At 37.4% G+C, this 115,343-nt stretch carries 88 protein-coding genes and 1 tRNA gene (1 of these 89 only partly in view); 21 read left to right on the forward strand and 68 right to left on the reverse strand.

The features are described 5' to 3' along the window. On the reverse strand, nucleotides 1–8,834 hold an 8,834-nt coding region (locus tag BTO23_RS16025; protein ID WP_105064015.1), incomplete at its 3' end, for a tandem large repeat. 247 nt (nucleotides 8,835–9,081) lie between these two features. Between BTO23_RS16025 and BTO23_RS16030 the strand changes: the two genes are divergently transcribed. From BTO23_RS16030 to BTO23_RS16045, 4 genes are all read left to right on the forward strand, one after another. Continuing rightward, the gene (locus BTO23_RS16030; protein ID WP_061004508.1) at nucleotides 9,082–9,903 is read left to right on the forward strand and encodes a peptidoglycan DD-metalloendopeptidase family protein; all 822 of its coding nucleotides are present in this window, start codon (nucleotides 9,082–9,084) and stop codon (nucleotides 9,901–9,903) included. 390 nt (nucleotides 9,904–10,293) lie between these two features. Continuing rightward, the gene (locus tag BTO23_RS16035; RefSeq protein ID WP_061004506.1) at nucleotides 10,294–11,583 is read left to right on the forward strand and encodes a type VI secretion system ImpA family N-terminal domain-containing protein; all 1,290 of its coding nucleotides are present in this window, start codon (nucleotides 10,294–10,296) and stop codon (nucleotides 11,581–11,583) included. Between the two features lie 53 nt (nucleotides 11,584–11,636). After that, nucleotides 11,637–15,026 (forward strand): type VI secretion system membrane subunit TssM, encoded by a 3,390-nt coding sequence (gene tssM, locus BTO23_RS16040; RefSeq protein ID WP_061029330.1) that lies wholly within the window; start codon nucleotides 11,637–11,639, stop codon nucleotides 15,024–15,026. A 39-nt stretch (nucleotides 15,027–15,065) separates the two neighbouring features. Beyond that, a complete protein-coding gene (locus tag BTO23_RS16045; protein ID WP_061004503.1) occupies nucleotides 15,066–15,512 on the forward strand; it encodes an Lrp/AsnC family transcriptional regulator in 447 nt (148 codons plus the stop codon). Nucleotides 15,513–15,583: 71 nt separating this feature from the next. On the opposite strand, the gene tssG is transcribed toward BTO23_RS16045, so the two are convergent. From tssG to BTO23_RS16110, 13 genes are all read right to left on the reverse strand, one after another. Beyond that, the gene (gene tssG, locus BTO23_RS16050; RefSeq protein WP_061004502.1) at nucleotides 15,584–16,582 is read right to left on the reverse strand and encodes a type VI secretion system baseplate subunit TssG; all 999 of its coding nucleotides are present in this window, start codon (nucleotides 16,580–16,582) and stop codon (nucleotides 15,584–15,586) included. After that, on the reverse strand, nucleotides 16,579–18,327 hold the full coding sequence (gene tssF / locus BTO23_RS16055; protein ID WP_061004500.1) for a type VI secretion system baseplate subunit TssF: 1,749 nt from the start codon (nucleotides 18,325–18,327) through the stop codon (nucleotides 16,579–16,581). The genes tssG and tssF overlap by 4 nt, the downstream gene beginning before the upstream one ends. Before the next feature lie 12 nt (nucleotides 18,328–18,339). Next, complete coding sequence (gene tssE, locus BTO23_RS16060) at nucleotides 18,340–18,750, reverse strand: type VI secretion system baseplate subunit TssE (protein WP_060992969.1); 411 nt, start codon at nucleotides 18,748–18,750, stop codon at nucleotides 18,340–18,342. 59 nt (nucleotides 18,751–18,809) lie between these two features. Beyond that, nucleotides 18,810–20,291, reverse strand: a complete 1,482-nt coding sequence (tssC, locus tag BTO23_RS16065; protein WP_061004499.1) for a type VI secretion system contractile sheath large subunit — start codon at nucleotides 20,289–20,291, stop codon at nucleotides 18,810–18,812. Nucleotides 20,292–20,299: 8 nt separating this feature from the next. After that, a complete protein-coding gene (gene tssB, locus BTO23_RS16070) occupies nucleotides 20,300–20,806 on the reverse strand; it encodes a type VI secretion system contractile sheath small subunit (RefSeq protein ID WP_060992967.1) in 507 nt (168 codons plus the stop codon). A 23-nt stretch (nucleotides 20,807–20,829) separates the two neighbouring features. Continuing rightward, on the reverse strand, nucleotides 20,830–22,365 hold the full coding sequence (gene tssA, locus BTO23_RS16075) for a type VI secretion system protein TssA (protein ID WP_170066778.1): 1,536 nt from the start codon (nucleotides 22,363–22,365) through the stop codon (nucleotides 20,830–20,832). A 5-nt stretch (nucleotides 22,366–22,370) separates the two neighbouring features. Further along, nucleotides 22,371–24,338: a protein kinase domain-containing protein gene (locus BTO23_RS16080; RefSeq protein ID WP_061004498.1), complete on the reverse strand. Its 1,968-nt coding sequence runs from the start codon at nucleotides 24,336–24,338 to the stop codon at nucleotides 22,371–22,373. A gap of 155 nt (nucleotides 24,339–24,493) precedes the next feature. Beyond that, nucleotides 24,494–25,435, reverse strand: a complete 942-nt coding sequence (locus BTO23_RS16085) for a hypothetical protein (RefSeq protein WP_060992965.1) — start codon at nucleotides 25,433–25,435, stop codon at nucleotides 24,494–24,496. After that, complete coding sequence (locus tag BTO23_RS16090; RefSeq protein WP_061004497.1) at nucleotides 25,432–26,412, reverse strand: DUF2169 family type VI secretion system accessory protein; 981 nt, start codon at nucleotides 26,410–26,412, stop codon at nucleotides 25,432–25,434. Before BTO23_RS16090 ends, BTO23_RS16085 begins: the two co-directional genes overlap by 4 nt. Next, entirely contained in the window at nucleotides 26,393–27,712 is a 1,320-nt protein-coding gene (locus tag BTO23_RS16095) for a hypothetical protein (protein ID WP_061004496.1), read from the reverse strand. The genes BTO23_RS16090 and BTO23_RS16095 overlap by 20 nt, the downstream gene beginning before the upstream one ends. Before the next feature lie 8 nt (nucleotides 27,713–27,720). Further along, on the reverse strand, nucleotides 27,721–28,215 hold the full coding sequence (locus tag BTO23_RS16100) for a hypothetical protein (protein WP_081092825.1): 495 nt from the start codon (nucleotides 28,213–28,215) through the stop codon (nucleotides 27,721–27,723). Further along, nucleotides 28,202–30,280 carry a type VI secretion system Vgr family protein gene (locus tag BTO23_RS16105; protein WP_105064017.1) on the reverse strand — a complete coding sequence of 693 codons (2,079 nt, stop codon included), beginning with the start codon at nucleotides 30,278–30,280 and terminating at the stop codon, nucleotides 28,202–28,204. Before BTO23_RS16105 ends, BTO23_RS16100 begins: the two co-directional genes overlap by 14 nt. Before the next feature lie 69 nt (nucleotides 30,281–30,349). Then, nucleotides 30,350–30,868, reverse strand: coding sequence for an Hcp family type VI secretion system effector (locus BTO23_RS16110; RefSeq protein WP_060992961.1), 519 nt, complete (start codon nucleotides 30,866–30,868; stop codon nucleotides 30,350–30,352). A 464-nt stretch (nucleotides 30,869–31,332) separates the two neighbouring features. Between BTO23_RS16110 and tssH the strand changes: the two genes are divergently transcribed. From tssH to BTO23_RS16125, 3 genes are read left to right on the forward strand one after another with little or no spacing between them, the layout of a single operon-like run. Beyond that, on the forward strand, nucleotides 31,333–34,002 hold the full coding sequence (gene tssH / locus BTO23_RS16115; RefSeq protein WP_105064018.1) for a type VI secretion system ATPase TssH: 2,670 nt from the start codon (nucleotides 31,333–31,335) through the stop codon (nucleotides 34,000–34,002). Continuing rightward, entirely contained in the window at nucleotides 33,989–35,596 is a 1,608-nt protein-coding gene (locus BTO23_RS16120; protein WP_061004491.1) for a sigma-54-dependent Fis family transcriptional regulator, read from the forward strand. The genes tssH and BTO23_RS16120 overlap by 14 nt, the downstream gene beginning before the upstream one ends. Continuing rightward, entirely contained in the window at nucleotides 35,597–36,097 is a 501-nt protein-coding gene (locus BTO23_RS16125) for a hypothetical protein (RefSeq protein WP_061004489.1), read from the forward strand. Nucleotides 36,098–36,237: 140 nt separating this feature from the next. Here the strand turns inward: BTO23_RS16125 and BTO23_RS16130 are convergent, their stop codons facing one another. The 9 genes from BTO23_RS16130 to BTO23_RS16170 form a co-directional block, all read right to left on the reverse strand. Continuing rightward, the gene (locus BTO23_RS16130; protein ID WP_105064019.1) at nucleotides 36,238–41,043 is read right to left on the reverse strand and encodes an OmpA family protein; all 4,806 of its coding nucleotides are present in this window, start codon (nucleotides 41,041–41,043) and stop codon (nucleotides 36,238–36,240) included. Beyond that, nucleotides 41,043–42,134 (reverse strand): TolB family protein, encoded by a 1,092-nt coding sequence (locus tag BTO23_RS16135; protein WP_105064020.1) that lies wholly within the window; start codon nucleotides 42,132–42,134, stop codon nucleotides 41,043–41,045. The genes BTO23_RS16130 and BTO23_RS16135 overlap by 1 nt, the downstream gene beginning before the upstream one ends. Nucleotides 42,135–42,138: 4 nt before the next feature. Continuing rightward, entirely contained in the window at nucleotides 42,139–43,836 is a 1,698-nt protein-coding gene (locus BTO23_RS16140; protein ID WP_245922127.1) for a hypothetical protein, read from the reverse strand. Nucleotides 43,837–44,224: 388 nt separating this feature from the next. Further along, entirely contained in the window at nucleotides 44,225–46,708 is a 2,484-nt protein-coding gene (locus tag BTO23_RS16145) for a LysM peptidoglycan-binding domain-containing protein (RefSeq protein ID WP_105064022.1), read from the reverse strand. Between the two features lie 336 nt (nucleotides 46,709–47,044). Further along, nucleotides 47,045–47,119 (reverse strand) — tRNA-Gly (locus tag BTO23_RS16150). 199 nt (nucleotides 47,120–47,318) lie between these two features. Continuing rightward, nucleotides 47,319–52,061 carry an OmpA family protein gene (locus tag BTO23_RS16155; RefSeq protein WP_105064023.1) on the reverse strand — a complete coding sequence of 1,581 codons (4,743 nt, stop codon included), beginning with the start codon at nucleotides 52,059–52,061 and terminating at the stop codon, nucleotides 47,319–47,321. Further along, complete coding sequence (locus BTO23_RS16160; RefSeq protein WP_063669202.1) at nucleotides 52,058–53,260, reverse strand: TolB-like translocation protein; 1,203 nt, start codon at nucleotides 53,258–53,260, stop codon at nucleotides 52,058–52,060. Before BTO23_RS16160 ends, BTO23_RS16155 begins: the two co-directional genes overlap by 4 nt. 7 nt (nucleotides 53,261–53,267) lie before the next feature. After that, nucleotides 53,268–54,992, reverse strand: coding sequence for a hypothetical protein (locus BTO23_RS16165; RefSeq protein WP_105064024.1), 1,725 nt, complete (start codon nucleotides 54,990–54,992; stop codon nucleotides 53,268–53,270). 252 nt (nucleotides 54,993–55,244) lie between these two features. Further along, nucleotides 55,245–56,786, reverse strand: coding sequence for a Na+/H+ antiporter NhaC family protein (locus BTO23_RS16170; protein WP_105064025.1), 1,542 nt, complete (start codon nucleotides 56,784–56,786; stop codon nucleotides 55,245–55,247). Nucleotides 56,787–57,127: 341 nt separating this feature from the next. Here BTO23_RS16170 and BTO23_RS16175 point away from each other — a divergent pair, with 341 nt between their 5' ends. Continuing rightward, entirely contained in the window at nucleotides 57,128–57,598 is a 471-nt protein-coding gene (locus tag BTO23_RS16175) for a hypothetical protein (RefSeq protein ID WP_105064026.1), read from the forward strand. Here the strand turns inward: BTO23_RS16175 and BTO23_RS16180 are convergent, their stop codons facing one another. Then, nucleotides 57,599–58,507 carry a LysR family transcriptional regulator gene (locus BTO23_RS16180; protein WP_105064027.1) on the reverse strand — a complete coding sequence of 303 codons (909 nt, stop codon included), beginning with the start codon at nucleotides 58,505–58,507 and terminating at the stop codon, nucleotides 57,599–57,601. A 113-nt stretch (nucleotides 58,508–58,620) separates the two neighbouring features. On the opposite strand from BTO23_RS16180, the gene BTO23_RS16185 reads away from it, so the two are divergent. Further along, entirely contained in the window at nucleotides 58,621–59,661 is a 1,041-nt protein-coding gene (locus tag BTO23_RS16185; protein ID WP_105064028.1) for a linear amide C-N hydrolase, read from the forward strand. 79 nt (nucleotides 59,662–59,740) lie between these two features. On the opposite strand, the gene BTO23_RS16190 is transcribed toward BTO23_RS16185, so the two are convergent. The 5 genes from BTO23_RS16190 to BTO23_RS16210 form a co-directional block, all read right to left on the reverse strand. Further along, nucleotides 59,741–60,718 (reverse strand): Gfo/Idh/MocA family protein, encoded by a 978-nt coding sequence (locus tag BTO23_RS16190; RefSeq protein WP_105064029.1) that lies wholly within the window; start codon nucleotides 60,716–60,718, stop codon nucleotides 59,741–59,743. 30 nt (nucleotides 60,719–60,748) lie between these two features. Further along, nucleotides 60,749–61,096: a HopJ type III effector protein gene (locus tag BTO23_RS16195; RefSeq protein WP_105064030.1), complete on the reverse strand. Its 348-nt coding sequence runs from the start codon at nucleotides 61,094–61,096 to the stop codon at nucleotides 60,749–60,751. Between the two features lie 75 nt (nucleotides 61,097–61,171). Continuing rightward, on the reverse strand, nucleotides 61,172–61,450 hold the full coding sequence (locus BTO23_RS16200; RefSeq protein WP_105064031.1) for a GNAT family N-acetyltransferase: 279 nt from the start codon (nucleotides 61,448–61,450) through the stop codon (nucleotides 61,172–61,174). Between the two features lie 40 nt (nucleotides 61,451–61,490). Continuing rightward, nucleotides 61,491–62,669 (reverse strand): MFS transporter, encoded by a 1,179-nt coding sequence (locus BTO23_RS16205; RefSeq protein ID WP_005423059.1) that lies wholly within the window; start codon nucleotides 62,667–62,669, stop codon nucleotides 61,491–61,493. 84 nt (nucleotides 62,670–62,753) lie between these two features. Further along, entirely contained in the window at nucleotides 62,754–63,641 is an 888-nt protein-coding gene (locus BTO23_RS16210; RefSeq protein WP_105064032.1) for a LysR family transcriptional regulator, read from the reverse strand. A 143-nt stretch (nucleotides 63,642–63,784) separates the two neighbouring features. Here BTO23_RS16210 and BTO23_RS16215 point away from each other — a divergent pair, with 143 nt between their 5' ends. Continuing rightward, on the forward strand, nucleotides 63,785–65,416 hold the full coding sequence (locus BTO23_RS16215) for a glycoside hydrolase family 13 protein (RefSeq protein WP_105064033.1): 1,632 nt from the start codon (nucleotides 63,785–63,787) through the stop codon (nucleotides 65,414–65,416). Nucleotides 65,417–65,502: 86 nt separating this feature from the next. Here BTO23_RS16215 and fadA read toward each other — a convergent pair whose 3' ends face one another. The 6 genes from fadA to BTO23_RS16245 form a co-directional block, all read right to left on the reverse strand. After that, nucleotides 65,503–66,672: an acetyl-CoA C-acyltransferase FadA gene (gene fadA, locus BTO23_RS16220; protein WP_105064034.1), complete on the reverse strand. Its 1,170-nt coding sequence runs from the start codon at nucleotides 66,670–66,672 to the stop codon at nucleotides 65,503–65,505. Between the two features lie 14 nt (nucleotides 66,673–66,686). Further along, nucleotides 66,687–68,780: a 3-hydroxyacyl-CoA dehydrogenase NAD-binding domain-containing protein gene (locus BTO23_RS16225; protein ID WP_105064035.1), complete on the reverse strand. Its 2,094-nt coding sequence runs from the start codon at nucleotides 68,778–68,780 to the stop codon at nucleotides 66,687–66,689. A gap of 63 nt (nucleotides 68,781–68,843) precedes the next feature. Beyond that, complete coding sequence (locus tag BTO23_RS16230; RefSeq protein WP_105064036.1) at nucleotides 68,844–70,121, reverse strand: acetyl-CoA hydrolase/transferase family protein; 1,278 nt, start codon at nucleotides 70,119–70,121, stop codon at nucleotides 68,844–68,846. Between the two features lie 52 nt (nucleotides 70,122–70,173). Continuing rightward, the gene (fabV, locus tag BTO23_RS16235) at nucleotides 70,174–71,334 is read right to left on the reverse strand and encodes an enoyl-ACP reductase FabV (RefSeq protein ID WP_105064037.1); all 1,161 of its coding nucleotides are present in this window, start codon (nucleotides 71,332–71,334) and stop codon (nucleotides 70,174–70,176) included. A gap of 157 nt (nucleotides 71,335–71,491) precedes the next feature. Next, entirely contained in the window at nucleotides 71,492–71,797 is a 306-nt protein-coding gene (locus BTO23_RS16240; RefSeq protein ID WP_105064038.1) for a hypothetical protein, read from the reverse strand. Between the two features lie 26 nt (nucleotides 71,798–71,823). Continuing rightward, complete coding sequence (locus BTO23_RS16245; protein WP_105064039.1) at nucleotides 71,824–72,630, reverse strand: hypothetical protein; 807 nt, start codon at nucleotides 72,628–72,630, stop codon at nucleotides 71,824–71,826. 388 nt (nucleotides 72,631–73,018) lie between these two features. On the opposite strand from BTO23_RS16245, the gene BTO23_RS16250 reads away from it, so the two are divergent. The 3 genes from BTO23_RS16250 (at nucleotide 73,019) to BTO23_RS16260 (ending at nucleotide 76,351) form a co-directional block, all read left to right on the forward strand. After that, nucleotides 73,019–74,050 (forward strand): helix-turn-helix domain-containing protein, encoded by a 1,032-nt coding sequence (locus BTO23_RS16250; protein WP_061004404.1) that lies wholly within the window; start codon nucleotides 73,019–73,021, stop codon nucleotides 74,048–74,050. A gap of 138 nt (nucleotides 74,051–74,188) precedes the next feature. Continuing rightward, complete coding sequence (locus BTO23_RS16255; protein ID WP_060992935.1) at nucleotides 74,189–75,295, forward strand: linear amide C-N hydrolase; 1,107 nt, start codon at nucleotides 74,189–74,191, stop codon at nucleotides 75,293–75,295. A 99-nt stretch (nucleotides 75,296–75,394) separates the two neighbouring features. Continuing rightward, nucleotides 75,395–76,351 carry a linear amide C-N hydrolase gene (locus BTO23_RS16260; protein ID WP_105064040.1) on the forward strand — a complete coding sequence of 319 codons (957 nt, stop codon included), beginning with the start codon at nucleotides 75,395–75,397 and terminating at the stop codon, nucleotides 76,349–76,351. Between the two features lie 78 nt (nucleotides 76,352–76,429). Here the strand turns inward: BTO23_RS16260 and BTO23_RS16265 are convergent, their stop codons facing one another. The 7 genes from BTO23_RS16265 to BTO23_RS16295 are packed head-to-tail and all read right to left on the reverse strand — an operon-like array spanning nucleotide 76,430 to nucleotide 83,001. Then, a complete protein-coding gene (locus tag BTO23_RS16265; RefSeq protein WP_105064041.1) occupies nucleotides 76,430–77,266 on the reverse strand; it encodes a LytR/AlgR family response regulator transcription factor in 837 nt (278 codons plus the stop codon). After that, nucleotides 77,263–78,315, reverse strand: a complete 1,053-nt coding sequence (locus BTO23_RS16270; protein ID WP_105064287.1) for a sensor histidine kinase — start codon at nucleotides 78,313–78,315, stop codon at nucleotides 77,263–77,265. The genes BTO23_RS16265 and BTO23_RS16270 overlap by 4 nt, the downstream gene beginning before the upstream one ends. A gap of 8 nt (nucleotides 78,316–78,323) precedes the next feature. Next, nucleotides 78,324–79,610: a hypothetical protein gene (locus BTO23_RS16275; RefSeq protein WP_105064042.1), complete on the reverse strand. Its 1,287-nt coding sequence runs from the start codon at nucleotides 79,608–79,610 to the stop codon at nucleotides 78,324–78,326. A gap of 2 nt (nucleotides 79,611–79,612) precedes the next feature. Then, nucleotides 79,613–80,407: an outer membrane lipoprotein-sorting protein gene (locus BTO23_RS16280; RefSeq protein WP_105064043.1), complete on the reverse strand. Its 795-nt coding sequence runs from the start codon at nucleotides 80,405–80,407 to the stop codon at nucleotides 79,613–79,615. Beyond that, entirely contained in the window at nucleotides 80,400–81,662 is a 1,263-nt protein-coding gene (locus BTO23_RS16285; protein ID WP_105064044.1) for an ABC transporter permease, read from the reverse strand. Before BTO23_RS16285 ends, BTO23_RS16280 begins: the two co-directional genes overlap by 8 nt. After that, on the reverse strand, nucleotides 81,650–82,333 hold the full coding sequence (locus tag BTO23_RS16290; protein ID WP_105064045.1) for an ABC transporter ATP-binding protein: 684 nt from the start codon (nucleotides 82,331–82,333) through the stop codon (nucleotides 81,650–81,652). The genes BTO23_RS16285 and BTO23_RS16290 overlap by 13 nt, the downstream gene beginning before the upstream one ends. 26 nt (nucleotides 82,334–82,359) lie before the next feature. Beyond that, nucleotides 82,360–83,001: a hypothetical protein gene (locus tag BTO23_RS16295; RefSeq protein ID WP_105064288.1), complete on the reverse strand. Its 642-nt coding sequence runs from the start codon at nucleotides 82,999–83,001 to the stop codon at nucleotides 82,360–82,362. 203 nt (nucleotides 83,002–83,204) lie between these two features. On the opposite strand from BTO23_RS16295, the gene BTO23_RS16300 reads away from it, so the two are divergent. Further along, nucleotides 83,205–83,699, forward strand: a complete 495-nt coding sequence (locus BTO23_RS16300) for a GNAT family N-acetyltransferase (RefSeq protein WP_105064046.1) — start codon at nucleotides 83,205–83,207, stop codon at nucleotides 83,697–83,699. 68 nt (nucleotides 83,700–83,767) lie between these two features. Here BTO23_RS16300 and BTO23_RS16305 read toward each other — a convergent pair whose 3' ends face one another. From BTO23_RS16305 to BTO23_RS16320, 4 genes are all read right to left on the reverse strand, one after another. Next, complete coding sequence (locus tag BTO23_RS16305; RefSeq protein WP_060992927.1) at nucleotides 83,768–84,037, reverse strand: DksA/TraR family C4-type zinc finger protein; 270 nt, start codon at nucleotides 84,035–84,037, stop codon at nucleotides 83,768–83,770. 178 nt (nucleotides 84,038–84,215) lie between these two features. Next, on the reverse strand, nucleotides 84,216–85,220 hold the full coding sequence (locus BTO23_RS16310) for a glycosyl transferase family protein (protein ID WP_105064047.1): 1,005 nt from the start codon (nucleotides 85,218–85,220) through the stop codon (nucleotides 84,216–84,218). A 124-nt stretch (nucleotides 85,221–85,344) separates the two neighbouring features. Continuing rightward, nucleotides 85,345–86,370 carry a DUF2955 domain-containing protein gene (locus BTO23_RS16315; RefSeq protein ID WP_061012665.1) on the reverse strand — a complete coding sequence of 342 codons (1,026 nt, stop codon included), beginning with the start codon at nucleotides 86,368–86,370 and terminating at the stop codon, nucleotides 85,345–85,347. Between the two features lie 12 nt (nucleotides 86,371–86,382). Continuing rightward, nucleotides 86,383–87,450 carry an HlyD family secretion protein gene (locus tag BTO23_RS16320; RefSeq protein ID WP_060992924.1) on the reverse strand — a complete coding sequence of 356 codons (1,068 nt, stop codon included), beginning with the start codon at nucleotides 87,448–87,450 and terminating at the stop codon, nucleotides 86,383–86,385. Nucleotides 87,451–87,564: 114 nt separating this feature from the next. Here BTO23_RS16320 and BTO23_RS16325 point away from each other — a divergent pair, with 114 nt between their 5' ends. After that, nucleotides 87,565–88,443, forward strand: coding sequence for a LysR family transcriptional regulator (locus BTO23_RS16325; protein WP_061012661.1), 879 nt, complete (start codon nucleotides 87,565–87,567; stop codon nucleotides 88,441–88,443). 233 nt (nucleotides 88,444–88,676) lie between these two features. On the opposite strand, the gene bioD is transcribed toward BTO23_RS16325, so the two are convergent. Genes bioD through bioB form a run of 4 tightly spaced genes read right to left on the reverse strand, consistent with a single transcriptional unit; the run spans nucleotide 88,677 to nucleotide 92,365 of the window. Beyond that, a complete protein-coding gene (bioD, locus tag BTO23_RS16330) occupies nucleotides 88,677–89,357 on the reverse strand; it encodes a dethiobiotin synthase (RefSeq protein WP_060992922.1) in 681 nt (226 codons plus the stop codon). Then, complete coding sequence (gene bioC, locus BTO23_RS16335; protein WP_105064048.1) at nucleotides 89,350–90,171, reverse strand: malonyl-ACP O-methyltransferase BioC; 822 nt, start codon at nucleotides 90,169–90,171, stop codon at nucleotides 89,350–89,352. The genes bioD and bioC overlap by 8 nt, the downstream gene beginning before the upstream one ends. Before the next feature lie 6 nt (nucleotides 90,172–90,177). Then, nucleotides 90,178–91,329, reverse strand: coding sequence for an 8-amino-7-oxononanoate synthase (gene bioF / locus BTO23_RS16340; protein WP_105064049.1), 1,152 nt, complete (start codon nucleotides 91,327–91,329; stop codon nucleotides 90,178–90,180). Beyond that, a complete protein-coding gene (gene bioB / locus BTO23_RS16345) occupies nucleotides 91,313–92,365 on the reverse strand; it encodes a biotin synthase BioB (RefSeq protein WP_060992919.1) in 1,053 nt (350 codons plus the stop codon). The genes bioF and bioB overlap by 17 nt, the downstream gene beginning before the upstream one ends. Nucleotides 92,366–92,525: 160 nt before the next feature. Here bioB and bioA point away from each other — a divergent pair, with 160 nt between their 5' ends. Then, entirely contained in the window at nucleotides 92,526–93,806 is a 1,281-nt protein-coding gene (gene bioA, locus BTO23_RS16350) for an adenosylmethionine--8-amino-7-oxononanoate transaminase (protein WP_060992918.1), read from the forward strand. A gap of 84 nt (nucleotides 93,807–93,890) precedes the next feature. Here the strand turns inward: bioA and BTO23_RS16355 are convergent, their stop codons facing one another. The 3 genes from BTO23_RS16355 to tyrR form a co-directional block, all read right to left on the reverse strand. After that, nucleotides 93,891–94,100: a hypothetical protein gene (locus BTO23_RS16355; protein WP_060992917.1), complete on the reverse strand. Its 210-nt coding sequence runs from the start codon at nucleotides 94,098–94,100 to the stop codon at nucleotides 93,891–93,893. 129 nt (nucleotides 94,101–94,229) lie between these two features. Next, entirely contained in the window at nucleotides 94,230–94,787 is a 558-nt protein-coding gene (rimJ, locus tag BTO23_RS16360) for a ribosomal protein S5-alanine N-acetyltransferase (RefSeq protein WP_060992916.1), read from the reverse strand. 11 nt (nucleotides 94,788–94,798) lie between these two features. After that, the gene (gene tyrR, locus BTO23_RS16365) at nucleotides 94,799–96,343 is read right to left on the reverse strand and encodes a transcriptional regulator TyrR (protein WP_060992915.1); all 1,545 of its coding nucleotides are present in this window, start codon (nucleotides 96,341–96,343) and stop codon (nucleotides 94,799–94,801) included. Between the two features lie 150 nt (nucleotides 96,344–96,493). Between tyrR and BTO23_RS16370 the strand changes: the two genes are divergently transcribed. Genes BTO23_RS16370 through BTO23_RS16380 form a run of 3 tightly spaced genes read left to right on the forward strand, consistent with a single transcriptional unit; the run spans nucleotide 96,494 to nucleotide 100,800 of the window. Beyond that, the gene (locus tag BTO23_RS16370; protein WP_060992914.1) at nucleotides 96,494–97,438 is read left to right on the forward strand and encodes a YbgA family protein; all 945 of its coding nucleotides are present in this window, start codon (nucleotides 96,494–96,496) and stop codon (nucleotides 97,436–97,438) included. Beyond that, complete coding sequence (phrB, locus tag BTO23_RS16375) at nucleotides 97,428–98,867, forward strand: deoxyribodipyrimidine photo-lyase (RefSeq protein WP_061012651.1); 1,440 nt, start codon at nucleotides 97,428–97,430, stop codon at nucleotides 98,865–98,867. The genes BTO23_RS16370 and phrB overlap by 11 nt, the downstream gene beginning before the upstream one ends. Nucleotides 98,868–98,919: 52 nt before the next feature. Then, nucleotides 98,920–100,800 carry an alkaline phosphatase D family protein gene (locus BTO23_RS16380; RefSeq protein WP_105064050.1) on the forward strand — a complete coding sequence of 627 codons (1,881 nt, stop codon included), beginning with the start codon at nucleotides 98,920–98,922 and terminating at the stop codon, nucleotides 100,798–100,800. Between the two features lie 38 nt (nucleotides 100,801–100,838). Here the strand turns inward: BTO23_RS16380 and BTO23_RS16385 are convergent, their stop codons facing one another. After that, the gene (locus BTO23_RS16385; RefSeq protein ID WP_105064051.1) at nucleotides 100,839–100,976 is read right to left on the reverse strand and encodes a hypothetical protein; all 138 of its coding nucleotides are present in this window, start codon (nucleotides 100,974–100,976) and stop codon (nucleotides 100,839–100,841) included. Between the two features lie 181 nt (nucleotides 100,977–101,157). On the opposite strand from BTO23_RS16385, the gene BTO23_RS16390 reads away from it, so the two are divergent. Beyond that, nucleotides 101,158–102,105 (forward strand): ChaN family lipoprotein, encoded by a 948-nt coding sequence (locus BTO23_RS16390; protein WP_105064052.1) that lies wholly within the window; start codon nucleotides 101,158–101,160, stop codon nucleotides 102,103–102,105. Nucleotides 102,106–102,198: 93 nt separating this feature from the next. Here the strand turns inward: BTO23_RS16390 and BTO23_RS16395 are convergent, their stop codons facing one another. The 11 genes from BTO23_RS16395 to BTO23_RS16445 all read right to left on the reverse strand — a co-directional run bounded on the left by BTO23_RS16395 (nucleotide 102,199) and on the right by BTO23_RS16445 (nucleotide 111,851). Next, a complete protein-coding gene (locus BTO23_RS16395; protein ID WP_061029288.1) occupies nucleotides 102,199–102,717 on the reverse strand; it encodes a DUF3833 domain-containing protein in 519 nt (172 codons plus the stop codon). Nucleotides 102,718–102,719: 2 nt separating this feature from the next. After that, a complete protein-coding gene (locus tag BTO23_RS16400) occupies nucleotides 102,720–103,220 on the reverse strand; it encodes a chalcone isomerase family protein (protein WP_105064053.1) in 501 nt (166 codons plus the stop codon). Continuing rightward, entirely contained in the window at nucleotides 103,168–103,737 is a 570-nt protein-coding gene (locus BTO23_RS16405) for a DUF2878 domain-containing protein (protein WP_105064054.1), read from the reverse strand. Before BTO23_RS16405 ends, BTO23_RS16400 begins: the two co-directional genes overlap by 53 nt. A gap of 79 nt (nucleotides 103,738–103,816) precedes the next feature. Further along, the gene (locus BTO23_RS16410) at nucleotides 103,817–105,091 is read right to left on the reverse strand and encodes an SAM-dependent methyltransferase (RefSeq protein ID WP_105064055.1); all 1,275 of its coding nucleotides are present in this window, start codon (nucleotides 105,089–105,091) and stop codon (nucleotides 103,817–103,819) included. 10 nt (nucleotides 105,092–105,101) lie between these two features. Continuing rightward, nucleotides 105,102–105,833, reverse strand: a complete 732-nt coding sequence (locus BTO23_RS16415; protein WP_060992906.1) for a DUF1365 domain-containing protein — start codon at nucleotides 105,831–105,833, stop codon at nucleotides 105,102–105,104. Beyond that, nucleotides 105,830–107,107: an NAD(P)/FAD-dependent oxidoreductase gene (locus BTO23_RS16420; RefSeq protein ID WP_105064056.1), complete on the reverse strand. Its 1,278-nt coding sequence runs from the start codon at nucleotides 107,105–107,107 to the stop codon at nucleotides 105,830–105,832. Before BTO23_RS16420 ends, BTO23_RS16415 begins: the two co-directional genes overlap by 4 nt. Further along, complete coding sequence (locus BTO23_RS16425) at nucleotides 107,107–107,844, reverse strand: SDR family NAD(P)-dependent oxidoreductase (RefSeq protein WP_105064057.1); 738 nt, start codon at nucleotides 107,842–107,844, stop codon at nucleotides 107,107–107,109. The genes BTO23_RS16420 and BTO23_RS16425 overlap by 1 nt, the downstream gene beginning before the upstream one ends. Then, the gene (locus tag BTO23_RS16430) at nucleotides 107,841–108,269 is read right to left on the reverse strand and encodes a nuclear transport factor 2 family protein (protein ID WP_061012637.1); all 429 of its coding nucleotides are present in this window, start codon (nucleotides 108,267–108,269) and stop codon (nucleotides 107,841–107,843) included. The genes BTO23_RS16425 and BTO23_RS16430 overlap by 4 nt, the downstream gene beginning before the upstream one ends. 124 nt (nucleotides 108,270–108,393) lie before the next feature. Further along, the gene (locus BTO23_RS16435) at nucleotides 108,394–109,047 is read right to left on the reverse strand and encodes a ChrR family anti-sigma-E factor (RefSeq protein ID WP_060992902.1); all 654 of its coding nucleotides are present in this window, start codon (nucleotides 109,045–109,047) and stop codon (nucleotides 108,394–108,396) included. Beyond that, nucleotides 109,040–109,648: a sigma-70 family RNA polymerase sigma factor gene (locus BTO23_RS16440; protein WP_060992901.1), complete on the reverse strand. Its 609-nt coding sequence runs from the start codon at nucleotides 109,646–109,648 to the stop codon at nucleotides 109,040–109,042. The genes BTO23_RS16435 and BTO23_RS16440 overlap by 8 nt, the downstream gene beginning before the upstream one ends. 166 nt (nucleotides 109,649–109,814) lie before the next feature. Continuing rightward, a complete protein-coding gene (locus BTO23_RS16445) occupies nucleotides 109,815–111,851 on the reverse strand; it encodes an EAL domain-containing protein (RefSeq protein ID WP_245922130.1) in 2,037 nt (678 codons plus the stop codon). A gap of 202 nt (nucleotides 111,852–112,053) precedes the next feature. Here BTO23_RS16445 and BTO23_RS16450 point away from each other — a divergent pair, with 202 nt between their 5' ends. Beyond that, nucleotides 112,054–112,368, forward strand: coding sequence for a c-type cytochrome (locus tag BTO23_RS16450; protein ID WP_060992899.1), 315 nt, complete (start codon nucleotides 112,054–112,056; stop codon nucleotides 112,366–112,368). On the opposite strand, the gene BTO23_RS16455 is transcribed toward BTO23_RS16450, so the two are convergent. The 3 genes from BTO23_RS16455 to BTO23_RS16465 form a co-directional block, all read right to left on the reverse strand. After that, the gene (locus BTO23_RS16455) at nucleotides 112,335–113,567 is read right to left on the reverse strand and encodes a cysteine desulfurase-like protein (RefSeq protein ID WP_060992898.1); all 1,233 of its coding nucleotides are present in this window, start codon (nucleotides 113,565–113,567) and stop codon (nucleotides 112,335–112,337) included. The two genes, BTO23_RS16450 and BTO23_RS16455, sit on opposite strands and share 34 nt — an antisense overlap. After that, entirely contained in the window at nucleotides 113,551–114,207 is a 657-nt protein-coding gene (locus BTO23_RS16460; protein WP_060992897.1) for a 2OG-Fe dioxygenase family protein, read from the reverse strand. The genes BTO23_RS16455 and BTO23_RS16460 overlap by 17 nt, the downstream gene beginning before the upstream one ends. Nucleotides 114,208–114,425: 218 nt before the next feature. Continuing rightward, nucleotides 114,426–115,343 carry the 3' portion of a multidrug effflux MFS transporter gene (locus BTO23_RS16465; RefSeq protein ID WP_425427828.1) on the reverse strand. 273 nt of this gene lie beyond the right edge of the window, so only the last 918 of its 1,191 coding nucleotides appear in the window; its start codon lies off the right edge, out of view — the gene reads right to left on this strand; the stop codon is at nucleotides 114,426–114,428.

A 115,343-nucleotide genomic window follows, 5' to 3' on the forward strand; every position in this document is an offset into this window, starting at 1 on the left:
CTCGAACCTAACTTTGCCGTCGCATTATTTACGGCAACAGAGAAAGTCGCTGTAACCCCAATTTTATCACCTGTTTTACCCGATGTCGGGTTTGATACCACGGACGTTAACGTTGGTTTCTCAGTCGAGAGTTGAGCTGTCGTTGTCGCCTCTTTTGCTGCGATGTTATGTTGGTTTGAGCCTGTTGCTTTTACGGTAATCGTGCCATCCGTCCAACTGCTTAAATTAGCGCTAGCAGCGGTCCAGTTTCCATCACTGTCCACTGTCGCGGTTACTGTAGGGAGCGGCGAACTATCTTTTGAATTACTAAACGCGATCGTGACCTCTTTACCTGCCTCAAAACGTGTCGTTGTTCCGCTAATGATAAGATTGGCCGCGTCAGTTTCGTTAATCACTCCACCTGTAATTGGGGTGATCGTAATTGAAGGGGTTAAGTATACTGAGCCAGTGGTGATAGGATCACCAAGGTTACCATTAGTATCACTGAACCCTTGAACCCTATAAGTAAACTCAGTATCTGCTGCCGATGAACTTGGAATGTCCACCTCACCTACCCAGACCGCAGTATCTTGACCTGACGTCCACACTACATCACTCGAACCTAACTTTGCCGTTGCATTACTAACTGCAACAGAGAAAGTCGCCGTAACTTCAATATTATCGCCTGTTTTCCCTGATGTCGGATTTGATACCACGGACGTTAACGTTGGTTTCTCGGTCGAAAGTTGAGCTGTCGTTTTCGCCTCTTTTGCTGCAATGTTATGTTGGTTTGAGCCTGTTGCTTTTACGGTAATCGTGCCATCCGTCCAACTGCTTAAATTAGCGCTCGCAGCTGTCCAGTTTCCATCACTGTCCACTGTCGCGGTTACTGTAGGGAGCGACGAGCTATCTTTTGAATTACTAAATGCAACAGTGATCTCTTTACCTACATCAAAACGCGTAGTTGTGCCGCTAATAGCAACATTACTTGCATCACTCTCGTTAATCACGCCACCAGTAATTGGAGTTACCGTAATTGAAGGGGTTAAGTACAACACACCACTATTATCTGCTTCACCAACATTTCCGTAGGTATCTGTGAATTCAGAAACCATTAAAATTAATCGATCATCTGAACTAGCAGGAACAACAACGTTACCTACCCATTTATCAGAACCTTGACCTGAAATCCAACTAACTGGTGCAGTTAATAAAGTCGCTTTAACATCGGAAACACTAGCTGAAAAATCAACTTTCACTTCTACCGATTTTAGATTATCGGCATGTATCGGATTAAAAACGGTATTTGAAACCGTAGGTAATACGCCTTTAATCGCAATATCTCCTGTTGCAGCATTACCATCTACTGTAATAGTACTTGTGTAACTTCCTTCTGCTACTGAAATCGTTACCGTTTTATTCTCCCCTTTTGGAGCTGTATAAATAGCAGTCCAACTTTGAGCGGGACCTGCTGTCCAAGTTGACATATCTAATGTTCCTGTAGCGCCTGAGTCACTAGCACTCAATACAACATCATCCTTAGTAAAGCCGATCACATCCTCACTAAAGCTGAAAGTTATCGTTGAGGTAGCTTCTGAGCCTAAATCGTTGTGACTACTCGTAATCGTTAATTCAGGGACGGTTGCTTCAGCTACTTCAATAGATCCTGTATTACTATTTTCTTGATTAATAAAGTCCGTTGCTTTTACTGTTGCGACATACGTTCCTGCTGGCACCGAATAATGGAAAACATAAGGTTCACCCACTACGCTCGGTTTAGTCATGGAAGTTGGTGAATAAGATTTAGAATTAAACGTCACCGTTGATACTATGCTGTTTTGATTTAAATTCGCATCTTGTATTACTGACTTAACATCAAATTTATATAAATCATTCGTTGGTAAAGGCGTTATTTGTTCTCCACTAATTGCACCTATAGTTGGAGCTGAGAAATCAACATAAGTTGTTGCACCACTCGCACCAAAATCCATACTTTCATAAGTAAAGCTCGCAATATCACGACCAATACTATCAATCGCAACCAGTGTTAACGTATATTCACCTTGTTGATTGTCATTAAATATAAACTGGCTAGAACCGGAATTTCCAACAAAATCTCCGGCTTCAGAAATGGTTTCGCTACCATTGGTTAACGTTAACGTAAAGCCTGTCATCTTAATCGATTCTGTCGGTACCGATTTAATAGTGAAATCCTGAAGACGTTCTTTTAATGCTACTTTATTACCTAGTAACTCTGAGTTACCTCCCATCTCTAAAGTTAACACTGGTTTACGTAGGTCAATAGCTATTGACTTATAAATGCTCAAACCAACATTATCTTTCGCTGTAATTTGGACAGAAATAATATCTTTATCTTTAATTTGATTTTTATCTACATCAATATAATTAAAGTCAGCCGTTTTTGTTTCGTCAAAATTAATATCTGATATTTGATACATAACGTTATTTAAACCGCTACCTGAAATATTGTCCGCTATATCAAACGTTAAACGAACTTTATCAGCACTATCACCAGATGATAATTGGTAAGTATCTCCAATGGTTGGGGCCACATTATCTAACAATACCAATCTTGAACTAGGTGCAGTATTTGCCCAAACATCGGTTGCAACTAAGTTAATATTTACATTATCTAGCGCATAATCATCAGGTAACTGCCCTGTAAATGTAGAACATTTTGCATCAGCATCATCGGCACAAACTATAAGATTTTCAAAATTATTTACATCATTATTCAATGAGTAAATATCACCAGCAACAGAAACTGTTACATCATACAAATTTGACTCTTTAAATAGCTTAACTCTAAAATCAAAAGTAATTTCTTTACCATTAATATACTGATTATCAACAAGATTAGTTATCTCAGTAGTAAAATCACCAGTTGGAATTATTAATTCAAACTTCCTATCATTATTAGGTATCGTATTTCCAGCATTATCAATAACATTAGGTGATGAAACATAATGTGTAGTGTCAATTCTTCGAATTAACTTAACGTAATCCTCCTTATACTTACAACTGACAAGAGAGCTATTACCTGTCGATTTCTCGCATGTAACCGGATCAAATGTTACCCCATTAGCGACTAATTTAGGCAATTCAGTTAAATCTAAATTTGAGTCTAAGTCGATATAATCGATATTAAGCTGTAACTTCTTAACTTCAGGCTCCCCTTCAAAAATAACTTCTGAAGACTGTAAAGCGTAGCCCGTCTTGTCTTTCACATACGGAATATATGGCGCTTCTACATCTACCATTTTGAAACTGAATTTCTGGATTTTTTCAGCCGCATTTGTTCCTACAGTTTTAGTTATTAAAACTGGGTTATCTAAGAAATTCTTATCTAAAGTGATGCTACATTCTGGATTTTTAGGTTCATTGTAAATTTTATAATATGTTTTATCTGCAGGCACACCTTCATCGATATAGTTTTCTCTAACCCAACATTCAAGCGTTTTAATTCCAGCTTCATTTACTTTTTCAAACTCAACATTCAGATCTTTATTTGATATATGTGAAACAAAGTTTATAGGTTTAGTAATACTTAACTCCACGCCTTCCGTCTGAACCATTAATGTTGGATTTATCTCTGATTTAAGTACTTCACTCTCTTTATTTGCTTTTGTATTGTTTGTTATCGTTGCTGAAATAAGATAAGTTCCATCAACATTAGGGCTTAACGTCGCTTCCCATACTTTAGGATCAACTGTTTGAGAAAAGTTAATAGTATTACTTCCTGCGACACCTTCTAATGTATAACTACTAATGACGGATGCAATGCCACTCTTATCTTCTATCTTTAAGATCAACTTAATGTCTTTTTTTTCTGTTGCTATATTGTTTTCAATAGCTGCACCGTCACTATAAGTCATCGAAAACTCAGTCAACGGTATCGCTTCATTAACCTTTACAACAAATGGAACTTGAGTGCTTTCGTTACCTCGAACGTCCTTAGCCAATATTTTTAAATTCACCTCATCTGAACCATTTGGTGCATTTAATATAATTGCGTTTGGTTCACTTACTGTTGGGGAATTGCCAGAATCGCCCTCTGCAGGTTCACTGCCTGTATAAACCCAATATTTAACAGTACCTTGACTTACTCCAGAAGCAGAAACATCCCCTGTTAAACTTAAATCTAATGCATTAAGATTGAAGATATAGTTAGCTCTATAATATTCAGAAGAAGAATAATTAGTTAACGCAATGGACGGGCCTTCAATATCGTAAATCATTCCAATTTTATTTGTATTCTTTGTAAAACCAAATTCGTCTGACGCCTCTACAATAAGGTCAACAAGATTACTTTCAGTATCAAGTTGTATACGGGCTGTTTCTTCATTTTTTAATGAGATTTGAAATGGGTTTTCAGGGCTCTCTACTGAAATATTCTCTTTAAGAGAAACTCTTGTACCATCGTTTTTTTCTTGAAAAACAGAAAGATTAGCCACTGCAGAGTCATCACTAACTCTAGTTATCTTAATATCAAAATTACGCCCCATAACGTTGTTACCATTCGATAACATATCAGCTAGCGGCGGTGATGTAAGTAAAATATCTGGTCCATTTTTATCGACTTTAAACGTATGTGTACCTTCCCCACTATTACTAGGGAAAGCAGCATTAATTGCCGTTACTTTAAATTGATTATCAACGCCATGCGTAAAATGCTCCGCCACAAGTTGCACTTCATAATTAGGCGCGGTTCCTGTTAAATAAGCAGGGTAATCATTGCAAGGCTCACCTTTTCCAACAGAGCATTCAACAACGTCAACCCAACTTGAACCAGGTCTATTTAACTTAATTTTAATGTCTTTTGCTGCACTTAATGATCCCCAGAGGATCACTCCATTAGGGTTCCATTTTTGGTTCCCACCTAAAAATTTAGCACTGGTCCCCGTTGTTACTTCTGGCGCAGAAGAGTCGATGTTTAAAACATACTTAGGGGCATCCATATCTTGGGCTCTTACGCGGTTTCCTAATAAATCTTCGCCTTCTAATGCAAAGCTCCATTCACCATCATCAAGATCAATTACGGTATCTGAATCATCAGTACATACCGTAGATTTGCATAAAGAAATGACAAACTGCTGATCTGTATTTATATAAAAATCATCTTTACCAAGAGTTTTCTTTATTGCCCCTTTTGTCAGTACAACTTGACGAACATTAATAAGATCGCCAACAACGTCGCTGACAAGGAATGTTAGGTTTAGCTTTGTATTCAAATTTAAATACGTATTCTCATCGTATTCTGGGTCGGCTAAACCATAAAAAGGCGCTCGATACTCAAATTCTGGAGCCTTATTATCAACAATAAACATATCTGCATAAGGTGCAGAGGTGTAACCGTAATCATTTTGATGGATATCTGAAACACTCACATCTAAATCAAATGACTTAATGTCAGCGTACTCTGTTGATGCTGAATTAAAGACAAATACATAATTTTGATCAAACTGGCTGTTTCCAGAACTTGGTGTAAATGTCATTCCAGGAATTACAGTATTAACTCCGTTAGCATTAGTCCAAGAAGGAGAAAGAACTAATGGTCGCTCTGCATTTGATTCATCGATCCCTGATGGATCTTTAAGATTCAATTCTGCTGTAATTTCACCAGAGATATACCATGTATTACCTTTTTTAAACGATTTACCAATGCTATCAACCGTTGGATTCATTGTTACATTTGGTGGCAATATATCAATTGATACTCCTGAATCACTAAACAGATTTTCCCCATTCAAAACAGGGTTAGCTGTTGCATATTGATCAGCATAAGCCATCGCTATACTTTCTTCGATACCTAAAGTTTTCAGATACTTATAGTAAATATTAGCTAAATCAGCACGATAGGTATCTTCTGATAAGGAATAGTTCCCTAATGTTATTGTTGAACCGTCTAACCCTTTACCATCAGGTTTTCCATCTGAAGAAAAATCTCCATAAAATGCTTTTGAAAAATCAACGCTATCATCAATCGCACTTTTATCGGATAAAATCATCAAAGATTCAAGTAAATAGCGATGTTGATAGCTTAAACTAGGGTTTGTTGGTGTATTAGATTCAATCTCTTCATTCGTGGCATAAGGAGTAACTACAGGATTAAATCCAAAAAATGATTTACCTTCTGTCAGCATTTTATTCACTGACGCTAATGTCTCTTTAGCTTTTTCTTTTGATTTATTCGGTTCTAAATTCCATAAATAATCAAAGAAACCACTCTGATAAACGGCCAGCTCTGTTATGTATAAATTTTGGCTTTCCGTCAAAAGAACATGCGCAGAGAAACCAGAACCTGCATTTAATTCAACCGTTTGTTTTTCCTTACGGCTCCATTGGTTATAAAAAGTTGAACTTGAACGACTCGAAAGAGTGACTTTAATGACTTCGCCTATGTATTCAGAACTAATAGAACAACTCGATACATCCAGTGCAAATTGGCCAGGGTCAGAAACCATAGGATCTTGCGCTGTAGTACAAGTTGCAATGAGTTGTGGAGAACCATTATCAGCATAGATTTCAAAGCTTGCCGTCGCATTAACAAACGGAGTAATCACATTCACTTCAGGCAAGTTAAAACTACTTCGTAACTCTGTAATCCATGGGTCAGAAGTATTGGTTGAGGCATCTTTTGTTGTAAGGGTAATTTCTTGTATGTGCTTTTCATTGATCGAAGTAAAACCCTCACCAAAAATTTCTTTAGTAAAAGGGATATAATAAATAACTTCTTTTGCGTAACCATTTTCATCAAAAGAGATGGTTTCATGTGGGATTGTATTTGGCATTGTGCTATTTACACTAAACGTTTCCGAAGCAGAATTTTGGCCATCTTCCGTCGCAGTATAGCTCACGTTCAGAACAAGTAATTCTGCCGACGTACCTAAATTAGTACCTGGAGAACTGGCATCGGCAGGGTCTGTTACTTTTACTTTTATGTATGGGATTTGGTTAGTATCTAACACTGCTTTGTTAAAATTTTCAAAATCAATGGTTGGGTGCATCGCCAATAAACCATCTTTGGCATATCCATATTGGATATTTAAAAATTTATTTGCTTGATCAATGTTTGAAAACGAACTGGAGTTATAAGGCTCTGTCACCTCTTGTCTTACGTTATTCACAATTTGAATAAAGTTCATTGCTGCATCTGGATAAGACACCGATTGAGTAGGCTTTATGATGTCTGATAATACTTCATGTACAAATGAACCATTATTCCCAATCGCATCAACCGCTGAAATAGTGAATTGCGTAATTGAACTGACAAACAACTCTTTTTCATAATTTTTCTGAAATGAACATTCATAGCCATTAGCAGTATTATAAGGAGTACAGTTAAGAATTTCTGGCGTTCCCCCATTAAAGCTAACGGTAAGAGTACCAATATTAGCTGAATCTTCTTTGACATAGCCTTCTAATAAATACGGAGTACCGATAGTAGGATTAAATGTTGTTGGTGAGGTAACCTCTATCACAGGGGCTTTATTATCCCAAGTAAATGAGATCTCTGTTGGGGTTATATTTTTATTTCCTACAATATCTTCAGCATAAATAAGCAATTTTGCTTCTACAATAGAATCACTAACTTGATCCAAATTGAGGGTATTAACCTGAACAAACGCTTCAGACTCTCTTTCGCCTTCTTTTAGCGATGAAAGATCAAATTGACAATACCCCTCTCCAAAATCACCTTCAGGACAAGCAAACTCTACTGACCAACCATTGCTATCTTTGTATTGAAGATAAGCTTCCGCTCCTTTTAAACCAACATTATCTTGCAATAATAGATCTATTGTATCTACCTTAGCCAAGATATCTGAATCTGTTCTTTTCGTTGTAGGAACTTCATCATCAATTGGAGTCTCATTTCGAGGAGGGACAATTCCGATAGGATCTGTTGAGGTACCAAAACTGTTAATTCTAGCTGCAAAAGGTTCGTAATCTTTAGGATTAGTACCTGATACATTTAACAAAGAACTATTCACCGTGATCAACAAGTGTTGAGCTAAATTATTAGAATACATTTCACTTGTTACAGGTTCTTTACCAAAAGAGATCCCTTTTATCAATCCACTAATACTGTCTATTTCAAGCCCATCAAGTAACCCGTCAGCAGCAATATCACGATAAGAAAGCTCAGCAAGAGTAAAAGAAGTATAGATATCATCGTCTTCTTCAGCCGAGTATTTTTTAGAAAGATCTAAAGCATAAGAAGAATAAGCCGTTAAATAAGCACCGTATTTATGACCATCACTAACATAAGCACTTTGACCACGGCGCACAATATCAATAGGTTCAACTGTGTGAACATCAAATCCATACATATTACTAATCGTTGTGTTAGCGGTGTTAATTGCACTTGCCGCATCGCGCCCTTGTATTTCAATATAATAATCCGCCAGCCCCTTAGCTACCAAAGATAAAGGAGTAAGCATCACTTTGTTAGTCTTATTTTCATTAAAGTAGACTGTTGCTTCGAACTTTAATGTCTTACCACCGCCTTCGTAAACCACTTTACCTGTAGATGGATCTGTATATGCGCCCCCTTGCGCTTGAACCAAAATAGGCATGGAACCGCTATTAATCTCAATGGAATACTCACCAGCAGATGACGTTGTTGTCTCCCCTAGTTTTTTACCCATTAGTCCATTTGCATATTCCCATATAACAACTCTAGCACCCGCAATTGGCGCATCGAATAAAATACCAGAAACGGGTGTGGTCTTTCTTTCTGGAGGAGAAGTATCACTACTCTCTCCACCACAAGAACTAATAAGAAATAGGAATAGAGTACTAATAAGTAATTTAAATAATCGATTAAGACACATAATGCTGATTTTTATTAATAAGGGGGATATTTGGAGGCATTATATTTGCTGTTCTTAAAATAACAACGTGTCGATAAGAATGGCAATATAGTTAAAATAACTATCAATTCAGGCAAAATACCTATTGCATTAACATTGAATTACTAACAATAATTTCAAAACCTTTATATATCGCCTAAATAAAGCCTATTTATCTTTAAAATAAATGGTGTAGAATCGTGAAATCAGCATATTAAAAGTCAATTCTATGAAGTCTAAATATTTTACATTCATTTTTATCAATCTATTTATACTTATGTCTGGCTTTTACTTTATCTATAATTCATCTAAAACAAACCAAAAAGTAATACCTGTATCTCAAATACATCTAACTACTCACGTTAAAAAAATAGAGCGTGTTTTTTCTGGTGAGATCACGACTTCCTTTTTTAGCTCAGCGTTAAACAGTGGTTTATCTGTAGAGCATATTCTTACGTTAACTGAATCACTTAAATATAGCATTAATTTTGTAAGAGGTATTCGGCATGGAGATAAATTTAAAGTCATTCTAAATAATGAAGCAACAAAAATAGACACATTAATCCTTCAATCATCAAATCAAATACTTATAGCAAAAACAGATATAAATGGTGTGTTTCACGACCAAAATGGGGTTAATTTAAGCAATAACGACATCATCAGCCCTTTAAAGAAGCATTACGCTGTAAGCTCTCACTTCTCAAATCATCGAACTCACCCAATACTCAAACGAATTCAACCACATTTAGGAACAGATTTTAAGACACCTATTGGAACGCCCACTTACGCTATTAACAAAGGTATCATTATAACCTCAACGTTCCACCCTCTTGCTGGTAATTACATTGTTATACAGCATGCTAATTCAATTAAGACGAGATACCTCCACCTTAATAACAGAATGGTCAATAAGGGGGATATTGTATATAAGGGACAAAAAATTGGATTAACCGGTAACACTGGTAGAACCACAGGACCTCATTTACATTTTGAATACTTAAAAGACAACATTCCTATAAACTTTGAAAAAATACAAAAAAAGAGTATTTGACATAACCATGATAAAAGTAAATATACAAAATACAGATAATAATTAGTGCCAAAAATTAACCACAACTATCATATTTAAGACGAGATATTTAGCTAGAAAATGAATTGCAAATACACATACATCGAGACAACTACAAATAAAATCAATTATCTCAAATAAGGGACAAAAACATAATTAATGTAAATATTAATAGTGGTACACATTGGTTTTGTGCGGGTATTATGTGAACTAAGATCACATTTGCACGATATGCGTAGAAAAAAATTATTTTTTTATATTCATTTTATATTTTAGTAGTACAATCCGTCATATTATATAAAGGCACATAAAACATAATAATACATGACCACATGTAGATAATTGTTATTCGCTAGGTTGGAAAAAAAACTCATGAATCTTCCTGATTTTGCACGGCGCCCTATTAGCCAAAATTTGCCTTGTGGGGTGAATCCTAATGCACTTGACGATTTTTCAGAAATTAAACGTCAAGTTAATAAGCTTAATACAGTTACGTCTAAAATTTCATGGAAAACAGTTCATGCATTATCTAAAAATATCTTACTGAACGAAAGTAAAGACATTCGTTGTGCTTGTTACTACACCGTTTCAGCAACTCATGTTGATGGGTTAAAAGGACTTGTTGGTGGTTTGCAGGCACTATTCGATATTTGCCTCATTTACTGGTATTCCGCTTACCCAGAAGAAAGTAAGTCTACCGCTCGAATCGGCTCAATCGAGTGGCTAACTGAGCACGCAGTCCGTAAGCAGAAAACATTAAAGATATCTCCTAGTGATTTACCCTTAATTGAAGAAGGGCATAAGCTAACACTAAAGATAGAAGAAGAATTACGATCCCACTACGGAACAAAAAGCCCTTCTTTAGGTGGGATCCGACGTATTTTCTCTCAGTGGATAGAGGAAATCCAAATACAAGAAGAAAAAGCGAAGAAAAGAGAAGAATCAAAAGACAAAAAAAGCAAAGGCGCAGTTGAACCTCAAGGGATCAAAGTTAACGTATCAATGCCTTCGATGAAAGCACCAGAAGCAAAAGTAGAAACCACTAACAAGCCAGAAAACAACTCAAAACCTTTGCTTATCATTCTTATTGTTCTTGGCTTTTTTCTTTGTATGCTGTTCGCTAATTTTTTCTATAGCGACAATCAAAAAAGAACCTTACGTGAACAAATAGAAACGGCAAGCATCGACGACATTGTTGCCCTTCTCCCCGAGTTAGAGCGTAAAGAGGATTCGATTAAGCAATCAATCAAATCAGATATTATCAAGCGAACTCAATGGCTAGTTTCAGGTTGGGAATTAGATCCGATTAGAGTGAATCAACTTCCAACTCTAGCTCTTGCTGTAAATAAACTAAAAACAATTTACCCAGATTCTGCTGCTGCAAAAACTATGCAAGAAGAACTAACATCACAAACCATAGAATTTGATAACGCATACAAGCGTATTAACCGCCAGTTTTTAAAATCAAGAACGGTGTTTGCTAACGCAAAATCTCAAGAAAAATCCATTATAAAAGCATACGACTACAGTAATTCTTTATTCCCCTTACTTGGTCGAATTGAATATGCAGAGAAAAAAATGACATCGGCAGAGATCGATAAAACACAACGTTTACTCAATATTTATCAACACAGAATAAATACGCTAAAAGAAGAACTTTAGCTTTGTAACTCGTTGTATTACATAACGTCAAACATAACAAAAAAGTAAAGACTATGAAAAACACTTTGGTTAGAAATCCGCTATTACTCTCAACACTTATCACTGCTTTTATACTGGCAGTATTATGTGGTTCTTATCTTCTTTGGTTTCCAGAAGCCGAAGTTATGCTCGTGTGGGGAACCGCTGGAGTTATTGGTCTACTGTACTTATTATTTAATCTTACTTTGTATATAAAAAAGCGAAAAGGTAAAAATAATCAAGACATTGAGACAGAAGAAGAAACTCTATCAATGGTACTTAAGCCATTGCTGCATAATGCCAAGCAAAAACCCATCTACCTAGTTATTGGTAATAAAGGCTCAGGGAAAAACCAATTTCTTCATGTCTCTAACGCCATAAAACCAATGGATAAAGTGAAAAGTGTAAAAAATGATTTTTTTGAGTGGTCAGAATCCGATTCTGCCGTCTATATCAAACCAAATCATCGTCTTGTTTTTCAAGAGATTTCAAGCACTGACAGTCTATTATGGCGAGCATTAATAACAGAAGTCATTAACCACAAACCAAGAAAACCATTTGCTGGTTGTTTATTATTAATCGATTTTGAATTCTTGATCGTCAATGAGGATGAACAAACTGACTATACACTCAACATACTTCTACAACGTTTAGACTCAATTAAAGAAAGTACAGGAGCTACCCTGCCCCTATACCTTGTGATGAGTAAATTGGATAAATTAGAAGGGTTTAAAGAGTACATCCATTTTAGCCCATTAAAATCAAGCATTGAGTTTCTTTCGATCCCATTAAAAGATGCGAAAGGTGCCATCCTAGATTATTTTCAAGATAGCTATAAAAACATCGTAAAAGTGATGGAAGTAAATGCGCTCGACTCTTCATCACATACAAACAACGTCGATGAAAAACAAATAATACTCGCCTTTCCTAAGCAATTCGAATTATGCCAAGTAGAAATAAAACGCATTATTGAGCGCTTAAACGATTTAAACCAAGGCTCTTATTCTATTGATATTAGAGAGGTATTTTTCAGCTCTAGTCTTCAAGGGGGCCGTAAATATAACTTATTAGCGAAAAGCTGTAGTAATTACTTCAATTTACCGATCATTGCCTCTGAACATGGTCAACTGACTGAAACCCCTTACTTTACTCGATTTTTAGTTGACTCAAAGGTATTACCAGAAGCTGATTTTTCTAATGAAAACCAAAATTATTTACGCCGAATTCAACAAAACAGTCGCTTGGCTTTCTTAGTATCCGTTGTTGTTCTTACTAGCGGAAGTTACTTTTTATTCCAAGCCTTAGAAAGTAATTTACAGGTAATAAATCAACTGATTGATGTAAAAGACAGCGATCATGAACAATACAGCTCTGGTGTATTTCAATCACAATTAACCAATGCTCAAGAAGAGATTGAACCGACTTATGGAGCTTGGTTAAGCGGAAACAAAGCGCTTGATGATGAACTTTTATCAATGAAAGTCAGCCGTTTAGAACCAACAACTAAGATCGCATACCGAGCATTAATAGAGCAAATAAATACACAATTAATGCCGATTATTTCGGAAGCGTATCGAATTCAATTAACTAAAAATCAAAATGATATCTCAATTTCTCTGCCTTTATTAAAAGGTTACTTGATGCTAAATCAACCAAGTAAACGAGATATTCCTTATTTAAAACAGCATACTTTTGATGTATTAACTCAATTGCATTCAAACCCTGAAACTGTAAAGAAAACCATGTCTTATTTGGATGCTTATTTTAGAACTAAATTTATGCCTATCCCTATTAACATGGATTTAGTGCGTGCCACTCGTCGTAATCTTTTAGCAAAATCAAATGTTGATTTGGTCTACCTTCAAATATTAGAACAAGCGAAAAGTTCAGAGATTGATACGCTCGATCTACAACGAGCGGTTGGGTTTGATTTTAATAATATTTTTAAGAACCCTATCAACAATGAAAGCTTAAATATTAACAAGCTGTATACCTCAACAGGATTTAGTTCTTTCTACCGACCACACGTAGATTTACTCTCGAAACGAGTGATCTCAGATAACTGGGTACTTGGCTTATCTAACAATATTATTCCAAGTGACGAAGAACAAGAAGCGTTTAAAGATAAAGTCCGTAAGAAATATACCGATGATTATATTAATTATTGGCGTAACGCTCTGAGTGAGTTGAAAGTAAAATCTTACGACAACATCTACGATCTAACTAATGCAATAGATCTGATTTCAGGCCCATCATCACCGATGACGACCATATTGAAACAACTGTACGCTGACACGCATTATTCACCGACGGGTGACATCGGATCGTTATTGGAACCAAAAAATAATTTAAAAAATGCTTTAGAAACAGCAACTGAGGCCGTAACAGAGATAGTAAAACCGGATTACGTTTTAATGTCTCGTGTTGAACAAGCGTTTTCTTTATTAAACCAATTACAAATAAATGAAACGAAAAACTCCCCAACCCCATGGGAAGACATTGTGACTTCGTTGAATTCACTAAGAACATACATTAAGGATATTGCTGATTCACCAAACGTACACCAAGCAGCCTTAGATGCAGCAAGAGCACGAATGATAAGAGCAGAAGCTGACCCTCTCATTCGACTTAAGCAAATCGCTCAGAAATCACCAGAACCTGTACGTAGTTGGTTGCTAGATATAGTAAACCAAACTTGGTCAGTGATGATAACTGAAGCGACAAAAGGTATTCAAACGAAGTGGTACAGTGAGATCTACAGTGTTTTTCGTCAAACTGGGTTAAACAAGTACCCATTTGATACCAATGCAAAAGAAGACATTTCATTGGAAGATTTTGAACAATTATTTGCCACTGGCGGCATATTAAATGTGTTCATTAAAGATAACCTTGCACCATTTTATGATACCAATTTATGGACCGCAAAACGGGTTGATGGGCAAGTAATGTACCTATCACCTGAACTATTGGTTCAATTACGAAATTACAATGTAATACGAAACACCATGATCAATAAAAGTACCAATAAAGTGCAAATTCCTTTTAGTACTAAAGTGGTTGATCTTGATTCAAGTGCAATTAGAGCAAACATCAATGTCGGAAGCCATATGATGAGTTATTACCACGGTCCAAGTAAGGTTCAAGAGCTACAATGGCCACCACAAAGCGGAGACTTTGAGGTCAAAATAACATTACAAGACGTAACAGATGAGGGTAAGCAACACACTCTTTCTGAAAATGGACAATGGGCGATCTATCGATTATTAGGAGACTCCACACTATCTAATGTCACCAATAGTAGCTTTGTTAGCCATATTAAAGTAAGTGGTCGTGATATCAGTATGAAATTCACACCACTAACACAAAACAACCCATTTACTTTCTCTGAGCTATCGAACTTTAAGCTTCCAGAAGTAATTAACTAAGAAGATAACAATAAATAGAAAATTAAGGCAGGGATTAACATGTCAAAGATGAATCTACAGGACTTAGATAAATTAGATCGGAGAATTATCTCCAATCTATTATCGAATGGTAGAGAGTCTATTGCGAATTTATCACGTAATGTTGGGCTGTCTCGCACAGCCGTTGCTGAACGGATTAATCGCTTAGAAAAGACAGGGGTTATAAAAGGGTATACTGCCCAAATACGAATCAATAGCGAGAATCATGCCTCTTGCTACTTGCTAATTTCGTGTGTGATAGGACAAAAGGACGGTGTATCAGAAGCACTAAAAGAAATCCCTGAAGTAAAAATGACCAGCATTGTTGGTGGGACTTACGACATTATTTCTCTGATTGAAGCGCCCGATTTACATCGAATTCATTATCTCTCTAGTGAAATTGAATCGATATCGGGCATTAAAGAAGTGAAGAGTACTATCGTTTTACATCAGCCTGTTTGCCGATAAGTATTTCTAAGTCACTTTAATTATTATAGAAAGCGAATAATAAGCGCCAACTTATTGTTCGTTTTCTATTTTTAATTACTGCCAACAATTTTAATTACTGTATCCTCCTTATCGATATTCCCTAGCCAATACGTTTGACCTAACACATTCCCAACACCATCCCCTAATTCGTTCTTAGGAATACTATTGTTCTTAACCGTTAACTTAAGGTCCCATGCCATTGGGTCACATAAGATAAACTTCATTAGCCCTATTAACGTTTTATGCAGTCGTCCTCCTGGTAAAAAGTTGGTATACGTATCAAAATCAATATCATCAATACATAAATTAAACTTACCGGTAAGGTCCGCCATGCTCTTTCCTAGGTGCAAATCATTCCCTAATTGACAGTTCTTTTGATTCAATTTATTACGTTGTGAATCGGCAATCGTCACTCGACGATATACCCACTCTTCAATGTAAACATTGGGCAGTGAAAAGTAATGGGAAACGATACCAGAAACAAGCTTTGGTGAACGAGTACGCGTCGATAATTGATTTACATAGGAAAGTAATTTCGCTCTATCTAAATCAACATCATTATTTTCTTGAATTACACTCGATAACCCAACTAAATGTAACAATCTTCCTGAAAATGGATCCGTCGCATCGCTTTGATATTGAATATGATAACGATATTTTTTCCACACCCGATAAAGCATGCTGATATAACGATGATGAAAGAAATCAAAGAAATCTTTTACTGGATTATCGTCACTATCTCGCCCTGCCAACTTTTCTGTATAAGATGCTGGTAGCGGAGAACTTGAACCATGCAAACCAAGGAAGTTCACCTCAATTTGCGTATACACCTGTTCATTACGTTCAATCTGAGCGATGAATTCTATATCGCTTTTAGGGAAACTTAACTTAGGTGACACACTAAACTGTATGTACTCATTTTTTACGTACTGATTTTCACCAATCGCATTAAATTCAATACCAGGGAAGTTTTGATAGTGTTTTTCCAGTAAAGATACCGCTTGGAAAAAGCTGTACTCACAAGGTTTATTAACAATATATTCAATCATAATATTGTCTGTTGCCCAGTTAAGCTCGGCCATTCATATTCTTCGCCCGTATCTTCATCAAACACTTCAAGCTCGGTAAATGAATTAATACTAGAATACAATCGAATAAACTCATTCAAAATGCTGGCGAGTAAGTACATATCTCCTTCGTTAACAAAGTATGTTGAGTTCATCGCAACCTTAAACTTAACACCACGAATAGCGACACCACGAAAGACTCTATCTGTTGGATTCATACTTGCGGACCGAATACCATCAAGACGGTGTATAGACGCCCTGTGAGCCTGCCTATCAACACGAGAATGGAAATCATAGGTTGAGAGTAATACCTTTAACACATCGATATTAGCGAGTGATAAATAGTTCAACGACATATTCGCAATAAGCTGCCATTGTAACTCCCCATTGACCTGTGGGCTGACTGACTGAGTCGGCTTTGTTATATTGCTAAACGTGGCATAGGTTGGTGATTTATGGGTGGTATAGATAACATCCCCCACAGACAAACGTTCTGCAAGATCCGCATTACTGCACACTAATTTAAGCAATACCGTTTCTGTGCCTAAATCCGATATTTGGTTGTTGTGTGAGTGGAAAGAGATATAGCGCTCTAGCCCTCTCCCATTAATTCTTTCGCTGACTTTTGTTTTATAAAAATCTCGTTTATCACGCTGATTTATTTGATGTTCAAACGATTCAAATTCAATGAGTTTCTTTCTACGACGCTCTGCTTTACTCCAACTTTCAACATTTTCAACTGAGTAAACTTCATAGTGCTCTTGATTTGAACTTTGAGGACGAACTTTATAGTCATTACGTTGGTGATCAAGACGAATAGGATCACCATCTTGTTCAAATAAATTCACTGCAGGTGTACAATGCAATTTTAAATGCTTGTCTTTTAGAACCACTTCAGAAGGCAATGCACGTGAGAAAACAAAAGACAATTTAACGGTACTGCGCTGTGGTATGCCGTTTAGCCATTCAAGGCCTTTAATATCAAAAAACATAAATTTATCAGGTAATGAGAAATACTCTTGTAATAATCGATAACCTGAAAATGAGTTTTTACTGTATGGTAAAATCGCTTCATCATCACCAAAGCCTACAGGGACGACTTGATCGGCTCGAATACGATGTTTATAACCACCACCAACATCTAACTCTACATATTCTAAATAACGGAATAACCAAAGATATAAACTGCGAGTAATGTGCTGCTCACCGTTTAAATGAAAACGTAATGTGTCTAGTTTTATACGAGACAGTTCCAAACCGTTATTTGCCGCTAACGTTACGTGAAGAGAAGAGTTTGTGCGGCTGTTGTTTTGCTCTATTTGTTGAATACTAAGAGGGTATAAAGCGACATCATAACAAGTTCTAAATAGACACTGAGTGCCTTCAACTTGTTCACTTGCCATTTCGGCACCACGTTTTACGACGGTCTTTTCTGTCACACTTCCTGAATGAGGAGTCAATTCACTAATACACATTGAAGGCACTGAACGCATATAATGAGGCCAAAGCAATGAGATTAATGACTGAGTTAATTCTGGCAGTTCATCGTCAATTTTTTCACGAACACGACCGGTTAAAAAAGCAAAACCTTCAAGTAAACGCTCCACATCGGGATCAAATGTCCCTTCAGATAAGAAGTTAGTCAGCTTAGGGTGATATTTTGCAAATTCACTGCCTGCTTCTTTTAAATAAGCCAGCTCATCTTGAAAATACTTACTGTTACTCACTACTCTCTCCTACTAAACGTTAAACTGTCCATCGACGCCCATGAATATGTTAATTGACATAGGGACTTTACCCCCGTTGTGCATGACTTCTCCGCCAATACCAAAGCTTAGTTGCAGTGGGTTATGATTATCTTGGCGATAATGAACTTCAACATTTTTCAGTCTTGGTTCAAATTTTTCAATTGATGTTCGAATATTTTGTTGAATGTTACGAACCAAATTCGTGTTATTTGATAACACATCATTAAAATCAGGCAGTCCGTATTCATTATCTATCATGGCATTCCCTGCATGAGTATTCAGTAAATCAGCAAGGTGAAGATGAATTGATTCTATAAGATGTTTGTGGGAGACCACTTTTTCATAGCAGTTTTTAGGCTCACCCAATTCAATTCGCTCTAAAAGCCGGTAACCTTTTTCCATAATGACTTCTTAAAAAATAAGCGATCAGATCAACCTGATCGCTTATATGCAGAGATAAATTAGTTCTGATCTAATTTACCAACTAGTGACAAGTCAAAGCTTGCACCCATGTATTTGAAATGCGGACGTACAGACATTGATACTTTGTACCAACCTGGATCGCCTTCAACTTCAGATACTTCCAGTTTTGCAGCACGTAATGGACGACGGCCGCGTACTTCTGCTGGTGGGTTCTCTTGATCAGATACGTATTGACGGATCCACTTGTTTAATTCAATTTCTAGATCAGAGCGCTCTTTCCATGAACCAATTTGTTCACGTTGCAGTACTTTGATGTAATGAGCTAAACGGTTGATAATGAACATGTATGGCAATTGAATACCTAACTTGTAGTTCATTTCAGCTTGCTTACCTTCTGGTGTATTCGGGAATACTTTTGCTTTTTGTACTGAGTTTGCAGAGAAGAACGCTGCATTATCAGAACCTTTACGCATAGTAAGTGCAATAAAGCCTTCTTCTGCTAGTTCGTATTCACGACGGTCTGAAATTAAGATCTCTGTTGGGATCTTAGTTTCGATTTGACCCATAGATTCGTAATTATAAACAGGTAAGTCAGCAACCGTACCGCCACTTTGTGGACCGATAATATTCGGACACCAACGATATTTTGCAAATGATTCACTGATTTTAGACGCCATTGCGTAGGCAGAGTTACCCCAAAGGTAGTTATCATGACCATCTTTAACATGTTCATCATAATCAAATGCTTTGATTGGGTTGTCTTCTACTGAATACGGTGTACGTAACATCATACGTGAAGTACAAAGACCCACATAACGTGCATCTTCATGCTCACGGAAACCGCGCCATTTAGTATACTGAGGACCTTCAAATACAGACTTAAGATCTTTCAGGTTTGGTAGATCTTCATAGCTATCTAAACCAAAAAACTGAGCCGATGCTGATGTGATGAATGGTGCATGAGACATTGCACCTACATTCGCCATGTATTCCATTAGTTTCACATCAGGTGATGATGCAGACATTTGGAAATCACAAATAACAGCACCAACTGGTTTACCACCAAATTGGCCATATTCACGTGTATAGATTTGCTTATAAAGACCAGATTTAACCACTTCTGGAGCATCTTCAAAGTCATCCAATACTTCGTCTTTTTTTGCTGAAATCAATTCAATTTGAATATTTTCACGGAAATCAGTGTGATCAACAAGGTATTTCAAACCACGCCATGTTGATTCAATTGCTTGAACCTCTTCATTGTGAAGAATAGCATCCACTTGCTTAGACAGTTTTTGGTCAATCTCAGAAATCATTAAATCAACTAATGATTGCTCAACTTTACTGTCGCTATTTTTGCTGCTTAACAATTCACCGATGAATGCTTCTACGCCACGTTTAGCGACATCAAAACCTTCATCACTTGGCTTTAAACGCGTTTCATTAAGAATACTGTCTAATAACGAACCGGATTCAACCAATGTTGCTTCTTGTTCGGGAGCTTGTGCTTCTGTTGTCATAATACCCTCTACTCAGCCTTTTCTTCTTTATCTGCACCAAGATTTAGCTCTTCAAGTAACTTTTGACGAGCTTCTTCATCTTGAAGTACTGCAGCAATTTTCTTACGAAATGCTGGTACGTTTCCTAGTGGGCCTTTCAAGGCAACAAGTGCTTCACGCAGTTCAAGTAAACCATTTAATTCAGGTACACTTTTAGCGATAGCTTCTGGTGAGAAATCTTTCATGCTGTTAAACGTAAGGTCAACACCAAGTTGAGCACCTTCTTCACCACTTAGTTCATTACTTACGTTTACTTTTACGTTTGGAGAGTAGCCTTCCAATACATCATTGAAGTTATCTTTATCAATATTGATTGGAGTACGATCTTCAATTGGCGTCTCATCAGCACGAGCAGTAAAGTCACCAACGACCATCATACTTAGCGGTAATTCAACATCTTCTTGCACATCGCCTGTCGCAGGGACATAACGTATATTAATTCGCTCTTTAGGAGCAACCGAGCCATCGCGGGACATAATTCTTCCTTATTTTCGTCTATTTATTTGTTATTAATGGTTAGCCATTGTTGGTATTTTTCAGGAATCAAATCCTTAGATGGATACATTTCCGTCATTGTTTTCTCAACCAACGTATCAAGCTGATTACATAAATGAGGCTCCCAACTCATTAAATTTATTTCTTCTCTTACCGCCCATATTTTTTCAATATAAGGTAAGCACAAAGGAAGCAAGCCTACGAGGTGGTACGCTTTTATTAATTTCAATTGCAACATAAACTGCCCACGTCCAGACGTATCGGTCGTTAAACTTTGAGCAATGGTGGAAACATAATCACCTAATGTCGCTAAGGTAATATCACCTTCAGATAAGGTTTCCTCATCTGTTAATTCAAAAGGCATTGGCACCAACGCCGCGGGGGTAATCGCAGTGCGTGATGCCAGCCATTTTAGGGTTGCTTCGTCAGCAAAAGGCACTGAATTGGCAAACATTAGTTCTTCAACACCGTTTAATTCTTGAGTAAATAATACGGTTTCTTGTTTAACAGCTTCAGCCGCAGACTCATGACCTAGATTGTTCAACATCTGATACATAAGATGATGACCACTTAACCAAAAAGGTGCATCAGTCAACGTTTTTTCAAGACGTTTAATCACTTCAGGATCGGTTTCTTGCTTTGCTTTTTCTTTATATTCGGAAAGCTGATCTTGTGATACTGCTAGGCTTATCGGTGTTTTTTTCTCATTATCGTGCGGAGGTAATTCATCCACATCACACCAGGTAGAATGACGATGTAAACGATAAGCCAAAGAAGCCCCAATATTAGAATGAAGCATAAACTCAGCAACTTTTTTTAGCGTTCTTTTTGATGCACTAGGACTTGAAAAATCTGTATCAATATCGACTTCTTGTCTCATCGATTCTTGTCTTTTCATTGGTGTTGGAGTCACCGCTTTAGGTACTTGTTCAATAACCGTCTCAACCACATCTGGTTGCTTCACGTCTTGAACAAAAGCCGTTACGGCTCCTTCTCCTGTTTGTGGTAAACGCTCCATAATGGCGTTAACCGCAGAACGAACAACAAAGAACTCTACATCTGAGTCTGAAAATGCATCTTTATATTTATCATCAATCTCAGAAATTAAGGTTAAACACACCGACCCTTGCTCCCACGACACTGCCGCAGTATTTAATTTTGGTAATACGCTTTCAATTTGAGAAATAAACCATTCTATTGCACCGTCTCTTGCGCGTTTTCGTCGTGGATATAATCCATCACTAAACGTCGTTAAACTTTGTAAAAGTAACGAGAGTCCGGTTTCAAACCCGTCAAACCCTTCTCTTTCGATCAACGCTCGAGTTAAGTAACAAATGGCTTTTAAATCTTTACTATAAGTGGTTAATACTTCAGTTGCGTTCGCTTCAACAATTTTCCAATCAACCGTTTCACCAAACAATGAACCAAACTTTTTGATCTCAAATTCCATTAGCTCATAACAGAATTCATATTTCGCTTCTTCACCAGAGGGAGACGTTTCATTGATCGGTTTTAAAAGTGTCTCAATATCAAAATTCATTGCCATTAGAGTGTTACCTGTTTTTGATAAGCATTTAAGGCTTTCTCTATCGCAAGTGCACCTTCAGCGGGAACATCTTGCTGAAAGCTTTGTTCAAGCGACTCTCTTGCTAGATTTTTTAATAACAGTGACACTTCTTTGAAGCGAGATGGCGCGTTTTCATGCAAGTCTGATAATGCAGTATTAAGCTTATCGCTTTTAAACATTAGCTCACCGGTCACCGTACCAAAGAGCACGTACTCACTGCGTTCAATTATTAATTCTGTTTTTTTAGACGTCAGTTCTACAGTGTCGCCAAAAAGCGTGATGGTTTGATTTATTTCATCAATTGCTTTTGAATAAAAATGATTTTCAGCGTTTTTATTTACGGACTCGAACACTTTATTTAGAATTTCTTTCGGAAGTACATAAGCATAAAAATAAGATTCAGCCTGTGTTTTCATCCATTCAGTGCGTAGATATTTTTCAACATCTTTTGAGTCCCCAGACATCATAATATCAGCCAAAGCTTGATCTTCTTTGCCCAGTGAATATGTGTATTTCTGACGCTCTAACATTAAGTTATTCAATCCTTTCATTAACTTACTTAAACGTCGATTCACAGAAGATGAGATAACAGCATTGCGGTTAAGATGGTCATTCAGAGCGACCATGTCTTTTCTTATCGAACTAAGCTCTTGTCTTTGACGCTCTTCACTTTCACGTCGCTTCATCAAATTGTCTTTTTCTTTGTTATACCAAAACTCAATTTGATTATTTTTAACATCAACAGCCTCTCTATAAGGTGCTAATGCTAATAAATCGGCTTCATTATCATCTAGTGCAGTTGTGATTTCCCATGGCGGCTTTGTTAAGAAGGCTGCCATCTGTGCCGGTTTTATTTTTGATGTTCCAATCACTGGTGCAGTTTGTGGCAGTAGATAACTAGATAGCATTGCGCCAGTAATAACGAGAACACTTGCAATCAGCGCCACTTCTAAATACTTAAACATGCCGAGACGTAAAGGCTCAAAACTGTTTTCTTTTCGTAATACCAAATCTGCATTGCGTAATCGTGTAAAAATTGGCGCATGATTACTGGTACGCATGGCATCAATATCAATTTTTGCTAATGCTTGAGCAAAGGCAATGGGTGTTAACTTATGGCCTCGCGGCTTTTTTACAATCAAGCGCAGCAATAACCACACTGACTTTGGAATTTGGTACGGTCTTTTTCGTTGCGTGAGAATTGCTTTCCAATCAGAGTTTTCTGTATACCCAATAAATAAGCAACACGTCAGTATTGCCATTGAATAAACATCGTCTTGAGGATCGGACTTTCCTGTTTCTAAAAATAATGGGGACGCATAAGATAAGCTTGCTTCAGAATATTCTTTACCTTCTCCTGAATATTGGGCTGCACCGAAATCAATAAGCTTAATACCATCATCTTCACACACAATAATATTAGAAGGTTTAATATCTAAATGGCATACACCCTTGGTATGCATATATTCCAATGCACCCGCTAATTGGTATATTAACCAGGCAACATGGTCATGACGAAAGCCTTTATTATTATGTCGAGAGAGTTTCTCAGATAAAGATTCACCTTTAATCCATTTATACATAAAATAAGGGCGATCGAATTCATTCCCTAGTTTAATAAATTCAGCAGTGCTTGGATGTTGTGATACTTCAAGGTGTGTTGCTTCTGCGATAAACATTGAACGAGCGTACTCTGGCGCGTTTTCATTCAATACCTTACAGCAGATCTGTTTCTCTGGTTCACCCTTTTTTGCTAGGTGATACAGCGTCGTTTTAGTATTCTTAGATTCTATAGTATCTAATACATCGAATTGCGAAAATAATACGTGCTCTAGCCTTGGCTTATTTTTTTCAGCCAATGATTGCTCATATTTTTTCTTTTTTTCGATCGCTTTTACAACTAACTGGTTAATAAATTCGTTAGCTGATCCCTGCTGTTTAGACACTTATTATACTCTTTATACCAAACCGAATTAATGAGGCTTGATTTTAATGAGTTAGTGTATGGTTTTTCAATGCTGTAAAACAAAACGAACACTATCTCTAGCCTTTTAGTTAAAGTGCCTAGAAATATAGAAAAAACGCCACCACATAAATATTATTATTTTATCGGTTTGAATATTAATAACGAACGAGTATTAAATTGATCGAACAGAAATAAACTAGCAAGAGTCTCATTGTCATGAAGATAATTCATTGATGCTATTGTTGCGATGCCAGAGGCTCCACCTAATGTTCCCCAATATTCATTGGTTAAATTTATTTCCTGCGCATTTGGCAATGCTTCACTTCTTGCTCCAATAGCAAACCCATAATCTTCAACATGAGCACGTTGGTTTGTCATATCACTATACACAACACCTAGGTTAGAGTGTGATTTACACGCTTGTCTAATTAGACGAGAACACCCTCTTCGATCTTCTGATGCTTTATCAAATCCCATATACATAAGTTGGGATTGAGGCGCTATCTTTAATGTATCTATGACATTACGTTTTGTTAATACCATCCCTGCTGCCCCTTCACTTGGGATCATACCCCACGGATTTTTCGCACTCATAACCTGTCTATTTTCAATTAAGATCTCTATCTCGCTGAGTGGACTATCAACAGCGATACATAGGACAGCATCTGGCTCATCTAAACTTTGTAAACATTCAGCCATAAATAAATTGCCTTGATGTTTACTTATAGTGATATTAGATAAATACGCACTGTATTCGCTCTCACTCAACCAGTCTCGAATATCGTGACGAGAAAGCGAAGCTGGAATAGAAAGCAGTAATGGTAATGGCTTTAATGAAATGTGTAATCGTTCTAATACCGGAACCAATACTTCAATGAGCAATTGCTTTGTTTTTTCAAATAAGTCATCCGCTTTTATATAATCAAGTTCAGCAATGGTGTATTTATCACCATCATTTTCATAGGTTGAAAAACGATCAATATCGGCTTTAGCAACGGCAATGGCAAGTTCTACATTCATGCCCGTCGATGTGGCGATTTCACTATCAAGAACAAATTGTCCATACCGTTGATTCATGATGACACTTCCTCTAGACGAGATGATGTAAGTAAATGTTCACGATCCTGACAATGAAAAGAGGCGGTATAAATCACTTCTACTCGTTTTTTATTCGCATCAATCCAAACAGTGTATATAGGCATTAGCGAGATCTCTTCTTTATCTTGAAAGGTGACTGTCGCTTGATATTTCTCTGTAGGAATTCGAAATGACAAGGCATCATCATGACAAAACCCACTCACCATTAAACGTTCTCCGCCAATAAGATAGCCTTTACATTGCTGATCGCTAGGTGCCGATTGATAGAATCGGTCATCAAAGTCAATTGGCCACAAAGGACGACGTTCTTCCTGCCATCTCTCATCAAATGTTCCTGCCCATCGACTTCGCTCAGAGAAAAAAGGAGGTAAAGGTCCAAAGCCTGCGACTTGAACTTTATTACTATTTGCTTGCCAATTTTGCCCCACATAAAATACAGAAGGCACTTTCATACTGGCCAGTTCTTCATTCGTATCGGCAATGCCTGAACCAAGACGGTTTCTCTCATCCCCTCCGATAGCGTGGGTATAATCAATGTCTCGTTCAATGAAGGGTTTTGCTGACGAAACCGTTAAACTGCCACTGTGATCTATCCATTGACGCTCACCAATAATAGTTAATGATTTATCTATATGTTCATCAATTAACAGACGGCAAGTATGGCTATTCATCGGCTTTTTTGCGTATGTTTTTGCTTTTCCATACACCAACACATCGGTATTTTTTTTATGTATTGGGAAGTCATGGTCTGAAATCATGGCAGAAAAACCAGCGTCACCAGTGTAGATAGGGTCATCATTGATAATGGCTGGTGTCTCTTCTTCTACCCAGCGTCCTTCTAACCAAACCCATGCTCTTTTCATACTTAATACCCACACCTCATGGCCTTGACGGTCACGTTGGAATCGGCCTTTTAAAGCGTATGAGTCATGTTGCTCAATATCCCAAAGCTGCATGTTTTCCTCTCAGATTAAAACGTTCTCGGACGAGATCAATATGACTAATATTATCGAGTAAACGTGATTGTTGCTGAATGCTTAATTGTGGATGCCAATGAAAATGGACACGACTTAATATACATACTTCACGCCATAACCAAGTTCGAAAATTCGCACTTATCTCTGGGCTTTTTAAGGCCTCGATTGACGAATCAAAAGATAAACGTTGACCCAATCTTAATGGATAATGACTGTCATGTTTTTCTTCATAAACCCATTGATTTAACAACGACAATGCATAATCCCAATCCATGCTACTTCCGATCGCTGATGGCAATAATGGCAAGCGCTCGCCATATACCGTAAACAATGCCTCACACCACTGCATACCTTCAATATCATCAAGTGAATTCATATAAGAGACAATATCAGCGACTAACGCGGTTTCACCAGACAGCATAAGATGAAATGGCGCATGAACATGCTGAATATCAAATTCACTAAATTCTTTTAAATTCAACAAGATTGAATAAGTAGCAATCTCTTCCGATGGTAATGAATCCGGTGAATATTGTTGGCGAAACCAAGTCGCTCTATCCTCTTTTAGCACTAATTGCTCAAATAAAGTAAGATCATAAGATCGCCCTTCATCTAACCATTCGATGCTGCTATCTACATTAGACAGTGCAAGTTGGGAGTGTAAATAAGCTTCAGGAAGAAATGACATTGATAACCAGTGCTTAATTAAAGACACGCTCACACGTTGTCTCAATACTAAACAACGAACATAATGTTCACTTGCTTTGGATTTTCCTTCCACCAACCTTGCTAATATTTTATCTAAACCAGACGTATTTGAACGAAGTAGCAATCCCATGCTTAAGCTACCATCAAGATCATCAATGATAGAAAGCCCTATCAAGGTCGTTCTTTTGTCTTCTTGTGTAAGTGATTCATCCAAACATAACCACGCCAATACTTCGGGAAACTCATCATAGATGCAATATACAAACGCAGGAGAGATACGGTGCAAGGCAACAAAAACAGATAAAAAAGACGCTAGTTGTGTTTGTAGTAGCGATAAATAATCAACATTTAAAGAAGGGTATCCTTGTTGATGAAAACGGTATTGCTGTTTAATGCAAAACGACATGCTTTCAGCCGCTAAAATGGCTTTATTTTGTAAAAACTCAATCTTAGCGGTTGAAAAATCACTTAATGCTTCTTGAGATTGTTGGATAATCGCATAGGCTGCAGCTTTATCCATATCAGATAAGGCATTTTTTACATCTTCAACTAAATAACGATATTGATTCATACATCACTCTAATTAATTGCGATCGTTGAGCCTTGAATTTTTTGGGCCTTCTCTGCTTGCGAAGTAATGTATTTCGCATTAGTAGTTACTCGCCCATCCCGACCGCTGTATCTGGTTTTTGTCTCACCGCTTTTAAGAATTAATTCATCTTCGGTTTCAATGATTAAAGATTTAGCTCTTAAAATCATCGGCTGATCATCATCTAATAATGAGAAAAAAATGTCTGTAAGCACAGGAAGAGAAAGATCACCATTAAGAAATTCAATACGACACGTCAAGCCACTTTCAATTGCTGTTTCTAATTCAGACTTTCTAAATTGTCGTCCTATTTTGGCAAGAACGGAGGTACCTAGGGCCAGACCATCAAATTCAACATAAAGACGATCACCTAATGCTGGGTGCAAAGAAATGACTTTACCAAAACGAGGAACGCAAGCTGATGATTCAGCTTGCGAAGTGTTGTCTAGAATGTCAGTAACTTCGATAGAGTTAGTTAACTGCAACCTTACCACCTTTCACTGTTACGGTACTTGAACCTTCAATAGTAATCGCATTGCCTGATAACTTAATCGTGCCATCACTGCTCATAACTAAGGATGAGCTTCCGGTTTGCAACACAATCTTACTACCACTGATAATTTGAGTTGAACCATCTGCTTTATAAGACGTATTACCTTGAACGGAGACCGTTAAGTTACCACCAACCGTTTGATTATCATCCGCAGAAACATCGCTTGTTCGTGATGCCCCTACTGATAAATTACTGTTTTCAGTAATGCTTAAGTCGTCATTTTTACCAATTGTCGTGGTGCGGTTATCACCGATATCTAATGTTGAGTTATTCGTCACCGATTGTTGTTCGTTTGCGTTGTATTTAACCGTGACATCTTGCTCTACCGTTTCGGTAAACGTGCTGTTTACTTGCGTGGTTTTATGACCTTCGATGGTTTCTTTATGATCGCCTTTAATTTCATTCGTTTGGTTACGATCTACAGTTAAAAATTCATCCTGCCCAATGGTTCTAAAACGATTATTAAGCACTTTTGTCGACATGTCTTTTTGAGCATGAATATGAACCTCTTCTTGATTGGCTTCATCTTCAAAACTCAGTTCGTTATAACCGGTTCCCTTGTGGGTTTGCGTTCTAAATGTTGTGCGTGTTTTATTCTCTGGCAAAGAATATGGAGGATAATGCAATCCATTATAAACCGCCCCTGTCACTAATGGACGATCTGGGTCCCCTTCTAAAAAGGCCACCACTACTTCATGTCCGATACGAGGCAAATACACAGCCCCCCATGTTGGCGCTGCCATTGATTGACTTACGCGGATCCAGCAACCAGAGTTTTCATCATTATTACCATAACGATCCCAATGGAATTGGACCTTAATACGACCTAATTTATCTGTGTAAATCTCTTCACCATTAGGACCAACAACTACGGCGGTTTGAGGGCCATCAACAATTGGCGCAGGGAGCTTAGGCGCTTTAAATTCAATATCACGTGGTAAACAACTAAATTGGTTTTGATACGTGGTAGGCATGCCACTGGCTTCATCTTCATGCACTTGCGGATCATAACCACTGTGTGTCACAGACAAAATAGTATAATCACGATTTAGTGCCGTTCTCGGATGCTTATTTAATATAAAACTATACCCAGGAGTTAAACGCATAACGCTACTGACCGCTTCAATCTGATGATTATCTACCACACTTTCAGCCATTAATTCATCAGAACGAATTTGCCCTTGGCTTGGCTCTACATAACGCCCAGGGAAATCAAAATAAGCGAGATCATTATCGATCAAACCCGTCGTGCCCATTTTTTGAGGAATACGAGGTTGCTCATAATTGTAATCAGTATAAGTAACTTGACCAGTACGAACGCGATTCACGGATTCTAATTCAAAAATATGCTCTCTATCTGCATTGCCCCCACCTTCGGCCTGATAAATAATTGGACCGACATAAGAAGAATTTGAAGGAGTATTAACAAGATCTCCAATGGCATCATTTTTATCCACAATAACCATGGTATGGTTCGCGCTAGAATGCTCAAAGTAATACCATAATCCATGTTCTGCTAACAATCGTTGGACAAACTGGCAATCACTTTCTCTGTATTGAAGAATATACTCTTTAGGTGAATACATTCCTGATGTATCAAAGCGGTAATCAGTCACTGAAGCTTCATCAAGCACCTCTGTAACGATATTAATAACAGACTTATCTTGGAAAATACGACAATCTTGACGCTGCGTTAAAAACCATAATTGTGGAACTAGAACAACCTGATAGCGCGAAAAGCGACGTCCTTCACCCAAGTAACGAACTTCATTAACCACACCATGAAATTGACGAGCAACCCCAACCCCTTGACCAAACACATTAAGAAGTGCAGGTTTTCTAATTAACTCATCAAACGTAATATCTGCATCAAGTGAAAGTAATGATAGGTTGATGTGAAAAGGCTTAGATAACTCTTCAACTACATTAAAGCTTTCGACACGAAATTCATGCTCTGTTCCAAGGATTTCAAACTTAAATTCTATCTCACTAACCATATCTTTTACCTGATACTAATATGAAAAGAGGGCCAACAATGTGGCCCTAACTATTTAACGCAAAGACTATTAAGCTTCGCGTGGAGTACGCCAGTCATCATTACCAGCAGTACCACATGTTTCGTGAGTCACTTCAATTGCACGGTAAGTGAACTTAAGAACTTCTTCAGTAACACGATCAGAAGTAGCAGCATCTTGGCAATGAGCCATACGAGTTTGCATATCAACTAATAGTGCATCAATCAGTTTGATTGTGTAGTAATGCTCTTGCTTACCAGACGTAGAAGTACGGTAGAAGTTAATGCTACATTCAGGCAGTTTCTCGCCAGAGACTAAAGCGTTAAATAGTAGTGGAGAACAACGGTCTTGTTGTTTAGTTACGATCACTGGACGGTGAACACGTTGACCAGTAGGTTGACCACTTTGTGGATCACGTGGAACTGTTAATACGTGATCAAGTTCTTGAACTAGGAACTCATCAACGTGAGCTTCCTGCCATGTATTACCAACTGAATCTGCAGAGTATGCATCTTTAGTAATATCGCCTTGAGTTTGACCTTTAATTGACATATATGCTGGAGTTGGCATTCTATTATCCTTTCATTGTTTATATATAAGAGTATTTAATTTCACCAAATCGTTTATCACTACGATTGTAATGTACATATAGCAACAGACATGCCAACTTTTAATTCACTTAAAATCAATAACTTACAAAAACTTGATATTTAAAATCAATTTATTGATCCAATTTCTTGTTTATTTCAACAATAAATTGGATGACAAAAATCATTGTATCCTCATATACTAATAATGGTAGTTAATATAAAACACAAATAACAAAAAAGTCATAATGACATGCATTATAGTGATAATAACTATTATAAAAATCAGAATAACTAAAACCACCAATTAATAATGATAATAATAAAGTCATATACCTATATTTCATCTAAAACACAGTGTTATAAATAGCATTCTAAAAAAAAGATATTTTTATATTTAGTATACTCGGCTCAATTTTTCACATTGGCTAAAGATAGATACTACTCATGATAAATATAAATCTCTCCTCTTTAATACAACGTCTACACCCTATCACTAAAGTGGCTTTAGAAGATGCAGCAGCTCTTGCTGTTTCTGAGCGAGCATCAGAAGTTCAAATTGAGCATTTTCTATTAAGCTTATTAGAACGCCCAAACAGTGATTTTGACCAGTTACTTTCTCACTTTGATTGTTCAGAAAATCTTTTACGACAGAGTATTAAATCAAGTTTAGAGAGCAATCATCAAAATCATGGTGGTAAACCTGTTTTCTCTGCAATGCTGATTGAATGGTTACAAGAAGCTTGGCTTGTTTCTTCTCTTGATCTATCTGAAACGAAAATCCGTTCTGGTGCATTATTACTTACTTTAATCAGTAACCCATTACGATACGGGCAACACAGTTATTCCTCATTATTAGAAAATATTAACCCTGAAACCTTAAAACGAAACTTTGCCGAGCTAACATCACAATCGCTTGAATCTCAAGTCGCAACATCAGAGCAAACACATGCACGTGAAGATGGGTCTGCATTAAGTCAATTTACAACCGATTTTACTGGTAAAGCACGTAAAGGTGAGATTGATCCCGTATTTTGCCGTGATCAAGAGATCCGTCAAATCATAGATATTTTAGCTCGTCGCCGTAAAAATAATCCGATTGCCGTTGGTGAACCTGGCGTAGGTAAAACGGCGGTTGTTGAAGGTTTAGCACTTAAAATCGTACAAGGTGAAGTACCTGATTGTCTAAAAGGCGTAGAGCTTTACGGTTTAGACATGGGATTACTGCAAGCAGGTGCAAGTGTAAAAGGTGAATTTGAAAAACGCCTAAACGCCGTACTTGATGAAGTAAAAAACTCACCTACTCCGATTATTCTTTTCATTGATGAAGCACATACCCTTGTTGGTGGCGGTAATCAAGCAGGTGGAAGTGATGCTGCAAACTTACTAAAACCAGCATTAGCCCGTGGCGAAGTAAAAACTATCGCAGCAACAACATGGTCTGAATACAAAAAATACTTTGAAAAAGACCCTGCGCTCGCTCGCCGATTCCAACTTGTTAAATTAGATGAACCGTCAACAGAACAAGCCGCTTTAATCATTCGTGGTTTACGCTCTGTTTATGAAAAATCACACAGCGTTTATGTTCGTGATGATGCAATCACAGCAGCCGCAATGCTATCAGACCGTTACATTTCAGGTCGCCAATTGCCAGATAAAGCCATTGATGTACTTGATACCGCGTGTGCTCGTGTAAATATCAGTTTAAATGCGGTACCCGCTCCGATTGAAACGTTACAACAAGAGATTGCCGCGCTAACTCGTGAGCTTGAAGCTCTTAAACGAGATCAATTACAACAAACAGGTGATAGACATGCTTTAGCAGCAATTCCTGAGTTACAAGAACGCATGGATGAAGCGCTAGAAGAACAAGCTGTGTTACAACACCAATGGAAAAAAGAACAAGCCTTTATTTATGAAATGATTGAACTTCGTGCACACCTTCAATCATTAACCTCTGAAGAATCAGCAGGTACGAATGAAAAGTCAGAAGCATCAGAAGACGATTTACCTAACTGCCATCACTTTACTGAAGAAGAAACTCGCCAAGCAATCCATACTTGTAATGAGCAACTAGAAAGCGTGCGTGGTGCCCACCCTCTTGTTCATTTTGAAGTGGGGCCAGATGAGATCAGTCACGTAATTTCTGATTGGACAGGGATCCCAATGGGAAAAATGTTACAAGACGAAGCACAAACTACCTTAAACCTACAATCAGCGTTAACAGAAAGTATTAAAGGCCAACCTTTTGCAATTCAAGCGCTGACAGAAGGATTACAAACAGCAAAAGCAGGATTAGTTAATCCTGATGCTCCAACTGGTGTTTTCTTATTAGTTGGCCCAAGTGGCGTAGGTAAAACAGAAACGGCTCGTGCCATTGCCGATCAAATGTTCGGTGGCGAACGTTTCATGACAACAATCAACATGTCTGAGTTCCAAGAAAAACACACAGTATCTCGCTTAATAGGTTCTCCTCCAGGTTATGTTGGCTACGGTGAAGGCGGCATGTTAACGGAAGCTGTACGTCAGCGTCCTTACTCTGTTGTTCTTTTAGATGAAGTTGAAAAAGCCGATCCAGAAGTACTGAATTTGTTCTATCAAGTATTTGATAAAGGAACATTAAATGATGGTGAAGGCCGTACTATCGACTTTAAAAACACGCTTATCATCATGACAAGTAACTTAGCAACACATGAAATTGAATCTCTCGTTCAACAATCAAAAGACATTGACGCAAACATTGTTGCCGAGGCCATTCGCCCAACTCTGAACAATCACTTTAAACCAGCTCTATTAGCACGTATGAATGTATTGCCGTTCTTGCCTCTCAATGATGAAGCAATGACAGACATTATCATACATAAACTTAATAAAGTGTCTAAGCGTTTAGAAAAGCATCATAAATTGGCACTCACTTATAACGATGAGCTAGTTTCATTCATTCTTGCAAATTGTCGCTTAGCTGAAACTGGGGCTCGTAATATTGATGCCGTTATCAACCGTCAATTATTGCCTCAACTTTCAACTCAACTTTTAGCTCACGATAAAGATGAAGCGCATACACAAATCATCATTTCTATTGATGATCAAGGAACCTTAGGTTATGTCTTTAGCTAAGCCAGACAACCTAAATAATGCCCTACTTGCGATTAGTCAGTCTCTGGCTGATCGCAGCCAATTAGCGTTAACTCTTGACGCTATTTTGGCAGCGGCACGTCAGCTTACTTTTGCTGACCACGGTATTATTTACGTATTAGACCAAACGGGACAAGCACTTATCCCAAGTGTTGTTCATCATAACGAGCAAATATTAGCAGATCATCCTTGGTTACCTTTAACGCTAGAATCAACCAATGAAACAGATCCCTTTAATTATGCGATTCGTAATGGTGAAGTGGTTCTGATTAACGAACTCTATCAATATAATGGTTATCATTGTGATGATGTTTACCAATCTGAGACCGTTTTAAATCGAAAAAGCCAAAATCTATTAGCGTGGCCTCTCATCGATAACGAACGAAAAACCGTCGGGCTGTTGGTATTATTCAATTTAAACGCTATTGATGATGAAGCAAGTTTAACCGCATTTTGTCAAATGGCAGCAACCAGTATTCGCCAAGCAGTTTGGCTTGAAACTTATGGCTATATGATCAAGGAACTGTCTAAAGATAATGCTAGCCTTGTTCGAGAAAACAATCAGTTAAAACAGCGAAAACAAAGCCAATATAATGGTCCTATTGCTGAAAGTGATGTAATGATTAATGCTTTAGACCGATTAAATAAAGTACTAACTCTTCCTGTTGATATACTTATTCGTGGTGAAACAGGCGTAGGTAAAGAAGTGATCGCTCAATATATTCACGATAATTCAGATCGCTCGCAGCAACCATTGATTGTACAAAACTGCGCAGCCATTCCTGAACAATTATTAGAGTCAGAGCTTTTTGGTCATAAAAAAGGCGCATTTACCGGCGCAGACAAAGATAAAGTTGGACTATTTGAAGCCGCTAATGGTGGAACCCTTTTCTTGGATGAAATTGGCGACATGCCATTGTTATTACAGGCAAAATTATTACGAGTACTGCAAGAGCGTAAGTTTAGACCTCTTGGTGCTAATAAGGAAATTGCAGTAGATGTAAGAGTATTAGCAGCAACACATGCCAATTTAATGGATAAAATTAAAAAGAATGAGTTTAGAGCCGATTTATTCTATCGTTTAAACGTCTTTCCAATCACCATTCCACCGCTAAAAGAACGACAAGCCGATATTATTCCTCTTTCTGAACACTTCATTAAACAGATCAGCGAGAGCATGAATATCGAGCCACCAGTTCTTAATAAACAAGTACGTAAACAGTTATTAGAGTATTCCTACCCTGGTAATGTTCGAGAGCTTAAAAACATCGTAGAACGCTCTGTTTTCTTATCTGATTTTGAAACTATTGCATCAATTGAATTCGGAGAAAACGACCAAATTCAAACTGAAGAAATCATAGAATCAACACGAATAGAGTTACCTTCTGAAGACGATATTGAAGGCATGAACTCTCTCAAAAATATCGTCGGTAATTATGAAAAAAACATCCTGATTGAATGTTTAAATACGTATAACTGGCAAACAAAACGGGTGGCGGAGTATCTTGCTCTTCCATTAAGTACCCTTAACCACAAAATGAAAAAACACAATATTTCATCCGAGCATACACACTAAATGAAACCATATTTGTTACTTATTCCAGCAGTACTTGTTACTGCTGGATGCTCAAACCCAGAGCATACCGCTGATCCACTAGCACCATATAAAAATATTCATTTCATAGGAAATAAGACGCAAAGTATAGGTTCATTTAATTACCTAGCAAAAGATAATAATGGCTACATCGATAAAGAAGTTATTGTTTACTTTAACAAAATGCCTTTTACCAAAACATTCGACTTATGTGCTGACCAAGGGGTTTATATTGCTAATTGCCAGAGTAAGATAACCATCTCTAAAACTAAAAATAAAGGCCTTATTTTTAGTTACGATTTAAATTTCTATAATGGCAATTATCCAGCAAGAGTTGGGAATATGAACATATTGCTCCCAAGTACGACAACAAGAAAAATGGACAATATGACTCAGTATACCTCTGCAGAGTTTAGTGAAGAGCAATTCTTAACAGCAGATAAATTAGAGGAAGCTACGTTTATTTCAATAAAGCCTTCTTAATATAAGTAATACCAATCGTAGTAAATAACTGATCATCCTAGCTAGTTAAAATGCTCGGTAACTGCGTTGAAATTTTTGATTGTAGAATAATGTCTATAGACAATAAAAAACCGCCATCAAGCGGTTTTTTTATTCTTAAATTAACTTATACCTTGATCTGATGGCGCCGATCGAGTTTCAGCCTTATCTTTTATCCAATCTTTCAACCATTTTTTCGGCTCTTCTTTATCTTCATTCAGTTCTTTCCATTTAGCTTGTGCTGATATATCTAAGCTAGCGGATTTATCTCCCTCTTGAGTCCAAGGTAAATCATTGCCATAAAAACGCTTACTTTTTGGTAGTTTGATCGCTAATGGAGAACCTGAAAAATATTTACTCTCTCCCTTATCAATACCTTCTTGGTATAATCCAAAAAGACGTAATTCAGAAGAGTAAATCTCATCGCTCTTATCACCCAATATCGGTCCAAATGGTCTTAATCCTTTGACCTTTTTGCCTGTTGGCGAGATATAATCCAAATCAAACTTTATTACATACAGCTTTTTAGATCCTATCTGATTGAGAAAAAGTTCAGGTGCTTGCATAACTTCTTTGACAACCATAGAAGAAAAGGCTAATAACTCACTCTTATATTTCCCATCTATATTTAATTCAGCTTCTTTCGTTTTAATATCACTGTAAGCAGGCTGAGAAGAGTGATAGCCATAATTGATCTTATAGCTAATATCCATTACATGATGAAGAGAGCTAAAGTAACTTGGTCCTTTTGAATTAGACTTTTTAAATGTTGAGTGTTGCTCTTCAATACTTAACTTTAGCTGCATTGTGATCTTATCAAGATTGAAACCAATACTCTTGTAATCTTCACGGTTATCTTTATCTGCAAGCAAAGCCACATAAATCGATGTAGGTTGCTCTTTACTCCAATCAAACTGTTGAGAATTAATTAGCTTTTGTTTATCAAACCATTCAAATTTATTCCCTATGTTTAATGCAGCAAGCGATGTGATATTTCCTTCTATATAGGGCTTTTTACCTGTTCCTTTACTGGCTTCATTAGCTTTAACGAAACTCTCAACAAGTAAATCAGCTTCATTAATTACCGCACTTTGATTACCTAACCCATCAAAGAGATACAGAGGTTTAGTTGATGTATCAACACTTCCATAGGTATTGTTGTCATCAATGCCATAGTGAATATTGCTCATATCGTAAAGCACGCCACCAACGTCCAGTTTTTCTATCGAAACTTTATGCTGATTCAGCTTAAAGAAATACGACAGAGCTTTGTATTTACCATCTTGTTTCCATGTATCAAAATTTTCATACCAATAACCAGAAAATAGAGGTTTAAGACCGGGGATTTCATACTCACCAAACCAATAGGTTGGTTCAAATTCAACAGCGGTTAACGTTTGTGTTCCTTCTTTATTCGCAGCATAGTTATCGCCTAATTGCTGTGTGTAATATGAAATCAATTCTTTATCTGATGACCCGCACACGGTTAAATCAGACACTTCTTTTGCTGATAACAAGACTTGATATTGAGGGCCATCAACATCAAGCCAACCACGATCACAACCATAACTTAATGTTGCTTTAAAGAATTTCTTCGCATCTTCTGAAGCGTCTTTGGTTAATACAACTTGCAACTTAACACGAGTAAATGGCGTGATACGGTTCGTTTTATTTGGTTCTTTCCACTCTGAATAAGGCATCCATGATTTATCATCATCTCGATCGTTAAGCACCAATAAACGACTAAAACCAATATCGTCTGATTTTACATCTTGAGCGGTATTGTTAAACAACTTAGCAAAATCGACAAAACCATTCTCTTTGTCATCCATATACAAACTGGTTTGCACAGGGAACCCGGTATTAAACGTACCTTGAATTTTAGCTCGTTTAACTAAATGTTTCGTTGCTTCATCCAACGTTGCTTTCTTATTCTTATTGGCATATTCCACAAAGAAAGAACGTGCTTGTGATGCGCCAGTTTTATCATCTCTCACTCGGTTCAGCCAATTCTGAGCCATGGTATTGTAAGATGACTGAGGGGCTTCCCAATTATCATTAAGAATATAAGTTTCTATGTAGTCTTGAACTCGATCGCTTATGAGTTCTTTTTTATAATCACTATTTGAGCTGCTCCCTAGTGATATTCTGGCAAACAATTCAATTAAACCATTTAACGCTAAAGCTCGAAGTAAGAAACGTTTTTGTAATTCTTCTGATGTTTTATTCGCCTTTAGAAACGCTTCTACCTCTTCTTTTTTTGTTAACTGCTGTTCGATTTTTACCTTAAATCCACGATACTGTTGCAATACTTCAATGTGAATTTTACCTAACTGGTTTAGCTCATTAACGTTCTTATATTTGGCTTTAAAATCCTTATAAGCCCCTTCTGTTAATATTGAATCTAAAAAGCTTAACCCACTGTCTGCAATAGTAGCCCCCTCTTTAATTAACAGAACCCCAGCCGCGACAGGGGCGATAGGCGTTAACATTGCTACCCCCATTAAAGAGTTGAATACTGCTGACACTTGCTCTTTTTGATTATTATCTAACCCTACATCAATCGCCTGTTTTGCTTGGCGAACTTTCTCTAAGTCAATCATACCCGTTCGGCTAGGAGGTAAAGCCAATGAGTACGTTGGAGGCAATAGACTGATTTCAACACGTCGATCTTCTGCTAACGCTGAATCGTCCCCAGTTTCACTCATAGCAACTTTGACGTTGGAGGCACTTATTGGTTGAGTGTTGCCATGTGACAAAGTAATAATACGCTCAGATAATGTTTTATCTTCTTTCGCTTTATCTAAAATCACCTGTTCAATTTGCTTCGCGCGATCCTCAGCAATCGTTTTATTCGCCTTATCACTGCCAATTAGCCCTGCGTGCCCATCGATTTGAATTCGATAGTCTGGGTGTATTTTGAGTAGCTCAGCAATTTTCTCACAAACTTTATCAATATCACTGCGTAATGTCGTACCTGTATTTGGTAACTCCGACGAATTAAATTTGAAGTTAATATGAATAATCGCACGAGTACCTTGCGTAATAATACGAGCTATTTGCTCCTTACCGTCATTATTCAAAATCTTAGTGGCATCTGAAAGCTGCTTAGCCCAGTCCGCCTCTGCTTTTACCATCACAATTTTTTGCAAATAATCAGTGGTTGCACCATCAAAGTCTTCTTGTGCTTCATCCGATTTTTTCTCTAGCTTTCCTTGTTTATCTACTAGCTGATAAAAATCATACATACTGCCAATACTGTCTACAATAGGTAAGCCTTTAGCCAATTTTGTATAGGCACTTCCCTCAAACCAACTTGCCGCAAGGTTTCGAGTACTAACGGATGCCCCGTGCTCTTGAAAGTTTTCTTTCATCTCTTTTAGCGCATTCTGCATAAACGTTTTATTAGCAAAACCTTTACGCACCGCTCTTTCTAAAGTTTGCGAGGCAGTTAAATTAAATCGTTGTACTCTTTCGGTGAGCTTAACTGCATCGGTAAACGCATCACGCGCCTCTTTGACCGATTGCAACCCAAATAAGAAACTAGCCCCAGCAGTAAGCGGCTCTGGTAAAACACCCTCAACGGTTAACTTACCCCAAATGTTTTTTGCCACACTAGTTGCAATTTGTTGGCTAGATAAATCACCAAATACACCAATGCCTTTTGTCGCAAAACCTTGGGCGTAAGATTGCGCGGTTTTTTGTACTGCGGATGCTACACCAAGCGTGGCTACACCAGTGCCTTTTAACGCCACTGTATTTCCTTGCTGTGTCATAAAATCAGAATAGCTAGGTAGTGCCGTTGGGTATTGATAAATTAAGCACTCTTCAAGAGAGATTAAATCACCGCATACCATCGCCAACTTACCAAAACCGCTTATCGGTTTAAAAGTGACTTTTTCATGCAGATCATAAGTATAGACGTCTTGTATCCTTCCACTCTCTGGATGCTTATCATTCGCTTTAAATTTTAATTGCCCTTGCTTTACTGAATCAGGAAAAATAGCGTCTATTCCTTCTTCTAATATTTCTTTTTGCTTATCTAAATAGTCTTTTACCCAAAAGCTTGTTCGCAGTAAAAAATAACCATCATCAATTAATGTAGGATCAAAATTAAACACTACGCTCGGTAGTGTAGCTTTAGCTTCATCTGTTTTTTCTTGGTTAGGGTTAGGCTTAGTGATAAAACTCGTAGCCAAAACATCCTCAGCTTCACCTGAATTGTCTTGTTTAGGTTTCACTTGAATAAGAGAAACCTCTGCCCCCACATACAAATCACTGCTGAACACCACCCCAAGCGAGTGAAAAACAGGAGTAATAATGCCTTGAATTTCTGTTACTTCACTCGCTATAATTTTGTTATACCAAGCCTTGTAGTCATTCTGCTCATCTGTCAGCGGTTTTTTATAGGGTTCAGCTAACTGGCTAACTTTGATTTTACTGATAGTAAATTCAATTAATTTAGAATATTTTTCTTCCGTTTTTAATTTATTGGAATAAATATCTTTTAGTGAATCGTTTAACGCTTTAACGCTGGTGTGTGTTTCAGCCAGTTGTCCAATCACATTTAATGGCGGAAACATTAATGAATATGGTTTATCTAAATTTAATTCACTAACCGTTAATGCCTGCTTATGACGTAAAAAGGTTTGTTTTTTTGCTATGGTTTCAGGGGCTGCATTCTCATCAAAATAACCCAGCTGACATAATAAACCGTCTTTATTCGTTCCCCATAATACTGGCTTTTCAGTATCATGAACCAAAACAGGCGTAAAAGGGATTGGGCGAACATTGCGTAAATCATTAGCCTCGGTTAAATCAGATGATTGGTGCCAAGTTCTAAACTCTTTTGTTCGTCCATTATCATGAAGGTCAAAATATGCACCTAAGAGGTAAACACCATGATCATAAGTCTTTAAAGCAGACATTACTTGCCCTCCTTGAACCATAAACCATTATTTGCTAATCCATTATAAAGGATCCCTTCTCCTGACATGGCACCATGTGAGAAAGCACTCCATGACCACACTTTATCCTCGATACGATCAACAATAGTGACATAAGTCATTTTACTAAGGGCACTATAATGAGCATCTTTGCCTAAAATTTGAGCAGGAACAAAACCATCAACCATTTGTTTTACGGTTCCTTTTTCTATATCAAAAAAGAAACCAAAAGAAGGGTTGGATCCCCAAGCGTAACGACCTTCTGGATCAATAGAACTTATATCCAATGAACGCTCATTCATTGACAGTGAACGATCGACACCAATCCAATTGATCTCTTCATTAGTATTCGCATCTTCAATCAAAACGCCAAAATCTAAAACAGTCGTTCGCTTTCCTCCAAAGTTAACTGCTGTGGTTCTTACATCGAAATCAATCTCACTAATTTCACCAGTCTCAGAATCCCAACGAGAATAACGATTACGATATCTCTCATGATACAAATAGCGGCTGTCCTCAGACCAAAGCATATCAAGTGGAGAGGTAGTCTTCTGTACAACTGTCACTTTACCTGTTTTTAAATCATACACACTTTTATGACCACCAGAGCCAGCCCAAGCGACGTAACGATTATTTGGCGAACGAGTTAAATTTCGCACCGCAGTTAAATCTATGGTTGCATCCGTCACCAAGCGTAAATCTGTTCCGTCGGTTTTCATGCTCCAAATTTTAAGTCCGCTCTCATATTCATCTTTTGAGCTTGAGTTCGCCCACGCAAATTGAAAACGCGGTAAATCGTATGAGCTGGCATCATTAAGATCTTCTTTTGGCCACTCTTTGGCTTTTTCAACAAAGTAACGTGGAAAGTCTTGATACATTACTTTTAATTCTTTTTTTCGCCCAAACGCCGCATGTTCACTGCTTTCCATGATGTAATAGTTATGCTCACCCACATAGGTGCGATCTGGGTGTTGCTCTGCTCTTAATTGAGCCGCTTCTGCTGCCACACTTTCAGGGTCATTGCACCCCAGTAAAGTGATGCTAAATAGTGCAAGTAATAGTATTTTTTTCATTGTTCTAGCCTATTAATTCTGAAATTTTAATTTTTGTTTTCAAAACGGATAATTCATATTCTTTCGTCCCTAAATCAGCACTGGCACCACGAATAATATCAACGTCTTCAACTTCTTTTGGCCAACCAGAAAAAGGAAGGTTTAAGAATCCTTCATCATCGGATTTTGCTTGTCTGAAATAAACTTTTTGTGACCATTCTTCCTTTTCATTTCTTAACATAAAGAAATCATCAGGTTGGTCTGTTGTGCTGCAAATTCGGTAACGTAGTGTGATTTGATTTTTTGGTGGCATCACAGTGATTGCAGCAATATTGCTATCATTCTGCTCGTTGATAATATGAGATCCAAATGAGGTATTTTTTGCCATAGGAAGTGCATAAACATACTCACCATCAAACGCTTGTTGCTGGCTATAAACCGACATTTCATCAATGGATACCGCGATATTGGCATAATTAGATTCTAGTGAGCTTATCTCTGTATCAGATAATGCCGCTTGGCTATAACTCACGTAACAATCAGTCTGTACCTCGCCTAAAATTTTATAAGGTAACCAGACATGAGGCATTGGATAACTCATTGCTTCACGCTCATTAGACGCTTGATTTTTTATTGGACTTTCATGCGTTTCAAGTAAAATCTCATCATGCTCAAAATCAACAAATTTTAGCTCGACCTCTTCTGCAACCAAATTAAATACCCTGCCTTGTTCGCAAATATCCAGTTCTCCAGAAAATACCTTTTGCCCTTGCTGATATAATTCAAACTTCTCAAAAGACACATTATCTTCAGGAAAAAAATCAGACGCATTGATATTTGCATGTCGCGTGGCCAATGGCTCTTTTCGTTCATGCTGAATATCAAGATCGCAAAAGTAACCAGTAGAATCAATCGTAATTTCTCGCCATACTTTGCCATTCCAAATAACATAAAAGAAACCGCTTCGGTGTAAAGCGTATTCTTCTCCTTGCTTCTTCATTGGCACCACTGGCACCAACACATTATCCCATTCATCCATCTCTGTTTTTTTCTCAACAGGTTCAACGTTTTCGGCAAGCAGTAATTTTAAAGGTTGTGGCGTGCCATTCATTGGAATGGTGAGGTAAAGGTTTCTTGGCTCTGGCTCTAAATCTTTAAAAATGGCGATACTGCGATGAGAGGCATGAATATCGGCTCTTGGTTTGGTGATTTTTTCTTTTTGTTCATCAGACTTTGCAAGCAACAAAGAAGCCGCATTATTTGGCCACTGCCCTGCAAACTCTACAACTATTTTATTCTCAGGCGTCGGTTCGACTGGCGTATATTGAAGGCTGCGAGATAGCACGACATCATCAGTGACTGCTTGGAAATTTGCTTTTACATACTTTGTAGATTGAGTCTCACTCACTCGCGCCATGTGCTTGTTTAACTGCGGGTATTGAACGAGTTGAGTATCTGATAGCGGTTTAGTTCGCTTTGCTGTCGATACCGCTATCCATTCTCCCCTTACTAGCTTTTGATTTAAGGCCGTAAGTAATGAATGCACATTTTTGGTAGAGGAAAGCGCTAAAAATTCCCTTAGCGGGGATGGTAGGGACTTTACAATATTCTGTGAATTTTTCTCACGAGAAAGCAGCCTAACGACCTCGTCAGGAGTGAGAATATACTCTAGCTCTTGGTGTGATAAAGAGAGGCTAGGAATAAGTTTGCAAGTAAAATGCATGTAGGTCTCCACAACCATTAACAAAATTTCAATATTGGTTGTAGTGATATTTAAGCTGATAAGGCTTAGGTATAACGATTTGGTTCGTGGATTTTACTGATATTTATAAATTCATTCAATCACTTGCTGCAATTAAAAACTAATTTAAAATAATGAACACTCTAAGTGTGATATTTAGCACAAAAAATCATCACAAACTTTAACTAAGGTTCTAAAAATCCAGATGTGAAATTTAAGTGCGCTTAAAGGACTAAAACCTATGAGTAATAGTCCTTTTTTAGTTTTATAGTAATCTGCACTTATAAATAGTATCTCGTTCAATATTTAACAAGGTTGCATCTCATTGTGTTGCATTTAAAACAATATACACTATTAATTAACATATAAACTAAAAACCAATATAATCCTTCATTTTATCAATACTTTTTTTCGTACCAAAATCTAAAGAAGGGTCATCTAAAGATAATACACCACCTAAAGAACCCGTTAAATTAACAAGTAATTTACTCATATTCGAATCTTGGTTGTATTTTGGCAGCAAGTTAAACTTCTTGATTATTTGTCCACTTTCAGAACGCTCTTTCCAACGTTCGACCATCGGATCAATCAATTTATTTAGACCACCATCTTTAATATATCCCTCAAATAAACCAGCCATAATACCCTCACTACTATTAGTTATACCTAAAAGAAGCTCAGCTAAGGCAGGATAAGCATTTTTTCTAGCCTCAATGGTGTCCTTGTCATTCTGTACCAAAACATCCTCAATTATTCTTGTTGTCACTTCAGTTAATGCCTCATTTAGGTTGCCTGAAGTATTAACTATTTTTGTCATACCTCCTTCAGCGGAGAGAAGGTGCATCACTTCATGGCGTGCAAGATGTTCCCCACCAGCAATATCTAAAGCAAAAATAGGTTGACCTGAAATATTCTGTGAAGTGAAACCTAAAGAATTCGTTGATTCAATATATTCTTTTGCAGAGCTCCTTGTATTATGACTTGGGAACTCACCTAACCCGTCATCCTCAAAGAAAGCGTCCACAAGCTCTTCTTTGTTTACAAACTTTAATATCTCATTTTCTTTCGTATACGAATAAAATTCATCAAATATTCCAGAGAACTCCATTAATTTTTCATTAAAGTCTTCGTTAAAATCAATGTCTCTAACTCTGCTACGATAATCTTCAATTGTTTGAGGAGATCTAACGTTTTCATCTGATAATGTCACGGCCTCATCTAAAGCAAGTAAGGTTTGGCTGTCCATTACACCATCAGTTTTTTTCATTTCATACTCAGTATGTACTTCGTGTGTTGGTACAAACTTACGTTGAAAATCCATCACAGCTTGCTCGGTTTTTTCACCAAAATCACCGTCAGCACTGTACTGACCTAAATCATAATTAAGTGCGAGTAGTGCCTTTTGAATCGCTTTAATGTCATTATTGCTCTTTTCGTTGTTATCTCCTTTCTTAATTGCTTCCTTCTTTTTTTGAGCCATCGCTTCAAGCCCATCAGAACTAGACAATACAGTAGAATGAAGCAGTACTGAGTTTACCTTAATGACTAATGTATTTTTATTTAAAGCCGTATCATCTTGAACGAACCTATGTGCAACATCAGAAAACGGTTTTTCTATCACACTCCATATATTCACAAAAGGAAATACCCATTTATCACCACTCACCCTCTCTGGGCTTAGAGCATTTCGATACACATACTCTTTTTCTTCACTTTTCTCTATTTGATTTACTCGCAATTCATTATCTAGCGCCAATGCACCGTCTTTATATATTGGATTGTCAGCATTCAAATCAAATAATTCTTTCGCGGCCATTCCATACTGCTCTGCAATTTCGCTCCACGTTTCAAGCACACCACTCTCCGGATTGATTTTGCAAATATGGCACTGGCCGTTTTTTTGCTCTGAAGGGGTCTCTTTTATCGTAATTATCTCCCCTACAGAAATGACATCAGAATTCTTTACTTGAGGGTTCAAAGCAAGAATAGAGTTATACGTAACACCCTGTTTTTTAGCTATAAAATCAAGCGCTTCACCAGATTGAACTACATAAGTTATTCGCCCGTTCTTTTCTTTTTCTCTTACAATGATTTTATCTGTACGAGCATTAACTACTTCATCTGGATTAATCTGACGGGCGTTCCTATCGAGCCATTGAGCATTAATCTCACTCAATTTATCTTGTGTCATTTTCTCTTTGGTATATAGCAAGTGTTGACGAGAAATAACAATATTGTCTATCTTCCAAGGTAATAAAATAAAGGCATATTCATGCTCTGACAGCAAATCAGAAGACAACGTTTTTCCTTTTGAATAAGTCACTTTAAAAGACGATTTATCCCCACCCGATAATTGGTATTCATTCGCTATTTCATCATCAATGAAGTGATAAAAAAATCCAACTTTAGGCCACGCTAAGCGGTCATAGACTTGAATGGATGGCTTAATCGGTACAAAAAACTCAGCGTGAATACCTGAACCTTTTTTAACCGGAGATACACCATCAAAAATAAGGCGATGTCCACTTGAGATAAAAAGCTCACGAGCCAAAGTTTTAGGTTCATTTACATTGATACTCGCAGTCAATAAACTGAATCCTTTATCAGTTTGGGACTTTGTCCATAGTGATATATTTTCTTCTTCTTTAGTTTTTCCTAAAGAAAATGCACCGACTTGATAAGAATTGAGATCATCAAGCGAACACGCAATTTCAATCGAATATTCAAACTCTGCTGTATCTATTTGCTTCTCTTTGGTTGTCTCGTTATGTGGGATATCTGCTTTAGATTCTTTGGCGAGCTCTTCATTCCACGGATAATACGCTCGAACAAACGTTGCGTTATTTACTTTCATGTCACACTCTCAGGTTATATTAATAACAAAATTAATATTAACCCTACCAAACTTCTACTTTACCTATAGATTGAATTCCTAGGCAGAGTCACGGAATCCACAGCCACTTTAACCAAAGTATGCATAATGGGATATTCTCCTAAAGTTCTGTCTTGTTGTTAAAATGTATTATCGACTCAAATTTCTTCTTTTTATCTAATTGTTCACAGTAAATCCCAAATGATAAGTTGAAATGAGTAAACGCCAGATACGACAAAGCACGCCATTAAGCGTTTCTTTTTTAATTAATTGGAATTTTAAATCAGAAACAATCTCTTGAGGAGGATAAAAAGAGATTGGAGCGTACAGCGGGAATCGAACCCGCATCATCAGCTTGGAAGGCTGAGGTAATAGCCATTATACGATGTACGCACATCGTTGGAACGAGATAGATAATGCCACACTGAGCGCAGAGGTAAAGCATTTTTTTACACTTAACTAATTGATTGCATGATATTTAAGCATAAGTTACAAATTTTAATCTCTACACGCCATACGGCAGGTATAAATAGTAAGCATCCTTTGCCTTTACTTTGCAGAAGAACAGCGAAAGAGGCTTACTGAGCTATCATTACAAAAATTGCTTAGCTTTTAATTCGATGGAAGACGGTTGTTTCTCGATCCATTTTTTTATTCGTAATATACGTTGCTTTTCATCTAGCGCATCCCACTCACTGGCAATATCTCCACTTACTCCTTGCTTCCCTTTCGCTCCGGACTCCATCCATGGCATGGTTTGATCAATTAACTGAGTATGATTTAATGTCGGCATGGCTAACTTTAACGGTTTACCATCTAAAAACACGTCAGATTCTGTATTTAGCTGCTTAAACTTAGCCACGTTTAAATTAAATAACGGCTCCTGACTTTGTATAATGTTACCAAATGGGCGTAATCCCGATGCGTTAATCCCTGTTGGTGTCATATATTTAAGATTAAAACTAATTACGTGAATAGCGTATCCTTTCTTCTTGTCCAATGAAGAAGAGCTACTATTTAATTCATGGATAGACTGATTTAAAAAGGTACTGATTTTATCCGTTAAAGCCTCTTTACTTTCTTTGTCTATTGAAAGATTCCAAACACCAGTATGACAAATCTCCCCTACATAATTGAGTTTTGATTGATATATTGGCCCACCCACTTTTTTGATATTTATGTTTTTCTTCAAATAACTTTCAGTATAAGAGGATGAATTGTCAGTATGGTTGGTAGCCTGGTGATAATAGTTCGATGTTTTTTCTTCCTCTGAAACATAACCTGCTGTTTGTAATTGCACCATGGCGTCTACGCTTTTCCAATCCACCTTTAAGGTTTCATATTCGTCTTTATGGCTCTCACCACAAACCAATATATGCAATGTCTCTAATTCATCCGCTTTATCCCATGAAAAATCACTTATTGTTTGCTTTTCATTCTTGGGTTTAGCTAAGTAGCATTTGTTTTTATAATCAACACCTATCGCTTGATAAAGTATTTTATCGATGACATTTATAGAAACGCTTTCACCAACGGTTTGTGAATAAGTAAACTCTTCAACCTCTAATAAACGCCCTTCAGAAATAAAGTTAAGTGTTTGTATCGAACCACTATTGCTGTCTTCCAGTATTACTTTGTGACTATTTTCGCTGTGCACACCAATGTGAATTTCATCATTATTATTCTCATCAAACAATATGGCTTGATGATGCTTACTGTTCGGTTTTTGCAATTGCAGTTCGTAACGCATATGTCTAAAACCACCACTAGATACATATTCTTCAAAAGCGCTCTCTTTCACATTCAGTATTTTTTGCAACCCTAGCCAATGTATAGCATACAAGGATTCAACTCGCAGCTTACTTACTATCGGTTTTAAACCATAAATTCGTTGGTTACCAAAATAATAGAAAGGTTCAAACTCTATCGCAGTTAATGCTTTATCTTGAGCAAATATTGCCTTTAATCTCTCATCTTGATAGGTAAAATCAGACAATGCCATTGGTTTAAATAATACGCTGAATTTTGGCCCTTCAATATTTGCACCATCAACTCGTTGATAGCCTATTTCATAAGGGAATACAGGTTTATCTTCGCCACTTAAAACAATTTGTATTTTTAAACGGTGGAATGGCGATAAGCGATTAATCTTAACTCTTTGATTTTCTTTCTTCCATTTTGAATACTCAACCCAATCTTTACCATCTTGATCTGAGACTAATACTCGTTGAAGAGCTATCTCATCTAAATCAATGGCTGGCGGTAATGGAGAAAAGTTTTGTGCAAATTCTTCAAATAAATTCATTGCCGTTTTGTTTTCACTTGGTAGTTCATACAATAATCCCTGAACAGGAAATGCACGACTAAACTTTCCGCTCACTTTTCCTTTATCTTGTGGCGCTTGATATTGCAGATAATTGGAAGCAGGAATCGGTGTAGGTAAGGTTTGATAATATAGGGGGATATCTTGCTTCTGCTTCTGTTTGCACTGATTGATCCAATCGATCCCTAAATCATTACTTTTAATAGTATTGACTGACCATGAATCATTTTGCAGATACTTTTCGATATAGCCTTTAATATCGTATTTATCTAACGCTAAATTTAAATTTTTACCTGATTGCATCTTCTGGTTTTCACTATGAGCATACAGCAAAACCATCATTAATCCGTTAAAAGCCAGTGCTCGTAATTGATAACGCTTTAGTATTTCATTTTTAGTTTCATCTTTAGTTAAATACGATGTTAAGCTCTCATAACTCGTGAGCTTGGTTTCTAACTTACTGTCCCATTGCCTTAACTGATTTAATAATTCCATTTGTATTTTGGCTAAATCAGCAAGATCGTCTTTCGCATCTTCTGCTTTGATAATGGTTTCATAAGCGTAATCAAAAAGCATTTCATCTAAGAAAGCCAAACCAGATTGAACAATATTAGAGCCTTCCTTTATTAATAACATGCCTCTTGCTGCTGGCCCTATAACAGGAATAAAACAAGCAACACCTATGAGTGATTCTAACAACGCAAGCTGCGCAGCTAATATTGCATCATCCTCTTTTTGCATTGCATTTAGCGTAATTAAACGAGAGCGTTCTAACACCCCCATTCCACTTCTACTTGGTGCATACACAATATCAAGAACTTTTAAGTAAGCTTTTATCTTTACTCTACGGTTTACTTTTAATTTAAAATTATCTGATGAAACTTCTCGTCCTGTGGCCTCTACTAATGGCTGAGTTTCACCAAAAGCAATCACCGTTATTTTTTCTTGAAGTTTTTTAGGGAATAGATCAGCAACATTTTGTGCCCGTTGCTGCGATAAGTTCATATTATATTGATTGGTGCCGACCTGACAGGTGTGACCTTCAATAACGATATGAACATCAGGTTGTTTCTCTAAGAAAGAGACGATTTCTGCAATGCCTTGACGAACCATTGATGTATCTGCGGTTTTCTTATCAAACTCAAAAACCACTTCAATCCCAGAGCCGTAGTCGTCATTAAACAAGGTCTTATTTTTAATCGTTAATTGCTCAAAAGCCTGTTTATTTTCTTTATTTATCTCTAATTGCGTTTCCGTCCAGACTGGAATATGTTTCAAATATTCACTCGCAACCTCAGCCATATTGCCACGCGCTTTTTCTGCTTTTTTCTTTTGCTCAGCAATTTCTTTTCCGTGATTAAAAAGCGCGGCAATATTATTTAATGTGTCAACAGCAACTAACCCTCGCCCTGCCAAATCGGCACCTTGCAACCATGTTTTTGATAATCGCCCAACTGCGGCTTTGTATTTTCCATCTTTAAATTCTTGGTTGGCTTTAGCGAGGTATTCGGTAAATTGACCATACTTCTCTTTATCAAAAATGGTGGATTTAAATAATGCAGATGCACCAAATTCAGCACGATAAGTCGCACTACCGGCTTGTAATGCGGTTAGCTCCTTTAATTTGCCAAGCCCTTCTCCCATTGATTGCAAACCAAATAAAATTTCTCCCGTGGCTTGCATTGCTGTTGGTAAATTCTTATTTTTTATCTCTTCCCAATACAGCTTGGCAATATTATTTACCATTGCAGTTGGGCCATTATCTAGCTGTGGCGTTAAGCCATCCGCCAATAAGTCCATACCAAGCATCATGCTTACTTTGTTAGCTCCAGTTAATACCGCAAGGCTAGTTAAAGCAGGGCTTTCAAGGGCTTTTGTATTGGTTGCTTTTCCTTTTAAATGCGCAGTAAGATGCGAAAGATATTGTGGAAATTGGCAGATTAAAGATTCTTCAAGGGAGATCATATCCCCACACACAATGGCCATTTTTCCTAATGGTGTGTGATTATCAAAACGTATGTATTCTCGGAGTTCGTATTGGTAGCTTGTAATACCATCAAGATCGACGATCTTTGTAATATTTGCATTAGTAATATATTCAGGAATACCACCATCAAAATTATCTGGATGGAAATTTACTCGAATACTGTAATACCCTTCTTGGAAGGATTCAGGGTTAACATTGATAACCGCCGCCGGAAAATGTTCACTCGCATCTGGGTGCCTTTTTACCAATCCTTCACCAATAACTTTCCAAGCAAGATCTCCATTCTTTTCATTACTATCAAAATAACGAATTGAAACAGCCGCATTAATATAACTTTTGTGTGAAAAAACAACACTACATGTTGCTTGTGATGGTAACAAAAAGCCTTTTAATGCATCTCCTTTTTTAGATACCTCTTCATACCATTGGTTATACTCTTTTTGCTCCTGAGATAATGCCCCATTTAATGAGGGGGAGAATGGTTTGGCTAGTTGATCTATCCCTATCTCAGTTAACGCAAATGTCACTTCACTGTCTTTACCTTTGTCTACCATAGAGGAATAACGGTATAACTCTTTTGCTATCTCTATTGGCGTGGTTTTGCTAATGGTCAAACGGCTTAAAATAGCTAACGGAGGAAAACACAATGAATACTCACCAGCATCTAAATGGTTGACCACACTTTTATGCTGAAGGTATTCAAAATCCCCACTTTCAGCAATCGCTTGTACGCCAGTATCAAGTGCATGGATCAGCCCATGTTTATCTGTTCCCCAAACGCCATTGGTTTCTTGATCTTCTACTCGTTCGCTTAATTCTTTTATATTGGCAATTAAGGGAGTAAAGGGGACAGGGCGAATGTTATCTACCCCATTATTTTTCCTATCATTTCCGAGGGTTACAATTTTTGGATTTAAATGCCAATTTTCAAATGAAGTTTTTCTTATTGTTTCATTATATTCCCCATAAAAGTGCGTAGAAAATAAATAAACCCCTTCAGCTAATACGGCTTTATTACTCATCATTTACCCTCCTTAACAAATGCACCATTATTAGCAAAACCGTTGTATAACCATGACAATGTTGCGGAATGCCCTGAGCAGATTTGCCCCCAATGCTGAGTTTGAGAAAATAACTTTTTATCTCTTGTTAATAGATACTGTCTTGCACTGCCAGCAGAAGCTGAGCGAACATAATCAGCGTTAAGTCCTAATACATCAAAAAATCGGTATTGGCTTTTTTTCTTAGGGTCTTTTTTTTCTAATTTAACGTCTTGTGTTTCTGTATTCATAAAAAAGCGATATTTGCTTGACTCTCCCCACGCATATTTACCATCAGGACTGATTGAACGGTTTTTCATATGGAAATCTTTTCTAACGTTATAATCTTTTACAAACTGAGAATATATTTCATCTCCTTTAGATGGGTATCCAAACGACAGTAGTCTCTCATCAGTTAATTCATCATAAATTACGACACCAAAATCAGAGACCACGTACCTCTTCCCACCGTATATCACCCCCACCTCTGAAAAATGAAAGTCATCGTCCATTTGGGTGGTTTTTCCTGTGGCGATTTCGTATTTCCAATATTTGGCTCTGTCTTCAAAATACAGATAGCTACTGTCTTCCGCCCAGAGAAATTGAGAATGACCTAAATCTGTACCAAGTAATGTGGATTTCTGAGTTTGCACATCGAACACAACTTTATCAGTACCACCGCTTGTTCTTGATGCATATGAATAAGCTAAATAACGGTTGTTGGGGGAACGGCGCATAATACGTACATCACCACTAAAATCATCCGTCACTAATCGCAAATCGGTACCATCTGTTTTTATACTCCATACTTTATCGTAAGATTCGTAAATGGCCTTTTCACTCGCGGAAGCACTCACAAAATCCCCGTTATTCCACCTAAAATCCACTCTCGGCAAGTCGTAAGAGTCCGCATTTGATAAATCTTCTCTTGGCCACTCTTTAGCGCTGTTCACCACAAAGCAGGGCTTCATTATTCCCGGTATAGTGCCATTGGCTTCTTTCATTAAGATATAGTTATCTTTAGTGACATAAACACGGTTATCATCCCATTTTTGCTCATTAAGCAATTCAACGTCAGTTTTTGGTGGTTCGACGGCTGTACTTAACGTTGAGGATTCTTCTTGGTTGCATCCGTTTAGGAATATAAGCGCAGCTAATGCTGTCCATAGGTATTTTGAATTCATGGTGTCCCTACACTAATTCACTGATTTCAATGTCTTGGTAAATGATGATTGGCGGTTGCTCAGGGTGATACTCATTCCCCTTGTTTACTCGTTTTAACGTGACGGTTTTGACCTCACTTGGCCACCCCGTAAATCGAATAGATTGATAGCCATCATCCAGTGCTAATACTTGCCCTAAGTACACCTTTTGCGACCATTTGTGCTCTGTATTAAATAACTCAAAGTAGTCATCTGGCTCATCGACTGTATGATGTTGGCAATAAGCAAAAACAATCTCATCTTGTGGTGATGACATAAGTAAAGCGGCAATGCCTTGCTCACTTTGATTTTCAATAGAAACTGGCAAGGCTTGACTTGAAAGTGACGATTGAAGTGCAATAACAGACGCTCCATCATCATTAAATTGTTGTAATTCAGTATAGCTATCAAGCCCTTCTATACGCTGTGCCATGGTCTCTGGATTGCTGGCTAACTCAGATAATTGGTCATCAGTCAGCTGAGGCAAACTATGGTATGCATAAAGGGTTTGAGGTTGGCCTGCTATTTTATAAGGCACCCAAATATGTGGTAATGCGTGCCCAGAAACGGGGCGTATATCACTCTGTTTTGAGCCAAATAAACTATCTGTTGTTTCTAGCTCGATTGAATAATGAGTTGGTGTTTTAGGCAACTCAATGATGACTTTATCTTCCGTTAAATCAAAAACTCTTGCCTGCCCATAAACATCAAGCACACCACTAAAAACCGTTTTTCCATTTTGTTTTACATCAAAAGGTTCATCTGAAAAATAACAGCCATACTCTGGATGTGTTAAGGCAATATCTACATGTCGATTAGCGACTTTTTCACCAGAATTGGTTTTGTTTTCACTCGTTAAATCGATATCCATAAACTGGTAATCTTTAGTAATTTTTAATTCTCGCCAAACGTTATTATTCCACACAACATAAATATAACCGGATGGGTAAAGAGAAGCTTCTTGAAGAAGAAAATCTCTATTTTTGGCTTTAAAAGGCACCACAGGCACTAACACATTATCCCACTCTGCCATTTCTGTTTCTTTGGTTATAGGAGGTAATGATTCGCTCAGTAACAGGTTTATCTCTTTGGCTGAGTTCATACTTGGTAACGTCAAATACAGTGCTCGATTTCTATCATCTAAAGATGTAAATTCGACGAGACTCCGGTGTCCGTTTCTGCTGTCTTTTTTTGGCTTTACTGTCTTTTCATTGATGTTTTTTAATTTTGACATCGAGATGGATGCTGCGTTATTAGGCCATTGCCCTGCAAACTCGATGACGATTTTATTATCACTCTTTTTTTCAGAAATAGGAGTGATGGATGAGGCGTTTGAACTTGAACGAAGTAAGGTCGGTTTTACTTTTAAACGAGAACGAGTAACAGAGGGGTTAACCACTTTATCAATACGTTTTTTTAGACCGCTTCCTTGAACTAAATGCAGACTATCGACACTTCGATGTTGATTCATTAACGATAATGCAGCCCACTCCCCCTGTTCAACCAATTGACGAATACGACTGACAGTTTGAAATACCCCTTGTGAATCACTAATTGCAGAATGACGCTGTAATTTAATAGGTAACGATGCTTTTAATGAAGGTAAATCGGTAAAACGATTAAGATGATTCAGTAATTCATTGGGAGTGAGAATATACGGTAAGTCTTTTTGGTTAAGTAAGCGACCTGGGATAAGTTTAAATTGGCAGAGCATCTGCATCTCCACATTCAGTGTATTGAAAGTATCTAAAAATAAATTGCCTGCTATATAAATATGAACAGAGAACTCAGTCAAACCCTATTGCCCTTCACACTTATCTTCCTAGGTCGACGTCTCTTGTTTTTGTAAATATCCAACCTCTTAATTACATTCTTAGCTTTATACTCCGTTCTTCATGAATGAATGTGAAACAAAAAACGGCCCAATTAAGGACCGTTTAATTTGCTATAACCTTTAGGTAAACCTCTAGCCTAACTGATTACCAGCCACCAACTTGCTTTTATTAAACGTATTCTCTGGAGTTAATTTAGCGAGTGTTACTACCAATGTAACCTGCGCGATTAACGCTAATATGAAAATAAGTGGGTTATCAAAAATGCCCGCAATGAGGAAACTGACAAGTGCAATTCCGCCATTTAATAATGCATAAGGAAGCTGAGTTTTAAAGTGTTCGAACTGATCACATCCTGCTCCTGTTGAAGACAAAATTGTTGTTTCAGAGATTGGTGAACAGTGATCTCCAAACAAACCTCCTGAAAGAACAGCACCTATACAAACGAACAGTGGCGCATCAATTGCGATAGCTGTCGGGATAACCAAATGCATCATAATTGCAAATGTTCCCCATGACGATCCAGTAGCAAATGAAATGATCGCTGCCAGTAAAAAAGATACCGCTGGTACTAACCAATATGGAAAACCATTTTGAGCTTGCTCTGCAATATAAGCTGCCGCACCTAACTCTTTAGCCACAGAGCTCAGAGTCCATGCAAGGATAAGAATAATTGCAACTTGCATCATGTTACCCATCCCTTTCATGTAAACAGAAATCCCATCTGATAGACTTCTTACTTTGTTCATTGCCATCAAGATAATTAATGTAAATGCGGCAAAGAAGTAAGCTGTAGATAAAGCAGAACGAAACACTGAACCAGAGACTTTTTCGAATGGGAAACCTAGAGGCGCAAGCATAAATACTAAAACAGCACCCATCACCAATAGCGGTGCCCATACAAACGAGGCTTTTGCATTTTTATGCGTGAATATTTCTTTTGAAATATCAGACGACGCATGAAGTTCGCCCTTACTTGCTATCGCTTCAGCTTTTGCCATTGGGCCAAAATCCAATTTCTTTAATGCGACAAGTGGAACAATCGCTATCGCTAAAATTGCGTAGAATTGATATGGAATTGCGCCTAAAAATGCATCCCAATCTGTAATATCAGTGACATTTAATGCAGTAAATTCTTTCTGAATTAACCCCATGATATACACACCCCAACCAATGAATGGAATTAAAATAGCCACAGGTGATGAGGTTGAATCAATAATGAAGGCCAGTTTTTGACGAGAGATTTTTAATTTATCGAAAAGAGGACGAAAAACTGGACCAACAATTAATGGCGTACCTAAATCAGAGAAGAAAATGATGATCCCCCCTAGCCATGCCGAGGTTTGAGCTTGGAATTTACTTTTTACCCAAAGCGTTACTTTTTCTGCAAACGCAAGGCCACCACCCGACTTCTCCATTAGAGCAACAAATCCACCAATGAAAACCAGTAATACTATCACCCCTGCATTATAGCTATCTGTTAGTTGAGGTGAGATATAACTTTTAACCATGACACCAAATGTTTCAAACGGATCAAGCGTGGTAAACAAACCGTTTAGCATTGCTACTCCACTCAATACTCCCGCAAAAAGACCAACGACCACATTACGTGTCGCTAACGAGATAATCAGCGTTATAACAATGGGAATGAGGGAGGTAATGTCTGTCTGTTCCATAGTTGCGTTCCTTTTTATACTGCAAAAGAGTAAATATATATTCAATTAAAGTGACTATATATTTCACAAAAGAAAAAGTATAGTTTTTTATTCACTTTTTATGAATTTAAAATCACCACGTATTCTAAAGTCTCATTTTAAAAACTCAGATGCATTCAATAGAGGAATTTCGAGATGCTCTCTCATAACAAAAATCAATAAATTAAGATGAAAACCTACTAATTTTATAAACTAAAGATTAAAAGTGCTTAATTAACAGCACATTTATTCTTTATTCTCTTTTTTATTTATTCAAAACACTCTTCAATCATATACAAGCCAGTTAATGAGAGAGCAAAGGTATGCCAAGAATCATTACATTATCAATAATCCTGTGTCTTACATTTAATAGTTATGCAAAAGAAACCATTTGGACTAATGATAATGTTCACTTCAATTCACTAATCTACGCTCAAAATTCTGATGATGCTTTTATTCAATCTGTAGTGACTTATGATTGTAAGAAGATCGAGATTTCAGTGGGGTTTAATGAAGCACCTCAATCCTCTTTTACGGCTGTGGTTAATGACAAAAAGATTAAGCTCAATAAATTTGGTGTGAATTATTACGGGTATGCCGTATACAAACCACAAAATGAAACAGCAGAAGAACTGTTATTGGAGCAGTTTAGACAAGAAAAGTCGATTCATTTAACGGATACTCTTGGTGATAGCTACTATTTCACGACTCAATATTACTCTCAAGCAATGAAGCATAGGCTCACAACATGCTTAAAAAATCGAGAAAAGTATTCATTGCAAAATAATAGCTAACTAATAGTAATGAGATTCTTTCATTGCTTTTTTTAAACATTCCGCAGCTTTTAGAAAAACGGGACCTTTATCCGAATTTTGACTACTGATTAACCCACACCCCCATGAGATATCACCATCAAAAAAGGCAACATCACATCGCTTTATTTGTTTGGACTTTACATACGGCTCTGCAAGGTGTGTAGGTAAAATACTCCAAGTGAGTGGTGACTTTTCCAAACACGATACAAGAAAATCAATACGTGTTAAAACCTGATAATTAGCGCTGAATATCGCCACGTTATCAAGTTCAGCGGAGAGTAAACTTTGCAATATTAACTGTTTCTTTGTTTGCATTAATTGAAGTGAACATGGCTCATGATCAAGTAATTCAGAATCAGCACTGACATAAACACCAAAATGAATTGAACCAATATTAATCCCCGCCAGACCTTTATGAGGCTTACTGCGATAAGATATTAACTGCAACGTTAGATCAACCCTCCCTTCTTGAATTGATTGGATAGCGAGATCCTTTTGTTGTGATAAATAATTCACTCTCGTATATGGAAATGCACTTGATAGCTCCATCTCTGTTTTAAACAATACTGATACTGGCATTGTTTCGTCATAACTGATGGTCAAACTGTCTTCTATATCGCTACCTATATTATTTGCAATATTTTGAACTTCTAAACGTTGTTCAAGCAGTAAGGTCGCGTACTTATATAAACGTATAGCATCAGGGGATAGCTTTGGCGTTTTTCCTTCTCGATTAAATAGCTCAACCCCCCAATCAATTTCAAGAAATGCAACTAATTGATGAACCGTTGATCTGTCTTTTTTCAATTTTCTTGCCGCAGCACTAAAAGAGCCTTGCTCTACTACTGTTGCAAATGCTTCTAATTGATCAAAAGTAAATGTTGCCATAATCACTCGTCCATTGTTGGGTTTATACCAACATATCAGAGATTACATGTGCGATAAAGCACGCAATAATAACCATATTGATGAAACACATCCTCTTCCATTTAGGAGAAACAATGATGAAACGTTCTTTTATTTCGACTGCTTTAATTGGTGCACTTACTTTGTCTGCCATTGCTCCAGCCGCACAAGCATGTACTCGTATACTCTGGAAGACACAAGAACACGGTACTTTTGTGACTAGAACAATGGATTGGTCAGAACAAACACATCCACATTTAATGAATTTCCCTGCAGGTAGTTCTTATTTAACTCATACGGAAAAATCAAATAAAGTAACGTCTAAATACGATGTAACAGGTTTAACTACCTATGGTTTTATTACTGATGGTGTTAACTCAAAAGGCTTAAGCGGTAATGTTTTGTATGACGGTGAAATGGACTTAGCGGTTAAATCATCTAGCAAAAATGGTTCATTAACATACTTACGTAATATGTTATCTCAATATCAATCAGTGAATGAAGTTGTTGCCGCTATCAATGAAGGAGCTCCTTCTATTGAGTTTGTTGAAGGAGTGCCGATTCGTATTGCTCTTCACATCTCATTTCAAGATACTACTGGCGATAGCGCGATTGTTGAATGGAGAAATGGAAAACCTCAAGTATGGCATGGTAAGCAATACACTGTAATGACAAATCAACCGGGTTACGCACAACATCTTGCTAATGTAGAGCGATCAAAACGTGGTTGGGGCGAACAAGAGCAACAATGGAGTCAAACGAACCTTGGTACTGGCGGCAATACTAACCCTGAAGACCGTTTTATTCATGCGACTTACTTCTCAGGTCACTTAGCTGAACCAACAAGTGTAATTAACGGTATTTTAAAGTTAGATTCAACAAGTTTTAAAATCCCTCACGACGCACCAAATAAAATGATTAATGGAAAAATGGCAGGTTATGCAACCGAGTACTCTGTAAATCGCCACCTTGATTCAGGTGAAACCGTGGTGCGTTATCAATGGGGTGATGCCTTTAATCAAGTGCAATACAACGTTAAAGAAATCCAGCAATCAGGTAAATTTGTTAACTTTAGTATTTCAACGCCAAACTTAGCTGGAAATATTACGGAAAAAGCGATTCTTTCAGCAAAATAGTTTAGCGAATACATACATAAGAAAATAACAAAGCCGAATGCATAATACATTCGGCTTTGTTACTACTATAAAGTAAAAATTAACTATCCGCAGGGAAAACAACACCAGTTTGTTTGCGGATTTCTGTGGTTACTTTTGATATAAGCAATGAACGCTCAACCGCTTGCATATCCATTTGATTCAATTCAACTTGCTCGGCAAATTTAAACGCTTCATAAAACATTGGGTTGGCGTTTTGCTCAAGGGTCAAGTCTTCTGTTTCTCCACCACGATTTACTTTCGTTACTTTTTGGCCAATAGAGATCATCTCAGCTAAGATCGCCCCCTCTTCACCTTGGATCTCACTGGGTACATAAGAATCACTGGTCTTAGAGTGCATAACAACCACATCAAAGCCATCATAGCCACAAATGATACTGCCGTTACCATCAACACCAGAATCTAGCAGATGTGCCTGTGCTTGAATGGATGCAGGTTCACCAAATAACTCAACCATAGAGCCTACACAATAAAAACCGATGTCCATAATCGAGCCATTTGAAAACTCAGGATTAAAAGTATTTGGGTTTTCACCATTAAGGTATTTAGGGTAACGAGAAGAGTACTGACAATAAGTGATGTGCGCTTTTCTAATCGCCCCTAAACTTGGCAAGTATGATTTAATTTGCTGAAAGTTAGGTAAATATGGCGACATAAAGGCTTCAAACAGCACCACGTTATTCTCTTGTGCGGTTTGATAAGCGAGTTGTGCCTCTTGGTAATTTGAGGCGACTGGTTTTTCACAAATGACGTGTTTACCCTGCTTCATCATCTTAATAGATTGTGGAGCATGAAATGAATTAGGGCTTGCGATGTACACCGCATCCACTTCATCACACGCCGCTAATTTATCTAAACAATCAAAGGTTAAACTTACGCTAAATTTATCAGCAAATGCTTTAGCTTGTTCAATTGAGCGCGAATACACTGCAGATATTTGATATTTGCCACTCTCTAGTGCGGCCGCTAAAAATCGTTCGGTGATCCAATTGGTTCCAATAACAGCAAGTTTTATCATGATTCAATCTCTTTATTGGTTTTCTGTTGTTTATTTCGCTTGAAGTGCTTGAGTTTTAAACTGAACACCCGCCCAACCGGTTACCATAAAATTTCGAATATTTTGATGGTCATCCCCTTGTGGATTCTCTAATACGTCATGACGATAATATTGCCCAAAACACGCTAATGTTTGCTCTACACTGAGTTGATTCAATAATGCGAAAGCAAAAATTTTGCATGAGCCATTATTTTGATCGGCCAAATTAACCGTATTACCATTCGTAAATTCTGTTGGCGTAAAGTCATAGTGAGACTCAATCACGGCCATGGTTTCGGTAAATTCAATCAATTCAGGCTGTGTGCTTAGTTTTTCAATAAATGCGTTTAACGTCATCATGACTTCCTTTTTTCAACTTGTTTCTATCTGATCCAATACAAAAAAACCTAGATAGAAGTTCTACCTAGGTTTCAATTATTTCGCTAACACGTCTTGCCACTGTGGATTTTTATTCATGTAATGAACCACATAAGAGCAAACAGGCACGATCAATAAATTGGATGATCTCATCTCATGTAAGAATGACTCCATCATTACTTTGCCGTAGCCTTTTCCTTGTAGCTCATCAGGGATCCGAGTACTTATTACATCGAGAATATTACCTTTCTTTTCGTAATACACTTTAGCAACAGCCTCTCCCTCAAGTGCTATGCGATAACACTTATTATCAGGATCATGAGTTATCATATTCATGCCTACATTCCCTCTTCCTTTTCAAGTACAACTACTTTAATCAGTTCCACTTAAAAATGCGAGTTTCGTTTCCTTCTTGTGGCGCTTCTGGGATATTTAACGACAATAAGAATGAAATAAAGGCCATTCCAGCGCCTACGTAAAATACAGCAGCTGGTGACACAAGCCATATCAAGCCAAAGCTCACAGGAATAACCACGGCTGCGATATGGTTAATAGTAAAGGCTACACCAGCCGTTGATGCCATATCAGCAGGATCGGCAATTTTTTGGAAATACGTTTTAATCGCTAATGCTAATGCAAAAAACAGATGGTCGATAATGTACAGTGCTGCTGCCATTTCTGAAGTTTGTACCAATGCATAACCAACAAAAACAAAAATCAAACCGATGTATTCAAACATAAGAGCTTTACGCTCACCAACTACACCAATCCAACGTCCTATCTTTTTAGCAAATAACCAGTTAAATACATAGTTGGCTAAGAACAATAACGTAATTTCAGAAGCCGAATAACCGAACTTCTCAACCATTAAAAAGCCAGCAAACACCATAAAGATCTGACGACGAGCACCACTCATAAAGGTTAATGCGTAATACAACCAATAACGCTTACGTAGTACCAGTTTCTTAGTTTGTTGGGTTTCGGTTTCAAAATTTGGAAACGATAACCACATAAAGATCGTCACGATTAATGCAATAGAACCTGCAATGAAGTAAATCCATTTAAACTCTAATTGAACTAATTCAAGCAATACCCATAACACGCCATAAGTACACAAAGAAGCAAGCGCACCGATAGAGATAAGCTTACCTAGCATCTCTGGTGCTTCTTCTTTGGTTAGCCATTGCAGCGATAGAGACTGCTTTAAGGTTTCAAAATAGTGGAAACCTACCGACATCAATAATGTTGTGCATAATAAGCCATATACGCTTGGGAAGAACCCAGTAATCGCAACACCTACCGCTAACATCACTAAAGAGAGGATCATGAACTTCTGCTCACGAATAAAAAGAAGAACGAATACAGCGGTAAATGCAAGAAAGCCTGGAATTTCACGAACACTTTGTAATAAACCAATGTCCGCGCCAGTAAAGGCGGCTTTCTCGATAACAAAGTTATTCAACAGTGCATTCCATGTAGAGAAAGCAATAGGAACAACAATAGATATTAAAATCAAAAACGTTTTGGGATTTCTCCACTGAGCTAGGCTCGACATGATAGTGACTCTTATTAATATTTAGATTTACACACTGTAACATATTTCGTTGAAACATCGTCTTAGCCCATGGCGATCTTTACTTTATTTACCTTTTAATAATGAGACTAAGTACTGAATACTTTCTGATACTTGTTCTGTTTTGGTATAAATCCCAACATTGCCTGATTTTTCTGAACATTGTGGAAGCTTCACAATGCCCAACTCCACCATTTTATCTTTGACTTGATTGGTATAAGGCATGATCGCATCACTGGTTTTTAGCATATCAATACTGGCTTTCAAGGAGTTAAGTTCATATACAACTCCTGTTTTTTGCTGTTTAAGATTGAACTCTTCCATGCCTTCATCGTTCAAAATCTTAGTATGTCTGATGTGATCAGGAGTGACTTTTATTAAAGGGTAGTGTTCCAACTCATTTGATATTAGATCATTTGACAATAATGGATGCCCTTCCCTTACAAACCACGCTTCTTGTTCGATAAATAAAGGCATAAACAATACACGATGTCTTGGATCGATATTTTCGATTTCATGACCGATAAAAAGATCAATATCACCATTGAGTAATTGATTTAGCATAGAGAGGCCATTACCAAACTCGATATACATTGAGTTATTTGGATGCTGCTCCACAAACTGTTTAATGATATCGGCAGCAAAACATTCCCACCAAGCCTCACCAATTCCTAATTTTATCTTACCCTGACTTCTGGCTTTCATGTCGGTCAGTTGATGCATCATTTGACTGTGTTTTTCAAACAAATCTTGTACATAACGATAATAAAGCCAGCCAGAACTAGTCAGTTCAACTCCTTTGGATTTTCGATGAAATAAAATCACATCCAAGCTTTCTTCTAGTTTCTTAATTGCTGTCGTTAATGTCGGCTGACTAATAAACAGTTTTTCAGAAGCACCTTTAATGCTGCCTTGCCGAGCCACTTCATAAAAATAGCGTGATGATTTATCCATAATAAACACTCAGTAATTATTCTGACTTCACAATACTCATGATATAAATTTTTTCTATATCAGAGTTCAAATTATCAATTATTCATCACCGTTTTTTTTCGCTATATTGCGTTTAATTTCTTTTAGTTAGTGGAATAAAAAATATGGAAAAGCGTTGGTGGCATAACAGTGTTGTTTATCAAATTTACCCTCGTAGCTTCTGTGACTCAAATAATGATGGTATTGGTGATCTACAAGGTATTATTAATAAACTGGATTACTTGCAAGGCCTTGGTATTGATGTAATTTGGCTTTCTCCAGTTTACCAATCGCCAATGGATGATAACGGTTATGACATTTCTGATTATCAAGCGATTGCGGCTGAATTTGGCACCATGGAAGACATGAAGCGTTTAATGCAGCAAGCAGAAGATCGCGGCATTAAAGTGGTCATGGATTTAGTGGTTAACCACACATCGGACGAACACGCTTGGTTTGTTGAAGCTAAAAGCGATAAAAATAGTCAATACCGTGATTTTTATATCTGGCGTGATGCGGGTGAAAACGGCGAAGCACCAAGTGACATTGGGTCCATTTTTGGTGGTTCTGCATGGCAATGGGATGAAGAGAATCAACAATACTATTTCCACTTATTCTCTAAACGCCAACCGGATTTAAACTGGGAGAACCCAGAAGTTCATCAAAAAGTATTTGATATGATGAACTGGTGGATTGACCAAGGTATTGGCGGATTCCGTTTAGATGTTATCGATTTAATCGGCAAGGAAGTCGACAAGAAAATCACTGGCGATGGCGAGCGTCTGCACCCGCTTCTTCAAAAAATGAACCAAGCGACATTCGGTGATAAAGACCTGCTTACGGTGGGTGAAACATGGGGAGCAACACCTGAGAGTGCTCAATTATATAGTGATCCTGCTCGTCATGAGCTATCGATGGTGTTCCAGTTTGAGCACATTACCCTGCTTTGGGAAGACGGAGATAAATGGAAACCTAAACCACTTGATCTCGCCCTATTTAAGCAAGTGATGACCAAATGGCAAGTAGAGCTAAACAACAAGGGGTGGAACTCGCTATTTTGGAATAACCATGATTTACCTCGTGTTGTCTCTAAATACGGTTGTGATGGTCAATATCGTGTTGAGTCGGCAAAAATGCTGGCAACCACTCTGCACATGATGAAAGGCACACCTTATATTTTCCAAGGTGAAGAGATCGGCATGACGAACGTCGCATTCGATACGTTAGAAGAGTACAAAGACATTGAAACGTTAAACTTCTATAAAGTAAAAACCGAATCAGGTGTTAGCCATGAGAGTATGATGAAAGGAATTCATGCCAATAGTCGTGATAATGCACGTACTCCAATGCACTGGGATAACTCTGATAATGCAGGATTTACTCAAGGTACACCTTGGATCAAACTAAACCCGAATTACCCTGAGATCAACGTTGCCGCAGCACTAGAAGATAAAAACTCAATTTTCTATCACTATCAAAAACTGATAGCTCTTAGAAAACAAAATCCAGTGATTGTCTATGGTGATTTTATTCCTCTGTTTGAAGCGCACTCTGCAGTGTTTGCTTATGAGCGTAAAGATAACGAGCAACACTTCGTTGTGCTAAACAACTTTAGTGCAGAGCCACAAACATTAGAATTGCCTGAGTATATTGCCAACCGCTCTGTAGAGTGCTTGATCAGTAATCTTGAACCAACAACACAATTAGGCTCTGAGTTAACGTTAGCGCCTTATCAAAGCTTGGTTTTAGCGCTTTAAACGTAATTAAAAACAAAAAAAAGCCACCTTCCTTCTTTTACTATTAACTAGTCTAGAAAGTAAGGTGGTTCTTGATTTATGTCATACTAATTTTTGTATTTCTTAACCACTGTAGCTATTCCCTGACCAAACCCTATACACATTGTTGCTAAACCGTATTCTCCACCGTGAGTTTCTAGTACATTAATAACACTACCTACAATACGAGAGCCTGAACAACCAAGTGGATGTCCTAGTGCAATTGCCCCTCCATGCATATTAATATCATCCATTCGATTCGTTAATTCCATTTTTCGAATGCAGCTAATAGCTTGAGCACCAAAGGCTTCATTTAGTTCAAATTTATCAATGTCATTTAACGTTAATCCCGCACGTTTTAACGCTTTCTCTGAAGCAGGAACTGGACCAATCCCCATGATTGCAGCAGGTACACCAGCAGTCGCCATTGAAACAATTTCTGCTCGAATAGCTAAACCTAATGATTTTGCTTTTTCTTCACTCATTACTAACAATGCAGAAGCGCCATCCGATAGTGCTGATGAGGTTGCTGGTGTAACCGTGCCAGCAGGAGAAGGATCAAAACATGGACGCAATTTACTAAATGATTCAATGGTTGCATCTTCACGAATCACTTCGTCTTTATCTACCATAATAGGTGTTCCCATTTCATCGTGACCAGGGGTGGGAACAATTTGATCTTTAAAGTAACCTTTATTTTGAGCTTCAAGACTCAACTTATGTGAACGCACACCAAGTTCATCTTGTTCTTGACGTGAAATATGATTTAATTTTGCTAATGCTTCTGCCGTTAATCCCATAGCTGCCGATGCTTGTGCCATGACAAAGTCGGATGGTCCCGATAAATCAACACCATGAGTCATAGGAACATGCCCCATGTGTTCAACACCCCCAACAATAAAGACATCACCTTCACCAGCCTTAATTTGACGAGCTGCGATATGTAGAGCATCCATCGACGAGCCACATAAACGATTCACCGTTGTTCCTGTTACTTCAACAGGTAATCCAGCTTGAAGTGCAACTATTTTAGCTAAGTTAGCACCTTGTTCTAAAGTCTGCTGCACACACCCCCACACAACATCTTCTATATCTAATGAATTAACCTCTGGGTTTCTCTCCATAAGAGCTTTGATCAAATGAGCACTTAATTTATCCGCACGAATGTTACGGAAAACACCATTTTTTGATTTACCCATTGGGGTACGTACAAAATCTACAATTACTGCTTTAGTCATGATCTATTCTCCAATTAAGCGTGCATTTTAGGGATGGTGTATGTAATGTTATCAGCAAGAATTTCTGACATTTCTGCCGCAGATTGTTGAATTTCTTCTGGTGTTTTCATATCCATTTGGTAAACCAAACCACCACGGAATGGTGGGAAACCAGTTCCATAAATCATCGCTAAATCCGCTTCCTCTTTAGAAGCAATGATTTCTTCATTAAGTGCACGTTTGGCTTCAAACATCATAGGTAAAATTAATGCATTAATAATTTGCTCTTCTGTTAACTCTAAGGTCCCTACACTATTAAATAATGTAATAGCCTTCTCATTAAATTCTTTAACTGGACGACCGCGTTTATCTGTTGACCAATTATAGAATCCGCTGCCATTTTTTTGGCCTAGTAAATTATTGTCAAACAACCTTTGTACAATATTATTCTCAGGCAATGGCATATGTGAGTAGTTTTGAGACATCAGTTCAAGCACATGAGCAGAGGTATCCATTCCAACAACATCAATCAATTCAGCAGGTCCCATTGGCATACCGTATTTCTTCATTGTTTTTTCAATAAAGCTAAAATCAGCGCCTTTCGCCAATAAATTAGAATAAGCTCGCATATATGGTGTTAATATACGGTTTACAAAAAATCCAGCACAATTATTAATAACGATTGGTGTTTTCCCAATTTGATTTACATATGTAACTGCTTTTTTCACTGTTTCTTCGCTAGTTTTCTCTCCACGAATAACCTCAACAAGAGGCATCTTATTAACTGGATTAAAGAAATGAATACCAATGAAGTTCTCAGGATAATCTAAAGAAGAAGCCAACTGTGTAATACTAATTGTTGAGGTATTAGAAGCAATAACGGTATTTTCTTTTGTTGCATCCTCACACTCTTTTAAAACAATACTCTTCACTTTTGGGTTTTCTACTACAGCTTCTACCACCATATCTGCTTGCTTCAAAGAGTCGTATGTTAACGTTGGTATGATATTATTTAATGCTGTTGCTGCTTTTTTAAAGTTAATTTTTCCACGCTTAACTGGTTTCTCAAGTAAGTTAACCGCTGTACTTAAGCCAAGATCTAAACCTGCTTGATTGACATCTTTTAATGGTGAACGAATGCCTTTAATTGCATTAGTATGAGCTATGCCTCCCCCCATAATACCAGCACCGATCACTGCACATTCAACCGTTTTTTCTCCAGCTAATTTTTTTGCCTTACTTTTTACTGCTAAATCAGCCAGATACACATGGCACATTGCTGCTGAATGACCAGTATTAATTAGGCGCTCAACGACACCTTCAATTTCATTCTTCAAAGACTCATCACGGCTCTCGTTTGCTGATTGTTCAATCACGTTTACAATCGTCATTGGAGCTGGGTAATTAGGACCAGCGGCTTTCGCTATCATTCCTTTGGCAATACCAATGGACATTTTTAATTCATAACTAGATAAAGGAATTCTTCCCTTTTTCATTTCACGAATAACTTTATAATTTCGTTTACCATCTACGCATTCAGTAATCAAATTAACCGCCGAGGTCATCGCGTCTTTATTTTCAACAATGCCATTGATAAAACCATCTTTTAATGCTTTTTCTGCTTTAAAATTTCGACCTGAAGTTAACCAAGTCAATGACGTATCAAGACCTACAAGACGAGGCAGGCGTGTTACCCCTCCCATAGCAGGGAAAATACCAATCTTAACTTCAGGAAAACCAACAGAGATATCAGGTGTACCTAAACGAAAATCACTTGAAAGAGCAAATTCAGCGCCGCCACCATAACAATGGCCCTTAATAATGCTTACCGTAGGAAATGGAAGATCTTCGAGTTTATTATAAACAGAGTGCGTATAAGCTAGATGCTCTCTAGCACCGCCTTTAAATAAAGGTAAAAACTCATTAATATCAGCACCAAAAGCAAAATTGTCCGTTGAAGTGGTAATGATTAACCCATTAACTTTTGCAGTAAGGAGTAGTTGGTCAAGTAAAGTACTTAACTCTTCGATGACTGCTTTTGACATTAAACGAGCCGGCGAAAAAAAATCTAAAACAGCGATGTCTTTCTCAGCAAGAGTAAGATTAAAATGAGCACCGTTAAACAACATAATAATATCCTTTTTATGATATGAAATAGGAAGTCAATTCATCATCACTTCCCATTTAAAATTCTAGTGAATTAAACCGCTTTTAATTGCTTCCGATTTTAAGTGTTCTCGTAAATCTGGATGAGCAATACTAATTAGTAATTCAGTTCGTTCTTCATATGACTTATTCATCAAACGTACAACGCCATATTCAGTCGCAATATAATCAACATCTGAACGTAAATAGGTAACCGGCGTTCCTTCAGGAAAACCCACCATAATATTTGAAATTAGGTCGCCTTCTTTATTGGTATATGCTGATTTAAGCGCAATAATAGATTTGCCACCTTTGGACATTTTCGCTGCACGAGCAAAATCATATGCTCCACCAGTACCAGAAATTTGTCGATATCCCATTCCTTCAGCAGTTACCTGACCTGTTAAATCTACTGCAATACATGTATTAACAGAGGTAAAACAATCATGTTTAGAAACAAGATATGGGTCAGTCACTTCGTAACATGGTTCTATAACTAAATTATCCGCTGTTTTTAAGTAATCTAATAAATTCTGATCACCCATAGCTAATGTACAAGTAACATTGGCTGTCGGATCTACAGCACCAGCTTGAATTAATTCAACCATTGAACTGGTAAGCATTTCAGTATGGATCTTTATGTTTTTCTTGTTTTTAAGGGCATACCCGACTGCATTAGAAATTGAACCAATTCCAATTTGTAACGTACATCCATCATCAACAATATCAGCAACAATTTCACCAATTTGAATATCAGTATCACTGACCTTCTCACTTGGAATTGCAATTAGTGGAAGGCTTGACGTTGTAACAGTTGTTGCTTCATCAAGATGAATACAGTTACGATAACCACCACAATGAGGCACGTTTTCATTAACAATTAAAATCACTTTCTCTGCATGGCTTGCCATCAATTGGGAACCTAACCCACCAATGGGACCCAAACTACAAAAACCCTCGTCATCCGGTGGTGATACTTCTAATGCCACAACATTTGGTTTTAATTCTAGGAATAAGTCTTTCATACTACTGTAATGTGTTGTATTTAATTCCATATTTCCTAGTGAACGCATTGCACGCTCTAATGGACCTAAAAAAAGACTTCGATAATAAATACGTCCTTTATATTCTGGTAACATGAATTCCTGTTTAGGGTTTAAAATCATCCCACTGATTATTTCAACATCTTTAAGTTTTGAGCTCATTTTTTCGAGAGTCGTCAAAAACTCATAAGAAACACCAATAGCACCACTAACCCATAGACGATCACCTGATGTTATTTCGGACACAGCCTCTGACATCGATACAAAATTTAATTTATTCATAGCATACTCTTTTACTAATTTTATTAATTTTATTAATGAATAGCGTTAATCGTTATTTGTAATCCACTCCTTCAATTTCAAATCCATTTATTTGAGAAAATTCTTTTCTATATCCTTCATAATCACCTACGCTTGGATCTTTATAGTTAGATGAATTAATATTCTTAATCATTTCTTTTATTTTATTTTGAACTTCAGGATTAAGTTCGAAATTATCTGCACGAATTAATCTCTGATCGTCAGTAGGCGTTCCATTTGGGTTATATAAATAACCTTGCATGATACGATGCATATGCTGAATTGCAGTTTCATCTTCACCACGCTCTTTTAGTTCTTTCATTAAGGCCAAAACATAAGTCGATAGACCAGGAATAAATACAGAAGCCTTAGACACAATAGCCTTACAAACAGCAACATAAGCATGGCCATTAATATCTGATAATTTTGTATCTAATAAATCAGCAGTTTGATGTAAGTGTTCTTTCGCTTTACCTAACGTTCCGCCGAAGTAAACAGGATAAGTGACTTCTGACCCTATATAAGAATATGCAATAGTTTTAAAATCCGTATCTAAAACATCTGCTTCTTTTAATACTTCTACCCATTCTTCCCAATCTTCTCCACCCATCACTTTAACAGTAGCCTCTATCTCATCGTTATTTGCCGGCTCTAAAGTCACAGGAAGCATCATTTCGGGCTCAAAACTAATAAAGTTACCTGTGAATGGAGAATCAATAGTTTTTAGTTCAGATTTCCATTTACCTTCCCCATTTGGCTTAGGGCGGATCCCTGTTGCTAAGCTATATACTAAACAATCAATCTTCCCAAAGTTTTGTCGAATATAATTAATTACCTTAGTTCGCATTTCTAAACTAAAAGCATCACCTATAAAATCTTCAGCAATTAATCCCTCTTCTTTTGCGAAATGTTGAAAAGCTAAATTATTATGATAACCAGCGGTACCCGTATCACTTTCTGTAGGCGGGCGTTCATAAGAAACATTTAAAGTATTCGCTCTTCCACCAAAAGCTAATGAAATTCTTGAGGCAAGCCCTAATCCTGAAGAACCTCCAAGAACCAAAACGTTTTTAGGTGCATTATTTATTTGAGGCAAATTTTTCACATCTTTAATTTGCTGTCTAACTTGCTCTTTACACCCTAACGGATGACAATTAGCAGCAACGACACCTTTGATTATTTTAATATCACTCATAATAACTCCAATATAAAACTAAATTTCATAACTACAATTATAAAAACATATTACACAACACTTAAATATGACTTATATCTCATTTGAATTTTAATGGCTGTCATAGATAAATAAGTGGCTTATAATGTCAACCAGTAACTAAACAACCATTAAAAATCTAGATAAATTGAACATCCTCAAAGAAATAATCAATTTGCTTTACATGTAAAACTTCATCTTTATCAAATGTAAATTCTTTTTCTTCATTTATAATACCGACTATTAATTTACTATTGTTTAATTTACTAACATCAACTTTTTCATGATCTAATACACATACATAACCATTCTTATTTGGTTTGGTTATATTAATAATATATTTATTATCATTTGGTTCATCAATAACCTGCATAGCTTGAGATAACGATATTTTTTTTCTTAAATAATCATCATGCCATTGATTATCAAAGTCAAAATTATTCATATTATTCTCCATATTTAGATAGATAACTAAAAATAATACGTTACACCGATACGGAATTGTCGTTTATCATCTGCTACTTTAAATGAGCTACTTGAGTGAGAGCCTTTATTATTAACATGACTAAATGTTTCTTTATAAACTCCCATTAGCCACCATTTTTTATTATCAGTTAAAGGTGTTCCGATCATTGTTTCAATTAATAGATCTTGTGTAACTACATTATCAAAATCGAGGTATGAGTATTGAGGGTTTATCATCATATATGTCCCTTTCTTACCTAGATAGATGGAATTAAACAAATTTAATTGCATACCAGTACCATCATCCATACCGATTCTTTTTGCGCTATTATTTACGTCGGCCTTAACTACAGCCACATTTGGGAAAAGAGACCAATTACTTAACACTGGAATTTTTGCAATAGCACCAACGGCTACTATATTGTCTATTGACGTCGAATCATCATTTGATTGGTCAAGATAATCTAAGGAATAACCTGCTTTTGGTAGCCATTCATAACCTGTCCCAAACACTTGATACCAACGCGCTCGGAACTCACGTAAATCCATACCGTTTTCATAACCAGATTGCTCTGCGCTTTCTTTTTCTGCTACTGTCGCTGATAACATTGTTAAAAACTGATTGTCTTTATTAAATGAACCACCTACATTAAATATTGATTGCACTGCAAAATCATTATCATTGCTATTTGCGCCTACATAAACCTGAAGTGAAGACATAAGACGAGTAACATCAGCAGGATCTGGTGCATCTTCAGAAAATGCTGCATTTGAGAATGTAAGAAGTAAACTTAATGGAATTAATTTGTTCATAATTAAACCTTAATTAATATTATAAATTTAACACGAAAAAATTTAACTCATTTCAAAAGCAAATAAAAAAGTAATAAAAGCTAATATATTTTTTCATGCCACTGCGAGGATTGATATAATATTAATTTAACTTTTTATATTCTTGCCAATTTAAGCCAATCATTTGATTAAATTTGCCAATGATATTGTTTCTGACTTTGATCACATAAACCAATTAAAAAATTCAATTATCAAATAATATTAACTAAATGCGCCATACAATTGACCTACCGCGCCATGGAGCATAGATGTGATTTAGTTCACCGACAACAATTGATAATTTTATTAAAATGCCACCAGATGTAGCACACGCTGACTTTATATTATTATCAGTAGGTTAAGGTGAAAGATGCTCAACCAAACAAACACTAATCACTATTTTTTGCATGCTGGTTGGTACAAACTACTTGCAACCCAGATAAAAGAATCCAATGTTGATATAACAAAATATAATACATACAAAGATATTACGGCTAATAATGATGGTGAATATGACATTCGTTCATTGCGAACTCTCCATAGTGAAATTATTAACGATTATCAAAACTTTAAAATGTCAATTCAAGCGGCAAAACATGTAACCCCTTTTACTTTTGGATGTTATTCAATCGCTCTTTCTACATGTCGTACGCTCTATGACTTTCTCAAGATAGCATGTGAAAACTTCATTTATATCGCCCCGCAAATTCGTTTATCCCTAAGCCAGAGTAATGGTGATATTGATCTTATACTCATTCAAAACCATTCCCCAAAAGATTCGAGAGTCACTAAATCTGGTTATGTGATCATTATTTGTACATTATTAGAAATGATGCGTAATCTAAACAATAAAGAATCTATTCCATTTCAGTTATATGCTCCAGATTTAAACTATGAAAATGATGAAAAAAAATACTTAGAGCAAAGGTATAACTGTACAAAACTAATTAATAAAGCAATTATTAAATTAAAATTCAAAGAAAAAGATCTTATTCATACCGTAAAAAACCATCATCCAGAAATACACCAACATAACTTATCATTTGTTCATCAACGTGTTGAAAAACTAAATAAAAGTGATATTTGCTTACAAATATGTGATATTTTCGAAAAATATGAATCTCTAAAAGATATTAATATCAATTCCGTTGCTGAACAATTACATACAAGTACTCGAACCTTAAATCGACGCCTTGCGAGTGTTGATACTAATTTTACTAATACTCTCAATTGCTATCGCTTAGATAAAGCAATTCGATTATTAAAAAATCCTGAAATAAGCATGACTGAAATTACTTACCAATTAGGATTTTCTGAATTAAGTAGTTTTTCTCGAGCATTTAAACGTTGGACTGGAGATTGCCCTACTAAATTACATACTTCATCAATTATTAATAATTAACTAAATCAGACAATGATTTAGCAGCTCGTGCCATTTTTTTATCAGAAGACTTGCATCACAAATATTATTGAAATTTTATTTAGAATAAAAATCGGTTATTACAGTAAATTAATTTATTTTAAATAATAAGGTACTACGATGAAAAATATAATGATATTTTTAATCTTCACTAGCGTATTCCTAACTGGTATTGCACAAGCATGTACTGGAATAAGACTAGTTGCTAACGATGGTTCACCAATATTTGGTAGAACCGAAGAATTTGGAGATGATGTATTCGAAGTTAACTGGAAAATTTTCCCGCGAGATTACACATTTCAAGGTTATACGCCAGATGGTAGCAATGGAAAACAGTGGAAAAGTAAATATGGTTTTGTAGCAGCTACTCCATTTGAAGTTGAACAAGCAGTTGAAGGGCTTAATGAGCATGGCCTTCAAGTTGGTGTATTCTATTTTCAACCATATGAGCAAGCAATATATCAAAAGTATATCCCATCAAAAGCCAAAAATTCAATCGGTGGCTGGCAACTTCCTACTTATATAATATCTCAAGCAAAAAATGTTGATGAAGTAAGGTGGCTACTTAGTAAAGTAAATGTGGTTGATGCAATACCTTATCCTTATTATAAAGACTGGAACTTTTCCCCTAAGATCCACCTTGCTGTCAATGATGCACAAGGTAATTCTGTTGTCATTGAGTATTTAAATGGTGAGTTACATATTTTTGATAACCCCTTAGGAACGATAACCAATAAACCAAGATTTGATTGGCATCAACAAAATTTAAAACAATTCACCAACTTGCCAATTGACCAGCCCGTACCTTTTCAGAATAAATCAAAAGAAATAATGAGGACAGGTCTCGATATTGATAGACTAGAAAGTATATCTGGCGAAATAACATCTGAATCTAGATTTATAAGAGCTGCTATGTATAGCCAAACAGCAGAACCCTTTGATACAGCATTAGAAGGCATTCATGCCGCATTTAATATCTTAAATAACTTTGATATCCCTAAAGGGTTTAAACGTTATCGCCACTCTGATGGAAAAGAATATTCAATGTATTCTCAATGGACAACAGTTAGTGATTTAAGAAATAAAAAAATGTATATCCGTTCTTTTTATAGCCCTAGTGTAAAGTTAATTGATTTAAATGAAATTAATTTTAAAGATGGGAAAGTAAAAACATTTGAAATACCAATGAGTTTCGAGTTTGATAAAATAGAAGTTAACTCTAACTAATGCTATTTAATGTTTAATATATTTAAAGAAATTTAATTTAACTATCTCATTAACCAATTAATAATCATTTAATAAAAAATAAAATATATGGAGAAAAAGATGAATAAACTCATTAAAACAACAATGTGTATTGCCGCATTATTCAGTAGCATTAGTTTCGCTTGTACTACTGTAGGATGGTTATCCGATTACGGTATGATTATTAGCCGAACTCAAGATTGGTCCGAAAACTCTTTCCCAACACTCACTCGTATCGAAGCAGGCACAGTTCGCAATCTACATGGAACACCAACTGGCGATACTTATAAAACTAAATATACAATTGCTGGCATTTTAGCTTATAGCGGACTTATACATGATGCTGTAAATGAAAAAGGGTTGCAGATGAATGGGCTTTATTACAAACCAATGACTCTACCAAAAGCTGAAAAAGATTCTGTTAGCCAATTAGAGCTTGGCGGGTATATTTTAGCAATGTATTCGAGTGTAGAGGAAGCGGTAACTCATCTTAAAACGTTAAAAGTTGGTTCTGTTTCTATGCCTGGGGCTCCAGCTCCAATCCTTCTCCATTGGGCTATAACTGATAAAACTGGAGACCGTGCAGTTATTGAATATGACGCTGATGGTTTAAAAATCTATCGAGGTGAAGATGCAATGGTAATGACAAATCAACCTTCTCAGCAAATTCATTTAGATAATGTTAAAACAATCAAAAAGTTTGGTCCTGGCGTTAATTTTGGTTCAAAAGGAAATACTAATCCCGAAGATAGATTTAAAGAAGCAACTTATTTTAGATCTCAACTTAAAGGTGCTACATCTTCACGTAATGCAATGCTAAAAGTATTTAGTGTTACACCTACTATTCCACAAGATGCTGCTAATATTTTAAATGGTAAAGAATCCACATATGCTACGGAATGGCAAATGACAACAAACCTAACTACTGGTGAAACTATTTTTTCTTATCACTTCAATGACACATGGAATAATTTAGAGTGGAACTATAAATCAATTATTGAAAATACAGACTTTAAGCCGCTACCACTATATAAATAATAGTAGTCATTAATATCAATAAATCCGTTCACTGCGCGTGGACGGTTTTATTTTCTATATTTATTCAATGTAAAACTCTTACATCCCTTTAAATAAAGGTTGTGCGCTGCGACTAACGGGCAGCTTTGATTCTCCAATATGCACATATAAATGCCCTATCAGATCTTTTTTTACTCTGTCTATTTTTGCGACGTTGACAATACTTGAGCGATGAATATGCCAAAAATGATCAGGGTTTATCTTTTGTTGCAGTTCTTTAAGTGAACAACGGATCAAATACTCGGTCACTTTATTATTTGCTTGTTGCGCATAAACAGAAACGTACTTATCTTCTGCTTTAAAATAAAGCACATCAGAAATCGAGACTAGGTGTAAATCGTCTCCTTGATAAGCTTTTATCCAAGTTAAATAGTCTGGTTTTTTTTGAGCTGATAACTGCTGTATTTGAACTAATAAGTCACTCAGTATGGCTTGGTCTGGCGTATTTTTTACTTCGTTCAAAGGATCTGATGAACTTCTTTGTTTAGAAAACCGTTGTTGAGTAATTCTCTGTTTTATCTTCTCACACGTTACTACTAACCTTGTTTCTGATATTGGCTTTAATACATAATCTATCGCATTATTTTCAAAGGCTTTTATGGCAAATTCATCATAGGCAGTAATAAAGATCACTAACGGTGGTGTGGCTGATTTTTGTAATTGGGCCGCTAACGTCATGCCATCTAACTCTGGCATTTTTATATCCAAAAAGGCGATATCTGGTTGATGTAACTCTATTGCTTCTAGTGCTTCTTTACCATTAGCACAAGTAGCGACAATCTCTAAATCTAACCATAAATCAGAGAGCATTTTTTCAAGATGAAAACGCAGTAAAGGCTCATCGTCGACAATAATAGCGGTAATCGATTGATTCATGAATATTCCTTGTTCAGCAGTTCTAAACATTCCATTGGTATTGATAACTCCGCGGTTACCCCACCTTGCTTGTTTTCAGCGATAGTTAACGATGCTTTACCTTCAAATAAATCGTGTAATCTCTGTTTTATATTATTCAAACTCATGCCATTACCCGCAGTAGAACTCGTTGAATTTAAACCTAATCCGTTATCAGAAATCGTGCTCTTAAAGGTACCACCAAATTGCTTAAACTGTACTTTTATCTGTCCACCATTCGCTTTAGGTTCAATACCATGTGTAATGGCATTTTCTACTAAAGGTTGGATTAATAATGGGGGCAATGACAATGAATCAGTCAACTGATTATCAATGTCATAGTTTAGTCTGTCACCTAAGCGAATTTGCTGAATAGCTAAATAAGCGCTGAGTAGTTCGGTCTCTTGTTCTAGGCTGATTAGTGGTTTACGGCTTGTTTGTAGTGTACCTCGCAGTAAATCTGTGAGTTTTTCTAACATCAACTTTGCTTTATTACTGTCCAACTCAATTAATGCACTAATGTTTGCCAATGTATTAAATAAGAAATGCGGCTCTGTTTGGCTTTGTAATTGGCTCAACTGGCTCAGTACTAGTGCTTTTTCTTGCTCTGATTGCTTACGCTTAGTCACTTCTAGTTCTTGTTCTGCCAATAATTTCTGTTCATTAGAGTGGAAATAATAAAAACAGATCGCGGTAAATATTAATCCTAATAACACGACTGGTTTTAATGCTTCTAACGTTGCAAAATCATCGTATTTTTTTAGCCATATAAATGCATGTAATGTGCCTAACCCAATAGAGAGCACCATAGCCAGAAAGGTGGAATATGCTTTTTTTAATAAGGGAAAAAGTGTCTCTAGCGCGTATGAAGAAAACACAGCACTGTAGCCATAACCAAGGCTAATAAAAACGTGTTCATAAAATGGAGATGACCAAAGATTACTGGTTACCATCGCAATAACAACACAAAATAAAGTGGTGATAGAGACACTTTTTAGTAATCTAAACGTTGGCTCTTTTTGTTCGTTTATCGTAACCATTAAAATCTTCCTTTTAGGTTCAGTAAGATCATATGCTTATCTGTTAGGTTTGCATACGCAGAATCGCTTTTTCCTGTTAAAAAACGCGCGGCAAGTTCCATTTCAACACTTGAGTGACCAGAATCATGCACTAGATAATTAAGCCATTGAGTTGCAATTACGCCATTATCTTGTGGAGAATAAAGCACATCAAACGTTGGTGTTAACTCACTTAAACACCCGATATTTTGACTCCATTGCCAATTCGACCATGCATTTGGGTCTAAACTCCAATGGAACATCATGTTATGCTGAACCATATTGGCATGAAGATACCCTTGTTGATACGAGGGTGACGCAATATTGAATGCATTATCCCATTCATTTTCTCCCCACGCGCGGCTGTCATACCAATATTCTACAACAAGGGTGTTGCCTATTTCATTTGCCCAAGTAAAACCCACTAATGCTTGATAGGCGTTAGACTCTTTTTCCAACCTCACAGGCGCATACATTGAATTTGGTTTTTGATAGTTAGTTTTTTGATAATTAGGCTGCTGATAGGCTAAGTATTTTGATTGATACAACGCCGAGCCATGAAACTCCCACGACGCATCAATGACAGTTACAATACTTGCACCTAATAACCCTTGGCGGACATCATCATAATAAGCCAACCATTGATATTCGGTGTCCCCGACTAATCCATAGCGCCTTATGCCAGCTCCCTGTTGTTCGCTCTGCTCTTCTAGTTCGCTGCCTTCTTGTTGTGTCCACGAAGAATCAGTATAGATTAATGACCATTCGCCTTGGTTATCAAAATAAGATACCGAGGCAACTCCCGCCCCTTCTTCTACTTGAATACCAACAGGGTTGCGTCGATATGGAGTAAAAATATCCAGAGGACGATAGCCATAACCTACGCCCCAATCTACTCTGATTTTTCCTAATTGAAAATCCAAAGGCAGATCGAAGACATCCATACTATACTGCCAAAACAATTCGCTAATGATTAATTCTGCTTCTGAAGATTGATCTTGATTTGGGATGCTTGAGTCGTAATACAGATCATTGCCTTTTAATGCCACCACTGCATTCCAATCTTGATAACCAATCTGAACATCTAACACCCCATTAATTGACTCTTGATGTTGTGATTCCGTTAATGGCACAAAAGCGGTTTCTCTTTGTGCCGTAGTTTGGGTACTCAACATCCAATCCCACTCAAAAGTAAGCTCTGAAGCCGCCAGATTAAACGAGAGCAAAACCACGATTGTTAATACTCTTGATCTCATTCTCTTAGTCATAGCTAAAGATCCAAGTTTTTGGTGCGCGATAAATAAGCGGGGTTGTAATACTTATCATCAATTTCGGTAGCGACTATCTCTTTATACTCAATGACTGTTTTTTGATTGGTTTGAATTTGGTCGTTCAATATCATGGCTACCACTCTGGTTTCTCCTTCTCGAAGCCCTTTGGTAAACCACGCTTCTTTCGCCATTTTTCCTGAGCGTAAATAGAGATCCGCTTTAATTGGAAAATAAGTTCCCTGCTCTAACCACAAATCAATAGTGAAATAACTCGCCCCTTTAGTAATCGCTTTTAATTTGAGCCTTTCCGTTTCTAGCTGTTTACCACTATCTAAAGTAAGCGACTCACTTCCTTGCCATTGTCCTTGATAATCTTCACTCCATGTCAGAGTTGAAATATCACCAACAGAGGCTTCACCCAACAATTTCTGCATTGGGGTAATTCGAATCGGTCGACGACTTTTTGGTATCAATAACCAGTAGTTATCCCCCAGCATCAGCATCTTTTGTCCCGCTTCTACTTGAGAGTTAAACAGCACTAATGATTCTCTGTTTTCTCTCATATAGACCGTGTATTGACGCGTTTTATCTAACTCATTGTTTTTATACAGCAGCACTTCTGATACCACTTTTGCCGCAGCATTATCTAACCGAAATTCATCCGCTGCTTTAATCATTTGCTTAATTTGCGTATCACTCATCCCTTTTTCTGGTTGAGTAAGTTCAGTCGCTGCCACTTGTGACTGAAGCCCAACAAACAAACACAGTGCAGATAATAAATTAAATTTAGACATAAATAAGTGCCTCCGTGATTGGTTTTTTTACGCCCTTGCGAGCAGATAAATAGGCAGCAAGTAAACAGATGCACAACACACCAATGCCTGCATAAGCGAGCAACTCAAATGAGAAATAAATATTTAATGGATAACCGTCGGTTCTGCCCGGAGGCGGTGGCATTTGTACATCAATCACCATCAGTAACACTGTGGTAATCGCGGTGGTTAACGCCCCAAAAATCACACCAATGACAGCTAATAACCCAGCTTCTCGTAAGAATGAATGAATAATTTCATTTGGGTAACTACCAAGTGCTGATAAGGTTCCTATCTCACGCGTTCGCTCAGTCACGGACATCGTCATGGTATTAAACAAGGCAACAAAGACGACTAATCCCATCACAAAGCCCATCACACCAAAGATGAGATCATAAAGATCTTTTACCTTATTGTAGAAGAAAGCTCTGTCTTGCCATGGCGTAATTTCAATATCTTGTTGTGTGATTTTTACTTCTTCATTTAATCGTTGATGCATAAGGTCTGTTTGCTCAGTATCAAATAAAAAAACAGACAATGTGCTGACTTTATCTGAGATCAATAAGTCTTGTGACGATTGGATATGAATATACAGTTGACGCTTATCAAGTTCAGGCACGCCTGTAGAATACGTCCCTCGTACTTTAAAATCTAAGGCATTTAATGCACCTTCACTGGTGGTGCTTAATAAGGTAATCCAATCACCAATAGTTACGTTTAGGTTTTTAGCAAGATCAACGCCCAACATCACTTCTGGTTCCATTGGATCATAACGGCTAGAGTTAATATCAGATAAGGTTTTTCCTGATTTCATATCTAGAAACGGCCCTTTCATATCGAACTCTCGGTCATTAACCCCAGTCCCCATAAAGATGGTCGATTTCATTCCATTTGAGACTAAGCCTGTGAAATAAATTCGAGGTTGAACACCACGAACTTCATCATGCTTCATTATGTTTCGGGTTAATTGAGAGATATCAGAAAGACCATTGCTTAATGGCAGCTCTTCATCGCTTTCAAAATAACCCGGCTGACTTAATGTTAAATGTCCGGTATCACGCGCTGTTGATTCTTTCAGTGAATCATAGGTATATAGACCAAAACCACCAGCACTGGTTAGCGCAAAAACAGCAATAGTGATAATAAGAATTGAAAGCGCACTGCGGCGACCATTTCGCAATAAGTTCAACCAAGCAAGACGCAATGAATCAGGAAATAAGGTGATTAACTTGCCCATGATATTTTCTCCTTGCTGATCATTCCATCCAATAAATTAATGCAGCTATCACAGTGTTGTGCCATACGATAATCATGCGTAGCAATAATAAACGTCGTCCCCATTTCTTGTCCTAACGACTTCATAATATCAATCACGACTTCTGCAGTTTTACTGTCTAAACTGGCCGTCGGCTCATCAGCAATCACTAGGCTTGGTTTATGTACTAAAGCACGAGCAATAGCAACACGTTGCTGCTGACCACCAGAAAGGTTATCGGGTCTGTGGTGAATAAAATCCCCTAAGCCTACTTTTTCTAGCATCTCAATGGCTAACCTATTTTGTTCTTCTCTGCTGTAGCCATTTAATTGCAATGGATAAGCCACATTCTCTAAAGCCGTCATCACAGGAACAAGATTGAATCTCTGGAATACAAACCCTAATTGGTGACGGCGTAACGTAGCCGCTTTAATAGGATCTTTAGGATAAGCTTGCCCATCCATTCGAATCTTACCTTTGTAATCCATATCCAATAGACCAAGAATATTTAGTAAAGTACTTTTTCCTGACCCTGATGGGCCACATAGCGCAACCATTGAGCCTTTAATGATAAAGCCCTCTATCTTTTTTAACGCTTCTACTTGCTGTGATCCCAATTGGTAGGTTTTTTGTATTCCATTAAAACTGATCATTGCACTCTCCTTCTTTTTTATTGAGATCACTTATTCGCTGCTAACAACGTTTGTGCTTTACGCGTTTCAGGATGATTTTTGTCTTTCTCTAACATGACTTCTAACCACTGATTGGCTTGGTTAAGATCATCCGCTCGCAATGCAGCTTGTATTGCATAACCATATATCCACGCCGTTGCTTGATAAGGCTGCTGTTGAAATTCAGACTCAGAAAGAAGCCCTAAATAAAGGTCATAACCACGCTCAAAGTGATTGAACATATCTGGCAGTTGCGAATACGTTGCTGCTGCTAATGCGCAGGTTAAATACGATTTTGGAATGCCTGAAATGATGTCTTGCTCTGATATCGGCGTATTTTCATTTGCCAACAAATTTAAGCCTTTGCCAATTTTTGCTAATCCTTGTTCAACGTATTTCATTGCTGTCCATGGCATCATGGCGTCTCGCCCTTTTAAGGTTTCGGCACTGCCAAGATAAACCAAGGTTAACGGTGTCGCGCCTTCTTGCTGTATCAGTTGGTTAAAACGATCAAAAGCGGGATCGACTTTATCTTCATTACCCGCAGCCGCTTGGTTATAAGTATTAATATCTGCAGCGGTTAATGTGGCATGAGCAGTAAAGGCAGTCATTCCCATGCATAGGCTCAATAATAAGGCTGGTAGTGTCATTTTCATCTTCTAATCCTTAGTCAGTGATCTTATTTTCAATGATCACAGGTTAACTAAGACAAATAAGAAAAACTGACGAATGCGACGAATGGTAAATAACAAGTATAAACGGTAATTATTAGATTCAAATGGTATCAGTGCTTGTCATCGAAGATTATTCTGGTTAAGTTAAGTGTATGTTTATTAGGCAAAGGATGTAGGTAATGGAAATAGTGATTCGCCCAACAGAATTAAAAGATATCGATGGTTTATGTGATTTATATAATCAACCACTCGCTCAAGCACAAACTCTCCAACTGCCTATTCCATCGTCTGCTCTCTGGGAAAAACGAATTTCAACCATGCCTGATAATGTCTACAGTTATGTTGCACTTATTGACGGCAAGGTTGTTGGTAATATTGGTTTTGAACAGGTCACGCGGCCTAGAACTCGTCATGTGGCTCATTTTGGAATGGGTGTTCACGATGATTATCATGGCCGTGGTATTGGCAGTAAGCTAATTGAAACCGTGTTAGAGCTTGCTGATAACTGGCTTAATGTTCGACGTATTGAAATAGACGCTTTTGTAGATAACCACGCTGCGCTTTCACTATATAAAAAGTTTGGATTTGTGATTGAAGGTGAAGCTGTCGATTCTGCATTTAGAAATGGGGAATTTGTTAATACCTACTTTTTAGCACGCATTAATCGTAGGTAAGTTTTAATATAACGCATCAATAATGAGTATCATGGCGGACTTTTATGTTCCGCCATTTTTGTAAATAACTATCTTAATTGGCTGTCTTTACTTGCTCTTCGGTTGTAGGCACTAAACTTCTTCTCTTCAGCGTCTTCTTTTTCCTGACAACTTACGCAAAGCTCTACTCCGAGTATAATTTTACGTCGTGCTTCTGGAATTAACTCACCACATTCAAGACAATAATCAGTCTCGTTATGTTCATGGTTAAGATGTGCTCTAGCACGGTTAATTGCATCAGTAACAGTGGCATCAATTTGGTCTTGTACGCCACCATCTCTTGTAAATCCATTAGCCATAATGGTCTCCAAAGGTAATGATTGACTAGGAGAACATTATCGATTATTAACTGTATTTTGATAATAGAGCTAAATGTGAATTACTATTACGTTTATGTAATAAAAAGAATTGAGAATAAAAAAGCCGCACCAATAAAGGGACGGCTTTGGCTTTTTCAAACTCACTCAATAGTAAGTATTACGATAACGAAATTACATACTCTTTCCAATATTGAGTAGCAAGTTGAATCGCCTCTTCTCTTGGGTAATTTTCTTTTCGTTTATTTGCCCACAGTACATTAGCCACATTAAAAATTACGGTGTTCGCCATTAGTTGTAACTGCTCAGGTTTAGTACCTAACAAACAATTTTCTAGGATAGGCAAGTCTTCTATTAATGCTTCTTCCCAATACAACTCTTCGCACACGCCTTTTGATGCACACCACAGTGATTGACTCACTTTAGGATTAAACTCAGATTCCCCGCCCATGCCTTTAAAGCACAGTGCTAATTCAGAGCTGTCATCTGTTGCTTGTTGCAAGCGAGACTCTGCTTCGCCATGCAGTTGCGGTAATCCGGGATGAAAGCTTCCACGTAATGAAATCGGCGCTGATGCAGGGTTTAACATACGAGCACAAGTGTTAGCCGGCGTACGTAAACCATATTCATGTTGCCATAACAGCATGGTCTCTACTTGAGGTGCATAAACAGATAGTGGTAAATATGCGATATTGCCTTCATCTAGTTTTTTCTGTGTTTCAGCAATGCTTGAACAACTTGGAATGTTTAATTTATCAATCACTTGAGAAACATGCTCTCGAGTGCTGCCTAATTGTAAGTGACCATGAATTAATACCCTAAAGCCTTTGTTCGCAAGAATTTGTGCTGCGTACAACTGCCACGAAGGACCTTGAACCTGACGCTTACCTGCAAAACACGCCCAGTCAATATCTACATTAAGAGCTTTGAGCTCTGGCGTTTGTTCGTTACGAATAAATTCACGAATAGCGGTAGTAAAACCACTTATCTCATCAACGGTTTCATTTTGAACTCGGATAAGCATCATCAGCATTGCCATTTTGTCACTAGAGACTTCACCGGCAAGATATTCTTTCATTACTTGGTAAGCTTGATCAAAACTAAGTGGCTTACGGCTACGCTCACCACGACCGACGGTTTTAATGCATTCTATAATTGAGCTCATTACTGTCCTTGTTATTTCTTTATAATTTTCAACTAGACAGACGTTATCACATAAACAAAAAAAGCCAAGAGTAGTTCGTAACAATGTACAAACCTCTTGGCTTATTACTCTATGATTCAACTTGTTAACCGCTCTTTTCTTCTCTCTCAACACCTCTGAAAAAGACAGGAAAAAGCTTAATTAATCGATAACATACCCAAATCAACAAACTTGTAATTATAACAGCGACGACAATAGACGAGACTCGATATAAAATAGCAAAAAAGGCATCTTTTTGTCCCGGGATTGCACCTGTAATTGGGATCGTTAACGCCGCCATAGCCGAGAAGCCAATTCCTTTCCTTGCTGGATTTTCACTGGCTAACCATTTACAAAAATACCCAGAAGCAATGGCAAAACTCAAAATATAAAGAATTGGATTTTCATACAAATCATACAGCACTAATTGCATCACCATTGCGGATGCACATCCTGCTAATGTTCCAATAATACGTATGCGAGCCATCATTAATGAGCCGACTAAAGTCATTGGTGAGAGCATAATCAACATCGATGCTTGGGCAGATAAAGAGTCATTTAATGTTCCGATTTCAAAGATCAAAAACACAATCATTGCTACCATCCAACCTAAGGCAGTTTGTTCTAGCATCTCTCTTGGATCTTTACTTTGCCCTTCTACTTTTAAAATTGGGGCATGTTCTTCTATTGGATCAGGAAATAGATAAAAAGCTAAAGCACAAATTGGGACAACCATAACCGCAGCAACCCACACTCCAACAATAAAGTTTTCTAAATCAAAGGTGGCATACGAACCAAAATTTAACAAAATGGAACCGACTAATAATCCAGTATAACCATATAGATAGCTTGCTTTATAATGCATGGCATGGCACTTAAACAACAACAAAATACCAACAGCAACCGTCATGAGAAGTGGATAAGGTTGTAGAAAGCCAACAATTAACGCCACTTGAATACTCACCCAAACAACACTAATAAACAGCTGAATAAACATCCCCCAGTTCCATCGATTTAGATTCGATAATATAAACAGAGGTAATAAAGTACCAAACATCCCATTAGACCAACCAAACAAGGTACACATGGCAAAGCCTACTACACACCCAAACCATATCCGTAATGCTTTCATACCAACACCCAATTAATAAATATAATGCAGATAACTGATCATGGTAATTAAGCTATGGCCAATATAATCAATTACGGTATTTCCTGATGTATAAATAATCACTGTCGCTCGTGAGCCGACAAACAAACGAGGCGAAATAGAATCTTCACTGATAAGGTTGACACGAACTCGTTGTGCGTCTCGAACCCAACGGTTACTCACCTCTACCGTACTCAATTGTCCATTTGCAGTCTGCTGTGCAGAAGAAACCCCATAATCTCGGCTTTCAACTAGCAAAGGGAAGACTTCTCCTGGCATCGCATCATAAGCAACCTCTGCTCTCATCCCTTTTTTCATTCCTGTCGTTGCTTTTTCGCGGTAATCGGCAGAAATCCACAATGAATCAGTTGGAATAAAAGTTAAAAGCGGTTGATTGGCATTAGCAAACAATCCGACATGCAATTGCATATTGGTAATAATACCTTCGCTTTGCGCTATAATTTCAGTATGTTCTAAATTCAGTTGTGCTTGTTTTAAAGCATTTCTTGCAGAAAGTACTGCACTGCTTTGACCATTGCCCTTACCCAACTTAACTTCTAAAGCATGTAGCTTTTGTTTTGATGCCATAAAGTTAGCAGCGGCTTGATCTCGTTTTGTTACAGCCGAGTCTAGCCCTGATACTGAAACCGCTCCTGATTTAGCCAATCGTTTTATACGGTGATATTCTCGATTAGCGTTGTCCGCAGTGATTTGTGTGGTTTTCACATTTGATTTTGCGGCTTCAATATCAGCAACTAAAGAGGCTTCTTGCTCTTTTGCTTGTGCTAATGCTATTTCTGCTTTTTGTACTGCCAACTGGTATTTTTCATCATCAACTTTGAATAATCGCTCTCCTTTCTTAACTAATTGATTATTTGTATGATTTACTTCGACAATACGGCCAGAAACTTCCGGAGAGATTTGAACGACAAAGCCCTGTACTTTGCTCTGCGTTGTCAGTGGCGTTAATCTATCTGCCATCACTAAATACGTAGTTACGAGGAGAAATAGTACAATTAAAATACGCATCCATTGTTTGAATTTTTGTTCTGCCGCTTGCATAGAAGTTCTCGATAAAGTAAAAATTGCCGTGATCAGGCTCTCATTATAAATGATGAAAAAGATTCGAATAGATGGCAAAATAGCACCCATACGACCTAAAAATAGGACAATGGTGTGAATAAAGATTACGACATTAACGTTTCATTTGATGATATTTATCTATTTGTGCTTATTGTTAGACATAAAGGTATTAGCTCAGCAGCACAATGTTCAGGATTACAGCGTTCAAAAGTTAGCCGTCGCCTACAAGAGTTAGAAAAAGCACTTGGGTATCAACTATTAATTCGAACGACCAGAGCAATAGAGTTAACTCAACAAGGTAAATGGTTGTATGAACAGGCTTCTAGCCCTATTAACACTTTAGTAGATGCAAGTCGTTTAATGAAAGAGCAACACTTAACCCCTAAAGGGACCTTAAAAGTTGCAATTCCCCCTGCGCTTGGGATGACAGAAATCTTCTCTAAACTGATTGAACGCTATATGGCAGAATATACCGAGGTTAAATTAGAAATTGAACATCATGTTCAATCTCTCGATCTACGCCGGAAAAGTGTCGATTTACAAATCCTACCTAGCTATCTTGAACCATTACATGATGATTATGTGCAACAACGCCTCATTCAAATCCCTTATAGCATGGTTACATCTCCAGATTATCTTGAACAACATGGACATCCTGAAAATGTAGCTGAACTCAATCAATTCCATCTTCTTGCGAGCCGATTTAATAAAAGCTTACTTCCTCATGGACTTAATTATCAGTTATTTAGTGATGATTTAAACTTACTGTTTCGACTTGCATTATCAGGTAAAGGGATCGCTCTTCTTCCATCATTATTAATAGAAGATAGTATTAGTAGAGGAGAATTAGTGGAGGTGTTACCAAGAACGTCGTTTACCGATCTTACCATTACCTTAGTTTATCCAACGCCAAGTTACCTACCAGAAAAAACCAGAGCCATGGTAAAGCTGTTTAGAGAAACGTTTTCTTAATATTGAAGGAAGCTGAACAAGCTTTATTCATCATGATAAGTCACATCAAAATAGGCATATCCCTACAAAGAAAATCGGCAATTGCTATATTAGTAATAATATCATTTATATATGATGAAACGGCTTTAGGGTGATTGTTATTCATTAACTACTCAACTAGCCTAAGTGAGCCCTAAATATAAAGCCAACATCAAGGATGGTGTTGGCTTTATCTCTTCAGGTAAAAAGAAAAGTTACGCTTCTAGTACCTCTAACTTAATGTATTTACCCATATTTTTACGCTTAACACTTGGCATATATGGAATTTCACCCAATTTTGGCGCTGGCATTTTATCTTCTAACATCGCGATAATTTCAGCGTAATGCTCAGTACCTGGATTCACTCGGTTTGCTACCCAACCAATGATCTCTAAACCATCATGCTGAATGGCTTCTGCCGTTAACATCGCGTGGCTCAAACAACCTAATTTAATACCAACAACTAATACAACTGGAAGTTTTTCTTGTTTTACCCAAGTAGACAAACAATCGTCTTTAGAGACAGGAACACGCCAACCGCCAGCGCCTTCAACCAATACTACGTCTGATTTAGCTTTTAACGCAGCTAAACCTTGAGACAGTACAGAGTAATCAATGACTACGCCTTCCGCTTCCGCTGCAATATGAGGTGATGAAGGCAATAATAATGCATACGGGTTTACTTCTTCGTAGCTTAATTCAACATTGGCAACAGAGCGTAAATGGATTGCATCAGAGTTTTGGACGCCTTCACCTTTGTCTTCAGATCCTGCGGCAACAGGTTTATATGCAGCGGTATTTAGCCCCTTCATATTTAATGCATCTAAAATCGCTTTAGAAGAAACGGTTTTACCCACATCGGTATCTGTACCTGCAACAAAAAATGCATCAATCATTACTTATAACTCCAAAGCCTACCTGATAAGTAGCAGGTAACTTATTAAATTCATTCTTAAAAATTTGATACGCTTCTTCTACTGCTAATAGCTTTTCTTTACTCAATAAACCTGAGTGGCGACCATTAGGTAAATGCGTTGCTCCAATTCCTTTTAAATCTTTCATTAAAGCAAGAGCAGAAGAATACGTCATCTCGACTGGCGTGCAGTCTAGTGTAAACTTGTTACATTCAGATTGCGCTAACGCAAGGTTTACCATAGATGGCGTAATAAAATCGTTAACATGTTGATATAAATCAACCTTTGACCACGCTTTTTTCAACTCAAACAGTGAGCCATCTAGCAAAGTTGAAAATATAGCCTTGCTTTTATTATGGGTAATTCGATTCATTTCTCGTAATGGTACTGATAAATCCTGACACCATTGCAAAGCCAGACTAGAGATAACTATATCGAATATATTATCGTTAAACGGTAAATGCTCTGCATCACCTTGCACATAAGAGATGTTCAACTCACCGCAGCGCTCTTTCGCTTTATCTAACATCGATTGAGACAAATCAAACGCAACCACTATTGCACCACGCTTCAACAGCTGCTCACTACAATAACCCGTTCCACAGCCTACATCTAAAATACGTAGCCCTATTAGATCGCTTGGTAAATAAGATAATAGTCTATCCGCTACCTGCCGCTGAAATTCGGCCGAGCGATCATACGTATTTGCGGCTTTACTGAAAGCCGCTTGAATCGCTTTTTTTTCTTGGTTTGGTGTCCAATTTGAGGTTTCTATGGCGACTGCTTGATTAACCATAACTCATCATCCTAATTTTGTTATTGCTTGCGTCAGCTGCTTAATGTCTTGTGGCGAGTGATTGGTACTGAGTGTCACTCTTAATCGCGCTGTTCCTGTTGGTACAGTCGGTGGACGAATGGCAGTTGTCCATAAACCTTGTGCTTTTAGTTTATCTGACATATCAATTGCAGCATTTGCTTCACCGATAATAATCGGCTTTATCGGTGTTTGTGTTTTTACTACTCCTGAAAAATCACCTAAGTCTGATTCAAATTGCTGACTCAGTTCATTCAGTTTTTCTCGTCGCCACTCTTGTTGTTGGATCATAGATAAAGCATGAGACAAGGCGTGGGCTTGAGCTGGTGGCATTGCCGTAGAATAAACATGATGACGAGCAAATTGTGCTAAGTAATCACCACATTCTTGATTGCATAAAACCGCAGCGCCAGATAAACCAAAACCTTTACCAAAAGTAACCACTAAAATATCAGGTGTGACTTGATAAAAATCACAACAACCTCGACCATTATTACCTAACACTCCACATCCGTGGGCATCATCCACCATTAGCCATGCGCTGTTATCTTTGGCTACAGTGGCAATATCTAATAATGGGGAAAGATCGCCATCCATACTAAACACGCCTTCAGTCACCACTAAAGAAGGTGAATCATCACAAGCGTTTAATAATTTAGTTAAGTGGTTAATATCATTATGCTTAAAGCGTTTCATGGTCGCAGGTGACAACATACCCGCTTCCATTAACGATGCATGATTAAATTTATCTTGCAGTAAGGTGTCGCCTTTTTCTAATAATGAAAAAAGCACCGCTTGATTGGCACTAAATCCTGAATTAAACAGTAATGCGCAATCAAACCCAAGCCATTCAGCCAGTTGAGATTCTAAGTCAGCATGAGGTTTTGAGTAGCCAGTAACCAATGGAGAAGCCCCACTGCCACAGCCATACAAAGAAAGCCCTTTCTGCCACGCTTGAGTTAACTCTTTACTGCCAGCAAGACCAAGGTAATCGTTACCTGAAAAGTTAATGTATGCTTGACCATCCACCACTAATCTTGATTGATTACCTTGCTCAATTACTCTTCGAGAGCGATTTAGCCCCGCTTGCTTACGTTGAGTAAGTGCGGAGCTAATACGTTGATTAAACGCTTGCTTCATAAAACAAATCGTCTTTCTCAGGACGAGAAGCGACACGCTCAGCAACACGGTCTAATAATTCGTGTTCTTGAACCACATCCGGCTTCTGCGCAACTTGTTGACTATTTACACCCAATTTTTTAAACAGTTGCATGTCACTGTCTTCATCTGGGTTTGGTGTAGTCAGCAACTTACAACCATAAAAAACCGAGTTAGCACCAGCCATAAAGCATAACGTTTGCATCTGCTCATTCATGCTTTCACGACCTGCTGATAAGCGAACTGCTGATTCAGGCATCATGATACGTGCAACTGCAATCAAACGAATGAAATCAAATGGGTCAACATCTTCTGCATCCTCTAATGGCGTGCCTTTTACTTTTACCAACATATTGACAGGAACAGACTCAGGATGCTGAGGAAGGTTCGCTAACTCAACAAACAGACCTGCGCGATCACTGTCGCTTTCGCCCATACCAATGATACCGCCAGAACAAATTTTCATTCCTGCATCACGCACATGAGATAGCGTGTCTAGACGATCTTGATACGTTCGAGTAGTAATAATATTGCCGTAAAACTCTGGTGAAGTATCTAGGTTATGGTTGTAATAATCTAAACCTGCACCGGATAATTCATCCGCTTGATCTGAAGTGATCATGCCTAGCGTCATACACGTCTCAAGGCCCATCTCTTTCACACCTTTGATCATATCAAGAAGATAAGGCATATCACGCTCTTTTGGATTTTTCCAAGCGGCGCCCATACAGAAACGAGTTGAACCTGAGTTTTTCGCCTTTTGAGCCGCATCAAGTACACTTTCTACTTCCATCAAGCGTTCACGATCAACATCAGTACGGTAATGAGCACTTTGAGGGCAGTATTTGCAATCTTCAGGACAAGCACCTGTTTTAATTGATAGCAAGGTACTTACTTGTACGTAATTCGCTTGTTGGTATTTTCGATGCACTAATTGAGCCTCAAAAACTAAATCCATGAACGGCTTATCCATCAATTCTTGTACTTCTGCGACTGTCCAGTTATGTCTCACTTCCACGTGTAAATTCCTTTCGTTAACTTGCTATAACCATTGCTATTACTAAGATCCGACCACTCTTTTTTGTGGTTTTTGGCTTATATTTATACTTGGCTAGTCTACGGTTAAACGATACACTGTCAACCTTAAAGGAAAGATTAAGTTTACAACTGGTGAATTAATGAACAATAACGTCGATTTGGATTTTGACCGTCAGCACATTTGGCATCCCTATACTTCAACTATAAACCCACTTTCTTGCTACCCTGTTACTCATGCTAATGGCGTACATCTCTATTTAGAAGATGGCCAAGAGTTGGTGGATGGTATGTCTTCTTGGTGGTCAACCATTCATGGTTACTGTCACCCTCACCTTAATCAAGCACTTAAAGATCAAACCGATAAAATGGCACATGTGATGTTTGGTGGTATTACTCATCAACCTGCGGTCGATCTTTGTAAAAAACTGGTAGAACTTAGTCCCTCACGATTAGAGCAAGTCTTTTTAGCTGATTCAGGCTCAGTAGCCGTTGAAGTAAGCTTGAAAATGGCTCTGCAATATTGGCACGCCAAAGGCCAACCTCGATCAAAGTTCATTACTGCTCGTCACGGTTACCATGGTGATACCTTTGCGGCTATGTCAGTTACTGATCCTGATAATTCAATGCACGGCCTATACAAAGGATTTTTACCGGAACACCTGTTTGTGGAATCACCAACCAGCCGTTTTGATGGTGAGTGGAACCCTGAAGATATTCTTCCATTAGAAAAGATGCTGGCTGAACGCCATGATGAAATCGCCGCAATGATCCTGGAGCCTATTGTTCAGGGAGCTGGTGGGATGCGTCTGTATCACCCTCAATATTTAAAAGAGGTTCGTCGTCTATGTGATCAATACGGCTTATTGCTGATTTTAGATGAGATTGCGACAGGTTTTGGGCGAACAGGAAAACTGTTTGCCTGTGAACATGCCGATATTGAGCCTGATATAATGTGTATTGGTAAAGCTCTCACAGGCGGTTACATGACATTATCAGCAACATTAACCAGTAAAATTGTTGCCGATACAGTATGTAGTGGAGATGCTGGATGCTTTATGCATGGTCCAACCTTTATGGGAAATCCATTGGCCTGCGCTGTCGCTAATGCTAGCTTAGAATTGATCCAACAAAATCATTGGCAGACCCAAACTAAGAAAATTGAAACCTGCTTTTCAGAATTATTACCAGCACTAAAAAAATACGATGTAGTTACGGATGTGCGTTGGTTAGGAGCGATTGGCGTGGTGGAATTAACGACACCAGTCAATATGGAAAAGATCCAAGCACACTTTGTTGAACAAGGGGTTTGGATCCGTCCATTTGGCAAGCTAATCTATATGATGCCTCCATTTATTTCACAGCCTGAACACATTACTAAATTAGTCAATGCCATTGATAGTGCGTTAAGTGAACAGTTCTAACTAAAAATAAGCATAAAAAAACCGATACCCTCAAATTAAGCGTATCGGTTTTTATTGAGTCTTTACAATAAATCTATCGTGTCACTATTTCTTTTTCGACTCATTAGTAAAGTCATCTTCTACTAACTTATAAATAATGAAAATAGCCAGCTCCAACAATGCCGTCAACACTAAACTCATGATGACGTAACGCTCACTAAAAATACCAATACCGTGCAACACCATTGATTGAATAACAAACGCACCAACAACACCTAAAATCAACAATTGCAAAAACTTAATAAACTTCAGCATTTAAATTCCTTCTTTTTATTATCTAAAATAATTGAAATCAACTTATATAGATTACACTAAACTCAATGCATCTCTATGATTAACTTCCCCTATTCTCTTAGTTTTTCTTAATTTTATGACGAAGTAACCCTAATCAGGTTTCCAAGCATCATTTATTTTTGAAGTGAGAATATGGTCTTCCCACGCGCCATTGATGTATAAATAATTTTTAGCTTCGCCTTCTTTAACGAAATCAAGAGCAGATAATACCTTGCCACTTTTTTCATTATGAGGAATATAAGCAGCCATAATTCTATGAAGATTCTGCACAGAAAACATCCAATCAACCGTTTCCTTAACCGCTCGCTGCATAATGCCATTCCCTTGATACTTTTCATCCAAAGAGTACCCAAGATGAGAAGCATGGAAAGGAAAGCGCGTAATATTACTGTAACTCACCGTGCCAATAATTTTGTGTTCTTGTTTATCAAAAATCACAAAATAGAAAGCTAAGTTATGCTTATGCAGTTCAACCAACTGCAGTAGACGCTGTTTCCATCCCTCTGGTGTAAAAAACGCATTTGCACGCTTTGGCTCCCATGGTTCGAGATGATGGCGATTACGCATAAAGTAATTCGCTATTATCACTGCGTCAGCACTTTTAATTAAACGAACTTGGTAATGGTCAAAATCAAAATGTACATCCATGTTGTTTCTCCCTACTTCTTACCAATACCGTAATCGCGCAGTTTATTCGCAATTGCAGTATGTGAAACCCCTAAACGCTTCGCTAATTTGCGGCTTGAGGGAAATTCACTGTATAAGCCTGACAATATGTTTGACTCATACGACTTCATTATTTCATCTAATGTGCCATCAACATTAATATTGATGACATTCGTATTATTATCAGCAATTGGTAGCATAAAGTGAGAAGTACTTAACTGGTTTCTGTCCATTTGTGTTAATGCTTTTAACGTCGCACTTCTCAGCTGACGTACATTACCTGGCCACGAATAACTGCGTAAATAATCATACACGTCTTCAGAAATCGACGGTTTTACAATACTTAACTCTTTACATAGTTGAGCAACAAAAAACTCAAATAACGTCGCAACATCTGATGGACGTTCACGTAATGGCGGTATCTCTAAGAAGAGTACATTCAAACGATAATATAAGTCTTCTCGGAATACGCCTTGTTCTACTAAGTCTAGAAGTTCTTTCTTACTTGCGCCAATGATCCCTACATCAACATGGATCTCTTTTTCTTCACCCACACGACGGAAATTACCATCTTGAATAAAGCGCAATAATTTAATTTGCAGCAACGGGCTCATTTCACTAATCTCATCAAAGAAGACTGTTCCACCATCTGCTTGTTCGATAATTCCTCTTTTTCCTTCTGGCATATTAGGAAATGCACCGGGGGCATAACCGAACAATTCTGTCTCTGCAACATCATCAGGCATAGCGGCACAATTGACCACCATAAACGCCTTACCAGAACGAATAGAGGCATTATGACATGCACGAGCTAACATCTCTTTACCCGTACCAGTTTCACCTTGAATCAATAATGATTGATCAATATCTGACAATTTCTTTGCCTGAGAAATCAACTTTTTGTATTTAGTTGATGAACCAACAAAATGTTCAAAACCAAGATTAGATGATTCAGGTAAAAATGGACGTGCTTGTTGAGAATCAATCGACGGCTTAATAATAACAACGGCACTGGCTAAGATAGAGGCGTTGTCATCATCAGTGATATAAACAGGCATGATTTCCATGACATAATTTACGCCTTCTATTTCCATTGATTCTCGCTGACGAATGTGAGATTCCTCTAGCCAATAAGTAATATTAAAATCAGGCAATAATAGGCTTGCAGGTTGGCCAATTAGCGTTTCTTTGTCTAAATTAAATAAAGAGGCTACGGCCTGATTTGCGTTATCAATTTTGCCTTTTAAGCTAATAGAGAAAACAGGATCAGGGAGCGTACTTAATACCGCTAATAGCTCTGTATTGCGACGTTCACTCGGAAGAAATGGAATTTTACGAACATCCATTACTCCCTCAATTCGACGAATTTTTGCCATTAATTGACTGAATTCATCAAATTCTACTTCTGGAAAATTAAGATAGATTAACCCTGTTTTTTCAATTTCAATATCTCGTAAATCGATATTTTGAGAAGCCAAAATATCAAGTAATTCACGGGTTAGTCCTAATCGATCTTTACATTGCACTTCAAGACGCACAAAAGTTTCCTTAACTAAGATAGGTGTCACAATATGTTTACAGTTAGTTTGCTCGACTACAAAAAAAGAGTCAAGCTGAAGTGATCCAAATAGAGAGTTAATTCGTTTAATTACTCATTGATAATAAAAATAAGCAATGGAGAGTCAATCATGGATATTAAAGTTGGTATAAGTTCCTGTGTTAACGGTGAAAGTGTTCGTTTTGACGGCGGTCATAAAAGCAATAAATTTGCCTCTAAAGTCCTTGCCCCATACTTTACTTATGTACCTATTTGCCCAGAAGTTGGTAGTGGTATGTCTGTACCAAGGCCGACAATACGTTTAATCACAAACGAAGAAAGAATAGCCCTTGTTGACTCAAAAGATGCGTCTTTAGACTACACTGATTCAATGGTCGAATTTTCTCAAAAAACGGTTGATAGACTGAAAGAAACGGAAATGTGCGGTTATATTGTTTGTGCGAATTCGCCAAGCTGTGGCATGGAACGCGTTAAGGTATACAGTAAAAACAGTGCGACAAAAAATGGTGTTGGTCTTTACACTCAAATCTTAATGAAAGAAATGCCTTGGCTGCCAGTAGAAGAAGACGGCCGATTGAGTGATCCTGTACTTAAAGAAAACTTTATTACTCGTGTTTTTTGCTTAAATGACTTGTATAAATCTATGGATGGAGAGCCAACGGCAGGTAAAATAATTGCTTTCCATTCTCGTTATAAATATACCCTGATGTCACACTCTACCGTTGGGTACAAAAACTTAGGTAAATTGGTTGCTAAAGTGGCGGAATATGACATTAATGAGTTTTTTGCTATTTATCGTACACAGCTAATGCAGACGATGACGATCCGAGCTTCTCGTAAAAACAATACGAATGTATTGATGCATCTTCAAGGCTATTTTAAAAAAGAACTAGAATCTCCACAAAAGGTAGAATTAGCTCAAATCATCCAAGACTACAATCAAGGTTTACTGCCTTTATTATCTCCTATTACCTTAATTAAACATCATTTAGGTATTCATTCTAATGAATATTTAGCAAAACAATCTTTCCTTAATCCCTATCCTCAAGAATTGAGATTACGCTATGGATTATAAACCAACCATGCAATGCGTTTGGTTTCGTAATGATTTAAGAGTGGCGGATAACCCTGCGTTATCTGCAGCTCTTGCTAATCAATCCCCAACTATCGCTATTTTTGTAGCCAGTGAATCGCAATGGCAACGACACAATAAAGCCTCAATTCAAATTGATTTGATAAAGAGGCGCTTACTTGAGCTTGAAAAAGAGCTACACGCACTAAATATTCCACTACTAGTGTTATCCTGTCCTTGGTTCAAAGATGTACCACTACAGCTTCACACATTGTGTAAAGATCTTGGTATATCACATCTATTTGCTAATAAAGAATATGAGGCTGATGAATTAAGCAGAGATGCCAATGTTGTAACACAACTGTCTGATGTTCAATGTGTTTTTTATGACGCAAAATGTGCCGTAGAAGTTGGCAAAGTACTGAATAAAACTCACCAGCCTTATAAGGTTTTTACGCCCTTTAAAAAAGCGTGGAGAGAGTACTTTTATCAACACTTCCCAACCATTGAAAAAGTAACAGCTTCAGTTCAATTATCGACTCCTCAATTGAACTCACTGCAGCGTTATAGTGAGAAAAATTTCACCAACTCTATTAGTAATGAAAGTAAAGCGTGGTCTGTTTCAAATAAAACGATACTTAATACCATGCGTCAATTTTGTCGTGAAAAATCACAGCAATATGATGACCAACGAGATTACCCAGCAATAGAAGGGACAAGTCAACTTTCTCCTTATTTGGCTATTGGGGCAATTTCAGCAAAGCAATGTATTTTACGTTTGCACTTAGAAGCGAATAACCAATTAACTCAGGGGCAAGAGATCTGGCTTGATGAATTAATTTGGCGTGAGTTCTATACTCACCTACTTCACTTTTATCCATTGTTATCTAAGAACCACGCATTTTTGAGTTTTGATAAGTACATTCAATGGAATAATGACAGCGATAAATTTGAGCAATGGTGTAAAGGTGAAACAGGATTTCCTATTGTTGATGCCGCAATGAAGCAACTCAACACTACTGGTTGGATGCATAATCGCTTACGCATGATCACTGCCAGTTTTTTAGTCAAAGATTTACACATTGATTGGCGCTGGGGCGAGCAGTACTTTATGTCAAAACTTATTGATGGTGACTTTGCATCGAATAATGGAGGCTGGCAATGGTGCGCATCAGTAGGCTGCGACAGTACGCCTTACTTCCGCATATTTAACCCCACAACACAAAGCGAACGGTTTGATAGTAATGGTGTTTTTATTAAACATTGGCTACCAGAGTTATCGGAACTAACAGGAAAGCTACTGCATCAACCCAATAACAAGCCGCTATTAAAACCGGATAATTACGTAGATCCTATTATTGAGCATGCAGTACAACGATTAAAGACATTAGATATCTATAAGCAAGCCAAAGTTCAGGATGTTGCTAATTAACCATAGCAAGTATTATGATGATCTCATCTGTTATTAAGAGTTGTATTAATTGATGTCTAAATCACTACCGTTAGTTCTTTCTGGGCCTATTATTAGAAAATCAAGTGCGACTGAAGTCAACTTATGGCTAACGACTTCAGAACGCCTCGAAGGTCATGCCCTAATTCAATGGGCCGATAACTCACTTGAGTTTATGATCACCAATCTGCAATGCATTCAAATCGGTCACCATGCTTGGGTATATCTACTGCAATGCCAAGCGGACTTTCCGGTAAATCAAGCTCTCGAATACGATATCATCACTCAATATGGTGCATTATCTGGTTTGTTACCTAATGCGCTTTATTCTAATGAATCTCTATTTTCATTCATCATTAAAGACAAAGCAGATTATGTCTTACATGGTTCATGTCGTAATCCTCATTACCCTAGCAAAGACAGCTTAGTCATCGCCAATCAACAATTGAAAACACAAGCGCTTGAAGAGAGAGCTTCGCTATTAATGATGAGTGGCGACCAAATCTATGCAGATGATGTCGCAGGACCGATGTTAATGGCAATTCAGCAAATCATTCCTCAACTAGAGTTATTTGAAGAATCGCTTCCTGATACAGCTATCCCAACAAGTACTTCGCTTTACGCCCATCAACATAACCTTTATCAGCGTGATAAGCTTTTGCCGCACTATGTTGATAATACTAATTTTCTTTCTCGATGGAATCTATATAAGTCTCGTCCCATTTTTAGCTCCAGTGAGCACGAAAATCATCTAATCACCTGTGCCGAATTCTTCGTCATGTATTTATTAGTTTGGTCGCCTGCATTGTGGGAATGTGTAAGTCTGCCCGCGTCACTTCCTGATCCTGATAACAAATTAGATAAAAAATGGCACGCTTGCTGGAAAACAGAAAAAATCATTATTGACCAATTTGTGCAAGGGTTGAATGACGTCCAACAACTGTTTGCGCATATACCGACTTACATGATCTTTGATGATCATGACATCACTGATGACTGGAATTTAACCATTGGCTGGGAGAATGCCGTTAATGGACACCCACTCGCAGCTCAAGTTATTGGTAATGGCTTAATGGGCTACTTTCTGTGTCAGGGCTGGGGAAATAATCCTGAGCAATTTGATGATGAATTTTTAGATGGTTTCCGTCAGCTCTTTAGCGACTATACTCATGATAAACATGCACAACTTATCAGGCAGTTAACTCGATTTGAACAGTGGCATTACTCTATCCATACGACGCCTAAAATCGTGGTATTAGACACTCGAACTCGTCGTTGGCGTTCTGAATCCAATACTAATAAACCATCAGGTTTGATGGATTGGGAGGCAATGCTTGATTTTCAGCATGAGCTTATTGGACAAGAAGCGATCATCATCGTCTCTGCTGCGCCTATTTTTGGGGTTAAATTTATTGAAGCTCTGCAAAAAACAATGACAATGTTAGGCCAACCGTTAGTGATTGATGCAGAAAACTGGATGGCTCACCCAGGCTCAGCGAATACATTATTGAGTATTCTTACTCACCCTAAAACACCACAAAACTTTGTCATTCTATCTGGTGATGTGCATTATTCTTTCGCCTATGACATTAAATTGCGTCACAGTAAATCAAGCCCTGATATCTACCAAATTACTTGTAGTGGGTTTAAAAACGAGTTTCCTAATGTCTTACTTCGTTTTTGTGATTTTATGGACAGAGTACTCTATAGCCCACACTCTCCATTAAACTGGTTTACAAAGCGTAAGAATTTATTAGTCACCAAACGAGATCCATCGGTCGCAAATAACGATAAACTCATTAATAAAAGTTCTATTGGGGAATTAAGATTGGATGAAAAAGGCAAGCCGGAACAGATTTCGATTTTAACCGCGGAAGGGGAATCCATTTCCTTCTTGCCTAAATCAAGTGATTAAATCACTTTGTACTATTAAAATAGTGAGAATTGAAAACATTAATCGTTGAGGGTGGTGTCAGAACCGCTCTCAACCTCTATTGAATTATGGAAGTATAGGCCCGCTTCAATTGCGTCTAGCCACTCTAATTCCACCTCTTCATGATATCTAGTTTTATCAAGGTAGTTTGCACTCATATTAATATCCTTATGTGAGTTCCAAGAGCCCGATTATACGAGTCTTGAATTGCAATACTGTGACAGAGATACAAAATCCTATTCAAATCGCACCACTACAAATGGTAATGATTATTATTAAGATTGAATTATCTCTCGTTTTATCCTACTCTATAGGACTGTTCTCTACTGAATCTCTATTATGAAATCCACAGTTTTATTTTCGCTTGCTTCTGTTCTTTTGTTGTCAGGCTGCAGTCAACAAATTCAATCAACATCGGCACCTTCCCAAGCTATCACCAGTTTCTATGATTATCAATTACTATCACCAACAGGATCTCCTTTATCTCTTACTGCTTTACCTCAAGAGATAATTGACGCCGATGTTATTCTGGTAGGTGAATGGCACACCCACGCAGCAGTTCACCGTTTTCAAACCGACTTATTTAAACAGCTCTCTGCGACAAACCCTGAATTAGCTCTATCTATGGAGCAGTTCAGCCGTAATAAACAGACGGTTGTTAACGAATACTTAACCGGTAAAATTGGTGAGCAAACATTAATGTCTGACGCTAGCGCCTGGCCTAATTATGAAAGTGACTATCGTCCATTAATTGAACTCGCAAAAGCAGAAGAACGTGATGTCATCGCAGCAAACGCACCAAAATCAATCGTAAAATGTATTGGTCAACAAGGCATTAGTTATTTAGATAAGCTCGATGTTGATGAGAAATCATGGTTGGCTAAAAACATCGATCTTTCTGACTCACCTTATAAGTCAAAGTTCTTATCTTCTATGCACCACGGCGATGAAGAACAAACTCAGAAACAATTTGCAGCTCAAATGACGTGGGACGCAACAATGGCGGAAAGTATCGTCAATTATTTACGTCAACATCCTGATTCTCAAGTTATGCATATTGCAGGAAAGTTTCATATTGAAAATGGCCTAGGGACAGCAGCACAGATAGTAAAATTAAACCCAAATCTTAATGTCGTGGTTATCTCTCCACTAGAAAAAGCCTCTAATGAAGGCTCTGACTATCAACTGGAAGTTTTAGCTCCGCCAAAACGCTTTGTGAAACAAGAAAACATGATGAAAGCATACAAAGCGATTAAAAACCGTAACAATGAGCTTGTGTGTAAATGATTAACTAATAAGAAATAAAAAACCACTCACTTCGACGAGGGAATAAAGTGAGTGGTTTTGGTTTAGCGGCATGTTTCATTTCAAGGTTTTTACTTATTTTCGGATAACAAGTACAACTTCACCTACTTGTATACCCCATTTATAAATTTCAGTTTGATTGATAACAACGCTATCTGAGACTTGATAAATCCAATCATCAAACTCGACTTCATAGTGTGAATCATCTACCTTTAGTATCATTGAGTATTTCCAATTAAGAGCATTACCTACGCTTTTTCCATAAGCCGTATTAAGAATATCACTGGCGGTTCCTGTGTATGAACTATCACCTAAATCTTGAATAACCCAAGTTCGCTCTTGTTCTTCACCGTCATTAAATAGAAATTGTTCGTCTAATGTTAATGTATCTCCGCTCCACTGGGCTTGAAGATCGACAGTGAATGTTCTTATCACAGTGCCATTAAAGTCCTTTACTATCCCTTCTGCTTTTAAATCATCTTGAAAAAAAGCTTTCATTGAGAATTCAGGGGTTGTACCTGCATAATCATTAATATCTTGAGAAGAACAGCCTACTAATAGAATGCTGAAAACGAATAGGATTATCTTTTTCATTATTATTCCCCTATTAATTCAAGACGTAGATCTGGGTAAGTTGTTTTTTCTGATACCCAAATATCAAGAAAAAGCTGAGAAAAGTCTTTATTCGCTATTTTTCCAATAGGTTTATCATTTAAAAAAAACTGATTATTTCCGATCTTATCAATGCTAAAAACTAGCTTGTCTTCAGGCTTAACATCAGGAAATACTTGTTCTAACTCAACTAGCCATTCATTTAGATCTGGATGCTTGATTGATTGCTCTTCCCATTGTTCTTTGGTCGCTTTAATTAAATTTTCTTTTGTTATATTACGATAATATTCAATCTCAAGTGCCTGTGGGTATTGGCCATAAACAAACTGTCCTGATGTGGTAAATAATTGCGCTTCATATACTGAGATTAAGAACCATGACAGCTCTGATTTTCCGCTACTTTGTAAACCTTGTAACGGAGCAGCAACTGCACTATTTATTGTTAACAGGCTTACCATCGTGAGTATACTTATCAATGTTCTCATAACTCTTTCCCTCATTACTTATTCTTGCTCTTAAACGCTTTTGAATAATAATAAATACGGGCAGATTGACCGCCCAGATCACTCCAATTGAAAATAAAGTGATTTGATATGAATATGAGAAATCAACGGCACCTAATCGATGGCCAGCTAAGTAATTTAATGGCCCCGCAATCGCACCAAGTAAAGCAATGAGCCCAAAATGGAAACGGGATAGCCATCCTAAACTATGGTTAATCGCGAAACCAAAATGGCACCACAATAAAATAAGCCACACAGGTATCAGTGCGTCATTAGGGAATAGATACACGCCAGTAAATGACAGTAGTACATCCCCAAAAGCACCTAACATCGAAATAAAAATGAGCAAATAAAAGTCTAACTTTCGAGTTGGTGATATTAAAAGATGAAGCAATATTGAAACGACTAAGAAAGGAATAGCTTGCTGTTGATACAGGATCACAGAAAACCACACCAACTGAAACCAGACTGCATTAATGAGAGGAAAATAACGTAACATTGAAACCTCCTACGTTACCAACCTAAATAAGTGATTGTTTGCTGACTTATCTAGGTTAGTAAATACAAATAATGGTCGACTAGCACACCCCATGCTGTGGTTTTGCAGCCACTAAATGCACAGTACTTATCTTACGTTCTAAAAAGCCACCTTCACAGTAACAAAGATAGAACTGCCATAAACGAATAAAGTCATCGCCATAACCCATTTGCTTTAAATCACTGTTAGCATCATCAAAACGTTCATACCAATGACGTAATGTTTTAGCGTAATCTAAGCCGATGTCATGTAGTGAAGTAATCACCATATCTGTGTTTTGTGCCACTTTATTTGCCATGACACTAACTGATGGTAAACAACCCCCAGGGAATATATAACGCTGAATAAAATCGACACTTTTACGATATTGGTCATAACGTTGGTCTGCAATGGTAATTGCTTGAATTAACATTTTACCTTCAGGTTTAAGGTGTCGACTACACACATCAAAAAAAGTGCTTAGATATTCGTGTCCTACAGCTTCTATCATTTCAATCGAAACTAATTTGTCATACTGACCTTCAAGGGTACGATAATCTTGCTTTAGAAGCGTAATTCGGTCTTCTAGACCTAGGGATTTTACTCTCTGCTCTGCAAAGTCATATTGAGCATCAGAAATCGTCGTTGTGGTAACATTTACGCCATAATGCTGTGCTGCATAAATAGCTAACGCTCCCCAGCCCGTGCCTATTTCAAGCAAGGTTTCACCTTCTTTTAGTTCAAGTCGCTCACAAATGGTTTTTAATTTAAATAACTGAGCTTCTTCCAAATTGGCATCTGCATTCGGGTAGATGGCACTTGAATACAACATTTCTTTATCTAGAAACATTTTGTACATTTCATTGCCTAGGTCATAGTGCGCTAAAATATTCTTTTTAGACCCTTCTTTGGTATTTTTATTGCGCTTGTGATTGATTAAATCAAAAAATTGAACCAATTTACTGAAGCTATTTTCAACTCTATCAAGTACACCTTCTTCACGGCCTAACACTTGAATAACCTTTGTTAAATTTGGACTTGTCCACCAACCAGCAACATAGGCCTCACTCGCACCAATGCCACCACCGAATAAAATTTTTCTATATGCTTCGGTGTTATTGATCTCGACTACTGCTTTCAAAGAGGCTAATGGGTCTCCCAAAACAACTTGTCCTAACTCATCATTTATCGTCAATGAGGCTTGGGTCATTTTACCTAAATAATCCAATAATACTTTACGCGCCATACCATCAATCCAGCGCATTGACTTATTGTTTTTGTCATTGGTCAGTACTGACTCTTTCAATACTGTTCTCTCTATTTGGTTACTAGCCATTGCTCTCTCCTTATTGCTCTGGGTGTGGCACAAACGGGATTCGTTTTATGAATAATTTCAATGCTTGCCAATAAATGCCCCATACTATTTTTACGGTCATCATGGGAATAGAGATCACTTGCTCACGTATATTTTTTGAATTAAATTCTTTTCGTGTCATAGCGATCGTTGCATCAAAGATTTTTTCTTGTTCTTTATCTAAGCCACGGTTTTCTAAATGTAACGATAATCGCTTGCTTGGCGCTTTAATAAACCAATGATATTTCATATTCAGATCCAAAAAAGGCGATACATGAAAGGTTTTATCTATGATTTGCTTAGAACCAATCTTTATTAAGTAATAATGGGTTTGATTCCACGGCGTATTACTCACTTCAGCCAGTAGATCCGTCAATTCATCTTGTTGGTTATAACAGTAATAAAAATTAATTGGACTAAAATAAAGCCCAAAACAACGAACCTGCCCAACAAAAAGCACTCTACCTTGGCTGTTATTTCCACCCAATTCATTCACTTTATTCCAAACAGATTCCTTTAGAGATTCATTCTGGCAGCCAAGATAATCAGAGCGTCGAAAACTTAGAGGAGCAAAACGTCCTTTTTTGAACCACCCCACCTGTTCGGTTTTTTCTAATTCATCCAAATCTAAGGCGACAAAGAACATCTGATAACTAAAACTATGCGTCTTAGTTTGAAATCGTCTGTGCCTTACGTCACCGTGATAGAGGCAGGAATTGATCATAGGCTAATTCCAAAACGTTGGCACACATCAAGAGCACTTTTCACGCCATCTTCATGGAATCCGTTATACCAATAAGCACCTGCAAAATGGGTATGGTGTCGACCACAAATTTCTTCTCGACGAGCTTGTGCTTCTATAGTGTCTGTATTAAATACAGGATGATCGTATTTATATGAGCCTAATATTTTATCTTTATGAATCAATGGCGAATTGTTTAAAGTGACACAAAACGTTGTTTCTTTAGTTTCTAATCCTTGGAGAATATTCATGTTATAAGTAACGCTAGATGGGTTATTTTTATTCCCCGTATCCAGATGATAATTCCAAGCTGCCCATGCTCGTTTTTGTATTGGCAATAAACTCTCATCCGTATGCATAACGACTTCATTTTCTTGATAAGTGAGTTTGCTTAGCACCATTTTTTCTGCTGTTGTAATATCACTTAGCATTGCTAATGACTGGTCGCCATGACAAGCCAAGACTACTTCATCAAAATCATACTGATCTTCACCATTTATTTCTAACGTTACTCCTCTAGGATTTCGAGTCACGCTCGTTACTGGGCTATTTAAATGAATGTTGTCTTTAAACGTAGCAATTAGAGGTTTAATGTATGAATGAGAACCATTAGGTACTACATACCATTGAGGTCTATTAGCAATATCTAACAAACCATGATTATGGAAAAAGCGAATAAAGAAATGCAACGGAAACGCTTTCATATCTTGTAAGCTGGATGACCAAATAGCCGCACCCATCGGTAAAATATAGTGCTCAGAAAAATAGCTACTGTATTCATTACGGTATAAGAAATCACCTAGTGTTCCATCAATATCAAGATCGATATGATCATCACCATGATCCACACTCCACAACTCTTTACACTGTTTGTTAAAGCGTAAAATCTCACTAATTAAAGATAAAAACTTAGTATTAAATAGGTTTGAGCGTTGAGCAAAAAGCGTATTTAAATTATGGCCATTATACTCAAGACCAGAAATGACATTTTTTACACTAAAACTCATTTCTGTTTCTTGCCCAGATAAACCAAGTTGAGTTAATAACTCAATGAAGTTTGGGTAAGTTCGGTCATTAAACACAATAAAACCAGTATCAATATCCCACTCTTTTCCTTCTGCTTTTACTCGTTTTGTTGCGGTATGCCCACCAATATAATCATTAGCTTCAAATACTGTTACATCATGCTCTCGTGATAATAAGTGCGCGCACACCAATCCTGAAATACCTGTACCAACCACTGCAATTTTTTTCATTATCGTTTCATCCTTAAAGCGAGCCAGTGCCATATACGGTCTGGGAGACTTCCCATTAAAATTAAGAAACTCGTAAATGGAAATGGAAAATGAATGTGTTTTTTATTTTTATCTATACCTGTAATTATATGATCTGCTGCTTTATCAACGTCGATTAACATTGGCATAGGAAAATCATTTTTATTTGTAAGCGGCGTTTTAACAAAACCAGGGGCAATCACACTAATAGTAAATTGTTCCGGTGATATATCTAATTGAAGTGACTTTGCCAAATAATGAATTGCCGCTTTACTTGATCCATACGCTTCTGCCCGTTGAAATGGTACGTAGGAAGCACTTGAACCCATTAACGCTAAGTGACCGCCCTGCTTCATTTTTGGTATTAACTCTTGTAGACAATACCCAATTGAAATGACATTAGTTGTGATCACTCGCTCAAATAATGCAGCATCAAATTGAGTCGCGTCATCGATATATTCACACGTTCCCGCATTGAGAATTACGATATCTAGCATTTCAATACTAGAAAGCGCTTCAAGAATTGAATGACTGTCATCAAGATCAAAAACGACCTCAATTAAACTACCGTTACCTTTTGCGGTCGTTAAGTAATCTGAATCAACATATCCAGAAAAATTACGACCACACGCATAAACCCGATAACCTTGGTTAAGGTATTTTTCTGTTAAAGAGAGGCCAATACCTGACGTTGCCCCTGTAATTAATATAGTTTTCATGACTGCATTCTCTTTTTAATCAGCTTCACGGCTGAACCAAGAACCGGTAAATGCTCATACAGCATTTGCCCCATGTCTAAGTAGTCTCTGTGGTAATACACTCTTTCATTGAATTTAATATGTGAGGTGCCATCAACAGAAATACATTTCCCTTTACCTATTTTAGGATGGCTGTATTCCATAGTCCAAAAAAGGCTGGCTTCACCACCATTCTCAATAACATGATGGATATGAAACTGACAATTTAAAATATTCTCGTATAAGTGTTCAAAATACTCGGTAAGCATAGGAAGCCCATCGATCTGATGTACAGCATCAATAAATTGAATATCATTGGAATAAATTTCAGGAAGGCGATGAAGGGTTGAGCGATCTAATTCACCATAAAGTGATATAAATGTAGTAACAAAATTAGAGTGCTTCATGATGATATGTCCTTATTAAACTTATGAAATACTACGTGGTAGTATTCAAAAAAGATCACATCCTGTGATCTTTTTAATAAAAGGAAATTAGCTTTAGCTTAGCTTACTTACCTATATTTATATATTAGTACAATAAGTTACCTATCGGATTAAATAATTTACTTATTCCTTGGGTAAAATGCAACGGAGCATTTTGTACGGTGTAACATAAACATCCATCAGTGGTTTTAGGGCTATGTGCATGCGAAGAATCTAACCAAATAAAATCACCTTTATGATAATGTCCTGATTCATCTTCAAAGCTGCCATCTAACAATAAGGTTAATTCAAAACCTTTATGAGTATGCGTAGGGATCACACCACCGGCATTGATGTGCAATAAGTTAGATCGTGTCGCCCCTTCTTCTATCAAACGAGCACGACTTACCGCCCCCATTTGATTCCATTTCATATCAACATAACGAGTCAATACACGAGGTAATTCATAATGAAAAGAATCAATAAAAATATGCTCTACCGATGGCTCTTTCAAATAGCTAGTTTCAACCTCGGTATTTAATATACCGTTAAGCATTTGAGAAAAATCAACCGACTCAGCTTCTGCTGGCTCTTGCCACGCTTTTGCTGCAAATTCTTGAGTTAATTTATCTGATTTACGCTTACAATGTTCACACAAATCACAATGCAGCGTCATACCAACAGCAAGAGATTCGGGTAAATCACCGTCGACATGAGAACGTAATAATGCATCGCTAGGATGATGGGTAATTTTATTCATGCTCATACTCCTGTCTTAATTTGGTTAATGCTAAACGCAGCCGTGATTTAATCGTTCCGATTGGTTCACTTAATTGTTCTGAGAGCTCTTGTTGAGTCAAGCCTTGCTCATAAATCCCTTCCACAACCACTCGTTGGTTATTAGGTAATATGCTCACTGCCTTCTTTAATTTTTTCGTTTCCAGCCAATCTAGCTCTACGGCCTCTACTTGTTTATCAAATAATGGCCACAACTCGTCACTGACCGTATCTTCTCTATTTGATTGCATTTTGCGTAACATATCAAAGCTATGATTACGCATTACCGTGAATATCCAACCAGACGCATTACCTTTGCTCTGATTGAATAGTGTCGCTTTTCGCCAAACAAGCGTCATCGTCTCTTGGACTAAATCCATTGCTAACGTTGGATCATTGAATTTCTTTAATCCATATGCTCTAATTTTGGGTGCAAACCAAGAAAACAGCTCAGAAAATGCCTGTTTATCTTGAGATAAAGCGACCTCTTGTAACCAAGCGTCTAATCTTGCTTTATCTTCTTCATCTGATTGGGTCGGTATTGGGTTCACCTGATTGCTAACCTCTACATAATGAGTTTGCATAATCATCTCCAAAGTTTTTATACTTTGTTATACGATAATGCTAAGAAATTGGATCATTATTAATACTATAACATTGCATTTATTTTAAATATTATTGATTTCAATATATTTATCACAGTATCGAAAATAAAATAATATCAACGCTGATAAGCAGTTGCTTACATAATTACGCGACTTGCTCATCCTGCAAAGTCACTAAACCAAGCTCAATAATGGCTTCTATTGCCATTGGTTTATAAAAGAAAAAGCCTTGGATGCAAGAGATACCCAAAGACTGGATAAAATCGACTTCATCTTTACTTTCTGCACCTTCAACAACTATGTTTGCACCCGTAATTTGGCCTAACTCAACCGCAAGACTAAATAGTTTTCGTCCTCGCTCAGTTCCTATGTTGAGCAATAAAGAGCGGTCTATTTTTACTTTATCGAAATCAAAACGAGATAAATAAGCGATCGAAGAATAGCCTGAACCAAAATCGTCTAACGCAATAGTAATTCCTAATTCTCTTAATTTATTAAGCGTTTTCTTGGTTTCTTTCTCATCTTTAATTAGCAATTCTTCTGTTATTTCTAACTCAAGCTGCTCAAACCGTAGTGAGCTTCTTTTTATTAATTGCATTACTGTGGTTAAAAATGTCGGTACCAACACCGTTTCTGGTGACACATTTACTGATATTTTAAAATCAGGATCATGAGCATAATTGTTTGCAGTAGCAATCGCTTTCTCAAGAACCCAGAAATCCAACTCGGGCAGTAACCCTAATTCAGAAAAAGAATCAATAAATGTTGGAGGTGTTATATGCCCAGAGTAAGAGCAGTGTCTAATTAATGCTTCTAAAGAAATAACTTTTTGCTTATCTACGTCATATTGAGGTTGGTAGTAGAGAATAAAGTCACCCGTTTTATGCAGATGTTCAACTGTTTTCTGCGCTGCCATATTTATAGATAAATGAGGGATATAACTGCCTATCGCTTTTGTTGTATCAATCTTTTCAGATGAGAAGAACCGCTCCGTCAAAGAATCTAATGCTGTTTTCCCCATACTTAACTTATCCATTCGCATGAAAAATGGATAATAAATCGCAATTCCAATCAATATAATAATACATTGTAGAATAGAACCGGATATCGCCCCATCAGTCCCTAAGTACCCGCCAATGATTGGCGGTGTCATCCAACTTATCACTCCCATAATAGGAGGAACAACTCCCCATAAGGTCGCAAAGTACGCAATAAGCAAACCAACAATAGGGGTGAGAAGAAATGGAATTATCATGATTGGGTTAAACATGATAGGTAAACCATACAATATTGGTTCATTAATATTAAAGATACTCAGTAATAAAGCCGCTTTAGCTAATGTCCTATATCCTTTATTTTTAGCAAATAACAACACACAAATGACCAAGCTTAACGTATTTCCAGAACCCCCCATCCCAGTATAAAAATCATAAAAGTTACTGGTTAGAATAGGAATAGTTCCTGAACCCGTTTCAATAAGAGCAAGACTCTCTGATGTTATTCTAAATAATTCGATTTTATAAGATGCTAAAATGACATGTCCATTGACACCAATAGACCATAGAACACCTCTAGTAAATTCATAAATAATTCCGTCAAATAATGACATGGGGTCCAGTCTTGGCATCATCAAGGTTAGATGTAATGCATCTAATATAACGAATTTTGTTCCATAGCTAATACCTAACAAAATTGAAATCACAATACAGACAGAAATCACAAGATTAATAGAACGCTCAACAACATTAGGTAAGTGAGTGTCTCTAAAAATCGATAGTAACTGAAGATATTGGTAAAAAAAACTCACTGCAATAGGGATGAAAATCGCAAATGGGAAATTAATAGGAATAAGGCTGCCTTCATGAAATAAATCCCATTGAAAACAAATGATGAAATAGAGTAAAACCGAAGAGGTAATAATGGCGATAACGGGTTGTTTATGAAGAGATGCAAGATACTGCGAAAAGAAAACAACGAGTAAGACAGGGAATAACTGAGCAATAAGGGAGCTGATCGTATTCAGTTCATAGCTAACATCTGTCCAATTTAATAGAGTGGCTCCATTTGACGCTAACAAAGAAAAAGAAGAAATTAAAGAAACCGGAAGCAACATAATAAATACGTTACTTATTCCCGCAAGGTATTTGTTCGCAGGTAAATGCTTCATTAAGTAGGTAAACACTGCAGCTCCTTGGCAGTTAGCAGCTCAAACTTAATGCATGATATACCATATAAACCACTCAAGCACTTTATTTACAATTAAAATTAACTCTATCACCAACTTAATAATAAAAACCATAACTATATCTCATTTCCAAAATTATGACCTTGACTCTTTTACAGTATAGCTTCGTAATCCACTTTCAATTTGTAAGGTACTGATAATGTATAACTATATTTTTCTTCTCTCTCTAATTTCTTTCGGCGCTATTTCTGGAGATGCTAAATTAGGTCAAATGAAGTCACCAAGCTGCGTTTATTGTCATGGTACAACAGGGGAAGCGATTAATAGCACCTACCCTAATTTAGATATGCAAAATGAGGGGTATTTATATTCTTCTATGAAAGCGTACCAAAATGGTGAGCGAACTGGGCCTCTTGCGTTAATGATGAAAGCCCAGTTACAACGACTCAATGATCAAGATTTAAAAGATATCGCAGCCTTTTACGCTAATGCGTCTAACAATGAAAACAAATAATCAATTTCATCAATGGTGTTGTAATGCATAAACCCAATACGTACAACACCACCACTCTCTTCTAATTCAAGTTGTCTAATTAACCCTAACGCATAGAAATGTCCATTCCATACGCATACATGATTCAGTCCTAATTTTTTGGCTACTTGATCTGGTGTATGACCCTTCAAGCGAATAGCAAACGTTGGTGTTCTACGTTGGCAATGTTCAGGATCGCTTATCCCAAATAACGAAATCCAAGATCGGCTTCCAAGCTTATTCAAAAAATAATGTGTTAACACTAATTCATGTTGTTGATATTGAATGAAGCTAGTCACCAGCCTTTCTCTCAAGCTGTCCCCTTTAGTTCCCCATTGAGCTAGGTATTCAATTGCGGCACTTACTCCTGCTAGACCTTCAAAACTCTGGGTGCCTGTTTCAAAACGTCCAGGGCCAATATTCGTTGCAGGTTCTACTTTGTAAGGAGAAAGTGAGTCTAAATAGAATGGTGATATATATGCAATCCCAACATGAGGTCCAAAGAATTTATATGCAGAACACACCAAAAAATCACACTCTAGAGTTTGAACATCAATCAAATGATGCGGAGCGTAATGAACGGCATCAACATAAATCATCGCGCCAAAATGATGGGTAGCCGCAACCATAGACTCAACATCAACAAGAGAGCCCGTTGTATTCGATGCATAAGTTGTCGCGACGAGTACCGTTTTATCTGACAATAACGAATAAAAATGCTCCATATCCAACGTGCAATCGTCAGTATTAACACGAACCTGATGAACAACTACGCCTTTCTCTTCTGCGGCTTGTTGCCAGCTTGATACATTAGAATAATGATCTAATGCAGTAACAATGATCTCATCACCTGCTTTCCAGTCTCGACTAATCGCTCGACTTAATTGAAAAGTCAGAGAGGTCATATTTGCCCCAAACACAATATTATTACTGCTTGGTGCATTCAATAACGCAGCACAAGCAGTTCGAGCATTATCCATGACGACATTTGTATTCTGACTCGAAAAAAAATGGCCACCTAAATTGGAGTTCGAATAGCCTAAATATTCTGTCATTGCCGTTAATACCGATGTTGGAACTTGAGAGCCTCCTGGACCATCTAAAAATAAAACGGGATGACTCTCAATTGTTTGTGAGAGAGCTTGAAATTGAGGACGTACGCTATCAGGCGTGAAAGTCATTAGCTTCATCCTTTGCTGTTAATACAAATACATCCATATGCCCTTCATGCGCGTGGTCAACCAAGCGTATTGGTTTTCCGTTATGCCACAATTTTCTATCGTCAACCATGGCGACTTCTCCATCTTCTAAAATCTTTATAAAAAATGGTTCTTCATTAGAGTCTTTATAAACAAGCAATTCACCACCTTCGATATTAGAACGATCAATACCAATCAAAGCAATATGATCAAAACCGTCTTGGTGAACACCCTCTGGTGCTATTTCCGTTTCTTCATAAATAGCGGAGATCCGCATTTGATGTATCTCGATCTCTTGACCATTCGGAAGATGATTTAGACCCATAAAGACTTGGCACATTTCAGCCATGCCTTCACTGTGTAAAATATGCGCTTCAATACCTTCAAATTCACGAACAATATCTCCTTGAAAATGATTAATATCTTCACTCTGAACAAAGTTATGTTTGCTGGTTTCAACCACTTTTTCATTAACAACACGAATTACGGAATAGCGACGCAATCGGAAGTTACCATCAGCATGAGTAGTCTTAGGTAGGCCTGTAAATGAGGGTGCGAGTTGGTGAACAGCAGCATGACTTAATTGTGTCAGCTGCAATGTTGTATCATGTGAATAAATCATATTGCCTCCTGCATAATAAGATTAACATTTAATTTACATCTTTATTATTTACGCAGAAATGCTGATAAATCAAATAAAACAGTCCTTTCATTTGCACACTTTTGAATATTCGACACATAACTCCACATTAAGATTGTAAGCAGAAACTAAATTCTAATTATCTTTTTTAACTGCCTTTAAAACCAGAACTCTTCACTAAAATAAATGCATATCATTGATTATCCGTCATTAATTAGACTTCTTACCCGTTTATTCCATAGTAATACAAAGAACATGATGAGAGTAATAGTTAAATAAAACACTCCTAAAGAATGCTGATTTGTTACCCAACTTTTCACGAGATAACCACCAAATACACCGGCAAGGCCCATTTGAATAGATCCTGATAACGCTGAAATCGTCCCTACTTTTTTAGTATGCGGAGCAAGTAATAAGTTAATAGACAGTGGGAATGTAATACCTTGAGCAACGGCTAATAAGGTAAACGCAAAGACTAAAGAAAACAGTGAGGTATCAAAACTTATCAGCCATAAACCAGATAAGGTCATAATACCAAGGGCAATACCAATTAAAATATCAACAGAACAACGCTTATTTAAGCTATTAAGAATAAAACTGCCTATCATTAAACCTGCAGAAGGAATAATCATTACTTGACCATACTCGGCCGTCGTTAAACCTAATCCCTCTTGAAGCAAAAAAGGCAATAAGGAAACAGACACAAGGCTACCTAAATAACTAACCCAATTTAAACTTGCACTAGAAATAACCTGAGCGTTAGAAAAGAGTGAACCATAGTCACGCAATGTTTGAGTAAAGCTAAACTTCTGAGGTTTATAGGGTAGTGTTTCAGGAAGAATAAAGTACCCAATGGTTAAAATACAGCTTAAGTATATCAATACAAAACCAAACACCCACTGCCAGCTAAAATGCCAAGCAATCCAGCCGCCCATAACAGGTGCAAGAATCGGCAAAATAGAGGCGGTAATGGAAATATAAGACATCGCTTTAGTCAAATGATGTCCACTGTAGCTATCTCTTAATACACTTCGGCCTAATACTGATGCGCTACCCGCTCCTAGACCTTGCAGTAAACGCCCTAACACTAAAGCAGTAAAGTTATCTGTCATTGAAAA

This window comes from Aliivibrio sifiae (assembly GCF_002954715.1).
Lineage (GTDB): Bacteria > Pseudomonadota > Gammaproteobacteria > Enterobacterales > Vibrionaceae > Aliivibrio > Aliivibrio sifiae.

Coding starts and splice junctions, on each gene's coding strand:
- BTO23_RS16170 (WP_105064025.1), bottom strand. CDS start 56,786: ATGGAACAGACAGACATTACCTCCCTCATTCCCATTGTTATAACGCTG.
- bioC (WP_105064048.1), bottom strand. CDS start 90,171: ATGGTTAATCAAGCAGTCGCCATAGAAACCTCAAATTGGACACCAAAC.
- BTO23_RS16175 (WP_105064026.1), top strand. CDS start 57,128: ATGCCAAGAATCATTACATTATCAATAATCCTGTGTCTTACATTTAAT.
- BTO23_RS16370 (WP_060992914.1), top strand. CDS start 96,494: ATGGATATTAAAGTTGGTATAAGTTCCTGTGTTAACGGTGAAAGTGTT.
- BTO23_RS16240 (WP_105064038.1), bottom strand. CDS start 71,797: ATGAATAATTTTGACTTTGATAATCAATGGCATGATGATTATTTAAGA.
- BTO23_RS16320 (WP_060992924.1), bottom strand. CDS start 87,450: ATGCAAGCGGCAGAACAAAAATTCAAACAATGGATGCGTATTTTAATT.
- BTO23_RS16265 (WP_105064041.1), bottom strand. CDS start 77,266: ATGAATCAATCGATTACCGCTATTATTGTCGACGATGAGCCTTTACTG.
- BTO23_RS16095 (WP_061004496.1), bottom strand. CDS start 27,712: ATGAATCAATATCGTTATTTAGTTGAAGATGTAAAAAATGCCTTATCT.
- BTO23_RS16315 (WP_061012665.1), bottom strand. CDS start 86,370: ATGAAAGCATTACGGATATGGTTTGGGTGTGTAGTAGGCTTTGCCATG.
- BTO23_RS16305 (WP_060992927.1), bottom strand. CDS start 84,037: ATGGCTAATGGATTTACAAGAGATGGTGGCGTACAAGACCAAATTGAT.
- BTO23_RS16145 (WP_105064022.1), bottom strand. CDS start 46,708: ATGAAAGTAAATAACGCAACGTTTGTTCGAGCGTATTATCCGTGGAAT.
- bioD (WP_060992922.1), bottom strand. CDS start 89,357: ATGATTGATGCATTTTTTGTTGCAGGTACAGATACCGATGTGGGTAAA.
- BTO23_RS16260 (WP_105064040.1), top strand. CDS start 75,395: ATGAATAAACTCATTAAAACAACAATGTGTATTGCCGCATTATTCAGT.
- BTO23_RS16410 (WP_105064055.1), bottom strand. CDS start 105,091: ATGGCTAGTAACCAAATAGAGAGAACAGTATTGAAAGAGTCAGTACTG.
- BTO23_RS16440 (WP_060992901.1), bottom strand. CDS start 109,648: ATGCAAACTCATTATGTAGAGGTTAGCAATCAGGTGAACCCAATACCG.
- BTO23_RS16140 (WP_245922127.1), bottom strand. CDS start 43,836: ATGCATTTTACTTGCAAACTTATTCCTAGCCTCTCTTTATCACACCAA.
- BTO23_RS16135 (WP_105064020.1), bottom strand. CDS start 42,134: ATGAAAAAAATACTATTACTTGCACTATTTAGCATCACTTTACTGGGG.
- BTO23_RS16120 (WP_061004491.1), top strand. CDS start 33,989: ATGTCTTTAGCTAAGCCAGACAACCTAAATAATGCCCTACTTGCGATT.
- BTO23_RS16185 (WP_105064028.1), top strand. CDS start 58,621: ATGATGAAACGTTCTTTTATTTCGACTGCTTTAATTGGTGCACTTACT.
- BTO23_RS16215 (WP_105064033.1), top strand. CDS start 63,785: ATGGAAAAGCGTTGGTGGCATAACAGTGTTGTTTATCAAATTTACCCT.
- phrB (WP_061012651.1), top strand. CDS start 97,428: ATGGATTATAAACCAACCATGCAATGCGTTTGGTTTCGTAATGATTTA.
- BTO23_RS16280 (WP_105064043.1), bottom strand. CDS start 80,407: ATGTCTAAATTTAATTTATTATCTGCACTGTGTTTGTTTGTTGGGCTT.
- BTO23_RS16195 (WP_105064030.1), bottom strand. CDS start 61,096: ATGATGACGTTAAACGCATTTATTGAAAAACTAAGCACACAGCCTGAA.
- tssC (WP_061004499.1), bottom strand. CDS start 20,291: ATGACAACAGAAGCACAAGCTCCCGAACAAGAAGCAACATTGGTTGAA.
- BTO23_RS16380 (WP_105064050.1), top strand. CDS start 98,920: ATGTCTAAATCACTACCGTTAGTTCTTTCTGGGCCTATTATTAGAAAA.
- fadA (WP_105064034.1), bottom strand. CDS start 66,672: ATGACTAAAGCAGTAATTGTAGATTTTGTACGTACCCCAATGGGTAAA.
- BTO23_RS16090 (WP_061004497.1), bottom strand. CDS start 26,412: ATGCAGCTTTGGGATATTGAGCAACATGACTCATACGCTTTAAAAGGC.
- BTO23_RS16165 (WP_105064024.1), bottom strand. CDS start 54,992: ATGCTCTGCCAATTTAAACTTATCCCAGGTCGCTTACTTAACCAAAAA.
- BTO23_RS16155 (WP_105064023.1), bottom strand. CDS start 52,061: ATGATGAGTAATAAAGCCGTATTAGCTGAAGGGGTTTATTTATTTTCT.
- BTO23_RS16110 (WP_060992961.1), bottom strand. CDS start 30,868: ATGCCAACTCCAGCATATATGTCAATTAAAGGTCAAACTCAAGGCGAT.
- BTO23_RS16295 (WP_105064288.1), bottom strand. CDS start 83,001: ATGACACTACCAGCCTTATTATTGAGCCTATGCATGGGAATGACTGCC.
- BTO23_RS16290 (WP_105064045.1), bottom strand. CDS start 82,333: ATGATCAGTTTTAATGGAATACAAAAAACCTACCAATTGGGATCACAG.
- BTO23_RS16130 (WP_105064019.1), bottom strand. CDS start 41,043: ATGTCTGCTTTAAAGACTTATGATCATGGTGTTTACCTCTTAGGTGCA.
- BTO23_RS16245 (WP_105064039.1), bottom strand. CDS start 72,630: ATGAACAAATTAATTCCATTAAGTTTACTTCTTACATTCTCAAATGCA.
- bioF (WP_105064049.1), bottom strand. CDS start 91,329: ATGAAGCAAGCGTTTAATCAACGTATTAGCTCCGCACTTACTCAACGT.
- rimJ (WP_060992916.1), bottom strand. CDS start 94,787: ATGGATGTACATTTTGATTTTGACCATTACCAAGTTCGTTTAATTAAA.
- tssM (WP_061029330.1), top strand. CDS start 11,637: ATGAAAAACACTTTGGTTAGAAATCCGCTATTACTCTCAACACTTATC.
- BTO23_RS16395 (WP_061029288.1), bottom strand. CDS start 102,717: ATGAAAAAGATAATCCTATTCGTTTTCAGCATTCTATTAGTAGGCTGT.
- BTO23_RS16310 (WP_105064047.1), bottom strand. CDS start 85,220: ATGAGCTCAATTATAGAATGCATTAAAACCGTCGGTCGTGGTGAGCGT.
- BTO23_RS16160 (WP_063669202.1), bottom strand. CDS start 53,260: ATGAATTCAAAATACCTATGGACAGCATTAGCTGCGCTTATATTCCTA.
- BTO23_RS16045 (WP_061004503.1), top strand. CDS start 15,066: ATGTCAAAGATGAATCTACAGGACTTAGATAAATTAGATCGGAGAATT.
- BTO23_RS16300 (WP_105064046.1), top strand. CDS start 83,205: ATGGAAATAGTGATTCGCCCAACAGAATTAAAAGATATCGATGGTTTA.
- BTO23_RS16180 (WP_105064027.1), bottom strand. CDS start 58,507: ATGGCAACATTTACTTTTGATCAATTAGAAGCATTTGCAACAGTAGTA.
- BTO23_RS16285 (WP_105064044.1), bottom strand. CDS start 81,662: ATGGGCAAGTTAATCACCTTATTTCCTGATTCATTGCGTCTTGCTTGG.
- BTO23_RS16400 (WP_105064053.1), bottom strand. CDS start 103,220: ATGAGAACATTGATAAGTATACTCACGATGGTAAGCCTGTTAACAATA.
- BTO23_RS16435 (WP_060992902.1), bottom strand. CDS start 109,047: ATGAATAAAATTACCCATCATCCTAGCGATGCATTATTACGTTCTCAT.
- BTO23_RS16250 (WP_061004404.1), top strand. CDS start 73,019: ATGCTCAACCAAACAAACACTAATCACTATTTTTTGCATGCTGGTTGG.
- BTO23_RS16430 (WP_061012637.1), bottom strand. CDS start 108,269: ATGAAGCACTCTAATTTTGTTACTACATTTATATCACTTTATGGTGAA.
- BTO23_RS16455 (WP_060992898.1), bottom strand. CDS start 113,567: ATGACTTTCACGCCTGATAGCGTACGTCCTCAATTTCAAGCTCTCTCA.
- tssA (WP_170066778.1), bottom strand. CDS start 22,365: ATGAATTTTGATATTGAGACACTTTTAAAACCGATCAATGAAACGTCT.
- BTO23_RS16405 (WP_105064054.1), bottom strand. CDS start 103,737: ATGTTACGTTATTTTCCTCTCATTAATGCAGTCTGGTTTCAGTTGGTG.
- BTO23_RS16450 (WP_060992899.1), top strand. CDS start 112,054: ATGTATAACTATATTTTTCTTCTCTCTCTAATTTCTTTCGGCGCTATT.
- BTO23_RS16210 (WP_105064032.1), bottom strand. CDS start 63,641: ATGGATAAATCATCACGCTATTTTTATGAAGTGGCTCGGCAAGGCAGC.
- BTO23_RS16225 (WP_105064035.1), bottom strand. CDS start 68,780: ATGTTGTTTAACGGTGCTCATTTTAATCTTACTCTTGCTGAGAAAGAC.
- tssG (WP_061004502.1), bottom strand. CDS start 16,582: ATGATTGAATATATTGTTAATAAACCTTGTGAGTACAGCTTTTTCCAA.
- tssB (WP_060992967.1), bottom strand. CDS start 20,806: ATGTCCCGCGATGGCTCGGTTGCTCCTAAAGAGCGAATTAATATACGT.
- BTO23_RS16255 (WP_060992935.1), top strand. CDS start 74,189: ATGAAAAATATAATGATATTTTTAATCTTCACTAGCGTATTCCTAACT.
- BTO23_RS16415 (WP_060992906.1), bottom strand. CDS start 105,833: ATGATCAATTCCTGCCTCTATCACGGTGACGTAAGGCACAGACGATTT.
- tssE (WP_060992969.1), bottom strand. CDS start 18,750: ATGGAAAAAGGTTACCGGCTTTTAGAGCGAATTGAATTGGGTGAGCCT.
- BTO23_RS16275 (WP_105064042.1), bottom strand. CDS start 79,610: ATGACTAAGAGAATGAGATCAAGAGTATTAACAATCGTGGTTTTGCTC.
- BTO23_RS16085 (WP_060992965.1), bottom strand. CDS start 25,435: ATGAATCAACGGTATGGACAATTTGTTCTTGATAGTGAAATCGCCACA.
- BTO23_RS16190 (WP_105064029.1), bottom strand. CDS start 60,718: ATGATAAAACTTGCTGTTATTGGAACCAATTGGATCACCGAACGATTT.
- fabV (WP_105064037.1), bottom strand. CDS start 71,334: ATGAGTGATATTAAAATAATCAAAGGTGTCGTTGCTGCTAATTGTCAT.
- tssH (WP_105064018.1), top strand. CDS start 31,333: ATGATAAATATAAATCTCTCCTCTTTAATACAACGTCTACACCCTATC.
- BTO23_RS16125 (WP_061004489.1), top strand. CDS start 35,597: ATGAAACCATATTTGTTACTTATTCCAGCAGTACTTGTTACTGCTGGA.
- BTO23_RS16030 (WP_061004508.1), top strand. CDS start 9,082: ATGAAGTCTAAATATTTTACATTCATTTTTATCAATCTATTTATACTT.
- BTO23_RS16425 (WP_105064057.1), bottom strand. CDS start 107,844: ATGAAAACTATATTAATTACAGGGGCAACGTCAGGTATTGGCCTCTCT.
- BTO23_RS16355 (WP_060992917.1), bottom strand. CDS start 94,100: ATGCTGAAGTTTATTAAGTTTTTGCAATTGTTGATTTTAGGTGTTGTT.
- BTO23_RS16460 (WP_060992897.1), bottom strand. CDS start 114,207: ATGATTTATTCACATGATACAACATTGCAGCTGACACAATTAAGTCAT.
- BTO23_RS16420 (WP_105064056.1), bottom strand. CDS start 107,107: ATGAAAAAAATTGCAGTGGTTGGTACAGGTATTTCAGGATTGGTGTGC.
- bioA (WP_060992918.1), top strand. CDS start 92,526: ATGAACAATAACGTCGATTTGGATTTTGACCGTCAGCACATTTGGCAT.
- BTO23_RS16105 (WP_105064017.1), bottom strand. CDS start 30,280: ATGGTTAGTGAGATAGAATTTAAGTTTGAAATCCTTGGAACAGAGCAT.
- BTO23_RS16205 (WP_005423059.1), bottom strand. CDS start 62,669: ATGTCGAGCCTAGCTCAGTGGAGAAATCCCAAAACGTTTTTGATTTTA.
- BTO23_RS16035 (WP_061004506.1), top strand. CDS start 10,294: ATGAATCTTCCTGATTTTGCACGGCGCCCTATTAGCCAAAATTTGCCT.
- BTO23_RS16385 (WP_105064051.1), bottom strand. CDS start 100,976: ATGAGTGCAAACTACCTTGATAAAACTAGATATCATGAAGAGGTGGAA.
- BTO23_RS16230 (WP_105064036.1), bottom strand. CDS start 70,121: ATGAATAAATTAAATTTTGTATCGATGTCAGAGGCTGTGTCCGAAATA.
- BTO23_RS16200 (WP_105064031.1), bottom strand. CDS start 61,450: ATGAATATGATAACTCATGATCCTGATAATAAGTGTTATCGCATAGCA.
- BTO23_RS16390 (WP_105064052.1), top strand. CDS start 101,158: ATGAAATCCACAGTTTTATTTTCGCTTGCTTCTGTTCTTTTGTTGTCA.